Annotated in this window: 101 protein-coding genes and 2 pseudogenes; 67 read left to right on the top strand and 36 right to left on the bottom strand. The window is 55.2% G+C overall.

Features of this window, described 5'->3' with window-relative positions; all coding sequences use genetic code 11:
• The first annotated feature begins 392 nt into the window (after positions 1–392).
• From ACR0NN_RS21475 to ACR0NN_RS21535, 13 genes are all read left to right on the top strand, one after another.
• Entirely contained in the window at positions 393–1,319 is a 927-nt protein-coding gene (locus ACR0NN_RS21475) for a hypothetical protein (RefSeq protein WP_170726783.1), read from the top strand.
• Between the two features lie 84 nt (positions 1,320–1,403).
• The gene (locus ACR0NN_RS21480) at positions 1,404–2,360 is read left to right on the top strand and encodes an AAA family ATPase (protein WP_170726781.1); all 957 of its coding nucleotides are present in this window, start codon (positions 1,404–1,406) and stop codon (positions 2,358–2,360) included.
• On the top strand, positions 2,357–3,262 hold the full coding sequence (locus tag ACR0NN_RS21485; protein ID WP_480685524.1) for a DUF58 domain-containing protein: 906 nt from the start codon (positions 2,357–2,359) through the stop codon (positions 3,260–3,262). The genes ACR0NN_RS21480 and ACR0NN_RS21485 overlap by 4 nt, the downstream gene beginning before the upstream one ends.
• Entirely contained in the window at positions 3,259–3,630 is a 372-nt protein-coding gene (locus ACR0NN_RS21490; RefSeq protein WP_170726778.1) for a hypothetical protein, read from the top strand. Before ACR0NN_RS21485 ends, ACR0NN_RS21490 begins: the two co-directional genes overlap by 4 nt.
• On the top strand, positions 3,608–4,585 hold the full coding sequence (locus tag ACR0NN_RS21495) for a VWA domain-containing protein (protein ID WP_480685526.1): 978 nt from the start codon (positions 3,608–3,610) through the stop codon (positions 4,583–4,585). Before ACR0NN_RS21490 ends, ACR0NN_RS21495 begins: the two co-directional genes overlap by 23 nt.
• Positions 4,582–5,481, top strand: coding sequence for a vWA domain-containing protein (locus ACR0NN_RS21500; protein WP_170726771.1), 900 nt, complete (start codon positions 4,582–4,584; stop codon positions 5,479–5,481). The genes ACR0NN_RS21495 and ACR0NN_RS21500 overlap by 4 nt, the downstream gene beginning before the upstream one ends.
• Entirely contained in the window at positions 5,478–6,152 is a 675-nt protein-coding gene (locus tag ACR0NN_RS21505) for a tetratricopeptide repeat protein (protein WP_170726768.1), read from the top strand. The genes ACR0NN_RS21500 and ACR0NN_RS21505 overlap by 4 nt, the downstream gene beginning before the upstream one ends.
• Entirely contained in the window at positions 6,149–7,330 is a 1,182-nt protein-coding gene (locus ACR0NN_RS21510; RefSeq protein ID WP_170726765.1) for a BatD family protein, read from the top strand. The genes ACR0NN_RS21505 and ACR0NN_RS21510 overlap by 4 nt, the downstream gene beginning before the upstream one ends.
• A gap of 110 nt (positions 7,331–7,440) precedes the next feature.
• Complete coding sequence (locus tag ACR0NN_RS21515) at positions 7,441–8,160, top strand: response regulator transcription factor (RefSeq protein WP_170726762.1); 720 nt, start codon at positions 7,441–7,443, stop codon at positions 8,158–8,160.
• Between the two features lie 9 nt (positions 8,161–8,169).
• A complete protein-coding gene (locus ACR0NN_RS21520) occupies positions 8,170–9,327 on the top strand; it encodes an FIST N-terminal domain-containing protein (protein ID WP_170726759.1) in 1,158 nt (385 codons plus the stop codon).
• 2 nt (positions 9,328–9,329) lie between these two features.
• Positions 9,330–11,585: a hybrid sensor histidine kinase/response regulator gene (locus ACR0NN_RS21525; protein ID WP_170726755.1), complete on the top strand. Its 2,256-nt coding sequence runs from the start codon at positions 9,330–9,332 to the stop codon at positions 11,583–11,585.
• Between the two features lie 45 nt (positions 11,586–11,630).
• Positions 11,631–12,305: a hypothetical protein gene (locus ACR0NN_RS21530; protein WP_170726745.1), complete on the top strand. Its 675-nt coding sequence runs from the start codon at positions 11,631–11,633 to the stop codon at positions 12,303–12,305.
• Positions 12,306–12,352: 47 nt separating this feature from the next.
• On the top strand, positions 12,353–12,691 hold the full coding sequence (locus ACR0NN_RS21535; protein ID WP_170726806.1) for a hypothetical protein: 339 nt from the start codon (positions 12,353–12,355) through the stop codon (positions 12,689–12,691).
• A gap of 18 nt (positions 12,692–12,709) precedes the next feature.
• Here the strand turns inward: ACR0NN_RS21535 and ACR0NN_RS21540 are convergent, their stop codons facing one another.
• A complete protein-coding gene (locus ACR0NN_RS21540) occupies positions 12,710–13,522 on the bottom strand; it encodes a quinoprotein dehydrogenase-associated SoxYZ-like carrier (RefSeq protein WP_170726742.1) in 813 nt (270 codons plus the stop codon).
• A gap of 122 nt (positions 13,523–13,644) precedes the next feature.
• Between ACR0NN_RS21540 and ACR0NN_RS21545 the strand changes: the two genes are divergently transcribed.
• The gene (locus ACR0NN_RS21545; RefSeq protein ID WP_170726740.1) at positions 13,645–14,676 is read left to right on the top strand and encodes a quinoprotein relay system zinc metallohydrolase 2; all 1,032 of its coding nucleotides are present in this window, start codon (positions 13,645–13,647) and stop codon (positions 14,674–14,676) included.
• A gap of 5 nt (positions 14,677–14,681) precedes the next feature.
• Here the strand turns inward: ACR0NN_RS21545 and ACR0NN_RS21550 are convergent, their stop codons facing one another.
• Positions 14,682–15,461, bottom strand: coding sequence for a pentapeptide repeat-containing protein (locus ACR0NN_RS21550; protein ID WP_170726736.1), 780 nt, complete (start codon positions 15,459–15,461; stop codon positions 14,682–14,684).
• Positions 15,462–15,491: 30 nt separating this feature from the next.
• Positions 15,492–16,106 carry a hypothetical protein gene (locus tag ACR0NN_RS21555; RefSeq protein WP_170726732.1) on the bottom strand — a complete coding sequence of 205 codons (615 nt, stop codon included), beginning with the start codon at positions 16,104–16,106 and terminating at the stop codon, positions 15,492–15,494.
• A 164-nt stretch (positions 16,107–16,270) separates the two neighbouring features.
• Here ACR0NN_RS21555 and ACR0NN_RS21560 point away from each other — a divergent pair, with 164 nt between their 5' ends.
• From ACR0NN_RS21560 to ACR0NN_RS21590, 7 genes are all read left to right on the top strand, one after another.
• Positions 16,271–17,383 (top strand): S-(hydroxymethyl)glutathione dehydrogenase/class III alcohol dehydrogenase, encoded by a 1,113-nt coding sequence (locus ACR0NN_RS21560; protein WP_170726730.1) that lies wholly within the window; start codon positions 16,271–16,273, stop codon positions 17,381–17,383.
• A gap of 1 nt (position 17,384) precedes the next feature.
• On the top strand, positions 17,385–18,218 hold the full coding sequence (fghA, locus tag ACR0NN_RS21565) for an S-formylglutathione hydrolase (RefSeq protein ID WP_480685531.1): 834 nt from the start codon (positions 17,385–17,387) through the stop codon (positions 18,216–18,218).
• Positions 18,219–18,273: 55 nt separating this feature from the next.
• Positions 18,274–18,630: a c-type cytochrome gene (locus tag ACR0NN_RS21570; protein WP_480685533.1), complete on the top strand. Its 357-nt coding sequence runs from the start codon at positions 18,274–18,276 to the stop codon at positions 18,628–18,630.
• A 132-nt stretch (positions 18,631–18,762) separates the two neighbouring features.
• Positions 18,763–20,565 (top strand): lanthanide-dependent methanol dehydrogenase XoxF5, encoded by a 1,803-nt coding sequence (xoxF5, locus tag ACR0NN_RS21575; protein WP_170726724.1) that lies wholly within the window; start codon positions 18,763–18,765, stop codon positions 20,563–20,565.
• Positions 20,566–20,635: 70 nt separating this feature from the next.
• Positions 20,636–21,139 carry a c-type cytochrome, methanol metabolism-related gene (locus tag ACR0NN_RS21580; protein WP_170726719.1) on the top strand — a complete coding sequence of 168 codons (504 nt, stop codon included), beginning with the start codon at positions 20,636–20,638 and terminating at the stop codon, positions 21,137–21,139.
• The gene (locus ACR0NN_RS21585) at positions 21,123–21,965 is read left to right on the top strand and encodes a substrate-binding domain-containing protein (RefSeq protein WP_170726704.1); all 843 of its coding nucleotides are present in this window, start codon (positions 21,123–21,125) and stop codon (positions 21,963–21,965) included. Before ACR0NN_RS21580 ends, ACR0NN_RS21585 begins: the two co-directional genes overlap by 17 nt.
• Positions 21,962–22,516 carry a PQQ-dependent catabolism-associated CXXCW motif protein gene (locus ACR0NN_RS21590; protein ID WP_170726700.1) on the top strand — a complete coding sequence of 185 codons (555 nt, stop codon included), beginning with the start codon at positions 21,962–21,964 and terminating at the stop codon, positions 22,514–22,516. Before ACR0NN_RS21585 ends, ACR0NN_RS21590 begins: the two co-directional genes overlap by 4 nt.
• Before the next feature lies 1 nt (position 22,517).
• On the opposite strand, the gene ACR0NN_RS21595 is transcribed toward ACR0NN_RS21590, so the two are convergent.
• Genes ACR0NN_RS21595 through ACR0NN_RS21605 form a run of 3 tightly spaced genes read right to left on the bottom strand, consistent with a single transcriptional unit; the run spans position 22,518 to position 24,803 of the window.
• Positions 22,518–23,336 (bottom strand): quinoprotein dehydrogenase-associated SoxYZ-like carrier, encoded by an 819-nt coding sequence (locus tag ACR0NN_RS21595; RefSeq protein ID WP_170726698.1) that lies wholly within the window; start codon positions 23,334–23,336, stop codon positions 22,518–22,520.
• Positions 23,333–24,244 carry an outer membrane protein assembly factor BamB family protein gene (locus ACR0NN_RS21600; RefSeq protein ID WP_480685536.1) on the bottom strand — a complete coding sequence of 304 codons (912 nt, stop codon included), beginning with the start codon at positions 24,242–24,244 and terminating at the stop codon, positions 23,333–23,335. Before ACR0NN_RS21600 ends, ACR0NN_RS21595 begins: the two co-directional genes overlap by 4 nt.
• Before the next feature lie 19 nt (positions 24,245–24,263).
• A complete protein-coding gene (locus tag ACR0NN_RS21605; RefSeq protein ID WP_170726683.1) occupies positions 24,264–24,803 on the bottom strand; it encodes an SRPBCC family protein in 540 nt (179 codons plus the stop codon).
• A 312-nt stretch (positions 24,804–25,115) separates the two neighbouring features.
• Here ACR0NN_RS21605 and ACR0NN_RS21610 point away from each other — a divergent pair, with 312 nt between their 5' ends.
• From ACR0NN_RS21610 to ACR0NN_RS21640, 7 genes are read left to right on the top strand one after another with little or no spacing between them, the layout of a single operon-like run.
• Positions 25,116–26,303, top strand: a complete 1,188-nt coding sequence (locus tag ACR0NN_RS21610) for an ABC transporter substrate-binding protein (protein WP_480685538.1) — start codon at positions 25,116–25,118, stop codon at positions 26,301–26,303.
• A 12-nt stretch (positions 26,304–26,315) separates the two neighbouring features.
• Positions 26,316–27,287, top strand: a complete 972-nt coding sequence (locus ACR0NN_RS21615; RefSeq protein ID WP_170726681.1) for a YVTN family beta-propeller repeat protein — start codon at positions 26,316–26,318, stop codon at positions 27,285–27,287.
• 19 nt (positions 27,288–27,306) lie between these two features.
• A complete protein-coding gene (locus ACR0NN_RS21620; protein WP_170726673.1) occupies positions 27,307–27,744 on the top strand; it encodes a cupredoxin domain-containing protein in 438 nt (145 codons plus the stop codon).
• Between the two features lie 15 nt (positions 27,745–27,759).
• Positions 27,760–28,008, top strand: a complete 249-nt coding sequence (locus tag ACR0NN_RS21625; RefSeq protein WP_170726670.1) for a PepSY domain-containing protein — start codon at positions 27,760–27,762, stop codon at positions 28,006–28,008.
• A gap of 20 nt (positions 28,009–28,028) precedes the next feature.
• A complete protein-coding gene (locus tag ACR0NN_RS21630) occupies positions 28,029–28,994 on the top strand; it encodes an ABC transporter substrate-binding protein (RefSeq protein WP_170726661.1) in 966 nt (321 codons plus the stop codon).
• Between the two features lie 6 nt (positions 28,995–29,000).
• Positions 29,001–29,750 carry an ABC transporter permease gene (locus ACR0NN_RS21635; protein WP_170726651.1) on the top strand — a complete coding sequence of 250 codons (750 nt, stop codon included), beginning with the start codon at positions 29,001–29,003 and terminating at the stop codon, positions 29,748–29,750.
• On the top strand, positions 29,747–30,388 hold the full coding sequence (locus ACR0NN_RS21640) for an ATP-binding cassette domain-containing protein (RefSeq protein ID WP_170726643.1): 642 nt from the start codon (positions 29,747–29,749) through the stop codon (positions 30,386–30,388). The genes ACR0NN_RS21635 and ACR0NN_RS21640 overlap by 4 nt, the downstream gene beginning before the upstream one ends.
• Here the strand turns inward: ACR0NN_RS21640 and pqqE are convergent.
• From pqqE to ACR0NN_RS21685, 9 genes are all read right to left on the bottom strand, one after another.
• Positions 30,346–31,458 carry a pyrroloquinoline quinone biosynthesis protein PqqE gene (gene pqqE / locus ACR0NN_RS21645; protein ID WP_170726639.1) on the bottom strand — a complete coding sequence of 371 codons (1,113 nt, stop codon included), beginning with the start codon at positions 31,456–31,458 and terminating at the stop codon, positions 30,346–30,348. The two genes, ACR0NN_RS21640 and pqqE, sit on opposite strands and share 43 nt — an antisense overlap.
• On the bottom strand, positions 31,458–31,730 hold the full coding sequence (gene pqqD / locus ACR0NN_RS21650) for a pyrroloquinoline quinone biosynthesis peptide chaperone PqqD (protein WP_480685569.1): 273 nt from the start codon (positions 31,728–31,730) through the stop codon (positions 31,458–31,460). Before pqqD ends, pqqE begins: the two co-directional genes overlap by 1 nt.
• Positions 31,730–32,479, bottom strand: coding sequence for a pyrroloquinoline-quinone synthase PqqC (pqqC, locus tag ACR0NN_RS21655; protein WP_170726627.1), 750 nt, complete (start codon positions 32,477–32,479; stop codon positions 31,730–31,732). The genes pqqD and pqqC overlap by 1 nt, the downstream gene beginning before the upstream one ends.
• On the bottom strand, positions 32,476–33,372 hold the full coding sequence (gene pqqB / locus ACR0NN_RS21660; protein ID WP_170726623.1) for a pyrroloquinoline quinone biosynthesis protein PqqB: 897 nt from the start codon (positions 33,370–33,372) through the stop codon (positions 32,476–32,478). The genes pqqC and pqqB overlap by 4 nt, the downstream gene beginning before the upstream one ends.
• Positions 33,373–33,395: 23 nt before the next feature.
• A complete protein-coding gene (gene pqqA / locus ACR0NN_RS21665) occupies positions 33,396–33,497 on the bottom strand; it encodes a pyrroloquinoline quinone precursor peptide PqqA (protein WP_120634970.1) in 102 nt (33 codons plus the stop codon).
• Positions 33,498–33,599: 102 nt separating this feature from the next.
• A complete protein-coding gene (locus ACR0NN_RS21670) occupies positions 33,600–34,283 on the bottom strand; it encodes a response regulator transcription factor (protein WP_170726621.1) in 684 nt (227 codons plus the stop codon).
• Positions 34,284–34,292: 9 nt separating this feature from the next.
• On the bottom strand, positions 34,293–35,894 hold the full coding sequence (locus ACR0NN_RS21675; RefSeq protein ID WP_170726619.1) for a sensor histidine kinase: 1,602 nt from the start codon (positions 35,892–35,894) through the stop codon (positions 34,293–34,295).
• On the bottom strand, positions 35,891–36,682 hold the full coding sequence (locus tag ACR0NN_RS21680) for an ABC transporter permease (protein WP_170726616.1): 792 nt from the start codon (positions 36,680–36,682) through the stop codon (positions 35,891–35,893). Before ACR0NN_RS21680 ends, ACR0NN_RS21675 begins: the two co-directional genes overlap by 4 nt.
• Positions 36,679–37,425 (bottom strand): ABC transporter ATP-binding protein, encoded by a 747-nt coding sequence (locus tag ACR0NN_RS21685; RefSeq protein ID WP_170726614.1) that lies wholly within the window; start codon positions 37,423–37,425, stop codon positions 36,679–36,681. The genes ACR0NN_RS21680 and ACR0NN_RS21685 overlap by 4 nt, the downstream gene beginning before the upstream one ends.
• Positions 37,426–37,605: 180 nt before the next feature.
• Here ACR0NN_RS21685 and ACR0NN_RS21690 point away from each other — a divergent pair, with 180 nt between their 5' ends.
• From ACR0NN_RS21690 to ACR0NN_RS21760, 15 genes and pseudogenes are all read left to right on the top strand, one after another.
• Complete coding sequence (locus ACR0NN_RS21690; RefSeq protein ID WP_170726602.1) at positions 37,606–38,043, top strand: thiosulfate oxidation carrier protein SoxY; 438 nt, start codon at positions 37,606–37,608, stop codon at positions 38,041–38,043.
• A gap of 15 nt (positions 38,044–38,058) precedes the next feature.
• A complete protein-coding gene (soxZ, locus tag ACR0NN_RS21695; protein WP_170726599.1) occupies positions 38,059–38,388 on the top strand; it encodes a thiosulfate oxidation carrier complex protein SoxZ in 330 nt (109 codons plus the stop codon).
• Positions 38,389–38,504: 116 nt separating this feature from the next.
• The gene (locus ACR0NN_RS21700) at positions 38,505–38,777 is read left to right on the top strand and encodes a c-type cytochrome (protein ID WP_480685541.1); all 273 of its coding nucleotides are present in this window, start codon (positions 38,505–38,507) and stop codon (positions 38,775–38,777) included.
• A 23-nt stretch (positions 38,778–38,800) separates the two neighbouring features.
• Positions 38,801–40,060 (top strand): NAD(P)/FAD-dependent oxidoreductase, encoded by a 1,260-nt coding sequence (locus tag ACR0NN_RS21705; protein ID WP_170726590.1) that lies wholly within the window; start codon positions 38,801–38,803, stop codon positions 40,058–40,060.
• Positions 40,061–40,309: 249 nt separating this feature from the next.
• Positions 40,310–40,959 (top strand): annotated as a pseudogene (locus ACR0NN_RS21710) (IS6 family transposase).
• A gap of 252 nt (positions 40,960–41,211) precedes the next feature.
• Positions 41,212–42,495, top strand: a complete 1,284-nt coding sequence (locus tag ACR0NN_RS21715; protein WP_170726588.1) for an amidohydrolase family protein — start codon at positions 41,212–41,214, stop codon at positions 42,493–42,495.
• Positions 42,496–42,529: 34 nt separating this feature from the next.
• Positions 42,530–43,660, top strand: a complete 1,131-nt coding sequence (locus tag ACR0NN_RS21720; RefSeq protein WP_170726585.1) for a substrate-binding domain-containing protein — start codon at positions 42,530–42,532, stop codon at positions 43,658–43,660.
• A 56-nt stretch (positions 43,661–43,716) separates the two neighbouring features.
• Positions 43,717–45,234 carry a sugar ABC transporter ATP-binding protein gene (locus tag ACR0NN_RS21725; protein ID WP_170726582.1) on the top strand — a complete coding sequence of 506 codons (1,518 nt, stop codon included), beginning with the start codon at positions 43,717–43,719 and terminating at the stop codon, positions 45,232–45,234.
• Entirely contained in the window at positions 45,231–46,175 is a 945-nt protein-coding gene (locus ACR0NN_RS21730; RefSeq protein ID WP_170726579.1) for an ABC transporter permease, read from the top strand. Before ACR0NN_RS21725 ends, ACR0NN_RS21730 begins: the two co-directional genes overlap by 4 nt.
• A complete protein-coding gene (locus tag ACR0NN_RS21735; RefSeq protein WP_170726578.1) occupies positions 46,172–47,143 on the top strand; it encodes an ABC transporter permease in 972 nt (323 codons plus the stop codon). Before ACR0NN_RS21730 ends, ACR0NN_RS21735 begins: the two co-directional genes overlap by 4 nt.
• A 14-nt stretch (positions 47,144–47,157) precedes the next feature.
• Complete coding sequence (locus tag ACR0NN_RS21740; RefSeq protein WP_170726575.1) at positions 47,158–48,507, top strand: substrate-binding domain-containing protein; 1,350 nt, start codon at positions 47,158–47,160, stop codon at positions 48,505–48,507.
• The gene (locus tag ACR0NN_RS21745) at positions 48,504–49,136 is read left to right on the top strand and encodes a helix-turn-helix domain-containing protein (protein WP_170726573.1); all 633 of its coding nucleotides are present in this window, start codon (positions 48,504–48,506) and stop codon (positions 49,134–49,136) included. The genes ACR0NN_RS21740 and ACR0NN_RS21745 overlap by 4 nt, the downstream gene beginning before the upstream one ends.
• Entirely contained in the window at positions 49,133–49,918 is a 786-nt protein-coding gene (locus tag ACR0NN_RS21750; RefSeq protein WP_480685543.1) for an alpha/beta hydrolase, read from the top strand. Before ACR0NN_RS21745 ends, ACR0NN_RS21750 begins: the two co-directional genes overlap by 4 nt.
• A complete protein-coding gene (locus tag ACR0NN_RS21755) occupies positions 49,915–51,063 on the top strand; it encodes a fumarylacetoacetate hydrolase family protein (RefSeq protein WP_170726567.1) in 1,149 nt (382 codons plus the stop codon). The genes ACR0NN_RS21750 and ACR0NN_RS21755 overlap by 4 nt, the downstream gene beginning before the upstream one ends.
• A 10-nt stretch (positions 51,064–51,073) precedes the next feature.
• Positions 51,074–52,570 (top strand): aldehyde dehydrogenase (NADP(+)), encoded by a 1,497-nt coding sequence (locus tag ACR0NN_RS21760; protein WP_170726561.1) that lies wholly within the window; start codon positions 51,074–51,076, stop codon positions 52,568–52,570.
• An 889-nt stretch (positions 52,571–53,459) separates the two neighbouring features.
• On the opposite strand, the gene ACR0NN_RS21765 is transcribed toward ACR0NN_RS21760, so the two are convergent.
• Entirely contained in the window at positions 53,460–53,843 is a 384-nt protein-coding gene (locus ACR0NN_RS21765) for an SUMF1/EgtB/PvdO family nonheme iron enzyme (RefSeq protein WP_170726556.1), read from the bottom strand.
• A 404-nt stretch (positions 53,844–54,247) separates the two neighbouring features.
• Positions 54,248–54,694, bottom strand: a complete 447-nt coding sequence (locus ACR0NN_RS21770; RefSeq protein WP_170683586.1) for an Lrp/AsnC family transcriptional regulator — start codon at positions 54,692–54,694, stop codon at positions 54,248–54,250.
• Between the two features lie 516 nt (positions 54,695–55,210).
• Between ACR0NN_RS21770 and ACR0NN_RS21775 the strand changes: the two genes are divergently transcribed.
• From ACR0NN_RS21775 to ACR0NN_RS21795, 5 genes are all read left to right on the top strand, one after another.
• Entirely contained in the window at positions 55,211–56,302 is a 1,092-nt protein-coding gene (locus tag ACR0NN_RS21775; protein ID WP_170726543.1) for an aromatic ring-hydroxylating oxygenase subunit alpha, read from the top strand.
• Between the two features lie 19 nt (positions 56,303–56,321).
• On the top strand, positions 56,322–56,756 hold the full coding sequence (gene gloA, locus ACR0NN_RS21780; RefSeq protein WP_170683584.1) for a lactoylglutathione lyase: 435 nt from the start codon (positions 56,322–56,324) through the stop codon (positions 56,754–56,756).
• Positions 56,757–56,760: 4 nt separating this feature from the next.
• Positions 56,761–57,159: a cupin domain-containing protein gene (locus ACR0NN_RS21785; protein WP_170726541.1), complete on the top strand. Its 399-nt coding sequence runs from the start codon at positions 56,761–56,763 to the stop codon at positions 57,157–57,159.
• 102 nt (positions 57,160–57,261) lie between these two features.
• On the top strand, positions 57,262–58,701 hold the full coding sequence (locus ACR0NN_RS21790) for a glutamine synthetase family protein (RefSeq protein ID WP_480685547.1): 1,440 nt from the start codon (positions 57,262–57,264) through the stop codon (positions 58,699–58,701).
• Positions 58,702–58,717: 16 nt separating this feature from the next.
• Positions 58,718–59,734: an alpha/beta fold hydrolase gene (locus ACR0NN_RS21795; protein ID WP_480685549.1), complete on the top strand. Its 1,017-nt coding sequence runs from the start codon at positions 58,718–58,720 to the stop codon at positions 59,732–59,734.
• 346 nt (positions 59,735–60,080) lie between these two features.
• Here the strand turns inward: ACR0NN_RS21795 and ACR0NN_RS21800 are convergent, their stop codons facing one another.
• The 4 genes from ACR0NN_RS21800 to ACR0NN_RS21815 form a co-directional block, all read right to left on the bottom strand.
• Positions 60,081–61,088, bottom strand: coding sequence for a DUF2955 domain-containing protein (locus ACR0NN_RS21800; RefSeq protein ID WP_170726528.1), 1,008 nt, complete (start codon positions 61,086–61,088; stop codon positions 60,081–60,083).
• Complete coding sequence (locus ACR0NN_RS21805; protein WP_170726526.1) at positions 61,078–62,142, bottom strand: HlyD family secretion protein; 1,065 nt, start codon at positions 62,140–62,142, stop codon at positions 61,078–61,080. Before ACR0NN_RS21805 ends, ACR0NN_RS21800 begins: the two co-directional genes overlap by 11 nt.
• Entirely contained in the window at positions 62,139–63,218 is a 1,080-nt protein-coding gene (locus tag ACR0NN_RS21810) for an AI-2E family transporter (protein ID WP_170726521.1), read from the bottom strand. The genes ACR0NN_RS21805 and ACR0NN_RS21810 overlap by 4 nt, the downstream gene beginning before the upstream one ends.
• Before the next feature lie 180 nt (positions 63,219–63,398).
• A complete protein-coding gene (locus ACR0NN_RS21815) occupies positions 63,399–63,668 on the bottom strand; it encodes a potassium channel family protein (RefSeq protein WP_480685552.1) in 270 nt (89 codons plus the stop codon).
• Positions 63,669–63,842: 174 nt separating this feature from the next.
• On the opposite strand from ACR0NN_RS21815, the gene ACR0NN_RS21820 reads away from it, so the two are divergent.
• Positions 63,843–64,391 carry an efflux RND transporter permease subunit gene (locus tag ACR0NN_RS21820; protein WP_170726515.1) on the top strand — a complete coding sequence of 183 codons (549 nt, stop codon included), beginning with the start codon at positions 63,843–63,845 and terminating at the stop codon, positions 64,389–64,391.
• A 65-nt stretch (positions 64,392–64,456) separates the two neighbouring features.
• Entirely contained in the window at positions 64,457–64,633 is a 177-nt protein-coding gene (locus ACR0NN_RS21825; protein WP_170726512.1) for a hypothetical protein, read from the top strand.
• A gap of 502 nt (positions 64,634–65,135) precedes the next feature.
• Here ACR0NN_RS21825 and ACR0NN_RS21830 read toward each other — a convergent pair.
• The 3 genes from ACR0NN_RS21830 to ACR0NN_RS21840 form a co-directional block, all read right to left on the bottom strand.
• Entirely contained in the window at positions 65,136–66,692 is a 1,557-nt protein-coding gene (locus ACR0NN_RS21830) for an NAD(P)/FAD-dependent oxidoreductase (protein WP_170726507.1), read from the bottom strand.
• Between the two features lie 358 nt (positions 66,693–67,050).
• Complete coding sequence (locus ACR0NN_RS21835) at positions 67,051–69,024, bottom strand: heparinase II/III domain-containing protein (protein WP_170726490.1); 1,974 nt, start codon at positions 69,022–69,024, stop codon at positions 67,051–67,053.
• Positions 69,025–69,214: 190 nt separating this feature from the next.
• On the bottom strand, positions 69,215–70,315 hold the full coding sequence (locus tag ACR0NN_RS21840) for a class I SAM-dependent methyltransferase (RefSeq protein WP_480685555.1): 1,101 nt from the start codon (positions 70,313–70,315) through the stop codon (positions 69,215–69,217).
• Positions 70,316–70,758: 443 nt separating this feature from the next.
• On the opposite strand from ACR0NN_RS21840, the gene ACR0NN_RS21845 reads away from it, so the two are divergent.
• Entirely contained in the window at positions 70,759–71,004 is a 246-nt protein-coding gene (locus tag ACR0NN_RS21845) for an ankyrin repeat domain-containing protein (RefSeq protein WP_170726478.1), read from the top strand.
• A gap of 422 nt (positions 71,005–71,426) precedes the next feature.
• Here the strand turns inward: ACR0NN_RS21845 and ACR0NN_RS21850 are convergent, their stop codons facing one another.
• A complete protein-coding gene (locus ACR0NN_RS21850) occupies positions 71,427–72,269 on the bottom strand; it encodes a tetratricopeptide repeat protein (protein WP_170726475.1) in 843 nt (280 codons plus the stop codon).
• A 591-nt stretch (positions 72,270–72,860) separates the two neighbouring features.
• On the opposite strand from ACR0NN_RS21850, the gene ACR0NN_RS21855 reads away from it, so the two are divergent.
• The 4 genes from ACR0NN_RS21855 to ACR0NN_RS21870 all read left to right on the top strand — a co-directional run bounded on the left by ACR0NN_RS21855 (position 72,861) and on the right by ACR0NN_RS21870 (position 76,525).
• Positions 72,861–73,094 carry a hypothetical protein gene (locus tag ACR0NN_RS21855; protein WP_170417155.1) on the top strand — a complete coding sequence of 78 codons (234 nt, stop codon included), beginning with the start codon at positions 72,861–72,863 and terminating at the stop codon, positions 73,092–73,094.
• Between the two features lie 10 nt (positions 73,095–73,104).
• Positions 73,105–74,577, top strand: a complete 1,473-nt coding sequence (gntH, locus tag ACR0NN_RS21860; protein ID WP_170417157.1) for a guanitoxin biosynthesis MBL fold metallo-hydrolase GntH — start codon at positions 73,105–73,107, stop codon at positions 74,575–74,577.
• Positions 74,578–74,581: 4 nt separating this feature from the next.
• Positions 74,582–75,562 (top strand): CobW family GTP-binding protein, encoded by a 981-nt coding sequence (locus ACR0NN_RS21865; RefSeq protein ID WP_170417158.1) that lies wholly within the window; start codon positions 74,582–74,584, stop codon positions 75,560–75,562.
• A 165-nt stretch (positions 75,563–75,727) separates the two neighbouring features.
• On the top strand, positions 75,728–76,525 hold the full coding sequence (locus ACR0NN_RS21870) for a transporter family protein (protein ID WP_170726472.1): 798 nt from the start codon (positions 75,728–75,730) through the stop codon (positions 76,523–76,525).
• 443 nt (positions 76,526–76,968) lie between these two features.
• On the opposite strand, the gene fsa is transcribed toward ACR0NN_RS21870, so the two are convergent.
• From fsa to ACR0NN_RS21895, 5 genes are all read right to left on the bottom strand, one after another.
• A complete protein-coding gene (fsa, locus tag ACR0NN_RS21875; RefSeq protein ID WP_170726470.1) occupies positions 76,969–77,622 on the bottom strand; it encodes a fructose-6-phosphate aldolase in 654 nt (217 codons plus the stop codon).
• Between the two features lie 93 nt (positions 77,623–77,715).
• Entirely contained in the window at positions 77,716–78,387 is a 672-nt protein-coding gene (locus tag ACR0NN_RS21880) for a nucleoside/nucleotide kinase family protein (protein ID WP_480685558.1), read from the bottom strand.
• A complete protein-coding gene (locus ACR0NN_RS21885; protein WP_170726467.1) occupies positions 78,384–79,166 on the bottom strand; it encodes an ATP-binding cassette domain-containing protein in 783 nt (260 codons plus the stop codon). The genes ACR0NN_RS21880 and ACR0NN_RS21885 overlap by 4 nt, the downstream gene beginning before the upstream one ends.
• On the bottom strand, positions 79,166–80,236 hold the full coding sequence (locus tag ACR0NN_RS21890) for an ABC transporter permease (RefSeq protein WP_170726464.1): 1,071 nt from the start codon (positions 80,234–80,236) through the stop codon (positions 79,166–79,168). The genes ACR0NN_RS21885 and ACR0NN_RS21890 overlap by 1 nt, the downstream gene beginning before the upstream one ends.
• A 118-nt stretch (positions 80,237–80,354) precedes the next feature.
• A complete protein-coding gene (locus ACR0NN_RS21895; protein WP_170710128.1) occupies positions 80,355–81,374 on the bottom strand; it encodes a sugar ABC transporter substrate-binding protein in 1,020 nt (339 codons plus the stop codon).
• Between the two features lie 186 nt (positions 81,375–81,560).
• On the opposite strand from ACR0NN_RS21895, the gene ACR0NN_RS21900 reads away from it, so the two are divergent.
• A complete protein-coding gene (locus ACR0NN_RS21900) occupies positions 81,561–82,760 on the top strand; it encodes an ROK family transcriptional regulator (RefSeq protein ID WP_480685562.1) in 1,200 nt (399 codons plus the stop codon).
• A gap of 273 nt (positions 82,761–83,033) precedes the next feature.
• Here ACR0NN_RS21900 and ACR0NN_RS21905 read toward each other — a convergent pair whose 3' ends face one another.
• Positions 83,034–83,480: a DUF302 domain-containing protein gene (locus tag ACR0NN_RS21905; protein ID WP_170726460.1), complete on the bottom strand. Its 447-nt coding sequence runs from the start codon at positions 83,478–83,480 to the stop codon at positions 83,034–83,036.
• Positions 83,481–83,564: 84 nt separating this feature from the next.
• On the opposite strand from ACR0NN_RS21905, the gene ACR0NN_RS21910 reads away from it, so the two are divergent.
• The gene (locus ACR0NN_RS21910) at positions 83,565–85,082 is read left to right on the top strand and encodes a winged helix-turn-helix domain-containing protein (protein ID WP_170726457.1); all 1,518 of its coding nucleotides are present in this window, start codon (positions 83,565–83,567) and stop codon (positions 85,080–85,082) included.
• A gap of 183 nt (positions 85,083–85,265) precedes the next feature.
• On the opposite strand, the gene ACR0NN_RS21915 is transcribed toward ACR0NN_RS21910, so the two are convergent.
• The gene (locus ACR0NN_RS21915) at positions 85,266–86,156 is read right to left on the bottom strand and encodes a LysR family transcriptional regulator (RefSeq protein WP_170726449.1); all 891 of its coding nucleotides are present in this window, start codon (positions 86,154–86,156) and stop codon (positions 85,266–85,268) included.
• A gap of 80 nt (positions 86,157–86,236) precedes the next feature.
• Here ACR0NN_RS21915 and ACR0NN_RS21920 point away from each other — a divergent pair, with 80 nt between their 5' ends.
• The 5 genes from ACR0NN_RS21920 to ACR0NN_RS21940 all read left to right on the top strand — a co-directional run bounded on the left by ACR0NN_RS21920 (position 86,237) and on the right by ACR0NN_RS21940 (position 90,654).
• Positions 86,237–86,992 carry a TSUP family transporter gene (locus ACR0NN_RS21920; RefSeq protein WP_170726444.1) on the top strand — a complete coding sequence of 252 codons (756 nt, stop codon included), beginning with the start codon at positions 86,237–86,239 and terminating at the stop codon, positions 86,990–86,992.
• A 6-nt stretch (positions 86,993–86,998) separates the two neighbouring features.
• Positions 86,999–88,021 carry a D-cysteine desulfhydrase family protein gene (locus ACR0NN_RS21925; protein ID WP_480685564.1) on the top strand — a complete coding sequence of 341 codons (1,023 nt, stop codon included), beginning with the start codon at positions 86,999–87,001 and terminating at the stop codon, positions 88,019–88,021.
• A gap of 67 nt (positions 88,022–88,088) precedes the next feature.
• The gene (locus ACR0NN_RS21930; RefSeq protein ID WP_170726433.1) at positions 88,089–89,051 is read left to right on the top strand and encodes a TAXI family TRAP transporter solute-binding subunit; all 963 of its coding nucleotides are present in this window, start codon (positions 88,089–88,091) and stop codon (positions 89,049–89,051) included.
• A gap of 165 nt (positions 89,052–89,216) precedes the next feature.
• Positions 89,217–89,543 carry a hypothetical protein gene (locus ACR0NN_RS21935; protein WP_170726430.1) on the top strand — a complete coding sequence of 109 codons (327 nt, stop codon included), beginning with the start codon at positions 89,217–89,219 and terminating at the stop codon, positions 89,541–89,543.
• A gap of 244 nt (positions 89,544–89,787) precedes the next feature.
• Positions 89,788–90,654 (top strand): alpha/beta fold hydrolase, encoded by an 867-nt coding sequence (locus ACR0NN_RS21940; RefSeq protein WP_170726428.1) that lies wholly within the window; start codon positions 89,788–89,790, stop codon positions 90,652–90,654.
• Between the two features lie 163 nt (positions 90,655–90,817).
• On the opposite strand, the pseudogene ACR0NN_RS21945 reads toward ACR0NN_RS21940, so the two are convergent.
• A pseudogene (locus ACR0NN_RS21945) lies at positions 90,818–91,084 on the bottom strand (tyrosine-type recombinase/integrase); the annotation flags it as partial.
• Positions 91,085–91,262: 178 nt separating this feature from the next.
• On the bottom strand, positions 91,263–91,904 hold the full coding sequence (locus ACR0NN_RS21950; protein ID WP_480685566.1) for a TetR/AcrR family transcriptional regulator: 642 nt from the start codon (positions 91,902–91,904) through the stop codon (positions 91,263–91,265).
• A 171-nt stretch (positions 91,905–92,075) separates the two neighbouring features.
• Between ACR0NN_RS21950 and ACR0NN_RS21955 the strand changes: the two genes are divergently transcribed.
• Positions 92,076–93,152, top strand: a complete 1,077-nt coding sequence (locus ACR0NN_RS21955; RefSeq protein ID WP_170726423.1) for an efflux RND transporter periplasmic adaptor subunit — start codon at positions 92,076–92,078, stop codon at positions 93,150–93,152.
• A gap of 12 nt (positions 93,153–93,164) precedes the next feature.
• Positions 93,165–96,308 carry an efflux RND transporter permease subunit gene (locus ACR0NN_RS21960; protein ID WP_170726421.1) on the top strand — a complete coding sequence of 1,048 codons (3,144 nt, stop codon included), beginning with the start codon at positions 93,165–93,167 and terminating at the stop codon, positions 96,306–96,308.
• A gap of 263 nt (positions 96,309–96,571) precedes the next feature.
• On the opposite strand, the gene ACR0NN_RS21965 is transcribed toward ACR0NN_RS21960, so the two are convergent.
• Positions 96,572–97,753, bottom strand: coding sequence for an adenylate/guanylate cyclase domain-containing protein (locus tag ACR0NN_RS21965; protein ID WP_170726414.1), 1,182 nt, complete (start codon positions 97,751–97,753; stop codon positions 96,572–96,574).
• A gap of 194 nt (positions 97,754–97,947) precedes the next feature.
• Here ACR0NN_RS21965 and ACR0NN_RS21970 point away from each other — a divergent pair, with 194 nt between their 5' ends.
• On the top strand, positions 97,948–99,480 hold the full coding sequence (locus ACR0NN_RS21970) for a phospholipase D family protein (RefSeq protein WP_170726410.1): 1,533 nt from the start codon (positions 97,948–97,950) through the stop codon (positions 99,478–99,480).
• 422 nt (positions 99,481–99,902) lie between these two features.
• Here ACR0NN_RS21970 and ACR0NN_RS21975 read toward each other — a convergent pair whose 3' ends face one another.
• Entirely contained in the window at positions 99,903–101,396 is a 1,494-nt protein-coding gene (locus ACR0NN_RS21975) for a multicopper oxidase domain-containing protein (RefSeq protein WP_170726409.1), read from the bottom strand.
• Between the two features lie 327 nt (positions 101,397–101,723).
• On the opposite strand from ACR0NN_RS21975, the gene ACR0NN_RS21980 reads away from it, so the two are divergent.
• Together ACR0NN_RS21980 and ACR0NN_RS21985 are read left to right on the top strand one after the other, a co-directional pair.
• Entirely contained in the window at positions 101,724–102,143 is a 420-nt protein-coding gene (locus tag ACR0NN_RS21980) for a LuxR C-terminal-related transcriptional regulator (RefSeq protein ID WP_170726397.1), read from the top strand.
• 418 nt (positions 102,144–102,561) lie between these two features.
• On the top strand, positions 102,562–102,760 hold a 199-nt coding region (locus ACR0NN_RS21985; protein WP_480685571.1), incomplete at its 3' end, for a hypothetical protein.

The following is a 102,760-nucleotide window of genomic DNA, read 5'->3' on the forward strand; positions in this document are numbered from 1 at the left end:
TCTGTCCGTTTCGGCAATTTGCAGAGCTGGCCGCTTAGCCCGCCGGTAAAATGCTATCGCTGTCGCCAGAAAAATCTTCGCAACAGATCCCTCACAACCACCGATATAACGCGCAAAAAATGGTGATATTGGTCATAATCATATGCAAACATATGATTTTTAATGACATATACTTCAAACTACAATTATGCACTACGGCTGCAGATTTTGCAGTTAAGTTCGGGCGGCGCAAAGGGATCACTTTCGCTCATCAATCCGTGTGGCAGATTTACGCGCGCGCGCTTGTCCTCGCGCGAGGTGACCGGAGTGCTTGGGTTGGATTGGACAATGCCGATACTCTTGGACCGTGCGCGTATTCCAGATACGATGTGCCTCACCTTACGAGGAGTTGCATGCGTTATCTATTCTTACAGATAGCAGCGATAATTGTGTTTGCAGGCGCGCTTCATGCGGAAAAGCGCGACTATATTGAACTTGCCCGGCAAGGGTGGGGGTACGAGTTGCGCTCGACCATGCTGGGGCGCGACATGGCAATCCCCGTTCACATTAACGGGCGTGATCTGGTGGGGGCAGCCCTGTGCCTAGTCGGTGAAAGGCCACATCCGCAGACTTTGGTGGTTTTGAATGCCTTCAGAGATTTGTTGAAACACAGCTTTGGGCACTCGACACCCATGCGCTATGCTGGTCCTTCTGCGCAGAACTGCGGAACCGGGCGGACTGTGGTTTTGCGGTTGTATTCCGGGTACCCGCCCAACCAGGACTTGTCCGCGGATATCGACTGGCTTAGCGATTTGCATCAGCTCGGGTTGCCTGCGGGACGTACCTATATGGTGACGTCTCCGGCAATGGCGCAGACCTTCTTTGGCCACCGGGGGCAGGGAACTCATATCGTGGTCAAGCAGCCGGCCCATGACCGGCCGGGCAAGCTTGAGATAGACTTTCACAAATCGATCCTGCTGGAAGAGCTGTTTCAATCCTTCACATTCGGCATGGATATCCTGCTGTATGACAAGTCAGCAGGGTTCTTGTCCAAACTGCAGGAGACGCCGGTGAATTTACAGCGCCTGCCCTGGAGTTCCCACGACTTCATGCGCGCGCTGTTGAGTTCGAACCCTAGCGGTCTGTGTGCGTTTGACATCTTCATGATGCATGCGGTTGCACAATCCCCGGTTGATCAGACCATTGACCCCGGCTTTATCGACTACATTGACAGCCAATATGATCGCCTCTGGGCGCAGACGGATAAAACGCTGGCTGATCCGCAGTTTGCAGCCCTGTTTGACGAAGGCTGCACTACATCGGTCCGTGTGTCCAGGTAATACCATCTGGTGTGTTTTGCTGAAGGGGTGAATCCGGTTAGCCTGCATGCAGGTATTGCGCCCTCGGGGTCGATGGGAGGACATATGGACACAAGGCCTGAAAACCCGTCGCGCCCGATTGCGGGATTATCCGGGTACTTGTCGCAGGGGCTTGTCGGCCACGCGCATTTGGTGGAATCCCTTCTGATCGCTTTGCTGGAAGGTGGCCATCTTCTTGTTGAAGGACCGCCGGGGCTGGCCAAGACACGGGCGGTCAAGTGGTTATCGAATGCGGTCGAGGGCAGTTTTGCCCGTATCCAGTGTACCCCGGACCTGATGCCGTCTGACGTGACCGGAACGCCTGTGTACCAGCCTCAAGAAGGCCGCTTCGAGTTTGTTTCGGGGCCTGTGTTTCACACTCTTGTTCTGGTTGATGAGATCAATCGCGCGCCACCCAAGGTGCAGTCTGCTCTGTTGGAATCCATGGCAGAGCATCAGGTTACGGTTGGCAATGAAACGCACGCTCTGCCAGATCCCTTTCTGGTCATCGCGACCCAGAATCCGATTGAGCATGATGGAACCTTTCCCTTGCCTGAGGCGCAGCTGGACAGGTTCTTATTGCATGTTGTGCTGACTCTGCCGGACCTGGAAACCGAGCGTCAGATACTTGATCTGGTCATCGCCGAAACGCAGGACGGCCCGCCGGAAGTGCAGCAGATGACACTAGACGAGTTGAAGGTGGCCCGCACCGAGGCTCAGGCTGTTCATGTGGCCCCAGAGTTGCGGGATTACATTGTGCGGCTTGTGACCGCGACGCGCGAAGGCCCGTTTGCTGAACATGTGGAACATGCCGTCTCACCCCGTGGGTCATTGGCGCTGGCCTCGGCCTCGCGCGCGCGTGCCTATCTGCGTGGTCGCGATTTTGCCTTGCCCGAGGACGTGGCCGCTGTTGCTCCGGATGCGCTGGCCCACCGCATGGTGCTGACCTGGAGAGCCGTTGCGGATGGGAAAAAGCCGCGCGAACTGGTGGCCGATATTCTAGATGCGGTCGAGCCGCTGTGACCGATGCACTGGGACATGCAGGCGTAAGCCTGACAACAGATGCCCTGATCGCTTTGCGGCACATTGCATTAGCGGATCACGACAATCCATCAATGGCGGCCTTGCCCGGAGGCTTTCTGACACGAAAGCGTGGACAGGGGGTCGAGGTTGCAGATGTGCGTGAATATGTGGCGGGCGATGACATTCGTCAATTGGATCGCGGAACCACCGCCCGCACCGGGCGCCTGCATGTCCGTCAGTTTCAGGAGGAACGGGATCGGGTCGCCCTGCTGGTGGCTGATTTCCGGGCGCCGATGTTCTGGGGCCTGAAGCGGGCGTTTCTCTCGGTTGCTGCAGCCGAGGCTTTGGCTTTGATCGGGTGGCACATGGTTGAGAGCGGCGGGCGCGTGGGTCTGCTGGCGATTACGACTGAAACCTCCGTCATTGTTCCTCCGCGCGGCAAAACACGCGGGATGCTGGATGTGATTGGCGGTCTGGTTCAGGCCCATGCCCGCAGTCTGACCGCCTTGCAGAACGGCGAGGATGAGGGCTGGACGTTGCAACAGGCACTTGCCGGAGTGGAACGGCTAACCCCCATCGGATCCGAGGTCATCATCGCGTCGGGTTTTGATCAGCGGGGAGACGGATTTTCAGACCTGCTGGACCGGCTTGATCATCGCCGAAATCCGCGACTTGTTCTTGTGACCGAAAGCAAGACGCATGAAATGCCAAGAGGCTGGTATCCGATCCGACTGTCGGATGGGCAACAGAGGCGCGTTTATCTGGCCGAGGCACAGCCTTTGAATGAGCTAACTTATCAGAAGATCGCAACGCACCCCGCACTTGTCGTGAATGCCAGCGATCCGGTGGAAAACACATCTCGCCGCATCTCGTCGGCCTTCGCGGTCGGATACGTGGCATGACTGAAAAAGCCCTCTCTGAGGCCGCAATGCTGGCCAGTCTACGGGACATCCATTTACCCGCCGAGGCAGTAGGTGGGGTGCTTGCCGAATATGCAGTTGTTTTTGGTATCGCGGCGCTGGCCTCTGTTGGCAGCGTCGCCGTCTTACGATTTCTGAGCGTGAAGAGCGCCGCCAACTTCCCCGCGACAGCATCGGATCAATCGACTGAACGACCAGAATGGTCTGCGGACCGGCGCAGAGTGGCCTTGCTGCACAGATTGCGGGATCAGAATCCGGCGCGGTATGCGGAATTGCGCAGTGATCTCTATCAACCCGGCGGCGGTCCCGATCTGGAGACCCTGCAGAATGAGGTCGCGGGCCGTGTTTGAGCTTGCTGATCCCTGGGTGTTGCTGCTGTTGCCACTGCCCCTGGTGGTTGTGTTCCTGCTGAGACCGAGGCCCGTGTTTGAACGCGGCTTTCCGGTTCCGGATCGCATCGGCGTGATGCTTCTGGCAGCCAGCCCGCAAAGAGGCACCGCAAACCGGCGTCTGACTGATCGGTTCGTCTTATGGATCATCTGGGCGCTTATTGTTTTTGCCTTGTCTGGCCCGCGTGAGCTGCAGCCGGTCAGCGCATTGAAAGTTTCTGGGCGAGACCTGGCGATTGCTCTGGATCTTTCGGGATCAATGGTGCGGGATGATTTTCACCTCGATGGGCGCCAGATCACCCGTTTGGAGGCAGTGAAAAGCGTTGGGGCCGAATTTGCCCGACGCCGTGCTGGCGATCGGGTCGCGTTGATCGTTTTCGGGTCCGAGGCTTATTTCGCCACACCTTTTACATTCGATACCGAGGCTGTCGCGCAACGGATCCAAGAGGCCACGATCGGTATCTCCGGCCGCGCGACCAACATCTCTGACGGTTTGGGCATTGCTCTGAAACGTCTGGCGGACAGTCAGGCAGCGTCACGGGTTGTCATCCTGTTGTCGGACGGGGTGAACAATGCCGGTGCCACGAACCCCCGTGGTGTGGCGGATTTGGCGGCTGAGATGGGGGTGCGGGTCCATACGATTGCGCTTGGCCCCAAGGACCTGCAAAGCGCCGAGGTCGGTGAACGAGGAGTAGTCGATGCAGCCACCTTGCGCGCGATTGCTGAGGTCTCGGGTGGTGAGGCTTTTCGCGTCAAAACCACCGATGATCTTATTGAGGTTACACAGGCGCTGGATCGATTGGAGGCGACGGACAGCGCGGGCCTGACGGCGGAAATTTATAGGGCGTATTGGACGTGGCCCGCAGCGCTGGCTGCCGCACTCGCCTTCTTGGCGGCGTGGAGGCAAGCACAGTGAGCGCGCTGGATGTTACTCTGCTCCGGCCGTTTTGGGGGCTCGCCTTGCTCGCAATCTGCGGACTTGGCGGGTGGATTCTGTCTCGCTCCGGGGGGTTCGGAGCCTGGGATAAGGTCACCGATCCGCAGCTTATGAAAGCAATGGCGGCGATTGGCCGGATCGAAGGTGGCTCGTTCCCGCTGACACCGGTTGCCTTACTGTTGACCACGGGGATCATCGCGATTGCTCTGACTGGCCCGGCCATAGAACGGCGTGATGCGCAAACCTATCGCAATCTGGATGGCGTGTTATTCCTTGTTGATGCGTCAGAAAGCGTGGCAGAGCACAACCGCTGGCCACAAATGCTGAGCATGGGGCGCTTTGGTGTCAGCGCGCTTGGTTCCCGTCCCGGTGGGATAATCGTGTTCGCGGGCGATGCCTATGTCGCAACAGATATGACAACCGATCACCGGCAACTGGGGCAAACCTTCTCGCTGATCGACGGAGAAACCGTTCCCGACAAAGGGTCGCGACCCGAACGCGCATTGGCCCTGGCACTTCAGCGGATAGAAGAGGCGGGCATTTTGGCCGGGGATGTGGTGGTATTCACCGACGGCGAAGGATTAGGATCAACCTCACTGCAACAGGCCGCCGCGCTTGCCGCGCGCGGCGCGCGTGTGTCCTTGGTGTCGTTGCAATCTCCGACAGCGCAGATGCAGACCCATGCGAGTGTTGGCGGGGGTGCCGTCTTCACCTTGGATCAGACAGATGACCTGGCGCTGTGGTTGGCAGATGATGCCGCAACCCGGCTGGAACGGGCAGAGTATCCGGTGCTGTTCTGGCAAGATCTGGGGCGGTATCTGCTGTTTCTTGGACTGTTCCCCGTGCTGTTATTGTTCTGGAGGGAACGGGCATGAGATGGCTTGCGATAGCAGGTGCTGCGTGCATCACCCTTGCCCTTGCGTTGGGTGGGGCCGCCTCATTTGGGCGTGTTGCTCTGGCAGTTGGTTTGTTTCCACTAGCTGCAAAACTTTTTTCCGACCCAGACTGGCAAGGTGTTGCTTTCTATCGAGCCGGGGAATTCGACAAAGCTGCAAAAGCGTTCGAAGGCGCCGGGGACCATTACAATCTCGGCAATGCCGAGGTACAGAATGGTCGACTGGCTGCCGCGCTAGAGGCCTATGATCAAGCCATTGGGCAAGGGAACCCGGACGCTCAGGCGAATTTTGACGTGCTGGCGGCTTATTATGCAGGGCAACAGATTGACCCTGAGGCTTTGGGCCTGTTCCCCGAACGCAAGTCGGGACCAAAGGCCGACAGTTTTGTGGCGCGCGGCAATGCGCGCGCGGCCGGAACCGGAAGTGAGGTCACGAACTCGAACACGATGCTGGGGCTGGCTGAACTGGACAGCCGCGGGCGATTGGGTGTGCGGCGCATCTTTGACGATCAGTTCATGGTGGCCGACCAACGCTGGCTCAATCAGCTGTCGGATGTTCCGGGTGAGTTCATGGCGGCTCGGATTGCGCAGGAACATAAGCGCAGGGTGAAGCTTGGAATTTCGCCTCCGGCATCGGAGAGCCCGGAATGAGGTGGCTGGTATTCCTTCTCATTGCTTTCCCGCTTCAGGTTCTGGCGCAGTCAAAGACAGTGCTGCCATCCGAAGTGTCGATAGAAGTAAGCGTTGAATACACCGCCGATGTGCCCTTCACCCGTGAGATGGTGCTTTTGACGATTCGGGGTGTTTACCGTCGGCACATCACGCGGGAAGAGTTGATCCAACCTGATTTCGAAGGCTTTAGCTGGACGCAGCTGGGGCCGGATAGTTGGTCGGAGGAACGGATCAATGGCCGGAAGTACAAAGTGTTTACCCGTCGCATGGCAATCTATCCTGTCGACGCGGGCGAGCTTGAAATTGGTCCGTTCATTCACCGGCTGACCCTGACCGACGAAAATGACGACTGGTTCGAGCACGAGATTCAATCGGAGCCGTTGACCATTAAAGTAACCGAAGCCCCGGCCACCAAGGATTGGTGGTTTCCGGTGCGTAAATTGCAGATATCGGACCAGTGGTCGAACGCCCCGGATCAACTTGCACCTGGCGAGGGTGTCTTGCGCGTTATCCGGTTAGAGGCTTTGGGTGCAACGCCCGATATGATCCCGCCGATGCCTGAATTGAAGTCGCCCTCGGCCCTGATCTTTGCCCATCCTGAGAAACGCCTGGTCGAACTGACACCGGAGGGGCCCGTAACCTATGCGTTCTGGCGGTGGACCATTCGCCCTTCCAACGAAACATCGGGTATCGTCGAGCCCTTGCAGTTCAGCTATTTTGACACCGTGGCGCGGGAAACTCACGAGGTCACCATCTCGCCTCAGCGCATAGCTTACGGCACGGTTACCGGAGAAGTGCCTGTTAGTAGAACGGACGCACAGGCGCCGTCTGTAACACTGTTGGGCTGGCCTGCATTCGCGTTGGCCAGCGTCGTTTTTCTGGCTGGTTTGACGCTGGGCATGTCCGGTCACAAAGTGGCCGCGTCAAAGGCGCTGCAGCGTTTTGGCATTTTTGATCCACTGGTTCGTGATTTGCGGCGTAGTGCCAAAACCGGTGGCGTCGGCGGGCTGCGGGAAGCTGCCGTCGCGATTCTGCACCGCGACGGGCCATCTTCCGGGCGTGTCGAACAAATACGAGAATTAGATCGGCGGATTTTCGACCCTAAAGCGTCCGCACCTGATCTGACGGATTTTGCTGCGAGATTCCTTCGAAACTAGAAGATCAGAGTTATCAAGCTTTTGTTATTTATAGTATCTTTCGCCTGCGCGAAAACGAAAGTGTTGAACTGATCAGGAAATGCTGTACCTTTCTCATCGGAGGAGACGAAATGCATACCGTGGGATGCACTAAACCTGTGGATCAAGTGTCCAGCGTGCTTATCGTGGATGATCATCCGCTGTTCAGCGATGCATTGGCTGCAGCTTTGAAACTGAGTTTCGAGAACTGCCGGATTGAAAAAGCCAATACGCTTAAGCAGACCTTCGCGATACTTGGCGGAGGCTTCAAACCTGATCTGATCATGTTCGACCTCAAATTGCCCGACGTTACAGGTATCTCGGGTTTTCAACAGCTGCGACAGCGCTGTCCCAAGGTGCCGGTTCTGGTGATATCCTCGCTGGCATCTGGTGAGCTTGTGCGATCTCTGCTGGATCACGGTGCGATGGGGTTTCTACCCAAAGACACTCCGGCGCAGACGCTCAAGCTCGCGATTCAAGAGATTGCGTCTGGTCGCAAATATGTGCCGACCGAATACAGCCGCGTTGAAGAGACGAAGCCTCCGGAAAGCGCAGTTTACCAATCCAGTCCCGAGCTTTCCTCTCTGACCCCTCAACAGGTCAAAATTCTCAAGCTGATTTGTGTGGGCCAGTCCAACAAACAGATCGCATATGAGCTGTCGCTGGCTGAGGCAACGGTCAAGGCGCATATCACCGCTTTGCTGCGCCGTCTTGGGGTACGCAACCGGACCCAGGCCGCCGTTCTGGTAGACTCGGTTGTCGCCCGTCAGTCGCGACATGAGCCGGAGGTTAAGTCCTTTCTTCAACACTAGGGGGCACACATGCGGGATCTTGAGCACGGACCGAATTTTATTGCCATAGGCCGTTCTGTTGCCTTGGACTCGGCGACTGCTGTTGAAGAAGCCTGCGCAGAAATCGATTGCCATTTGTCGTGCTTTGTCCTGGCCTTCATTCCCAGCAATCTTGACCCGGCAGAAGTGTCGCGCTGTTTGAATCGGAAACTGGCGGGCGTACCTGTTTTCGGCTGCACCACTGCAGGGCAAATTACGCAATCAGGGTACGAGTCAAACGCTCTTCTTCTGCTGGCATTCCCAAAGTCCAACTTTCGATGCTCTTCCATTTTGTACGAAGTACTCAGGCCGCTGGACTCAACAGAGATCGCCGTCACCGCGCAGAGGCAGGCTGAGAGGTTCCGTCATACGGCAGGGTGGAACAGGCTTGCGCTGGTGTTTACGGACGGCTTGTCCAAGCAGGAAGATTTGCTGGTCTCAACGCTGGAGACCGTTCTGGACGGGTTGCCGATATTTGGCGGCTCTGCCGGAGATGGCCTGCAATTTGAAGAAACGTTTGTCTTTCATGGTGGCAAGGCCTACAGCAATGCCGCTGTCCTGCTGTTGATCGAAACCAACCTTGGTTTTCAGGGCATCGGATTCGACCATTTCTTGCCGATCGGGACCGAGATCATCATTACCGATGCCGATCCGGAAGAACGTGTGGTATATGAGATTAATGGCGCCCCGGCAGCACAGGAATATGCGCGTCTTGTTGGCTGCGCGGCCGAAGATCTTTCGCCGTTGGTGTTTGCTGAAAACCCTCTGCTTTTAAGGCAAAATCTGAACTACTACGTGCGCGCCATTCGCGAACCGATGGAGGGGGACTCTCTGTCTTTTCTCGCGGCGATTGATGACGGCCTTATAATGACACTTGGACGCGGAAAAGAAATCATCGAAACGCTCAAAGCCGGTCTGGACGTGCGGGACAATGCCGGGACAGCGCCGGATTTCATCCTTGGGTTCGACTGCATTCTACGTAAATTGGAGGTCGAACAGAAACAACTGAGCAATCAGGTCTCGGATGTTTTGCAGTCTCACCGGGTGGTTGGTTTCAATACTTACGGAGAGCAGCAATCCGGCGTACATATGAACCAGACCTTTGTTGGTGTTGCCTTCTTTGAGCCAGAGAAGCGGGATCTGAGCTAACCATGCTTAATCCAGAGGATCCGCTAGAGCTTCAGGTCTCTAAACAAGCCAAAATCATTGACGCATTGATGCGGCGCGCAAACCGCCAGAAAGATGTGGGCCCGTCTGCGTTCTTGGCCTTTCAGTCGGCGATCGAACTGCAGCAGCGGGTAATGGAGCAGAGCCGTGATCTGGAACGCGCTACAACCGAACTGGAAAGCGCCAGATACGAACGCGAGCAAACCCGCAAGAGCCTCGTCAAAGCGCTGTCTTCCATGGAAGAAGGGTTCGCGCTGTTCACCGATGGTGAATTGAACCTGTGTAACGAGCTGTTTCAGGCGATTTTCCCCGACATGTCCGACGTTGTCCGGCCTGGTCTCAGCCTGGGGCGGTTCTTCCTGCTGGTGCAGAACAGCCCTGAATTCGTGTCGTCCGACAATGGCATATCGAATATGCTGGATACGCTGGAACGCAACTGTCACACGGGCATGGTGTCTAGTGACGTGATCGAATTGCGCAGCGACCGTTGGTATCAATTCAGCGCGCAACACACATCTCCTCAGAACGTGGTCATTCTGCTTACGGATATCACGTCAGTTGTCCGGCGGAATCGCGACGAAAAAGAAACTCTGATCGACCGGCAAGAAGATTACCTTCAGGCGGTTTTTCAAAACATGAGTTCGGGCGTTTGTACCTTTTCTTTTGATGCCCAGATTATGATGCACAATGCGCGGTTCCGGGAAATTCTGAACCTGCCGCTATCCGTGCTGCAGGGAAATACATCTGTGCAGACGCTTCTGGATTTGATGCGCGCGCGCGGGCTGATCAAAGCAGATGATGAGCTCAAGATCGGTGAGTGGCAAAACGAGCTTAAAAGTCGTGGCTGGCTGCGCAAACGCGTGCGCGATGGCTCAGACCGTGTGCTGGATATACAGGTCAACCAGTTGCCGGACGGTGGCTTTCTCGTCGAGCTAAAAGACGTAACGCTTGAAGCGCGCGCGACCGAGACGTTGGAAAACCGGGTTATGGAACGTACGGCAGAGCTGACCCATGCTAACGGCAAACTTGTGCAGGAATACGAAGAAAAGGCGCGGGTAGAGGAAGCGCTGCGGATTGCAAAGGAACGTGCCGAAGCTGCGGTTTCTTCCAAGACACGGTTTCTTGCGGCGGCCAGTCACGACCTGCTGCAGCCGATCAATGCGGCAAAACTGATGATCTCGACCCTGTTGGAGATTACGCGCGAAACCGAGTTCCACGAGATGATGGAGCGGCTGGATGGCGCATTCGGATCTGCCGAACAGTTGTTGCACTCATTGCTGGATATCTCGCGGTTGGATACGGCCGATCCGGATACGGTGTCTCCGACGGATGTTAGCCTTGCTTCGATGATCGCCGGGATACAAGGGGATCAGACGCTGGTTGCCGAGAACAAGAATGTCCAGCTTGACGTGGTTTTGAGTTCGGAAATCGTGAACTCCGACCCGGTTTACCTTTTACGGTCCATACAGAATCTGGTGGTGAATGCCATCCAGTATACCGAGCCCGGAGGCCGGGTTCTGGTGGGGTGCCGCAAGCGTGGCGACAAGGTTGTTTTGCAAGTCTGGGATACAGGCATCGGTATTGCACGCAAGGATCAAGAGCGTGTGTTCGAAGAATTCACACGGGCCGAAAACGTCCCATTTGGTTCCGGTATGGGACTGGGATTGTCAGTGGTGGACCGCGCCTGCCGGCTTTTGGGTCACAAGCTGTCGCTTCGGTCCAAACCCGGTATCGGATCGGTGTTCAGCATCGAAATGGACAGGGTCGAAGCGGCGCAAAGCGCCGTTGAACCGTTGGACCTTTTGGCGAATTCGGGCGATGTGCCTTTGGATTTCATCGTATTGGTCATAGAAAACGACCGCGATGTTCTGTTTGGAACAACCCAGTGGCTGGAACAGAATGGGGCAAGTGTTCTGCCAGCCAAGTCGCCGCAGGAAGCAATGCAATTTGTCGAAGATATAGGGATGGCCCCGGATATCATTCTGGCCGATTATCAACTGGATGACGGAGAAACCGGTGTAAAGGCCATTCGCCAGATCCGAGAGATGACGCAGGCTCAGGTACCTGCAATTCTGATTACGGCGGATCGCAGCGAAGCTTTGCGTCAAGACGGATTGCGGCATGAGATTTCAGTTATGACGAAACCGGTGAAGCTGCAACGGCTTCGGTCCATGATAATCTGGAAGATTCAGCGCGCGCTGGCCACTCAAGCACCAAACACCGACAAAAGTCGGCGGTGACATGGGGCGAGTAGCCCATACTCTCATCCAAGGGAGGACCAAATCATGAGAATGTTTCTTTGTGGGCTGGCAATTTCGATTTTGAGTTTGAATCCGGCATCCGCTGCGTCGCTTGATGCCGAGCAGGCCTATGATTTGCTTTTCCAGAATGGTGTTCTGGACACCATCGCCCGCGACCAGGAACTGGTTTATCAGCGCACGGTCACAAACCAGCTTAGGCCCGATACGGCAGAACGGGATACCGGCGACATAGCGCTCAGTTTTAAGGACGATGGGACCGAAATGGCGCATCTGGAGTTTCGCCAGGAAAACAAACACCGCGCGATGGGTGTTTTCCCGGCCAGCGTCGGCAATCCGATGATCATGGTATTCTACGAAAGTGCCATCCGGGATATGGCCGAGTCTGCCGGTGGAAGTCCGTTTTACATCCGAAACCGAGTCAAGGATGCTCTGGTTCAACCCGCCGAGGTGGTTGAGGGCGAGGCCGTGTTCGACGGTAAAACCATTCCCGTGCAGACCATCCTGATGCGTCCTTTTGCCGAGGATCCAAATCGGGACCGTATGCAAGGGTTCGGAGATCTCGTCCTAAGCGTCACTGTATCAGAAAAGATTCCGGGATGGTATCTGAGCCTTGTGGCGGAAGCTGTGCCCGAGGGCCGGGATACGGCTATTTACCGATCAGAAATGCAGTTTGAAGGATTGCAGGAGGATCGTGAATGACAGCCCCTGGCCAAATATGGGAACGGGGCCGCGCAACCGTTGCAGCCATGGTTGTTGTGGCCTGTCTGACAGTACCAACCATTGCGGCCGCCCAGAGCATTGCAGACAGGCTGAACGACTATCCGACAGCAGCGCGCGCGGATTATGTGTTCGCCTGTATGGTCACCAACGGCCAAACGCGCGAGATGCTGGATCGGTGCTCGTGTTCGATTGATCTGATCGCCTCGATCCTGCCTTATGAGCAATACGTACAGGCGGAAACCGTTCTGTCGATGCGCCGGGTCGGGGGCGAGCGCATGGCGTTTTTCAAAAGCGCGGTGCTTGCCGAAAACATGGTGGCCGACCTGCGCCGGGCGCAGGCCGAAGCCGAAGTTGTCTGTTTCTGAATTAAACGCTGGTGCTGATTAGCTGGCCGCGGCTTTGGGAAGGTCTTTCTCGAAGATGTTGCCTTCGGTATCCTTCGCCTTGACCGTCAACATGGTCGAGCCATTGTCGTTATAGGCAAACCGGAAAGCGGGATTTTCCGAGATCGAAATACCACCGTCCATGGTGAACAACAGTTCTTCCCCCTGCCAGACCTCAATATGGTCAATGAAATGCGCAGGAATGAACAGTTGCGTGACCTGATCGCGTTGCAGGCCGGAATAGTTCGGGTGGCGGATCATGATCTGCGCTTCGCGGCGCGGTGTCGAAATCTGCGCCTCTTGCCCAAAGCTTCGCAGCTTCATTTTGCCCATAGATGCTAGGGCGATCTCGGGGTCTTTGCTGGCCGGGGCCGAGCAGCCGCCTGAGGCTTTGACAAAACGGCCCGTCATGTGAAGCCCGTCTGGTGTCTCTGCGATCACACGAATATTCGAGTATTGGTTCACACGAACCCGCATCTCGAAATCCAACTCACCCATGGCTGGGGAAAAGGTGAAAACGCCTGCAATCGGGGCTGGGTTTTCGTCGATCACCACCGTTGCCGCAGAAATCTGAGCATCGGGATCAAGCTGTTTCAGAACGATGGGCACCGTCGCAGCATCGTGTGCGCGATAGGGCGCATCCAGCGCAAGCAGCAGGTCAGCGCTTCCGATCTGGGCGTCGCCCACCACATCATATTGCAGATCCTGCCAGGTTTCGCTGTCAACGAGCGGATTCTTTACCGGCTGTTCCGCCCATGCGGGCAGGGAAAGCGCAAGTGAAAGGATCGCTGCGGGTGCTATTGCTCTGGCCATGCTATCTCCTCCGGCAACCGGTGCCACAGAATATGCCACAAAACGCCAATAAAATACATGCCGACGAAAGGCGGTGTGGTTCTGGCACAAATCTGTGCCAGTCTTCGAGGCGGAGGATTCCCATGTTCGAAGCCGTAATTTTGCTATGCGCCCAGGTTGCGACCGAGCCCTGCAGAGAGCAGCTTTTGCCGGGTTACGAAGCTGTGTCTCAGGCCGGATGCGAGCAGAGATTGCAGATGATGCCTCCACAGCTTTCCGACGGGCGCAGCAGTGATCCCATTTGCCAACCCATTGGTCAGACACTGGAATTCGAAGAAGCAGCACCCGGTCTTTTCGTGCACCGCGGCCGGATAGAAGAACCCAATGCGGACAATCTGGGGGATGTGTCGAATATCGGCTTTGTCATCGGCCAAGATAGTGTTGCCGTAATCGATACGGGAACGGCCCCCTGGATAGGAGAGGCCATCTGGCGCGCCATCCGGTCAAGGACGGACAAACCCGTCAGTCACGTTATTTTGACCCATATGCACCCCGATCATACGCTTGGGGCGGGGCCTTTGACCCTTGCGGGAGCAGAGGTTGTTGGCCATGCGGGGCTGGAGAGGGCGCTTTTGGACCGGCTGGGCTATTACGTCGAAAGCCTGAGCGCTGTGATCGGGCCCAGCGCCTATGTGGGTGTTGGACCGATCAAGGTCGACCTTGCAGTTGAGACCGAAGAAGAGATTGATTTGGGTGAACGCAAACTGATCCTGCGGGCCTGGCCCAGAGCGCATACTGGCAATGACCTGACGGTGATAGATGTGAACTCTGGCGTCATGTTCACGGGCGATCTTGTATTTCACCGACATACCCCTGCTCTGGATGGCCAGTTGATCGGGTGGCAGCGCGTTCTGAAAAGGATGACCGGGCTGGATGTGACCCAAATCGTACCCGGCCATGGTGGGCCGATCCTGGCCTGGCCCGACGGCGCTGAAGACATGGTGCGCTATCTGGATGTGCTTGAAACCGATACTCGTGCGGCAATCGGCAGCGGCGAGCGTATGGGCGATGCGGTCGAGACAATCGCGCAAGGGGAAGCCGGACAATGGGAGTTGTTCGAGGCTTACAATCCACGCAATGCAACAGTTGCGTTTACCGAACTGGAATGGGAATAGCTGCGTCAGCGAATGGCACGGTTCAGGTTCTTCGCGGCGTCCAGATTGGCCTGATCTGCGCCCTGAACATTCGTTAACCGCGTCGCGGTTAGATCGGCGTCTGTGAAATCTGCGCCAGACAAGATGGCCCCTGTCAGGTCTGCCCCGCCTAGCGTGGCCATCGACATATCGGCACCGGTGAAATTCGCGTTTGGCAGTTTGGCAAATTCCAGATCGGCGCGGGACATTTGCGCGTTGGTGAAATCGACGTCTGTGCCTTGCGCTGAGGTCAGGACACCGCGCATAAGCCCCATGGATTGATTGCGCATATCAGCCGAGAAATCTGCCCCTTTGAATATTGCGCGGGTCAGGTTTGCCTTGGTGAAATCCGCGGCGGTTCTGGCATTTGTGAAGTCAGTGTCGCTTAGGTCGGCTTTGCCCAGCTGGGTCTGGAACAACTCCGCCCCGACAAGTGAAGCGCCGGAAAGATTTGCACCTATCATCCAGGATTGGCTCAGAATCGCGCCATCCAGAGTTGAGCCGGACAAATCTGCGCCGTTCAATGAAGTCGCCCGTAGGATTGCATTGCTGAAATCCAGCTCGGACAGGTCCAGCTTGTTCAACCAGACCCTGGTGAAATCGGCAGGGGCGTCGGTTGTGGCCGCGTCGAGCCGGGCAACAACCTCTGCGCGGGTCATCTGCGCTTCGGTCATCTTGGGCAGCGTCATATCAACCCCGCTCAGCGGGGATTGGCCATGGGCTGATAGCGGCGCGAGAGCCAGTAAGATGATCAGTAAGGGTTTCATATATCCCTCCTGTGCGTCTGGGCCGGTGCTTTATCCCTGGTCTGACGTCAACTGCTGAAGCATTTGCGAGATTGCAAACAGGCGACGCTCGAGGATTTGCGGCGTTTCGCAGAGATAAGTGATCGAGCGTTGGCGGTCCGTATAGATCAACTGATCCCAATCCAGCTGTTCCTCAAGCGCGTCAACGCGGTCGTAATCCGGCGGGTCGGCGGATAAGGCCTGCTCCATTTCAACACGGGCCAGATCGATCTTTTCGGCCAGATCGATCTGGTTCAGCGAAAACTCTCCGATCCCGGCGATGATGCGCTTGCGACGTTTCGAAAGTGTTTCAAAAACACGCTGGAACACCCGTCCCATAATATCCGGATCGCCATTATAGCGAGCGGCAAACTCAGCGACCTGGGGTTGCAGGTCCTCCAGTTCGATCCGCCTGAGAGCCAGCAGCCCGGCGATTTCGTCAATGTCGGCGCTGTGCTCAGTGGTTTCATTCTCGGCGATCTGGTGTGGCCACATAAGGCCCAGCGACAGATCCTCGACCTTGCGCTGAATACACGGCCAGGTTGGGTCGGAAAAATCCGCAGCAAGGCCTGGGCCAGCCGTGCCGAGCCAGGCCAAAGCCATGACAATTAGCTTGCCGTTCGACATCGCAGCTCTCCTCCACGCGGATATTATGCATGAAATCTGCGCCCTAAGTCCATTCAACCCAATACACACCATTGTCTTAATTGTTTGACCGCGGGGCTGGCCCTCATACTCGACCCAAGCAGCCGGTCTGGGAATGATTCCGGCGCAAGGGAGGACAGACAGAAATGAGAACACGCGCGGCGGTTGCTGTGGCGGCAGGACAACCTCTGGAAATCATCGAGGTTGAACTGGATGGTCCGAAAGCAGGAGAAGTCCTGATTGAGGTTAAGGCGACCGGTTTATGTCATACGGATGAGTTCACCCGTTCGGGCGATGATCCCGAAGGGATTTTTCCGGCAATTTTGGGCCATGAAGGCGCTGGCGTTGTTCTGGAGCTTGGGGAAAGCGTTACCAGCCTTGAAGTTGGGGACCATGTGATCCCGCTTTACACCCCCGAATGCCGCGAGTGTGAGTACTGTCTGAACCCGAAAACAAACCTGTGTCAGAAAGTGCGCGCCACGCAGGGGGCGGGTCTGTTGCCGGATGGCACGACCCGGTTCAGCATGCTGGATGGCACGCCAATTCATCACTACATGGGCTGCTCGACATTCGCCAATCATACCGTGGTGCCCGAGATCGCGCTAGCCAAGGTGCGCAAGGACGCGCCGTTCGACAAGATTTGTTATATCGGCTGCGGTGTCACAACCGGCATCGGTGCCGTGATCAACACTGCCAAGGTTGAGATTGGGTCGCGTTGCGTAGTCTTTGGTCTGGGCGGAATTGGTCTGAACGTCATTCAGGGCTGCCGGATGGCTGGCTGTGACCAAATCGTTGGCGTCGATCTGAATGACGGCAAGGCCGAAATGGCGACACATTTCGGGATGACCGATTTTGTGAATCCCTCGAAAGTCAGCGGCGATATCGTGGCGCATCTGGTCGAGCTGACCGGTGGTGGCGCAGACTATACCTTCGACGCCACAGGCAATGTGGGCGTGATGCGCACCGCGTTGGAATGCGCGCATAAAGGCTGGGGTGAAAGCATCATCATCGGCGTGGCCCCTGCCGGGGCCGAGATATCGACCCGACCCTTCCAGCTGGTCACTGGCCGGTCCTGGCGCGGCACCGCGTTTGGCGGGGCCAAAGGGCGGACAGATGTCCCGAAAATCGTTGACTGGTACATGGACGGCAAGATCGAGATCGACCCCATGATCACGCACAAGCTGTCCCTTGATGAGATCAACCACGGCTTTGACCTGATGCACGAAGGCAAATCGATTCGTGCGGTGGTGGAGTACTGACATGGATCTGAAGGTCATCTCGCAAAACCGCAGTTTCGGAGGGGAGCAGACCGTCTATTCCCACCCGTCCGAGACATGTGATTGCGAGATGACCTTTGCAATCTATCTGCCGCCTCAGGCAAAGACCGGGCCGGTACCAGTCCTGTGGTACTTGTCAGGTTTGACCTGCACCCACGAGAACGCGATGACCAAAGGTGGGTTCCAAGAAGCCGCGGCCGACCACGGTGTAGCGGTTGTGTTTCCTGATACCTCGCCGCGCGGCGACAACGTTGCCGATGACGATGCCTATGATCTGGGGCAGGGGGCCGGGTTCTACGTGAATGCCACCCGAGATCCCTGGCGATCACATTTCAGGATGTACGACTACATCGTTGACGAGCTGCGGGACATTGTTCTGAAGAACTTCCCGGTGCAGGATCGTCACGGGATCACAGGTCATTCAATGGGGGGCCACGGCGCGATTACGATCGCGATACGAAACGCCGACAAATTCGGATCTCTTTCGGCATTTGCGCCGATTGCGCATCCGACACGCTCAGATTGGGGACGAAAACAGCTCAGTAGCTATCTGGGTGACGACGAAAACACCTGGGTCCAGCATGATGCGACATTGCTTCTTGAGGAGCACGGCTGGAAAGGTGACCTGCTTATCGACCAGGGAGCGGATGACCAGTTTCTCGATCTGCTCAAACCCGAAGCTTTGGCCAACATGATGGCCAAGCGCCGCCAGCCCGGACAGATCAGAATTCAGGAAGGGTATGACCATTCCTATTTTTTCGTGAACAGCTTTGCGCGTGACCATGTCGAATGGCACGCCGAACGTCTCAGCCAATGAAAACAGTAAGGAAAGAATGATAGTGTTCAGAACGGTATTCGCAGCAACCTGCCTCATGCTTGCACCCGCTTTCGCAAGTGCCGAAGGCGATCCCGAAGCGGGCGCGAAAATCTTCCGCAAGTGCAAGGCCTGCCACGCCGTTGGAGAGGGGGCTGAAAACAAAGTGGGCCCCGCATTGAACGGTATTGTTGGCCGTCAGGCGGCATCCGTCGAAGGGTTTGGCTATTCCCCAGTGCTGATTTCACTATCCGAAGAAGGGCTGGTCTGGACACCCGAAGAACTGGACGCGTTTCTGACAAAACCACGCGACTACGCAAAGGGGATCAAGATGAGCTTTGCAGGTCTACGTAAGGAGGACGATCGCACCAACATCATCGCATATCTTGCGACCTTTGAGGACGACGGGTCGTAAGAGATCGCATTGTTCGCCCACGGATGTGACCGGAAAAGGGCCGGTCTGGGCGAGCGTTAACAGACACCGCAATCCAATCTGGGTGAGGTGTTGCAATGTAGCGAGATCGCTGCACAAAAGGGAGGAGATTGAATGAAAAATCTATCGCTTTGGACCTCCGGGATTGCCATTGCGCTGGCCACTGCGGCCTATGCCAATGACGACCTGATTGCCCAGATGGAGAACTCGAAACAATGGGCGATCCAGACGGGTGACTACAAAAATCAGCGCTATTCCGAACTGGATCAGATCAACGCGGACAATGTTGGTGATCTGCAGGTGGCGTGGACCTTCTCGACCGGCGTTCTGCGCGGGCATGAGGGTTCTCCGCTGGTGATCGGCGACATGATGTATGTCCATACGCCGTTCCCGAATATCGTTTACGCCCTGGATCTGGCCAATGACGGCAAGATCGTCTGGAAGTACGAGCCCAAGCAGGATCCGGACGTGATTCCGGTGATGTGCTGTGACACCGTGAACCGCGGTGTGGCCTATGCGGACGGCAAGATCTTCCTGCATCAGGCGGACACCAAGGTCGTCGCTCTGGACGCTAAATCCGGTGACGTTGTCTGGGAAGTCCAGAATGGCGACCCGGCGATTGGTGAAACCAACACGGCCACGGTGCTGCCCGTAAAGGACAAGGTAATTGTCGGCATTTCGGGTGGTGAGTTCGGCGTGCGCGGGTCGGTCACTGCCTACGACATGAACTCGGGCGAGCAAGTCTGGCGCGCCTATTCCATGGGTCCGGATTCGGACATCCTGGCTGATCCGGAAAACACCACTCATCTAGGTAAACCGGTTGGCGCGGACTCGGGCACAAATACCTGGGAAGGCGATCAGTGGAAGATCGGTGGCGGCACCACATGGGGCTGGTACTCGGTCGATCTGGACGAGAACCTGATGTACTATGGCACGGGCAACCCGTCGACATGGAACCCGGCACAGCGCCCGGGCGACAACCGCTGGTCAATGACCATCATGGCGCGTGATATCGACACCGGTATGGCACGCTGGTTCTACCAGATGACCCCGCATGACGAATGGGACTATGACGGCATCAATGAAATGATCCTGACGGAGCAGGAAATTGATGGCGAGATGCGCAAGCTGCTGACCCATTTCGACCGCAACGGTCTGGGATACACGATGGACCGTGTGACGGGTGAACTGCTGGTCGCCGAAAAGTTCGACCCAGTTGTGAACTGGACAACAGGCGTCGACATGGATCCCAACAGCGAGACCTATGGTCGTCCGGCCGTAGTCGCCCAGTATTCGACGGAACAGAACGGCGAGGATGTAAACTCGACCGGTATCTGCCCGGCGGCTCTGGGAACCAAGGACCAGCAACCTGCGGCCTATTCGCCGAAGACCCAGCTGATGTATGTGCCGACCAACCACGTCTGCATGGACTATGAGCCGTTCCGCGTATCTTACACCGCGGGTCAGCCCTATGTGGGCGCGACGCTGGCGATGTATCCGGCACCCGACAGCCACGGTGGCATGGGGAACTTCATCGCCTGGGACAACACCGACGGAACCATCAAGTGGTCTCTGCCCGAGCAGTTCTCGGTCTGGTCAGGTGCTTTGGCAACTGCGGGTGACGTGGTCTTCTACGGCACGCTCGAAGGCTATCTGAAGGCTGTTCATGCCGAAACCGGTGAGGAACTGTACAAGTTCAAAACACCGTCGGGCATTATCGGCAACGTGATGACCTATGAGCAAGGTGGCAAGCAGTATATCGGCATCCTGTCGGGTGTTGGTGGCTGGGCCGGCATCGGTCTGGCAGCTGGTCTGACCAACCCGAATGACGGTCTTGGCGCCGTGGGTGGCTATGCTGCTCTTAGCGACTATACTGCGCTGGGTGGTCAGTTGACCGTGTTCGCGCTGCCGAACTAAGCCAAAGACATGACCGGCGCGGCTCAGACGGACCGCGCCGGTTTTCACCTGTAACGAAAACGAGCTTTCCATGAACCACTCTGTACGTCTTCTGGCATCTGTTCTTGTGTCTTGCCTTCCCGTTGCTGCGGTTGCTGACAATCTAGCAGTCTCGTATTCCGAAGATGGGCGGTACTATACCGAAGAGGATATCCCGACTTTCAACGTGGCCGAGGATGGAACCGTGGACTGGATGACATTTTCAGGCTTCCGGCGCTATCACGCGGAATGCCATGTTTGTCATGGTCCGGATGGCGAAGGCTCGACCTATGCGCCTGCTCTGAAAGAGTCAGCGCTGGATATGGATTATTACGACTTCGTCGATGTCGTCACAAATGGCCGCCAGGTTGTGAATGCCGCCGAAAACTCGGTGATGCCGGGATTTGGCGACAACCCGAATGTGATGTGCTTTCTGGATGACATCTATGTATATTTGAAGGCCCATGGATCGGGCGCGATCCCGCGTGGCCGCCCGCCCAAGAAAGAGGCAAAATCCGACGTGATCCGCGAGGATGAAGATGCGTGTATGGGCTAAGGCTTGCCTTGTTCTGACAGGGCTTTGCGTCTGGCTGGGTCAGGCGCCGCCCGCACAGGCGCAAACATCGGATTTGGTTTCCAAAACGGCCTTGCGCGTTTGCGCGGATCCGGCCAACTATCCGATGTCATCCGACGATGGTTCGGGGTATGAAAACCAGCTGGCCGAACTGATTGCCGCAAAACTGGACCTGCCCGTGCAATATGTCTGGTTTCCGCAAGCGACGGGATTTATTCGAAACACCCTGGCTGCCAAACGCTGCGATGTTGTGATCGGCTATGCGCAAGGGCACGAGCTGGTACAGAACACCAACCACTACTACACCTCGGCCTATGCATTGATCGTGCCGGTGGACAGCGATCTGGCTCAGGTCGACACGCTGAACGATCCGGCGCTCAAGGGGCGAAAGATCGGGATTGTGGCGGGTACACCCCCGGCGGCGCATATGGCGCGGAACGGGCTGATCGGGCAGGCCAAGCCCTACAATCTGTTCGTCGACCGCCGCGTGGAAAGCCCCGCCACAGACATGCTGAATGACCTGCAATCGGGCGAGATTGATGCCGCCATCTTGTGGGGTCCGCTGGGTGGGCCATTGGTCAAGACAGACTATCCGGATTTCAAGGTGATCCCGCTGGTCAACGAAGAGCTGCCGCCACGTCTGTTCTATCGCATCACCATGGGCGTGCGGCAGGGTGAGAAGGTCTGGCAGCGGCAACTGAATTCTCAGATCCGTCGTAACCAGGATGAGATCAACGCCGTATTGGCCGAAGCCGGCGTGCCGCTTGTGAATGATCTGGGAACCGAGGTGCTGGATCTGTCGCAATGATGCGCGCCGTGGTGGTCTTTGTGCTGATGTCGACCCCGGCGATGGCGCAGACAGTCCCCGAGCCAAGCGACTACCGCATGGATCACTATCGCGCACCGGTGCCGGATCAGATCACCGGCGGCACAACCATCGGCCCGGAAGAGGCACACATCCTCTGGCAAGATCAGAATGCGGCGTTTATCGATGTTCTGCCCCAGCCGCCCAAACCGGCAAACCTGCCGAAAGGCACGATCTGGCGGGACAAGCCGCGCAACAGTATTCCCGGAACGCTCTGGTTGCCCAATGTTGGCTATGGCGCAATTGCCGATGTCACGGCTGACTATTTTCGATCCGGACTGGAGGCCAGCACTAAGGGCGACATCGATCATGGCCTTGTGTTCTTTTGCCTGGAGGATTGCTGGATGAGCTGGAATGCCGCGCGGCGCGCAATCGAATGGGGATATTCCAACGTCTACTGGTTCCCCGAAGGCACCGATGGCTGGGCCTTGTGGGGCTATCCGCTGGAACAGGTCAAACCCGCCCCGGGCCAACCCGTTACCGGAGGTGGTTGAGTTAGAAGCCTGCGAGTTTCTTATGCAGGTGACTGACTGTGCCATCCGTGTCGGTCATGGTCACATCCACCGCTTGCGCCCGGCTTGGAACGGATATTCCGACCCGAGGGTTTTCGGACAGTGAAATTGATCCGGTCATCTGAACATATCCCGCGCCATCAAGATCGATATCCACGGTCTCCACATATCGCATCGGGATGAACAGCAGGGAAATCTGATCCATCTGCATTCCGGAATGCGATGGATGGTCGATGTTCAAATCCATCTTGCTCGCGCGATCCGCGCCCAGATTGGACAGGCGCGTCAGCGTATCCAACGCAGGCACGCGACCGACGAGCTCGGCCTCCATCGTGCCCAGATTTTCCAGCGCAAGTTCCGGATCAGTGCCGGGAGGTGCGGCGCAAGCGCCAAGACCGGAGGTTTTGACGAAGGTTTCCGACACCCAAAGGCGGCCATCCGTGGTCTCGGCGATGACATGCATCGGGGTCGGGCCATTCACGCGCATTGTCACGTCGAAATAGAAACTGGGCAACGGTTCTTCCAGTTCGAACACCGCAGAAACCGGCATCGGATTTTCATCCAGCACTAAAGTCACCTTCGCGACATTTGTCCCCCGAGGGGCCACAACCTGAGCCGCCAGTTCGGCCCGCGCATCATCCGGTGTACGATAGGGTGCATCAATTGCGATCAATGCATCCCCGTTTTGCATGGGCCGGTCGCCATAAAGCAGTTCCCGGACATTGTCCCATGCCTCATTCGATGCCCAGGCCGGAGCGGCCAGCATACAGAACAGGGCTGCAATCAGGTGAGAAGCCTTCATTGTCTTCCTCCTTGCAGAAATCTGCCAAAGGCACGCGGCCCGTCGCAGGTTACTATCGTTTCTACCACGGACAGCGCATTCGGGTCCACGATGCTGACGGTGTTGTCGAACCAATTTGCGATGACCAACAGATTCTCGCGGGCCGTTGCATCGATGCCTTCCGGGTATTCTCCAACTTCGATCAGTGCCTCGTGCTCCAGTGTCTCAAGCGAGATGACGCTGAGCGTGTTGGCGTATTGGTTCGTGACAAATGCGCGACCTTGGGCAAAGGCAATGCCATAGGGTCGTTCGCCAACCGCTATCGTCGCGTTAACCATGCCAGTTTCGACATCAACCACGCTGACATCATTGCTGCCGACATTGCCGACGAACAGTCGACCCTCCGATGCAAAGCGCAAGCCAAAGGGACGAGTGCCAACGGGTATGCTGTGCAGCGGCAAAAGGGTTTCGGCATCAAAAACCGAAACCTGATCCGCCTCTTTGTCAGCCGATGCGAGATATCGCCCATCTGGTGAAATCGCGAGACCGGCGGGGGCGGCACCGGTCGTCAGCTTGGACAGAACGTCAAGGGTTTCGCTGTTCAGCACCCAAAGGCGGGCGTTGTACCAGTCCGAGACAAAAAGCCGCCCGCGCGGATGATCCAGTGCGATGCCGATTGGTCCGCCATCCAAAGTTACCCGCGCCAGCGTCTTGCCTGTCTGAGCAGACAAACGCTGCACCGTTTTGTTATCTGGTGACACGGTGAACAGCGTTCCGTCCTGCCCAACGGCCACGCCCGCAGGCTTGCCGGGCAGAGGCCAGCGAGCCGTTTCCAGCATTTCGACCAGATCAATCCGGCTGAGTTCTTCACCATTTTGGCAAGTGATAAATGCCGTCTCTGCCAGCGCCGGGCTGGCAGAGAACGCCATAACTAAAGTCAATGAGCGGCTAGCTTGCCGCACCAAAACGCTCGACCAAGGCATCGAGTCCGGCCTGATAGACACCGGTTACGGCGGCGACGGCGGCTTCGTCATTCAATTCGGCTGGTGGATCGTTGTTGGGGTAGCCGCGATAAAACGCGCCGCGCCATTCGATGATCGACCCGCCCCCGTCACGTGGCTTGACGGTCAGATGCGATGAGTAGTTGGTGACCGGCAGCACCTCAACCGCGACTTCGGTGATCCGGTAGGAGTAGCTCATTTTTTCATCGCTAAACTTATAGAGAATTTCGTCGATCGTTGGTCCGCCAGCCTGGCCAAGCGTCAGCAGGCGGGTCGCGTCTATCGCATTGCCGCCCTTGCCTTCGGTGGCAAACACGGCCGGGTGCCATGACATGTCATCGAAGTTGCCGACAACGGCCCAGACCTCCTCGGGCGAGGCGGCGACCTCGGCGGTCAAAGTGACTTTCTGCCGGGTCGGTCCATGGGCCAGAGCCATGGCCGGGACCAGCAGCGCGGCGCTTGCCGCAAGAAGAGCGCGTCGATTCATTCTAGGTCCTCCCTGAATACGCTGGGCGTTTGATTGGCCGGGCTTCTGTATGGCGTGTCACGCATCAAAACTGACATCCGAACACACCAAAGCGGCCATCCGTGGCCACTTCTGCAAAACTGCAGAGAGCCGCGGGAAACCATAGCAAGATCAACCGCATACGCGCATTCTTATAAAATAAGAATCGAGCTTAATGATGAAGCTGATAGGCTTTTCTTTACAACACGGCCAAAAGTATCGGTTCCGTTTTCCGGGCGTTTCGCCCTTGATGAATCCGCCTGATCCCAGACGTTCAGGCAACGGGAGGACATCTTGAGTATTCGCGTGCTGTCGCTGCTTGCGGCGCTTCTTTGGTGTGTGTCTGCGGTGACCGCGGCGGCAATTGACGTGAAAGCTGCGGTGCTGCGGATTGATTACTCGTCACTTCTGCCGATTTCGCGATATGATCTGAAACCCGATGATCTGGGCTTTGCCGGTGCCGCGCTTGGCGATGAGGATAACGGCACCACAGGCGGATTTCTGGGGCATACCTATGAGACCGCTACTGTCGCCGTTCCGCCGGAAGAGGCTGACGCCGCGATGGATCAAATCCTAGCCGACGGGGTGCGCCTGATCGTTCTTTTGGCGCATGCGCCTGATATTCTGCGGCTGACGGACAAGGCGGCAGAGGCGGGGGCGCTGGTCTTCAATGCCTCAGCTCCTGATATCGAGTTGCGAGATGCAAATTGCCGGGGCAACCTGCTCCATATCGCGCCGTCGCGCGCCATGACGGCTGATGCTGTTGCGCAGTTTGCGGTCTGGAAAAAATGGGGCGATTGGTTCCTGTTGGCCGGATCCAACCCCGAAGATGTGAAGCTCGCCGAAGCCTATCGCCGCGCGGCGACCAAGTTTGGGGCAAAGATCACCGAAGATCGAACCTTTGCGGATACCGGAGGCTCTCGGCGGACAGATTCCGGCCATGTCCTGGTTCAACGCCAATTGCCGCTGGATACTCAGGATGCGCGGGATCATGACGTGGTGATTGCTGCAGACGAAACGGATTATTTTGGACGTTACCTGTCTTACCACCTTTGGACTCCGCGTCCGGTGATGGGGTCAGGCGGCCTGCGCCCGACAACGTTCCACGGGGCACACGAAGCCTGGGGAGCCACCCAATTCCAGACCCGTTTCGAAGAGCTGACGGGCCGCTACGCTCGCCCCGAGGACTACAATACCTGGCTGGCCCTGCGTGTGGTTGGCGAGACCGTGACCCGCGCCAGCACCGCGGAACCGGATGGTGTGCGGGACTATGCCCTGTCGGATGAATTCGAACTTGCCGCTTTCAAAGGGCAGAAAGTGACGTTCCGCGACTGGAACGGGCAACTGCGCCAGCCGATCCTGCTGTACGATGGCTCGATCACCGTCAGCGTCAGCCCGCAGGAAGGGTTTCTGCATCAGGTCTCTCCGCTTGATACGTTGGGTCTGGATCGGGCGGAATCCAGCTGCCAGGCTTTTGAGTAACCGGAGGTATTGATGAAACGACTATTGCTGACCGTTGCCTTTGCTGCGCTTGCATCGGGCCCTGCGCTGGCTGGAAAAGCCTTTGTCTCGAACGAACGGGGTAACACCATCACGGTGGTTGATACGGACACTTGGGAAGTGATCACCGAGTTTCCCGGTGGTAACCGCCCGCGTGGCATCACCGTCAGCCCGGATGGCAGCAAACTGTATGTGTGTGCATCCGATGACAATATCATCCGGGTGTTCGATACCTCGACCTATGAGGAACTGCCCAGCCTGCCCTCGGGCCCGGACCCGGAGCTTTTCATCCTCGAACCCTCGGGTAAACGGCTCTATATCGCCAATGAGGACGACAATCTGGTGACGGTCACGGATACGGAAACCCGCACCATTCTGGCCGAAGTGCCGGTTGGGGTTGAACCCGAAGGCATGGGGATGAGCCCGGACGCGAAATTTGTGGTCAACACCTCCGAGACGACCAATATGGCGCATTTTATCTCGACCGAGGACTACACAATCAAGCACAACATTCTGGTCGACCAGCGCCCGCGCTATGCCCAATACACGGCGGACGGGAAGCGCCTGTTTGTCACCTCGGAAATTGGCGGCACAGTCTCGGTTATGGACATCGCTGAGGATGGCGCGCCCACGGTTGTTGGCAAGATCAGCTTTGAAGTGCCCGGCGTCCAGCCTGAATGGCTACAGCCTGTGGGTGCCAAGGTGACCTCGGATGGCAAACGTCTGTTTGTCGCCTTGGGGCCCGCAAACCGGGTTGCCGTTGTCGACGCGCAAAGTCTTGAAGTTCTGGACTATATCCTTGTGGGGCAGCGGGTCTGGCAGCTCGAATTCACGCCGGATGAAAAATACCTGCTGACCACAAATGGCAATTCAAACGACATCACTATCATCGATGTCGCCTCTGAGAAGGCGATCAAATCGGTGCAGGTCGGTCAACAGCCCTGGGGCGTGGTGACCATTGACTGAAGTTCTGGGAGGGACGGGAATGAAGAGACTTTTGACTGCAGCCTTCGTCGCAATGATAGGCGGGCCCATATCAGCGGCCCCCCTCTGTGATGATCTGGGGTTTGCCGGGCTTCTGGCGAAATGCAACCGGGGGGAAACCATCAAGCTGACGCTCGCCTCGGGGCAACCACTGGGTGAAGACGTGGCCCTGCAATCCGGCGCGTATTACAAGCTTGAGATCACCGCTGACGGCTCGGCAGAGCTGGCCATCGAGGGGCCATCATTCTTCCGCGCGATCTGGATGAACGAGATCGTCATCAACAAAATCGAAATCCGCCCGATGGCAGTGGACAGCATCGAGTTTGACAAAGCCGGTGTGGCTGAACTTTCGTTTATCGCCATCAAACCTGGCAGCCATGAAATCCGCATTCCCGGATCCACAGGTGAAACGCAGCGGATCACCGTCAGCATTCAGTAGAGAAAGGATAGCATGATGAAAAAGCTTGGAGTTTTGATGATCGCCGGAATTATGGCAGTACCAGCACTAGCCGCCGAAATTGATGCGGAAACGGTCGGCAAGATCGAAGCCTATCTTGCCTCCATCGAATGCCAGATGGACCCGGATGATATTGAGGTCGAAGACGACGGTTATGATCTGGATGACGTGATCTGCAAGGGTGGCAATCAGTTCGATATCAAGCTGGACAAGAACCTGAACGAAGTCAGCCGCAAGGCGGAATAGCGGATGAACGGGATCGAGCAATGATCAGACTATTTTCCGCCTGCCTTGCTCTTGCACTCTCAACCGGCGCCTTGGCGGCAGAGACATTGCCGACCATTCGCGCTGCGGTGCTCAAGATCGGAACGGTGAACTGGGAGCTGGAGACCATTCGTCAGAATGGTCTGGATGAAAAACACGGCTTCATCCTTGATGTTAAACCCTTTGCGGACAATGGCGCAACGCGTATCGCGGTCGAAGGTGATGAGGCTGATCTGGCCGTGGCCGACTGGATTTGGGTCGCACGCCAAAGGGCCGCCGGGAAAGACTATGTCTTCATCCCCTATTCCAAGGCTGTGGGAGGGGTGGTCGTGCCCGCCGACAGCCCTGCAACCAGTTTGAAGGATTTGGCAGGCGGCAAGATCGGCATTGCCGGTGGCCCGCTGGATAAATCCTGGCTGATCCTGCGCGCCTATGCAGCGCAGGAATATGGGATGGATTTGAAAGCAGAGACCGAGCAGGTCTTTGGCGCGCCACCCCTGATCTTCAAATCTGCGCTCGGCGGCGATTACGCGGGCGCAATCAACTTCTGGCACTTTCTGGCCAAGATGAAAGCGTCCGGCATGAAAGAACTGATCTCGGTGGAAGAGGCCGGGCAAGCCCTGGGCCTCGACACAAATACGCCACTGTTGGGCTATTACCTGAAAGAGAGCTTTCTGAACGAAAATCCGGACCTTGCGCAAAGCCTGTTCTCTGCCAGCCGTGAGGCTAAGGACCTTTTGGCCAACTCACCCGAGGCGTGGAAGGCGATCAGGCCCCGTATGAGTGCGAGATCTGATGCGCAGTTCGAACGGCTCAAGACTGATTGGATCGCTGGTATTCCGGCTCGCAGCCCGGTGGATGCAGTCGCCGCAAACAAGATGCTGGCACTCATGGCCGAATTGGGTGGCGCAGAGCTTGTGGGTGAAGCGGAAAAAGTGCCTCAAGGTCTGTTTGCTGACGTGGAATAGGGTTTCATGCAAGATTCGCGCCTCATCCCGCTTATGTCCATCGCGGGCCTCGTGGCGCTTTGGATTGTTGCCGCATCGCTGACCGGAGATTCCCAGATTTTGCCGCAGCCATGGGACCTGATCCCCCGGTTCCAGCAGGAGCTTGCTTCCGGAGAATTGCTGCGAAGCCTTGGCGCAACCCTGTTGCGGGTGATCTGGGCGTTTGCGCTGGCGATGACCTTGGGCACGATCATTGGCCTGTCTATGGGGCGGTCAGATGCGTTGAATCGCTGGCTCGACCCCTGGTTGGTGATCTTCCTGAACCTGCCCGCATTGGTTCTGATCGTGCTCTGCTATCTCTGGATCGGGCTGACCGAGGCCGCAGCGATCACGGCGGTGACGCTGAACAAAATCCCCAATGTCGCTACGATCCTCCGCGAAGGGGGCAGGTCCCTAAGCCCCGACCTGGATGCGATGGCGCAGGTCTATCGGATGCCGTGGCAAACGCAACTGCGCCACGTGATCCTGCCACAACTTGCCCCTTTTATCGCGGCGGCTGCGCGTTCGGGTCTCTCGCTGATTTGGAAGATCGTTTTGGTGGTCGAATTTCTGGGCCGTTCATCCGGCGTTGGTTTTCAAATCCATCTGTATTTTCAGCTGTTTGATGTGGCGATGGTGCTGGTCTATGCATTCTCATTCATCGCGGTAATGCTGGTTGTTGAATGGTTAGTTTTGCAGCCATGGGAGCGTAACGCACGACGTTGGAGAGCCGCATGATCCAGATCGACATCCGGCAAAAACGCTTTGGAGATGACGCGGTCCTGGGGCCGATCTCTTTTGACATCGCTGCCGGGGAAACGGTTGCGCTGAGCGGGCCATCGGGCATCGGAAAGACAACGCTGCTGCGAGTGGTGGCGGGGATTGATCCCGACTTTGACGGCCAGATCATGCGCCCAGATCGGCTGGCAATCGTGTTTCAGGAACCCAATTTGCTGCCCTGGCGCTCGGCGTTGGACAATCTGATCCTGATCCATCGTGACCTGTCGCCTGCCGATGCAGAAGCCGCCCTGTCTGACGTTGGGTTGGAGGGAAAAGGAGGGCTGTTTCCCGGCCAATTGTCACTGGGTCAGCAGCGCAGGCTGTCGCTGGCGCGCGCCTTTGCCGGGCAGCCGGAGTTTCTGATTATGGACGAGCCCTTTGTTTCGCTGGACGCGGAAACGGCTGAGACGATGTTGACCCTGACCGAGGCTCTAATCGCGCAGCATCGCCCGGCAACCCTGTTTGTGACCCATTCCAAACCCGAGGCGCAGCGGCTTTCTGACCGGACACTCAGCTTGATTTCTGGTCCGGATGGAGCTGTCTTGGGGGAAGATTACTCTGCAGGTTCAGTCGCCACCCCGGGTGCAACACGGTAGACAAAAGGTGCATCCGCCTTGGCGGCATGTTCGTTTGCCTGATCTTGCAAAGCCTGATGATGGGGGGATTTGATGCAAACCGGATCGGTTGCACTTGCATCCCCGATAACGGCCATAGCCTGACAGCGGCAGCCGCCGAAATCTATGGTTTTACGTTCGCAGCTTTTGCACGGGTCCGACATCCAGTCCGTTCCGCGATAGGCATTGAACGCGCTGCCGTGATACCAGATATCGGAAAGCGACTTGTCCTGGACCTGGTCGAAGGTCAGATGCGGTATCGATTGCGCGGCGTGGCACGGAAGAACCTGACCATCGGGTGCGATGTTCAAGCCAGTGGTGCCCCAGCCGCCCATGCACCGCTTGGGGTAGTCGTCGTGATAATCCGCTGGAACGTAGTCGATGACCAGCTGTCCTTTAAGGTCTTTCCGGGCTTCGGTCACAAGTTTGGTAACCTGCTGCGCCTGCTCTCGCGTGGGCATCAAGGCGTCCCGGTTCTTCAAGGCCCAGCCGTGGAACTGAACTGTCGCAACCTCAATCCGCCGCGCGCCCATCTCTTGCGCCAGTTCCAGCGCGCGCGGCAATTGATGCGCGTTGTGACGGTGTAGGACAAAGTTCAGGGTCAGCGGAAACCCGATCTGTTTGATCCATTCAACCGTTTTCATCTTGCGATCAAATCCACCCCGGTAACCACCTACCTTATCCGCCATCACCGCGTCGGTGCCCTGCAAAGACAGCTGGATATGATCCAACCCGGCCTCATCCAGCGCGTGCAGCCGCCGTTCAGACAAGCCGATCGCCGAGGTGATCAGGTTGGTATAGAGCCCGGCCTCACGCGCGGCTTTGACCAATTCGACAAGATCCCGGCGCGAGGCTGGTTCACCACCCGACAGATGCAGTTGCAAGACGCCAAGCGCGGCCGCTTCTCTGAAAACGCGCGCCCATGTCTTGGTATCCAACTCTCCGTCGATCTTCGCCATTTCGACCGGGTTGGAACAATAGGGGCAGGATAGCGGGCACCGGTGCGTCAGCTCGGCCAGCATGGCAATGGGGGGTGGGGCTTTTGCCTGCATCACATCACATCCAGGAAGCGCCGCGCGCGAAGGGCATCCAGAAAACCCGAACTGTCTTCGACAATCTGCTCTTCCGAGGCGTTGTACTTCTCCGACAAAATCGCCGTGATCTGACCAAAGCTGCGCTGGCCGTCGACCTCATTCAAAATCGCATGCCCAATCTGATCCAAAGTCACAGCCCGTTCAGGGGCCAGCAGAACCCATTTCTCGCGCACGGAATCGTATTGGACGCGAACGCCCCGTGGGAGTGAGGGGACCTCCTGCGCCAGCATCATGACGCCCGCCGCATCAAAAGGCCGATATCTGGCTTCCAAGCGCCGGGAGGGATTCTGGCAGGTTCGACATAGGCCCCCCACAAAGCATCCAGCTGCGACCAGAGGACATCTGTCTTGAATATCAGCGCTTTGGTCGCCGCGTCCTGCTTTTCTGCAGTATCGGCGTGATCCAACACCCACGCCAGACCAAAGGCCACGTCCTTGGGGGCTTCTTTCAGGCGGTTGCGGAAGTAAGACAGGGAACTGTCGTCCGCAAATTCGTAATGCTGAAGCAGGCCTTCGATCCTGTTGGCGTGAATCTTGGGCGCAAAAAGTTCGGTGAGTGAGGCGGCGACCGCCTCCAGCAACGTCTTCTCGCGGACATATCGCACATAAGCATCCACTGCGAATTTGGTGGCAGGCAATACACCCTCGCACGAGGCAACATAGTCAGGGTCTAGCCCGACCGCTTCGGCCAGTCGCAGCCAGCGTCGGATGCCACCTTCGTTGTCGTCTGTGCCGTCGTGGTCCTCGATCCGCGACCGCCAGGCTCGGCGTAGCGCTGGATCCTCGACGCGGGACATGAAAGCCGCATCTTTCATCGGGATGGAGTGCTGATAATAATAGCGGTTGATCACCCAGGCGCGCACCTCATCCGGTGTGCATTGACCGCCATGCAGACGATAATGGAACGGATGCAGGTCATGATATCGCTCAGCTCCGATCTGGCGCAGCCGGGCTTCGAATTCTTCGCGGCTTTGGGTCATAGCGTGATCTCCATTCCATCCTGGCCTATCGTCCAGCCTTTGGCCTGCGCAATTGCGTTCTCGTTGCTATCGGGGCGCAGAACCGGATTGGTGTTGTTCATATGGACGAAGACTTTCCGTCCGATCTGCATATCCGCGAAACTGGCGATCGAGCCATCGGGGCCGTCCATCGACATATGCCCCATGCGCTTGCCCGTTTTCTGGCCCAGCCCGGCACGTACCATCTCATCATCCTGCCAGAGCGTGCCGTCGAAAAACAGAAGGTCGGCCCCGTCAAGCCGCGTGCGCAACTCGGGCGTCAAAGCTGCGCAGCCCGGGATATAATAGGCCGTCTTGCCTTGTGCGCTCAGCGCCACCCCAACGGTTTGTTCGCCCACCAGATCGGTCTGAACATGTTCGCCTTCCAAATAAAGCGGCACTTTTCCGGGGACAGGGAACAACGTGGCCTCCAGACCCGAGACCAGCTCAAAAGGCTCATTCAAAGAGATCGGTGCACGTTTCACGACCGAAGCGTTCAGGGCATCGAAAATCGGGTTATCCGCAACAACCCCGTGAATGCTAGGGGTCGCGAACAGCGTAAAAGGCTGCATCTCGCGCAATGTGAGCAGACCCGCTACATGGTCGATATCGCCATTTGTTACCAGAACCGATTGAATTGGTATCTCTCGCAACCCTGTCGGAAACAGGTGAGGCGTATTGCCCAGCTGCATTCGAATATCCGGTGAGGCGTTCAGAATGGCCCAATTCCGGCCATCGGGCGACACGGCAAGCGACGATTGCGTTTGCGCGGGGATCACTCCATTTCGTGCCAGATTACAGTTTTCACATCCGCAGTTCCATTGCGGAAGGCCGCCGCCAGCAGCGGCCCCAAGTATTATTGCGCGCAACGTCATCTAGTGTTGGCGCTTGCGGCTGATCAGATCAGGCCGCCACCGCGCTCGTCATCATGATCGGGGCCGTACATGTTGATTTCCATGCCGCACTCGATTTCGCGGATAACAGGTTTGTTCCAAGCCATATCGGGGTCCTCCTCCTAAGATTTGCTTGCAATCAATGTGGCAGGTCTCATGCGCCTGTGCGACTCTTAATTCATAAGAAAGATTTAGACTTTGGTCGGTACTCAGGCTTCATCCGATAGCGGCGCGACTCCTTGAAGGCAAAAGCCCTGATTGCGTATGGTTTTGATTTCAAATCCAAAATCATCGGAACCAAGCTTCTTCCTCAGATACCCGATATAGACATCGACCACATTTTCGTTACTGGACCCTTCCTGTGACCACAGCGTGTCAAACAGCTCGCCGCGCGAGATGGGCGAGCCTGCTTTGCTGTTCAGCAGCATGAGCAGATCGAACTCGCGCTCGGTCAGGGCAACGCTGGTTTCCCAGTTGGCAACGGTTCTGTCCTGTGCCGATATCCGCGCGGGATTGGGGCGTTGCGACAGGACACGTTGTTCCTGCACCTGCAACCGGGCGACCAGTTCGTCAAAGCTGAAAGGCTTCACCACGTAATCATCGGCCCCGGCTTCAAGCCCCGCGGTGCGATGATCGACGTCGGACAGGGCTGACAGCATCAGTATCGGTATCGCCACCCCGGCCAGACGCGCGGCCCGGACCAGTTCAACACCGCTGTCCGCCCCCAGCATGACATCCACAATCGCGCCCGAAAATGCGCCGCTTTTCAGCCGCTCTAACCCCTGATCGGCGCGATTTTCCGCTTCGGCAGAATAACCATGCAGTGACAGGCCCCGGACAAGGGCCGAGGTGATTTTGGGATCGTCGTCTATGATCAGCAATCTGGGGGCCATGAGGATACTCTAAGCCTCTGCCAGCGGTAATCGAATGCAGACATTTGTACCGGCATTGGCACCCAACGCTGTGTGACGCGGGACCGGGCTGATAGTTGAGATAGTGCCGCCATGGGCTTCGACCACCCACCGGGCCAGCGCCAGCCCCACACCAAACCCCTGACTGTTTGTCGCCCCGCCCTGAACAAACCGTTCAAAGATCTGGCTCTGATCGTTCTTAGAAATGCCCGGGCCATTATCCGTCAGCTCTATCTGAACGACCTCTTCCATGACATGGCTCGAAATGGACAACGCCTTACCGTCGCGCGCATGTCGGATCGCGTTGCGCAACAGGCTAAGCAGGACCTGACGAATCCAGTTCGGATCGCACTGCACCGCACAATCCGGAAACTCGTCTGTTTCGAGCTGCATATTGGCGTTGTCGGCCTCAGGCCGGATGTCATTCACAACTGTCTGCATCAGGTCTTGCAGCGCAATGCTGGCCGGTTCCAGCGCAAGCTCCCCGGTTTCAGATCGCGCGACACGCAGCAAATCGTCAATCCGCTGGTTCAGTTTTGCGGCGCTGTTTTCAATCGAGGCCAACGCCTCGGGCGCGGTCTGACTGTCCCTCTGACCAATCTGGGATTCCATCATGATGACCGTTAAAGGCGTGCGCAGTTCGTGGCTGATATCCGCGAAGAAACGACGCCGGTTATCATCAATCTTGGACAGAGTTTCATTTGCCGCACTCAGCTCCCGCGTTCGCTGGGCGATGGTCTCGTTCAACCGGGCCCATTCTGCCTCAACCTCATCCTGACGGTGTTTCAGCGCCGCCGCCATACGGTTGGTTTCACCATATAGCTGGCCGATTTCATCATTGCGGGTTGCTGGCAGAGAAATGGCAAACTCGGATTTGCCAACCTGAACCGCTGCTTTGCGCAACCGATCCAGCCGCGAAAACTGCGGTCGTACCAGACCGAAGTAGAACCAGGCCGTGCTGAGCAAGGCAAACAGGGCAAGCGCAAGTGCAACCCAAGTCAAAGTGAGACGGGTCTTTTCGATCCCGGCCAAAATGGCATTGCGAAACAGAACCTCAGTGTTCACGGCCTGGCTGAGCAAGGGATCAAAGGCGGTGGCAAACGAGTCGATATGGGCGCGCAACCGCGCCTGATCGGCGTCGGCATCTGCAAGCCCGTCCAGCGTGTTGGCCAGCAGTGCCTCCATCCTGGCCAGACCCAGGGATTGCGTGCCGTATCGGGATTGCTCATCCAACCCAAGGGATTGAACGGCGGCAACGGCCTCCTCTACATCAGACCGAAGTTGTAGAAACGTGGTCCCGATTTGGTCCCGGATCGGAGACAGGCGATCAATTCGGATTTCGACGGATTGGCTGGTCTGAACCGATTCGGTTGCGATGACAAGAAAGGTAGCGGCTTGGGTCGAGAGGGCGGCATAGCGCGCCATGCGAGTCTCGGAAGCCAGCGCCGTTTCCAAGCGGCTGGCGACCGTTTGCATCCCGAAATACAGGATAGCTGCTGTCAAAAGGGTGCCTGATCCAAGCACAACCGCACCAAGGCCCAGACGGGTTTTCAGCAGCAGGCTGCGCCTTGTTGGTTGTGACTCGGCCGTCATGATTTCCGCTTCATTAGGCCACGGGCCGGGTCATATCCCCAAACGGCGATTGTGCACAGAACCGCAGTCGACGCCAGAACCCACAGCAAGGCCCCCCAGTTGATCTGCAGGTAAAGCAGAAACCGGATCAGTTCGACCACATGCGTGAATGGGTTGAGCGCGCAGATATCGCGCAGCAAGGGGGAGCTTTCGGCCATTTTCCACAGCGGATAGAGCGCGGAGGACAAAAAGAACATTGGGAAGATGACAAAGTTCATCACACCGGCAAAGTTCTCTAGCTGTTTGATGAAACTGGACAACACCAGCCCCAGCGCGCCCAGCATCAGACCGCCCAGAATCAGCCCCGGTAGAACCGCAACATAACCGGGCAGGGGCAGGACAATCCCGAACAGCGCTGCCAGTGCCAGAAACGTATAGACCTGCAGGATTGAGATCGCCGTTGAACCCAACAGGCGGCAGAACAACAGCCACCAACGCGGAAAAGAACTGGTCAGCAGCAAGCGCATCGAGCCCATTTCGCGGTCATAGACAAGACTGAGAGAGCTTTGCATCCCGTTGAACAGCAGAACCATCGCGCAAAGACCCGGAACGATATAGGTCTCGTACGTGATGTAGGTCTGATAGGGCGGGATGATCGACAGGCCGAGAGCGGCGCGGAAGCCTGCCGCAAAGATCAAAAGCCACACCATCGGACGAACCAAGGCAGCGAGAAAGCGTTCGCGCTGATGGATGAAACGCAGAAACTCGCGCCCGATGATGGCGCGTGCGACGCCCCAGAAACCGCTCATGCCGGGACCTCGGTCCGGGACAGAAACCAATCGGACAGGGTTTGATCCCCGCGCAGGTTACCGGTTTGTCCGCTGGCAAGGATCTGACCGCGATGCAGCACCAGCAATTGATCATCGTCGCGCACTTCATCGGTCAGGTGCGTGGCCCACAAGACGCAAAGACCTTGCGCCGCAAGATCATGAACATGGTCGGTGATCGAGTGCCGTGCTGCCGCATCGAGCCCGACGGTCGGTTCATCCAGTAGCAACACCGAAGGGTCATGCAGCAACGCGCGGGCCAGTTCCATGCGGCGGCGATGTCCGCCGTTCAGATCGCGCACGCGTTCACCTGCGCGCTCTCGCATGTTCAGCCGGTCCAGCGCTGCGTCGATACGGGCGGAAACTTCTGATCTGGGTAGCCCATGCAACGCGGCGAAATAGGTCATGTTCTGGCGCACTGTCAGGCCCAGGTCCAGGGTTGGTTGCTGAAAGACCACGCCCAGTTTTGCCAGTGCATTGCGTGGAGCCTGACGCAGGTTATAGCCCGCAACGCTGATTTCACCGTCGGGTGCCACGAGCAATCGGGTCAGCAGAGACACCAGCGTCGATTTCCCGGCCCCGTTTGGCCCAAGAAGGGCACAGAACGTGCCCGTCGCCACGTCGAATGAGACAGCCTCTAACGCCGTCTTAGCACCATAGTGAAAGCTCAGCTCGCGGACAGCGAGACCGGGGCTGGCTCTCGCCGAGGGCAGCGTGTCTGACATTCTTCCTCCGTCCGCAGATGCGGGTCTCGACGGCAGCTTGCAACGTCGGGTTGCGTTTCTCAACCTTGCAGTTTGAGGCGCGACCGCGACTTAAGTATGCGCAGGCTCACGGATTTGTTATGTATCCGAACGGCAATGGCACAGGTAACATCGGTGCCAGTCCAATGAGAAAGGGCCGCAATGTCCTTAAAACGGCGCGATGCACTGCAGGTGAGCCTTGGGGCCTTGATGTGCCTTGCCTTGCCGGTGCGCGCCCAGGATTTGGTGGCTTTGCCAAACGTAACCACGCTTGAGGAACTGATTGCCGGTTTTGCCGGTGAGGCCCCGATAGACAACGGTGATGTCTCCATAGATATGGAACCCATTGCCGAGGACGGCTATCGCGTGCCGGTGACCATCAACGCGCCTGACACGGAAGAGGTCATGCTGATAGCACCCGGCAACCCGGTTTTGCCGGTTCTCAGGGCGCGGTTTGGGCCTTTGGCTGCGGCGCAATCCATTTCGACACGTATGCGTCTGGGGCAATCGCAAGAGGTTCTGGCCTTGGCGCGTTTGCCAGGTGGCGGCGTGCGCCGGGGCGCGCGGACTGTCTCGGTGGTTGTCGGCGGGTGTGCGTGATGGGGGAGTTTTGAGATGGCCACAGGAGTCAAAACCCGCGTCAAGCTGCCAAAAGAGGCCCGCGCAGGAGATGTGATAACGATCAAGACCCTGATTACCCACCGCATGGAATCCGGCCAGCGCCTTGATCTCGATGGTCAACCCATCTCCCGGTCGATCATTCACCGCTTTCTGTGTGAATTCGAAGGCGAGCTGGTCATTGATCTCGAACTCGGACCCGGTATTTCAACAAACCCGTTTTTCGAGTTTCAGGCGATTGTCCCGGGCCCGGGTGTATTTACCTTCAGTTGGTTTGATGATGACGGCGCAATCTATACCGACAGCCGCGCGATCTCGGTCATATGAAGATGCCGACGAAAGTTGCGGTTCTGATTGCGCACAGAATTTGCAAGCGTGGGATGCTTAACAGCCGTGCAACTAAGTTGAGGAAGGCTGCTTTGACTGCTTGCGCCTGTTTCGGCGTGTCGCCGGGTACCGCGCTTCAGGCAGGCACTGAAGAGGGAGATGTCGAGCTGGGTGAGTATCTGTCTGCGGAGTGCGTGACCTGCCATCAGTCGAATGCCGACACCAAAGGTATTCCGCAGATCGTCGGGCTTGATACGGAAGCCTTTGTTGATGCCATGCTGGCCTATAAGACCAAACAGCGTGAGCATCCAATCATGCAGATGATGGCCGGGCGTCTGAACGACGAGGAAATAGCAGCATTAGCGGCGTATTTTTACTCGCTTAAGTGATATCGCTACGGGGAGGGACGCAGATGACATGGAATAGACGCAAGTTTCTGGGTGCCGCGACAGGTGTTCTGTCAGCGCCGACAGTGTTGGCGCAAGGCACTGGGAAACCTCGTGTTGTCGTGATCGGCGGCGGGGCAGGCGGAGCCACGGCTGCCCGGTATATCGCGAAGGACAGCGAGGGGGCGATTGATGTCTCTCTGGTCGAACCATCTCAGGTTTATTTCAGCTGCTTCTTTTCGAACCTTTATATCGGTGGCCTGAAATCGATCGAGGAAATTGGGCACACCTATGGGGCGCTTGCCGCAAAATACGGCATCAACGTTATCCATGACTGGGCCATTTCGGTTGATCGGGCAGATAACACCGTGACTCTGGCCGGAGGCGAAGTTCTGCCTTATGACAAACTGATCCTGGCCCCGGGCATTGATTTTGTCGAAGGGTCCGTTCCCGGCTGGACCCTGTCAGCGCAGAACAAAATGCCCCACGCCTATGAGGCCGGATCTCAGTCCCAGCTTTTGCGTGCGCAGATCGAAAACATGCCCGAAGGTGGGGTATATGCGATGGTAGCGCCGCCAAATCCCTATCGCTGCCCACCGGGGCCTTATGAACGCATTTCCATGGTGGCGCATGTTCTGAAGACCACCAACCCGACCGCCAAAATTGTCATCGCTGACCCAAAACCGAAATTCTCAAAAATGGCGCTGTTTGAAGAAGGCTGGGCTACGCATTATCCGGGTATGATCGACTGGATCGGCGAAGATTTTGGCGGCGGAGAGGTCTCGGTTAACCCGGATCAAATGACGCTGACGATTGATGGTGAGGAAATGGTTGTAGATGTCTGCAACGTCATTCCTGCAATGAAAGCCGGACGGATCGCCGAGCTTGCAGGTGTAACAGATGGCCGTTGGGCACCGGTGAACTCTGCTGACATGTCCTCAAAAACCGACCCGGATGTCTATGTATTGGGCGATGCCAGCCAGCAGGGTGACATGCCAAAATCCGGTTTTTCCGCCAATTCGCAGGCCAAGGTCTGCGCCAACGCTGTGCGCGGTGCGTTAACCGGATCACGTATATTCCCCCCGAGATATGCAAATACCTGCTGGTCTTTGATCGCTGTGAACGATGGCGTGAAAGTTGGGGCAACGTATGAAGCAACAGAAGAAAAAATCGCTCGCGTTGATGGCTTTATCAGTCAGGTCGGCGAAAACACTGCGCTGCGCAAGACAACATATGAAGAATCTGAGAATTGGTACTCTGCGATTTCTGCCGATATGTTTCAGTAGGGACCGGTTGTGAGCTTACGCAACAAAGTCGGAAACACACTCGCGTAAATCCAAGTTCAAAGTTTACAGTTTAGCCAGAAAAGCAGACAGCAGACATATACATTGACAACCACGTGGGCGTCGGAACACAGAAAAGGTGGATCACCTTTCTGAGAAAGCCGAAGGGTTCTGTTGCAAAGTTTTGACCATTGACGGTCATAGATGTAGCGAGCGAATAATTCGCTCTAATTTATGGTCGAAAGCTAGTTCATGATCTCTTTCAAAGGCGCACAATATCCAAAGGACGTCATCCTGTTTGCGGTCTTCTTCTATCTTCGGTATGGCGTTTCATATCGTGATCTGGAAGAATTTATGCATGAGCGAGGCGTCGCGGTGGACCACACTACGCTGAACCGCTGGGTGTCACGGTATGCAGGCGCAATCGCTGAAGCAGCGCGTCACCGTAAGGGTCCGAGCGACCGCTCTTGGAGAATGAATGAAACGTACATCAAAGTGAAAGGCACGTGAGTCTATCTCTATCGCGCTGTCGATAAACACGGCAAAACAAGCCAGCCGCCACAAAGTTCTTTGCCCGGATGCTTGAGGTCAGCGGCTTACCGCGAAAGATGGTTATCGACAGAAGCGGGGTGAACACTGCTGGCATCAAGGCGATCAACAAAATGCTCAGAGGCTTTGGTTGCCCCATCCTGATAGAGATGGTCAGGCAGAAATATCTGAACAACATCGTAGAACAAGACCATCGTTTCATCAAAAGGCGAACACGCCCGATGCTCGGCTTCAAGTCCTTTGCATCTGCATCCGCAACTCTTGCAGGAATCGAAGTGTCGCACATGATCCGTAAAGGTCAGTTCACGCCTGGAATCTGTCCGTTCCGTCAATTTTCGGAATTGGCTGCTTAACCCGCAGGGGCAGCGCGGTACCTGCACTCAGCAAGAAACTTTGCAACAGAACCCGCGACCTGTCCGATTAGCACTAGTGGAACTACCCAAACAGTTCATTGTTCAATTAAATACTTAGAATTAGATAAACCTATATATTGGCATAGTCCAAGATACGGGATTCATTCCGTGAATCGCGCGATAATTTGATGTGAATCTAATGCATCTTCTCCAGCATCACCGCGACGAATGTATGTGCTCTGGGAGGAGAGAATGTCACAAATCACCATTACAGGTGCAAAGATCTGGGACGGCGTATCGGATGAAAGCTTTCCGGGTGCTGTCACAATATCCGGCAACAAGATTACATCCGTCACAAAAGGAGAGAGCAATCCTTCTGAGGTAACGGGCGAAGTGATTGACGGCACCGGCCATACTTTGATGCCAGGTATGGTTGAGGGCCACTGCCATCCCAGCTTCACCGGTGTCGGTGAGCCGTTCGAGCTTGGCCAGCTGTGTCCCGAGCAGCACATGTTGTTGACCGCACAGAACCTGCGACTGCTGCTGAGCCACGGCTTTACCTCAATCTTCGAAGCGGCATCCGCCAAGCCGATGCTGGGTGTGACCGCGCGCGATGCCATCAACGAAGGTATGTTGGATGGGCCGCGGATGCGGGCCTCAAGCCCGGAAATCACGACCACCGCTGGCTTGGGTGATGAGCGTAAGCGGCATATTTATCAAGAAAGCTTTGGTCTGGTTGCCGATGGTCCGATCGAGATGCGGCGCGTGGCGCGAGAATGTGTACGCGACAATGTCGACAACATGAAGATCAACATTTCGGGTGATGAGTTTGTTTCGTTTGCCCGCGCTGAAATCACGCCGCTTGAAGACGATGAGCTGGCGGCCTTCATGGCCGTTGCCAGGAAGTACGGTAAAACCGTTGCCGCCCATGCCCGGTCATCGGAATCCGTGAAAATGGCGGTGCGCCACGGTGTCGATTGCATCTACCACTGCGATTTCGCTGATGAAGAAGCGCTGGATATGCTGGAAGAGGCCAAAGACCGTGTGATCCTAGGGCCAGCCTTCGGACTGGTCCACAACGCCACCCGTGAAGGGGAAGTGGTCGGGATCACCCCAGAAGTCGCGGAGGAGCTGAACCTCTTTCGAAAATTCGATGCCACCTGCGCGACATATCATGAAATCCGCAAACGCGGGCTGCGTGTTGCCGTGGGCGGTGACTATGGGTTTGCGGTGACACCGATGGGTCAGAACGCCCGCGATCTCGAACATTTTGTGCGTTACTTTGGCTATTCACCTGTCGAAGCTCTGCGATGTGCCACAACAGTTGGTGCGCAGCTGATGCAGATGGAAGACGAGATCGGCCAGGTCAAAGAAGGCTTTTTGGCTGATCTGTTGCTGGTCAAGGGCGATGTCACGCAGGACGTCAGCCTGGTTCAGCATCAGGACAATCTTTCGATGATCATGAAGGACGGGGTGATGTTCAAGGATCCCCGCACCGGGATCAACGCAGGCGGGCTGATCCGCGCTGCCGAGTAATCAAAAACAATCCAATACGCCAGGGAGGAAACTTATGCGTATGATTAAAACCGCGGCGGCTGCCGTGACTCTGGGGCTGTTTGCCGGTTCGGCAATGGCCGACGGATATCAGGGCGTGCCACGAACCTTTCTGTGGAACCCGGGTGCCACTGAAATTCATGATGCATCTGAACATAAGAAAGAAGGGCCATACACAATCGGCTTTTCGAACGCTTCGATCTCGAACCCGTGGCGTGTGGCAATGCTGCATGGCATCGAGGCAGCAGCAGAGCGCAATGCCGACAAGCTGAGCCGGTTCATCATCACAGATGCAAATGACGACCCCAGCAAACAGGCTGCGGACGTGCAGGACCTGATTGCGCAGGGTGTCGACATCCTGCTGATCTCACCTGCAACGGCCGAGGCCATGGATCCGGTTATTCGCCGCGCTAAGCGGCAGGGTATTCCGGTGGTTCTGGTCGACCGCTCGGTTCCATCCAAGGAAAATTTCATCAGCTTTGTAACAGCGTCGGACCAGGCGTTGGGCCGTATCTCGGCCCAATGGCTGGCGGAAAAGCTGGGCGGCAAAGGTAAGGTTGTGATGCTTGGCGGTCTCGCCGGTGCGTCACCCGCCGAAGCGCGCATCGAAGCCGCAATGGAAGTGTTCAACCAATTCCCGGAACTGGAAGTGCTGGAAACGCAATACACCAGCTGGTCGCCTGCGAACGGCAAAACGATCATGTCTGCGCTGATCCAGAAATACGGTGATGACATTTCGGGTGTATGGGCGGATTCCGGTCTGCAGGGTTCAGGCTCAATCGAAGCTTTCCTTGCGGCGGGATACGAAGCCGGAACAATCCCGCCTCATACCGGCGGCGACTTCAACGCAATGTATCAACTGTCGGTCAACAATGACGTGCCGATGATCGGGATCGATTACCCGCCTGCAATGGGCGCACGCGCCTTCGAAGTTCTGTTCGACGTGCTTGATGGCAAAGGCATTCCGAAGCGGATCGAAGTGAACCAGCAGGTTGTTGTCTCGGAGGGGCATGAGACACCTTCGGTTCAGGCCGACGTCTATGTTGCGGATTATGCGCTGATGGACAAGCCCGGTTCGGTCATCATGTCTTCGGGCGTGGGTGCCGACTATGACCCGGCGACGTTCTCGGCAGTTTATCCGAAATAACAACTGGTTGAGGCGGCTATTACTGGCCGCCTCGCTACTCCGGGGGAGGAGACACAATGGCACAGCCATATCTGGCCGCGCGTGGCCTCAGCAAATCTTTTGGGCCGAATGAAGTGCTCAAAGGGATCGAATTCGAAGTCCATGGCCATCATGCCGTTGCGCTGTGTGGCGAGAACGGTGCCGGAAAGTCGACCCTGATCAAATTGTTGACCGGCCTCTACACACCGACCGGAGGATATGTGGAATTCGAAGGGCAAGAAGCTGGATGGTCAGACCCACGCCAGAGCCTTGCCGCCGGGATCGCAGTTGTTCACCAGGAGTTTTCGGTGTTAGGAGCCCTGTCGATTGCGGAAAACATCTTTCTCGGGGCAGAACCTCGCACACGGTTTGGCCTGATCGACCGTAAAGCACTGAAGCAAAACGCACAGGCTTTGTTGGACGATCTTGGCATCTCGCTTAACCCCGACGATTTGGTTGAGACCTTGTCTGTGGCAGACAAGCAGATGGTTGAAATTGCCAAGGCATTGCGGGTCGAAGCCAAAGTTCTCATCCTGGATGAACCCACCGCTGTTCTGAGCCAGAATGAGACCAGGCACCTGTTTCGGATCATTGAAGGACTGCGCGAGCGCGGTATGGGGCTTGTTTACGTATCTCATCGGCTGGATGAGATATTCGAGATTTGCACAGACATCACTGTGATCAAGGATGGTGTCGTAACCTCAAAAGGGCCGACCAATGATTACACCCATGACAGCGTCATTGCCGCGATGGTCGGTCGTGAACTGGGTGATCTGTTCCCCCCGAAAGCGGACGATCCGCTTGCGGGTGAAAAGGTGCTGGAGGTCGAAAACCTCCAAGTCGCCCCTGACCTTCCGCCAATCAATCTGAACGTTCACGCTGGTGAGATTGTGGGATTGGCGGGTTTGGTCGGATCGGGCCGGACTGAACTGGCGCTGGCGCTTTACGGCGCTGCACCATCGACAGGGGATGTTAAGCTGATGGGCGAGCTGATGCCTCACCGGGACCCTGCCGGTTGCATCGAGGCTGGGATTCTCATGCTGACGGAGTCCCGAAAGGACGATGGTCTGTTCCTCAATTCTTCGGTTGCGCGGAATTTTTCCGCCACTACCCCGGGCTTTGGTGTGCATCACAACGCGATCCCGCCGGGCCACGAGGAACAGCGCGCTGCGGTGCTCAAAGAGCGTCGAGGCGTGGTTGTTGATCACGTGGGGCTGCCGATTTCGGCCTTGTCAGGTGGCAACCAGCAGAAGGTCTTGATTGCACGCCTTCTGGAGAACCGGCCCAAGCTGCTGATCCTAGATGAGCCGACGCGCGGTGTCGATGTTGGTGCAAAATCAGAGATTTACAAGACGCTGCGCGAACTAGCGGATGAAGGAATGGCTCTGCTTATGATCTCGTCCGAATTGATTGAGATCGTTGGCCTGTGCGACCGCGTCTTTGTGATGCGCGACGGAGAATTGGCCAAGGAACTGACAGGCAACGAGATCACCGAGGAAGCGATCATCACGGTTGCTGCTGCTGAAACGTCTACCCATCACGGAGTCGCCGCATGAGCACGATTGCCCGCGCCACACGCGCCCAGCCCGTTCATCTGGTCGTTGTCGCTCTGATCGCGATCGTCTTTGTGATCGGCATCTCGACCTCGGACCGGTTTGCCAGCCTGCTCAACATGGCCAACGTACAAGACCAAATGGTTGCTCTGGCCATTGTTGCACTGGCGCAGACCATAGTGATCCTGTCCGGGGGTATTGACCTTAGCTATGCAGGCGCGCTGAGTTTTCTATGCGTGGTCTTCGCAGCTCTTGCCGGGGATTCAACTGGATCGCTTTTGCTTGCGATGGCCGCAGTTGTCGCGCTTGGCATCTTCATTGGGATGATCAACGGGGCGGTGACGGCCTATGTCGGCGTGCACCCGCTGATTACGACGCTTGGGACCTCGACAATCCTTGCCGGGGCCGCCTTGCTGATCACACGGCAGCCGTCCGGGTCAGTGCCGTTGTTCTTCGAGGATTTTACCTATGGTCGTCTGGGCGTGATGCCCTACGGCATGATGTTCGTGGTCGTCCTGTATCTATTGATCGGATTCATGCTGTGGCGCACAACTTTCGGCACCCGTATCTATGCCATCGGCGATAATGAGACCGCCTCGGCTGTGTCCGGTTTGCCGGTGAAACAGACCAAAGTTGCGATCTATGCACTTTCGGGCCTGCTATGTGCCGTTGCTGCGATGTACATGACCGGACGTTTTGGCGTGGGTGACCCGCGCGCAGGTGTCGGGTTCGACCTGCGGTCGATCACTCCGGTGATCGTTGGCGGCACATTGCTTGCCGGTGGAAAAGGTGGGGTGCTGGGGACAGCTCTTGCCGTGATCCTGCTGGCGCTTTTGGCGAATGTTCTGAACTTTATGAACATCTCAAGCTATTACCAATGGATCGCCGAAGGGCTGATCATCATTGCTGCCGTTTCAGTCTTTGCAGGGAAGGGCAAGTCATGACCGCGACCACCACAAACCCCGCGCAAGTCAAACCCAACCGCGCAACCGTACGCGCCGCGCAACGGCGAGAGCTTTTGATCCTGCTGGGTTTCCTGGCGGTGATCTGGGCTGTAACAACGGCGCTTTCGCCGCGTTTTCTGACGCCTGCGAACCTTAAGGATATCCTGATCCAGGCGGCACCGCTTGGGTTCGTCGTGATTGGTCAGATGATCGTTATCATCGTTCGGGGGCTTGATCTGTCCGTCGCATCGATCATGGCGACGGTTGCTGTCCTATCCACCTCACTTATCGACTCGACGCCAATAATATTCATTGTTGGCTTGCTGCTGGGTGCGTTTATTGGGGCCATCAACGGATATCTGGTCGCCTATCGAAAGGTGACGCCATTTCTGGCAACGCTTGCGACAATGATCGTGCTGCAGGGCGTTCGGTTTGCCTATACAAAAGGTGCACCAGGGGGCACTTTGCCGGAAACATTCCGCTGGCTGGCCACGGGTGATATCCTTGGGATACCCGTAGCCGTAATCGCGCTGATTATTGTCGGCATCGGCATGCATTGGCTGTTGGAGCGGACTGTATTCGGGCGTCGGCTGAAGCTTTACGGCGACAGCCCCGAGGCCGCCTATATGACCGGAGCACCGACGAAATTTCTGGTTGTCATGGCCTTTGTGATTTCGGGCGTACTGGCCGCAATCGCGGGGTTGTTCCTAGTGGGTTACGTCGGGATCGTCGATAACTGGACCGGGCGCGGCTATGAACTGGATAGCATCGCCGCCGCAGTGATTGGCGGCGCGGCATTGTCAGGCGGCAAAGGATCTGTGCCTGGCGTTTTGCTGGCCGCGCTGATCCTGGTATCGCTGTTCAACATCGTAGTTATTCTGGGCCTCTCGATCGAGTTGCAATTGGTGATCAAGGGAACGCTTATTATCCTTGCTGCTGCCGTTTACATGAAGCGGTCGCAGAACTGATCAGAAAGACACCGATGTCTAAGGATGACAAATCAAACATGCAGCGCATCGTGGCGATCCTGAAAGGGTTCGATGCTAAAAACACGCCACGTTCCACACATGACATCCTGACAGACTTGGGCGCGTCCCGTTCTACCGGATTCGGTTTGTTACGGGCGATGGTCGCGGCGGGTTGGTTAGAACGCTATGATCATGGCTTCCTGCGCCTTGGACCTAAGGCGCGGGGCATGTTGTTCGCCCCACTCGATGCGGCAGAACCTACCGCAGGCAAAAAGCTCGCCGCGCGCCCTGTGCACGTTGCTTCGGAAACTCTGGACCCATCCCCGAACCTGGAATGGGATCCCGCGCTTGTGCGCACCGTCGCAACCGAACGTTTTCAGGCGCAGGCACCTTTCCGGATCGGGTTTTCCAATGCATCCAGCAGCAATGCCTGGCGGCGGGCCATGTTGCAAAGCATGTCCTATGCCGAACGCATTGCCCAAGCCAGTATCGCTGAATTTACCGTGTTGGATGCGCAAGACGATCCGGAAGTCCAACTCCGGCATATCGATGAGTTGGTTGAAACCGGCATCGACCTTTTGCTGATTTCGATCACTTCGGTAAACGACACCGCCCTGAGCAACCGGCTGGGAGAGTTGGCGGCAGATGGGCTGCCAATCGTTGCGGTTGATCGGCGGCCTAATGATCGGTCTTCGCTGGTTTCGTTTGTGACGGCCTCTGACCACCGCATTGGACGCCTGAGCGCGCTGTGGCTGGCCGAGCATTTGTCGGGCCAGGGCCGCATCTGGATGCTAAGCGGCCTTGACGGGGCCAGCCCGGCGCTGCGCCGGCAACAGGCCGCCCTTTCAGTATTTTCAGAGTTCCCGGGGATCCGCGTCGAAAACGTAAGCTACACAGATTGGACCGAAGCGGGCGGATACCAGGCCATTGATCAGGTTCTGGCCGAGGCTGGCCGGCCCCCGGATGGTGTCTGGTGCGATAGCGGCTTGCAGGGAGTCGGATCGGTTCGTCGTTTTTTGGATGGCGGGCAGCAGATGCCGGCCCATACTGGTGGCGATCTCAATGAGATGTACAAGCTTTGTCTGCACCACAAGGTGCCAATGGCGGCGCTTGACTACCCGGCAAGCATGGGCGCGCGCGCGCTCGGCCTGTCGCTGGATGTTCTGAATGGAAATGCGGTGCCTAAAAGGGTGGAAGAACCTGTCAGGATCGTTCTGCCGCGCGGGCTGGAGACCGCTTCGGTCAAGGCCGATACCTGGGCTGAATTGCATGTGGCCTGGGATCTGTCCGACGACGCGATCCTATCCCAAGGCCCGGCACTGCGCAGCAGCAAAGCGCCCAAAAAAGCGAGGATAACGGGATGACGCAATCAGCGCATGAGCGCGCGGTCGAGGTATTCGAGGCGCTCGTCTCAGCCCCGGTGCACGAGGCTTACGCGACCCCCGCAGGTTTGATCCGCGCAGCCGGTCTGCCAGTAAGCAGCGGCTATCGCCATACGGCAACGCTTGAGGCAGATGGCTTTCTGCGTCGCGACAGTCTTGGTACCTATCTCTCTGGTCCGTCGGCAGTGCGCGTGGGGTTGCAAGGATTTGGGCTGGGACTGCTGGCGCCGCTTGTGCAACCCATCCTGCTACAGCTCAGTCAGAGCACGCAGTTGACGTCATTTTTGGCGATTTCGCAGGATATGGATCTGTTCATGGGTCCGCACTCGATCGGTCGTGAGACACGAAATGCCGAACTTCAACGTTCCTATAGTTTTGAAACCGTTCCAGATCTGAGCATCGGCTCAGTCAGCGAAGTGGGCTTGCGCTGGTTTGAAGACAGGCTTGCACGACGCAGCAATGTGCTTTTGGTATCGGTTGCAAGCACAGCCGAAAGCACTGCTTTGGTGGGCCTGATGATGAATTCGGTCCGCGCCGCCACCGAGGGACAAATTCGCGCGCTGAATCAAGCCTACGATCAGATCGCCAACTCGAAGCTGGAAAATCAATGACACAAGTATTCTGGGACAAACAGTTCAAATTCTCGGAAATCATACCTGACTTTGCCCTGGCTGTGCAGAACATGGCAAAGGACAGTGATGACGTCACCGGCAGCTATCAATTCTCGCGCGCGGTTTACGGGGATCACCCACGCCAATGGGTGGAATGGATCGATGGCGCCGGAAGTGCTGACCTGTTGCCGATTATCCTGCACGGTGGATACTGGCGTGCGCTCGAGGCAGAGACGCATCGTTTCATGATGCCTGCATTTCGCTCGGCAGGGGCCCATGTTGCAAATATCGAATACCGGCTGATGCCCGAAGTGAGCCTGGGCGATGTTGTCAGCGATGCCAAAGCTGCGCTGCACAGACTGTCGAACCAGTTTCCCAACAGCAGATTGGTGTTAATCGGCCATTCGGCGGGCGCGCACCTGGCACTGTCTGCGATGGCGGACACGGCGCTGGCCAAGCGCACGGCAGGGATCATCTCGCTTAGCGGAGTGTTTGATCTGGCCCCGGTGCGTCTGTCGTTCTTGCAGCCAGAGCTTAACCTGACGCCCGAAGATGTCACCGCGTTTTCACTTCACCCGCATCAGGAACGTCCACCTGTTCTGTACGTAAATGGGGGCAAGGAAACCTATGAATATTTGCGTGGCGGGGCCTTGATGGCTCAGCCAGAGAACGCCGCTTGGCACGTCATAGACGACGCGGACCACATGTCTCTGACCTGGGTCGCGTGCGAACAGGCGGATACGCTTTTGTCCAAACTCTTATCATTGGGAAACACCGAATGACACTGAACCTACCAGATGCCGGAACATTCGTTGGGCGGGTCTGGCTGCCCGAAGCGGAAGGCCCCGCATTGGTCGCACGGCAAGGCGATCGGCTGATCGACATCACCTCGTCCAAGCTGCCGACAATGCAGGCGCTGCTGGAGTGTGAAGACCCTGCTGCTGTGGTGCGCGATGCCTCGGGCACCGACATTGGCGATCTGTCAGAAATCGCGGCGAACTCGACTGAAACCCCTGATCCGTCTCGGCCTTATTTCCTCGCACCATCCGATCTGCAGCCGATCAAGGCATGTGGCGTCACATTTGTTTCGTCCATGCTAGAGCGTGTGATCGAAGAAAAGGCCAAGGGTGATCCGGCAACGGCTGACAAAATCCGTCAGAGGTGCACAGAAATCCTTGGCGATAGCCTGCGCGCGGTTGTTCCCGGTTCGGACAAGGCGATGACGCTCAAAGAGGCATTGATCGCAGAAGATGTCTGGTCGCAATATCTTGAGGTCGGCATCGGACCCGACGCCGAGGTCTTTACCAAGTCTCAGGCCATGTCCGCTGTTGGCTTCGGGGCCAGTATCGGACTGCATCCGATATCAACCTGGAACAATCCGGAGCCCGAGGTTGTTCTTGCCGTGGATAGCCAGGGCACAATCAAAGGTGCAACGCTGGGCAACGACGTGAATCTGCGAGATGTCGAAGGACGGTCAGCTTTGCTGCTAGGGAAGGCGAAGGATAACAACGCTTCATGTGCGATTGGGCCCATGCTGCGCTTGTTCGACGGCAGTTATAATCTTGACGATGTTCGTAGCGCCGAATTGACATTGCGGGTAAGCGGACCGGATGGGTTTGTCCTGAACGGGACAAGCTCGATGAAAGAAATCAGTCGCGACCCTGAAAATCTCGTGGGCCAGGCTCGTGGTGCGCATCACCAATACCCGGATGGGTTTTTCCTGATGCTGGGCACGCTTTTTGCACCCACTCAGGATCGCGATGCGCCGGGCGGTGGTTTTACACACAAGCTGGGTGACATCGTGGAAATCTCAAATCCTGATCTCGGTACGCTTTCCAATACCGTCAGGCTATCAACCGAATGCCCGCCCTGGGTATTTGGTACAAGTGCTCTCATGAAAAATCTCGCGTCGCGCGACCTAATCTAAGGATACTGAAATGGACGGAAGAAACCTGATTGCAGGAGAATGGATGCTGGGTGAAGGCTGTTTGCAATCTGCCCCAGCCAGCGGTGCACCACAGACATATTCGGCGGGCACCCCAGAACTTGTTGCCAAAGCCTGTGCCGCGGCAGAGGAAGCATTCTGGTCGTTTGGGTACTCGAAACGCGAGGAGCGCGCGGACTTTCTTGATCGGATCGCTGATGAAATCGAAAGCCGGGGGGCTGCGATTACCGAGATTGGCAGTGCGGAAACCGGTCTTCCTGAGGCGCGGCTTGAGGGCGAGCGCGGTCGAACGACCGGGCAACTCCGCCTGTTTGCCGAGCATATCCGCAAGGGTGACTATCTGGATGTTCGCCACGATGCTGCTCTGCCGGATCGCCAACCTTTACCGCGCCCCGATTTGAAGATGGTGCAACGCCCCATCGGTCCGGTCGCGGTTTTCGGTGCCTCGAACTTCCCGCTGGCATTCTCGACAGCCGGAGGCGATACAGCTGCCGCTCTGGCAGCAGGGTGCCCAGTTGTTGTAAAAGGGCATCCAGCACATCCTGGCACCGGTGAAATCATTGCCGAAGCAATTGACGCGGCGCGCGCCGCACTTGACTTGCACCCCGGTGTCTTCAGTTTTGTCCATGATGGTGGCGTTGCCGTTGGCGGTGCCATGGTTCAGAACCCGTTCATCAAGGCCGTAGGCTTCACCGGATCGCTGCGCGGCGGGCGCGCCTTGTTCGATCTGTGTGCGGCACGGGAAGAACCCATCCCTTTCTTTGGCGAGCTTGGATCGGTCAACCCCATGTTTGTGTTGCCCGCAGCGCTGGACGCGCGGGGGCAAGAGATTGCACGTGGCTGGGCCAGTTCCCTGACGATGGGCGTCGGACAGTTCTGTACCAATCCAGGGCTGGTTTTCTTGCCCAAAGGGGATGCTGCGGATGTGTTTGTCTCAGAGGCTGCAAAGGCACTTGCGGACGCGACGGCGCAAACGATGCTGACAGACAGCATAGCGCAATCCTTCCGCAACGGGCGCGATCAGATTGCCGGTGCCGACGGTGTAGAAACGGTATACGCGGGGTCGGCGGAGGACCGAACAGCAAGCGCGTTCCTGTATCGAGTTTCGTCCGATACCTTCGCGGCCAACCCCGCGCTGGCGCATGAAGTGTTCGGCCCGCTGGGCATGGCTGTGATCACGAACTCAACAGATGATTTCGCGGCACTGGCTCGCGGAATGGACGGGCAACTTACTGCGACGATTCACACGGATGCGGGCGACGGCGGTATTGCGGCAGAGTTGCTACCGGTACTTGAGCGAAAGGCCGGGCGTGTGCTCTTCAATGGTTTCCCAACTGGTGTCGAGGTAGCGGACAGCATGGTCCACGGCGGGCCTTATCCAGCCTCAACGAACTTTGGAGCGACCAGTGTTGGAACGTTGTCGATCCGGCGGTTCTTAAGACCGGTTTGCTATCAAAACTTGCCAGAGGCGATCACCATTGATGTCTGATGCCACTGGTATCGAAGGTTGATAGTCTATTGGCCTGGTGTTTAACACATTGTCCTCGTGGGAGTATTCGACCTCATGGAAGAGATCTGTCGCAAGCATTTGGCCATTGAATCTCGCCTCGTCAAAGGTAAGAAGGCTTTCGGAGGCTTTTTCGCAAAGTTTGATGGCACAGTTAACATATGCGTTATACTCGTCGAGCGAAGAGTGGTTTTGGTTTAACAGTGAGCCTTAAAGGCTCTTTTCATGACAGCTAAATCCAAACTCTTTTCGAAACCATTTCGAAAGGCACGTGGCATTTTGAAATCCAGTTGCGCGGGAAATTTCATCCACGGCTATACTAGAGAACAAGAAAAGCTCATACGCTCTATTGAATCGGATCTTTCGATAATGTGCAAATGGAGAGACTCAAACCCACCTGTTGAGATTGGTGTGGTCCACCTGCACGCCGCGTTCGGCCATGATCTCTTCCAAGTCACGATACGACACTGCGTACCGCAAATAGGCCCAACCGCCCCTATGCTGCATATTTGGGCGCTATTGAGAATATGACATGAGCTCGCCACACTGGTCTGTAACTTTAGAGTCCATCCGACCGAAAAAGTGTCACATATGGAGCAGCGCAGCCTATATGTGACGCTGCAATCTGTCGCATTCGATTGTCCCCTGTGGGTCTACTCTCTTGTGACACGCCAGCGACAGCAACAATTCATACGGATGGCGGTGAATTCTAACTGCGAGCTCAGTCTAACCAATGCTGCGACACGCATGAACGGCTGCTTCTGGTATTATGTGCTGGCAAAGTCGTTCGTGAAGATAAATCGAATCTCTCATTTGGAGCCTAAGCTCAACAGCGCGCCCGTTATGGCAAAAAGTGCTCCAACGACCGGGGCTAGCCGTTAGGCTCGAACGACGAAGCAGGCGCAGTTGCTGCGTAGCCATCCAACTCAATGTTCTGATGCGAGAAAGTGCCTTGCCAGATGTTGCAGGGAAAGAAATCATGATCGTTCGGGTTTTCTTCGCCCCAAGGATATCTCACATCCCCCAGCCCGCCGCTCGCCGCATGTTCCCACTTAGCCTCGGTCGGCAATCGGCCACCTGCCCAAGCTGCGTAAGCCCGCGCATCGTTCCAAGAGAATTGTACGACAGGATGATCATGAAACCAGGCAGTCTCAAGCGTGCCGGTACCGTTTACTTCAAGCCAGTTGGCGCCTTCAACGCTACGCCACCATTCCGTACCTGCGACGCCGAGAGGGTTAGGTGTATCATCTGGCACATCGAGCCAAAAAACGAAGGACCATCCAATTCTTTGGGCATCTCATAAGAGGGCGTGCATTCAAACGATGAGGACGGCCCATTGCTGCCGTTGGCCGATGCCTAGCAATACTGCAGCGCGACCCGTTGAACCTGCCATTCGCTGCATGAGCAAAATCTGAACTTCGGCGAACCCACATTCTGCGGACAAACTCGCCGTCTTTTAGTCTTGGCACAATTACCGCTGGTCACCCAAAGCGGTAACTCACTGCAGGAGCCAACATTCAGAGAAAATAGTCAGACAATGCCGGTTTGCTCAGAAGAGTGCGTGATGTCGGCGCGGTGTTGAGATCGTTGTAACGATTTCCCCAGTAATCCCCATTAAAATCCGTTCGCCCAAAATTTCAGCGATCGAGTTTTTCCCGGTCACCCGTTTACACCCTGCTTTAGCAGAAACTGGTTCTTAAAATTCTTCAGCCCCGGCATAACGTCAGCGTTGGCGATATCTTCGCTTGCGTGGATTTCTTGTTCAAGAAATTCTTGTAATGCATCGCTATCGTCGCTGACGAGTTCAATGATTAAATCGTAGCGCCCTGCGACCCATAGAATGAAGACCACTCGAGGGTGCTTTTCAAGACGCTCGGCAACCTGGCGCGGGGTCACACCGGTGGCCACATTCAACCCAATCATCGCGTCGGTGGTGTATTCCGTGGCTACGGGATCAGACATCGCAACGATCCGCAACATGTTGTTGTCCCGCAACCCGCTTACCCTGTTGCGAATGGTTCCTTCAGATACATCCAACTGCTGCGCAATTTCAGAGAAGGCCATTCGACCGTCTTGCTGTAAAAGCCGGATGATTTGTTGGTTCAAGTCATCTCTTGGGGATCGAATGTTCTGGGTGATGCGCATATTGGATTTCTTCCTGACTGACATATGCTTTAGGCTCGGTTGCTGTATTCGCAGCTCAGATTAGGTTAGGGTGTCGAATTCCGCAATTGTTACCTGGCAATCTCTGGGCGGAAGTGCGAAAAACGACATCTTTTGACCTTTGACCTGCAGTTTTCAAGTACGATACTGCGTGACTACTAATGATTTTTTAGCATTATTCTGGCGAGTTGGTGAACCACGCTACGAATTCGAGTGAATTATTCGAAATTCGTATCTATATGCCGTTTTTTGACCAGAACACTTCTGATTCTTGCTGAAATATCTACATAGTCAGCGGATATCGAAATCCGGGAGGGCTGGCATACGATATTCGCAATGAACATCAAACCAGCGCGGAGGGACAAGTCTGCGAGCAGACTATCCGCGAGAAACGGTACAAAAACCTTGCGCTAAGCTCTCCACCGGTGGGCGCAAGTGGCAGCGTCGAAGGGAGGAGCAATGACAATTGCCGAGAAAAGCGCACAGGCAGTTGCCGGGCCTCAGCATGGGCTGATCGCTGAGGCGTATCGCAGCCAAGAATTCTGGCAGCGGGAGTGCCAGACCGTCCTGGCCAAGAATTGGGTATTCATCGGGTTTGTCCATCAGATAGCTGATCCCGGCGACGCACATCCTGTTACCTGCGCCGACTTGCCGTTGTTGGCGGTGCGCAACCGTGATGGTGCAATACAAGTATTTCATAATGTTTGCCTGCACCGCTGCATGACACTGGTCGACAAGCCCAAGAATGTCGGCAAGCTGATCCGCTGCCCCTATCACGCCTGGGCCTATGATCTGGATGGCCGCCTGAGGGCTGCACCGCATTTTGCAGGAACCGGAAAGCAGGAGTTCGACGGGTTCGACATCAAAAACCATCGACTGAAACCGGTCCGCACCCATGTCTGGCACGACTGGATCTTCGTCAATCTGGATGGAAATGCACCAGATTTCGAAGATTATGCAGCACCCTTGATCAGCAGGCTCGAAGGGATGGACTTTGATAGGTTGGAACCAATTGGATTGCTCGATTTTGGTGAGATCGACACCAACTGGAAGCTGATTATGGAGAATTTTATCGAGCCCTACCACGTCCAGTTCGTACATGCTTCGACCACCGATCAGCCCTTGGAAAACCACTATACCATCATCGATGGCACCTGTATTGGCAGCGCGGTGGACCTGAATGAAGAGCTGGGCACATCCGGCAGTTTGGGTGTCAGCTCTCGTTATCTGACACTGTATCCGAATTTCATTCTGGGTCGTTACTTCCCGGATCAGCTGGGCGTTTATTTAAACGTTCCCATTGGCCCTGGAAAAATGCGCCAATACCGAGCGCTTTATACCACCGAGGGCCAGAAACTGAGCGTCGAAGAAGTACAAGCTCTCAGGAACCTATGGTGGGATGTCCATAAAGAAGACCACGAGATGGTCGAGCGCATGTTTGAAGGCCGCAAATCCCCGGTCGCCGAGGATGGCGGGCTTTTGTCGCCCGCCTGGGAGGATAGCGTGCGCGCCTTTCAAGATTTGATCGAGCGTGACGTGGCCGGCGAATAAGCAAGAAGGAACAAAGACAATGAGCAACTCCATATCCAAAGGGTTTCGTCTGGCCCATACGATGATGCGGGTCACAAACATGGAGAAGTCGCTGGACTTCTATTGCGGAATTCTTGGTATGGAGGTGCTGCGGCGCACGGATTATCCCGAAGGAAAATTCACCAACACGTTTATCGGTTATGGGCCCGAGGCCGAGTTTCCCACACTGGAGCTGACCGCCAATTGGGATCAGGACACGCCTTATGACAAGGGAAACGGCTGGGGACACATCTGTATCGAAACACCGGATGTCTTTGCCGCATGCGAACAGCTGGCTGCGGCCGGAGTAAACATCACCCGCCCGCCGGGACCGATGAAAAACGGCACAAGGGTCATCGCCTTTTGCGAGGACCCTGATGGTTACAAAGTCGAATTAAACGAATCCATACTGAAACATCTGTCGCAGGAAGGCTGATCACATGGGTGAAACACCTCAACTTTTCAAATTCGATCTGGTTCAAAACCGTTACGACTCGATGGGCGACAGCGATACCTACATCAAACCGATGGTGACTAGCGAATTCAGCAAGTCGATGTGCGGCGGTATCAATGTACTGAATAACATCAAGGTGCCTTGGGATCTGACCTGTGACGAGATCATTTATTGTCTTGAGGGTACCTTCCGGCTGGTCTGCGACGGCAAAAGCTATGTCTGCAACCGTGGTGACGTGCTGTTTGTTCCCAAGGACAACCACATTTCCTACGAGGCGGACGGCAAGTGCGTGATCTTCTATGCCGCCTACCCTCACAACTGGAAACAGCTTGCCGGGATCACTCAGGTTCCGGGCATTGACCCTGAAGATTTTGTACCCGGCTGAGCACCTATTCGCTGAGCGACAAGACGACAGAAACCAGTACAAACGCCGGGGCGTCGCCCTTGGCGGACCAAATCTAATAGCCATTCGATGGGAGGATGCCGAATGCCCAAGGATAATGCCAACGCCCGCATCTATTTTGAGACATTCCACGACGCTGTAGAGCGGAACCGCCCGCGTATCCCAGAAGTTCAACAACGTTTGGAAGAGACAGGTGTCAAGTATGTTATGGCCGCGTGGATCGACCTACATGGCATTCCAAAAACCAAACCCGTCCCGATAAGCGATTTTGAACAGCTCTGCCTTGGGAAAGGCCCGCAATTTGCGGTGCATTCGATTTCGTACGTGCCCGAACTCAGCCCCGCCGACAGCGATCAAGTGGTAGTGCCGGATCTTGACGCCGTCTATGTCTGTCCATGGGACACATCAATGGCGATCATATTCTCGGACCTGTATTGGGAAGATGCGCCTTATAACGTTTGCCCACGTCAGGCCCTGAAACGCGCAATGCACGAAGCTGCGCTGGAAGGGTACACCGGTTATGCCGGGGTAGAGCCCGAGTTCATCGTAATGAAATACGACGACGCCGGTCAGCCGGTGAAGGCTTTTGACGACGACCCTTTTATCGGCGTCCGACCACGCCGTCAGGCTTTTGGCTATGACGTTGAATACTCGATCGACTCGATGGCATTTTTGAAAGACATGATCGACATCATCGAAGGTCTGGGTTGGAACCTGCATGACGTAGTAGCCGAGGGTGCGTATTCACAGTTCGAACTTGATTTCCACTATACCAACATGCTGGAGATGTCCGACCGTCTGGCGTTTCTGCGGATCACTTTGAAAGAGGTGGCAAAAAAGCACGGGATGTTCGTGACCTTTATGCCGAAACCGACAGTGGGCGACTGGCGATCGGGTGCGCATATCAACATGTCGATGCAGCATGAAAGCCGTCCGGGTGAGAACATTTTCGAAACGCCCGATGGCGACTGGAGCGACGAAAGCCGATGGGCCGTCGGCGGATTGATGCCGCACGCTGAAGCGATCACCGCGATTACCTGTCCGACGGTGAACTCCTACAACGGCCTCGTGCCTCGTGTCGGTGGATTTGAGGGTGGCACAGTCACCTGGGCACCAACCAATATCACATACGGTTTCAATAACCGCTCGGCCCAGTTCCGCCTGCCGCAGAGCCGCCATTGCATCGAAAACCGCGCCTGCGACATGACCATGAATGTCTATCTCGCGATGGCGATGCATCTGAGTTGCGGAGTTATGGGCATCAAAAACAAGATTTACCCGGGTAAGCCGACAGATTTCGACCTGTATTCCAAAACCGAAACCGAGCTTGCTGAGCTGGGGATCCGGCGTTTGCCGCGCACTTTGTTCAATGCGATCGAAGCCTTGCGCAGTGACGAAATGGCGGAACATGTGATGGGGCCAGTGATGCGTAAATCATACCTCGATTACAAGAACGACGAGTGGGAGCGCTATCATCAATCAGTCACGGATTGGGAAGTTAAGGAATATCTGCGGCTTTACTGAGCCCAGGACGGACCAGATGATGGCGGAATTTCAGATATACGAGCTGGGTGACCTGCCGCTCCTGTCGGGCGACACGTTGAAGGACGCCAAACTTGCCTATCAGACTTATGGCACGTTGTCGGCGACAGGTGACAATGTCATCGTCCTGCCGACCTTTTACACAGGTACAAATTCTCGCAACGAAGGGTTTTTTGGCCCAGGTCGAGCGATTGATCCGGCACGACATTTCATTGTCAGCCCAAACCTGTTTGGCAATGGTCGTTCGTCGTCGCCATCGAATACGCCTGCGCCGCAGGACGGCCCTCGCTTTCCGCTGATACAGATGTGGGACAACGTCGCCGCGCAGCATCGGTTGATCCACGATCACCTTGGCATCAAAGAAATCGCTCTAGTCGCTGGCTGGTCCATGGCGGGCTGTCAATCCTACCAATGGGCGGCGCAATACCCAGACATGGTCCGGGCGATCTTGCCCTTTTGCGCGTCGGCCCGAACTTCACCGCATAATTTCGTCTTCCTCGAAGGGGTCAAGGCTGCCCTCTGCGCAGATCAGAATTGGAAAGATGGCAACTATGTTAAACCGCCCGAGGTAGGTCTCAAGGCATTTGGCCGCGTGTACGCGGGTTGGGCCTTCTCTCAGACCTTTTACCGCGACGGGCTTTATCGCCAACTCGGGTTTCAAACCATCGAAGAGCTGATGCAGGATTGGGAGCGCGATCACGTGCTGGGCTGGGATGCCAACGACCTGCTGGCCAAGCTTGCAACCTGGCAAGCTGGCGATATCTCTACCGGGCCGCTTTACAATGGGGATTACAAACAAGCACTAGGTGCAATCGAAGCTCGTGCCATCCTGATGCCGTGTACGCAGGATCTATATTTCCCACCCGAAGATAATGAAATCGAAGCCCAGCACATGCCTAACGCCATCTTCCGCCCTTACGACTCGCCTTGGGGTCATTGCGCCGCAAACCCGGGCAATGACACAGGATTTACGGCACAGTTGGATCTCAATATCCAAGAGCTTCTGCAAGATTAAAGCTTAGCAAAGAATGTGAAATTGTACTCGGCCCTTTGTGACCGGCACTTTCTTCAAGTGAAGAGCGGCAAGTCGGAAACTGAACTGCAAATATAACGACTTAAGTAACTTTACCCTTTGGACAATTTGTTCCATTTTGCCATGTCCGCTTTTCTGCGTTTTGCCGACAGTGACACCAGTTGCAGCATTTGACACAGTGGGCTCGAAGCAGCCATTCGCTGCGCAGTGCATCAATGACCGAGTTGCGGACTAAGCTGACTTCTTTCGGACCGGATAAATCAAATAATAGTTGTCACACCGGAAACTCTACTTGTTTAAGAACCACGCCACATCGCAACTAACTTCATTAAGTCGCCTGGCGCTCTTTTTCCGGCCAGAATTCATCCACCACGACATATGCGATGATTACAAAAAAAGCGGCGCTGGCAACTTGCAATACGCGAGTGATGCTCTTGACGTCAGCCTCGTCTGAAAACGGTGCAACCGAACCGCCATATACAATCAGAGCTGTTGTAATAGCGGAACCGGCGGCGGAGGCGAGCGGTACTTTTGATTTTCCAAGTGCTCCGAGTGTTAGGCAAAAGAAAAAACACAGTAGAATGGGGGTTAGAATGACCGGAGCTATTACGTTTATTTCATAGCATATGATGGATACTGCCGCCCCAAGTAGATTTGCCGTCAGCATAGCTTTTGCAACTGTTTTGCCTGCAGCAGGCATTGCCGCAAGTTGCTGGCTCAGCAAGGCGACAAAAAACAGAACCAACAAAGCAGAAGCGCCGGAAATAAAGAACGCCATAGCAAAGGGCACTGTGACCAGAGACATCCTGACTATGCGGCGGTGTGGGTCGAAGTCTGGCGGCGTTGCAGCTTTTTTCTGAGCGGTCGTCGGAGGTTCAGCGGGTATCAGCACGAACATCAGCGTGGATACAAAGCCTGCGAACAGCAGGTTCAGCGGTATCCAATACACGAGCACCAAGGCCAGATCCTGTGATTGCAAAACCAAGTTCGGGATCATCAACGCCCCCATGAGGGCGATGACACCGGGCAATACTCCGGCACCGGAAACGGACCACATGAAAGACAGGATTATTCCAATCGCAACAAAGATGAGGAACACAACAGGATATGGTGAGAAGATCGAGGAAAGCAGGAACGAAATGAACATCAATCCAATTGAGAAGACAAACAGCTTACCAAATGCTGCCAAAGGTAGTGCCGCAGGTGCTTGAAGGAAAAGGGCAGTGAACACCGCCCCAACAACGGCAAGGGGCCACCCAAGAAATAGGCCCAATGCAAAGACACCGGTTACCCCCAGCGCAAGCCGGGTGACAGAGCTTTGATCCTCAGTACGCATAGGAGAAGATTGAAACCACGCGGATGTAGGCGCGGCCTACGAGGTTCAGCAACGAGTTGTCGCTTAGATACATGATCACATCGGCCTGCCCGTTCAGTTGAAAGCGAAGATCGTCTTCGGCACTTCCAGCTTCATAGCCGGGTAAAACAATCCTGACCGGAAACCTTTCGGGCTCCCGCAAAAATCCCTTGGTGCTTGGCGGGCTCGCCAATTGCCCCGGCTCATCACTGCCACTCAAAGAAACAGCAGCACTAAAGCTCTCAATGACGCCCGGAACAATCTTACCTGGATGCATATCCAACACCACATCAACCGGAGACCCTATTGAAGCTCTTCCCATATTGTTCTCGGTAAAATAGGCTTCGATCCAGACGTCGGTTGCATCTAGAAACGTCAACAAGTCCTGACCGGAGCGGGCATAGGTGCCGGGGGCTATCAGCAAGTTTGAGATGACACCCGTCGCCGGGGCACGCAGTTCAGTCCATTCAAGGTTCAGTTCCGCATCGGCCAAAGCCGCCAACGCGCGCTGGATTTTCGGGTTTTCAATCCCATCGTCACCAAGCCTTTGCTTTGCTTTTTCCAGATCCGCTTTTGCGTTCTCAAAGTTTGCCTCAGACTCTGCCAGTTGTCCTCGTGCATCATCGGCCTTTGAGACGGCAATCAACCCTTTCTTTTCGAGCGCAAACACACGTTCCGTCTGAATACGCATCGTATCCAGATCGCTCTGCGCCCTTGCGAGTTTGGCTTGTGCCGCACTTACCTCTGCCGAAGACGCACCCACCTCTTGGGTCGCCGCTTCAAGATCAGCTTCCGCCTTTGAACGCTCGATTTCGTAGGGCCTGGAATCTATCCGAACCAGAACATCACCTGCCGAAACGACTTGGCCGTTTTCTACCAAAACTTCCGTTACCGTTCCGGTCACCTGAGGCACGATTTGGGTGGCCACAGCTTTTACTCTGGCGTTTCCGGTAAATGGTGTTTTTCGATCAGCGACCAGATACCAGACAAGAAAAATCAGAATGACAGCCAGGGTTGTCCATATCGTTTTCCTCATTTCGCCGCACCTTCAGCAGTGCCCTCGGCTTCGGGCGAGCTATCAATCCAAACCTTGAACAGCTCATAGAAGACCGCGAAGAGAACCGGCCCCATAAAAACGCCGATTAAACCGTATGCCATCATACCTCCGAGAACGCCGATGAGGATGACCAACATGGGAGTTTCAAGGCCTTTTGAGATGAACACAGGTCTTAGGAAACTGTCCATTATCATGACAGGAACGGCCAATATGGTGAAGATCAAAGCAGTTCCGCCGGACATGGAACTCCATGCGTAGATAATTACCGGTATTAGAACCAATCCAGGCCCGATTTGGATAATCGAGAGTATGAGGCAGACAAATGCCAGCGTGGCAGCCGAAGAAATACCAAACAATGCCAATAGTATCCAAACGAAGACCGCCTGAATGGCTGCTACGCCGATCACGCCTTTTGTCACGTTCCGGATCGTTGCGCCTGCCAGTGTTACGAATTCACCGCCGCGTGGTGCGAAGACACGGTTGGCAAAGCGCTGAAGACCCTGGACCAAACTTGGCCCGGGGCTAAACAATGCCCCCATAATCAACACGGACAGAGCTAAGCCAAGCAGCCCTATTCCGATGCCCAGCACCTTTCCGAAAAGCGATTTGGTGATTTCAAGGATTTGCGTGCCATATTTTGCAAGCGCGCCGTCGAGATTGCGCTCGAACATTCCCCAGACTTCGGCAATTTTGTCTCCTACTAAGGGCAATTCCTTTAGGCCCTCAGGCGCAGGTGGGACTTTCAACTCACCCTTGTCTGCTTGTTCGGCGAATTCAGACCCAAGTTCTGCGGCTCCAGATACCGCAGTTGCGATTGGCCCGAGGGTCAGAACAAGGCCCAACAAAACCAAGATCGTTGTGGCAAGCTTTTTCCGTCCTCCTAGCTTGGATTGTAGCCAATCAAATGCCGGGTAAAGCGCAACGCAGAGGATCGTCGCCCAGATGACTATGCTTGCAAGCGGAGCCACCATTACCAAGGCGCTGTAAAGGAACAATCCGAGGAAGAGCAATCGTATCGCGAGATCGACAATCTTCGCGTCCTGGGTCTTTTCCATTCCATCCCTCCATCATCTGTTTTCCAGACAATACACTCAAAAAACGTAATATGTATATTTTTTGAGTTTTTGGTGATCATCTATCAGCTTGAAGGTACGAGTGAATCCGAGACACGGCTTCCGATGCCCAGTCAAACTGATACCTGCGCATGAACTCAAATTGCCTTAATTGGGGATAATCTAATTGTCCGTTTTTTCGTCGTCTTGGGACAAGATTGTATCTGCCACTGTGGTCGCCGCAGTCACGAAAACACCCAAGCCTACAATGATATATACCATTGTGAAGATTTTCCCCGCCGCGGTTTCAGGTGAGAAGTCACCAAACCCCACGGTCGAAATTGTCACTACGGAAAAGTAGATCGAGTCGAGCCAACTCCAACCTTCGACAAAGTGATAAAAGACCGAGGCCCATAAAATCATTCCGACTGTGAAGGCAAGAATGCCTTTCACTCTACCGTCCTTGAAAGCGACGCCTATCCCACGTAATATTCTGGTTAGTGAATTCATCATGCCCTCATCGTTTGATGCATTCACACATAGCAGTAATTAAATTAATTTGGAAAATCGGAGGAACCTGGCTGCCTGACGGTTGAAGCTTACGTTGTGCCACCATGTTCAAAGCTCATGCAGCGCATGGGTTTTTTTCACGTCAACGCTACAGACCTTGAGGCCGCAGAGTTGATGGTGTCGCGAGCCCGCAGCGCATTTCTCGCTCAATTTCCCGAAGCGCGGTTTCGCGCGACACGACTGCCGCAGGGCGGATCGGAATCCGGAATTGTATATGTCGAAATCTTCGGACCCGACGCCGAGGTTTTAATGACCGCTGCCGAAAAGGTCTCTGCCAGCTTCGCGGGCATGCCAAGCGTTGTTAAGAACGAGACAGACTGGGGTCACAAGATCATCAAGATCGTCATCAACATCGCACAGGACAAAGCCCGCGAGTTTGGCGTCACATCAGAAGACATTTCAGGCGTGATGGCAGCCTATTTTTCGGGCACTGAATACTCGACTTTTCGCGAAGGTGATAGGCCGATTGATCTATGTGGAAGCGGGGCAGAGGCTTATGCTGCGTCTGTATCGAGGTCGGCGGTGAGCCTAAAGCTGCCAACACTGCGCTTTGAACGAACCGATGCGCTCCGCTACAAGCAACCGCTATCTAACGTACGAAATTAACTGGTGGGTTGACAGTTGAACAGTTACCGTACGCTGGATAAATCTATTGGAATAAGACAAATTTTATGGTCCAAACGGTTCAACCAAAGCAAACTGCTGATGCCGCGCTGAAGGCGACGCCGGATATCCTGCGTGTGGTCTCGGAATCTCGCGATGACGCCCAACCGGTCTTTGACGCCATCCTGAAGAACGCCTGCGACCTCTGCAAAGCGGACATTAAGCTTGATTCCTGCAAAGTTTGACAAACAGCGACAAAAAGCTTCTTGGGCGCAACTGTGGCACATGCCAGTATTGGACCTTTCTAGCTTTCCTGAAACTGGATCGAGCATGCGCATGCATTGGACACCGCGACAGATGTCCGAGGAAATAGTTCAGAATTTGCGGCAGGTTGATGTGCTTTTCAGCCAAGAATACAGCGACCATCTAGTTCGCTGATCAATCCACTTCAACAGAGCCGCTAACTCGTACCCTTCATAAGTTTGTCTGCATACTGATCCAATGTCAGAGTTCCGCCCTCTTTATCGGCTCTGCCCTGATCGTCGGAATCGCCCAATATGCCAAGATAGCAACCTTTGTATTTGGTTCGATGTATCTGCAAACTGTGAAGGTCTGGCTGCCTTTGTGTCTGTGGTGGTTCTCATTTACTCCTACTTGGCGATTGAAGCGCAGGAGCCAGGGAAATAGGATGCTCACGCTGAGTTGTAAACGAGCAGGTCCTTGACCTTAAAAATCGAGTAATTTGCCCTATACAAAGGGGTCCATTTTAAATTTTGTAACAAGCAAGCTATCGGCCGACTGCATCGCCCCGTTTGTCCAACCCTGGGATACCGACCATGCTTCATTGCAAATGTGAATGCCCGGAACCGGCTCTTGCATGTAGTCAATGATGTCTTTCGGATTAGCCCCAATTCCCCACAGATGATAGGCGGCGCCCCAAGGTTCGCGCCCCCAATTCTGGTAGGTGGCCGCAACAGGTTCGGGCAAATCATCCCTCAGGTCATGGGATTTTCGAACCTGACTCCAGACCTCTTTCACTAGTCGGCCTGAGGCTGGTAGTAGTTTGCGCATTGACGGAGCGATAGGGTCTCTATTGGGTCCGGTTGCCTGATCAATCCAGTCAGGCACACCAAAGGTCGGCCCTTCGGAGAGAGCCTCCCAATACTCGATCATCTCGCCATCGTGGTAACTCGCCATCAACAACGCATGGCCGGACGCGTCATCTACACCCCAGCGATAAATCTGGCGCGCCGGTAGATCTGTTATGACCCGACCAACAGACAGGTTACGGGGCGTCCACCAATCCTGCTCAAATGCAAGATGTACTTTGGCCAATGGAACCTTGTGAACACTCTCCACCGCGCGTGCAAAACGGCCATTGCCTGAAAACACTTGGGCGTTGACCAGTGTGGGAAAAGCATTCGGAGGAATGGCCAGGATCACACGCGCAGCCGATACTTTTGTCCGCCCGGCTTCCGTCTGAAAGGTCAGATCAAAGCCCGCATCAGGCCGCCGCATGAGGTCGACCAGTTCGTGTTCTAGATGAAGCTTCCCACCGTTCGACAGGTAGGTTTTGGCGATAGCTTTGGGGATTTGTTCAAGACCACCATTCAGTTTCAAGTATTTGGTTTTGTAAGCGAAGTCGCGTTCGAACCAACGGATCGCTGTTTTGCTGTCCCAATTAGAAAGAGGCGAGTTGTAACCTAGAACATCGCGCATGAAATTGTACGACTCACGACTGCGCTCTTGAAGCAGGAGTTCCCATAGTCCCGTACCATCCAGAGACAGAGCGCCGTCGGCAACCATCTTGTTCAGATCATTAATCGTTTGAGTTAGAAGGTCTTTGCCGCCAGCGATGACTGCTCTTTCTCGTTCATTCAGCCCGTAAGGAAGGATCTTCCCTTCAGAAAGCTCTGAGAAATGCTGACCACGAAGGTAATAGCCCGTGATCGGGTACGCAAAATCCTGCAATTTCTCGCGCCCAACCATTTCATTGACGACTTTGATCGCGTGCTTGTCGGTGTGGCGCAACCGCATTCCGCCGATTTCGGCAGTCTGGGTTTCTAGGTTCGGGAAATGTAGAGAAAGAAGGCGCCCTCCGACCCTGTCCGTCGCTTCAAAAACACCCACGCGTGATCCGTGCGTCTCGCTTAACCGCATCGAACAAAACAATCCGGCCACGCCTCCGCCCACGATTGCGACGTCCAGATCGGTTGTTCCCGTCTGCGCACGAAGTGCAGGAGACGCCAGCGTAAACGCTCCGGCAGCTCCAACTTGGCTTAGAAAAGTTCGACGTGTCGGCATTGCGTCTTCTCACGTTGATACAAGGTATAGAACTGTAAGTGCGGGGATCGGAAACGGGCGGTTAGATCGTTTCATAGTGGCCACTTTGCCAACTTTGGCAACTAGCTTGTCATCCGGCCAAGCATTCATTGATCGTCCACATAGAGGTGCCGGGGTTATCATCACAGATCTGAATCGGCTCTCAACAGAGGCGTGGTTTACGTCTGCTTTCGCGATGCCGCGCTGCCACAAAAAGTGCCGATCCAGTTAGTGCTAGGCCTCTTTGTTTAACGGTTATCACCGGTTCAAGTACGCCAATTAAAAGTAGCCTGTCACTTTGCGGCCAAGAGGCCGCATGCCACCGCCTGATCTGCTACCGTCACTTCTTGCTCCTGAGGCTGGCTCCCAAACTCCATTGGCTTAAAGGGACAGCTGATGTGTAGGTCGATTTGCTTTCATTTTCAAAAGCAATTGCAATGGTCTGTGGCGAAGCCGAGGCATCAAGGTTCAAATCAACCATCAGTCTCTTTATACCCGAATTTGAGTTTTGTAATCGGCATTCGGAATTGTAGAGCGTTTCACATGGGTTGGCTGAACGTAGTACAAACTCCGCTTCTGGAGGAGATAGTATTCGTGCGTGTAGTACTTGGCCTTCTTGGGTCAGGGTCGCACTCGATCCATCAATCGAGACCTGCGCTTCGGTGTGCATGGTCCAAGCCACCGGGCCCTTTAATTGGCCGACTAACTCATCCTGAACCAGTACGGTCGTATCATCGATCAACGCAATCCCACGCAGCACTGTGCCTTTGGATTTTCCATAAGCGCCAGAAAGATCAGCGATCGTAAAGCTGAAGCCGGGAAACTGACCAAACTCTTCAACTTGCGCCCGACCCGTTGCAATTTGATTGCCTGTGTCGAAGGTCAAAGTGTTTTGCCCGATTGTTGCAGTGCGGTAATAATCAAAGCGTTTGTCGGTAAAATATCCTGGCAGCTGATAGTTTCCGATGCCCAGATCCACTGCCCACCGCACACCGTTTGCGTCCAGAATAAAGGTTCCAGCGTCCAGATTGTTGTGATGGCTGCGAAGTGGCCCAGCTTTGAACCCTATAAATGTAGCGTCAGGATCGTTCCAAGCGGACCTCATAGTCACCAATCCAAGCCCACCTGACCAATAAGCGGTTTGACGTGCCGGTACCGACTCCCATTCGGGGCCCTGCTGCCAAATCATTTCGAAGGCCAGATGGGACGACGGGGAAGTTTTGAATAGAGATGGGTCATAGCTAGGCCGATCAAAGTGTGACGCCAGCCACGTGAGCGCGACAGGATCGGTAACTGCATCACTATCACCATAGTTGAAGAGAGTCCCTGTAGGCCCTGTCGCATGTATCAGGAATTCGCCAAAGCGCTCCAGCCCAACTGATTTGGACAGACCGAAGTCATGGCCAAGCACTGAATTCAACGAGTCAATTGATATTGCGGCATCCCTAGCCGACAAAGCGCCATACATTGGTCCCTCGGACCAAGCTCCATCCGGAGCAAACATTGCAAACCCATTGCGAATGGACACCTGAGCCCGTTCAATAATTCGATTGGCCAACTCTGGCTCGGCTTCTGAAGTGACCAGTGCCGCGACGATCATTCCGGTATTGCACACTACGTTCCAGTTGAATGAAGAAACCGGCCAAGTGATGTCCGCTGTTGCCGTTCCATCGGGCAGAGTTTTCGGAACTGGTTCCGGATAGATCCATCGCTGCGGTGCGACCCAGCCGTTTTCGAAATACAGCGTGTCCAGATCATAGATTTTGTCTGCTTCTTTCAAACCGTTTTCGATCAGTGCAGTCGTAATGGTTTGGTGATCTTTTGGGGTTAGAGTTTCGCTGATCCAGCTGTATCCAAGTGAAACTGCCAAGGCGACACGGCTGAGTCCAAGAAAGTTCTCAGGATGCCAGGTCTTTAGATCCGAGAGTTGGAGAAGTTCTGTCCTAGTACGCTCGGCGTAGCGGTTGTCACCTGTCAAACGCCAGGCCAAAGCCAAAGTCGTTAGGCGTTCTACAGGCCTTTCGCCAAAACCTCGGAAAGCCTGATGTATTTCTCCATCTTCTTTTTGAAGAAGCTCGACAATCGTCGGTGATTGCAAATGAGCATTCGCACGTGCAATCAAATCGTCAAATTTCGACGCAAACGCTGGATCAGTGGTTCGCTGAGCTTTAATTCTCTGAACCACATCTTGTGTAAGGACAACATTAGGTACCAAACTCTGAGCTACGGCGCTTGCCGTGCTAAAACAAACAAAAAGTGTTGCATAAACAAAACCGGCGCGACGTAAGCCAGCGTTTAGTATGGCTGCGATCATTGAAATCATCCGCCAAGAAGCCCCTGCAAGAAAACACTGCAACGCCTATAGCTTACTGTCAAAGATAACTAATATAGAACGCAAATATTGGTTCCGAAAAATCGTCGTTGCAGTGCAACTTGACAGCAATTTGCTGCATCGGCAGGCCTAAGAATCCACTGATGCTTGTCGAGCGAATGCCAGCCTCGCTTTAGTTTCTACGGAGAACAACAATGAGGTGCCAGACTTCGCATGCGTACTTGCTCGTTTTAGCCTCATAGAGTCGCGCGAGACGGCTGTAAAACTCGGCCATAAGCTGGTCGAGCATTTCAGTGCTGTCGCAGTTGGGACCGAACAGTTGCGTTCTCAAAGTGGTATCGGCAAAGGCCCGGGTGTATCCAACGTATTTCTCGGCATAGGTGCCAGGATCATCGATATACTCCTTGAAGATGTCGTCAGCTTTGATCGGGGCAGGTTCCACACTGATCTTGCATATTTCGAACGCATCCCTCACGTCGGCGTCGTGCTCAAGAGCATTGCGTGCCTCTGCCTCTGTCATGAACCAAAGCGAGAACAAAAATGAATCGAGGCTGTCGGGGCTAATGAGGCCGTCATCAGCCATTGTCTTGGCCACAACCTGAATCGCGCGATAGATACCGCGTCCTGATGCAGCAATGCTGTTTTTCTCGGATGGATCGGGAACAGAGCCAAGTGTTCCGACGACAAGATACCCTCCTGAATGCAATTCTTGAGACCTCTGGACTAGAAAGTGTGTCCAGTCGTTCTGCGCAATCCGTTCGACAGTCCGCCTGGCTTCATCTTCCAGGTCAGCGAACCAGACGGTCCCGGGCGAGTTCAGGTGAATGCCCTGGCTCAGCCAATGACTTGCAAAAATACATGTTCCGATCGACACAGAAGCAGGGGGTGCTACCCGATTATAAAATGACCCAATTGTTGCTTCGGTGCGGATGTTCTTGGAGATATGTGAATAGCCGGCTGGGCATTCGACCAATTCAAACAAAGTGTTCCAATCATTACCAACCTGATCGGAATGGCAAACGACGATTGGTGAGTTGCCGAATGTATTCAAACACGCATTTATTGCCGGTTTGACCATCTCAATGGAGTTGACACCTGGTCCGCAGCCATATTCCACGATCTTGAACTCGGCCTCGGGCTCGTCCATCGAGGAAACCAAATTACGAACAAGCGGTCTCAACTGTTGAACCAGTTGCAACTGTGCAGAAGAGTTTTCGTTGTAATCGACCATGCCCTCGGTCGCTTTTTCGGAACAAGCGTGTTGATCCGTCATTTGCTGGCCCCAATTCGATATCGGCTATCAACTGAAGAAACATTACGGGCCCGCAAGCGTCCTGTCAGGTCAATACACCACTGAGGTGCCCAAGCACGTCGAATTCGCGACTTGCAACGTTCGTTGGCTACGTCATTGACACTGTGTGATAGGGTCGAAGGAAAGGATGCTGTGCGTTGGTACCAATCTTCCGGAAAGGTACGGCGGGGCTTCTGCGGCACCCGTGGATCGACACTATTCTGGGATCCGATCCGCCGTGACTGGACCGCTGTCGCAATGGGGGTATTCGGTGGGCCAACGAATACGTCTCTCGTGACTCATATCTTTGTGTCTGAGAATGGGGACTAGCACGAGATCGCGGATGGACCGCCTCAGAACGAAAGGTAGTTTCACTGGCATTGGCTTTGCTGGACACAGGTCGCGTTGCTCAGTAGGACCATGTAATGCTGCGGCGAAACAATACCTATGCCGTGCTGCAATTCATCGAAGCTGGAGCGGATGTGAATGCGGTAGGCGATATGTCTAAAACGCCACTTCACATTGCCCTGAAACAACGGAACTTAACTGCTACTGAAGCGTTGCTAAAAGCAGGCGCGGATTCTTCTCATGTTTCTCAGTTTGGACAATCGCCGCTTGACCTAGCGCGAGAGTTGGGCGGTGATGCTCATCGGTTACTCCACAACGAATAGAACCAAGGTAGGGTGCTTTGCCAATGGCAGCTTTGTCGGAGCAAACGGCGAGTTCAATCTACTATAGTTTTCGCGGTCGCGGCGAATGTCCGCTAAGCGGGCTGTGATCGCAGCATCGCGACCACGTGTACAAGGTCGGCTAGGGGCCGCGAGCTGGCACTGCTTAGAGTTGTGGGGAACGTCGGCAGTGAGCCCACGTTGATCGATGCGGCTCGGTGCCTCAATGACCGTAATGCGCAGAAAGCCGACTTTGCAAAGTCGGTTGTATCCTCCACTTCTCGCATTCTGCGATGGCTTCCAATGCTGGAAAGCGTAGCGACCAAAACCAGTCATTCGAGTTCAACGATGCATTGTCATTCTAAATATGACATTAAAGAGAAGAACTAGAAAATTTTGCATCGGCAGTTTTGCGATGCGTTTCATCAGTGACCATTCAGCGTATCCAGTATCGCTTGCCGCGTTGCGTCATCATTTCGGAAAATCCTGCCGGCGAGAAACTCGGACGGAAACTCAGGCCACGTCCTGCGCATTTCGGCAACGAGTCGTCGTGCTTCTTCTGAATTTCCCAACTGATCGTGCGCAACCGCTTGGAATAAGAGCGAAGGTGCACTGACTGGCGCTCCGGCAGCTGGCGCTCCCTGAAAGGCTTCGACAACATTTTCGTAGTGCCCGAGCATAAGTTGCGACACGCCCCAGATGTTTCTTGCTCCAAACCTACCAGTTCCTGATCTGGACCTCTCCGGATCGCTAACCTCGGCTGCAAGTTCCGGGGCGTTAGCCAAGATCGCAGTGATACCTGCAAGGTCGAGAATATGGCCATCCTTCGGCGCCAGATCGACGGCCATTCTTGCATATTTCAATGCTTCGTCTGGCTGGTTTTTGGCAGCCAGCACCCAACCATTTGCGCCGTTTGCCCACGCATCAGCGGGGGACAATTCAAGCGCTTTTACCGACATTTTCGAGGCTTGATCGAAGAGATCATCCCTATTTGCTGCATCTAGTGACAACACCGCCAGGATCGCCAATACCTGCGCTGATCCGGCATAGCCGTCAGACAGAGCCGGGTCGAGTTCCACAGCGTGCTGGAACATTCCCAGTGCTATTTGCTGACGTTTGACATCAAAAACGGGAAAAAACATGCCGCGGGCTTGATCCGCAAGATTGGCCGCCTGAAGTCTTGTCAGCGATTGCTCTCCAAGCGCTACACGTTCCGCCTGTTCGATGGATCGAGTTGTTGGCACAACCTCCAAATTATCCTGGCTCATCCAGGTGCCAAGCACAGCGGCTAATGCAAGAACGCCCAGCCCAGCTGGCAACAGTTTCAGCGAATGTCGACGCCTACCAGGCTCATCGCTGATCCACGCACTTGAAGTGCGGTCTTCAATTGGTGGAACGTATGAAAACCGCGGTTTGTATCCGCCGGGGTCAACAAAAATGCGAACTCCCTTGCCGTCCCAGTGATCTTCGTAGAACTGATGCAAAAGACGCCGCAGTCGCCTAGCCTCAACGCGAACCAGGTTTTGACCACCAGTACCATCTATGCGCCGCCCATAGACCTCAACAGCGATAGCTTTGCCTCGAATCTGAGTGCTTCGACCCGATAGGGATTCCTCGACTATGTAGGTAAGAAATTGCGTGAGTCGGGGTGAAGCTTGAAACCCGTCGCTTGATACAATTCGACTCAGAGCTTCTCGGACGAGCTTCGGAGAAGGCTGCTCAACATGTTGATTTATTGTCAAATCGTTGGATTTGTTCAATGTCAACTCACCCCCAACTCACGGTGACTCACTTGGCCTGTGCGGTCAACCGCACTCATCTTGATTTGAGAATAGGTAGTGGGCGTCGGATTTTTTCCAATGACGGTAGACCTGATTGAAGAAATTCCAGAACTTTCCGATGTGCTGTCGAGGTGCATCGAATCGGACGCGCTACTCGGCGAGATCATCGAAGATCTGAAGAAAGCATCTGCGTTTTCGAAAGACGCATCGATCACGGCCTCAGAGCGCGCCGAATGGGCCCACATCAAATCTGAACTCATCAACGAGCTCCGCCAGATGGTGGAGCGCAATCCGCGCAGCAATTCCAATTGAGGGCATAGCTATGACAAAAGAAGACAACGGCAAAGATCTTAAGAACGAGCCGAACCAGCAATCCGACGACATAGAAAACCCTTCCCGGCGGCACGTTATGCAGGGACTGGCAGCAGGTGCGGTCGCAACAGGTGCCGTTAGCTACGGTTCAGGAGCTGCTCAGGCGCACCCTTCCGATGGACCACCAGGCGAAAGCCTGAAGAACCCGTACGGGGGCAGACCTGCCGGAGGCATCACTTTACCGGAGTACTTCCGTCCTACGAAATACATGACAGGCTCGAACGCGAACTATTTCCCACTTTCCGAGGACCTTGGGCCTGACGAGATGCGGATTTCATTCTGTGGCTCAACGCCATTTCCACCCCGTGAAGATCAGGCGGGGACCTGTATCATGGTTGAATTGGGTAATGGAAAACGGTTCTTTTTCGATTTCGGATCGGGCTGCGTTCGAAACATCATCGGGATGCAGGTTCCGGGTCAGTTGATCAATGACATTTTCATCACGCACCTGCACGTCGATCACTACGCCGATATTCCTTACATCTACCCGTTCCGTGCGTGGTCCGGAGGGTACACACCACTGCGCATACACGGCCCCTCTGGTCGGACGCCCGAGCTTGGCACAGCCGGAATGGTCAAAGGCATGCAGCAGATGCTTAAGTGGCATTTGGAGGCTTTCGACGTCTTCCCAATCGGGGACGGTTACGAGATCGAAGTCAATGAATTCGATTTCCGTCAGGAAGGCGGCATTGTCTATGACGAAGACGGTGTCACGGTTCGGTCCTGGCCACGCAGCCATGCCAAGGACGGTGCGGTCGGCTATCGTCTGGATTGGAACGGCCTAAGCTTTGTTTGGACTGGCGATGGCCGCCCCGATGAACTGAGCCTTGAGTATGGCAAAGGCGTAGACGTGTTTGTCACCGAAATGTCTGGTCAGGATATCGGTCAGTTGATGACCTACAAATATGGTCTGCCACAAGAGCTGTTCAACTATACAATCGATACGCACCATACTTCGCACTATGCGGTTGGTAAGATGATGGCTGAGGCGCGCCCCCGGATTGCAATGGTGACTCACTATACGCAAGACGAGGATATCGATGCCGAGATGCTGGCGGGAATCCGAGCCCATTATGACGGGCTGTTTGCCTGGGGTTTGGATGTTGCAGTAGTCAACGTTACCAAGGATGCAATCTGGTATCGGAAGGCGACACTTCCAGGCAAATCCGGCTCGGTCGCACCGTTCCGCGAATTGGGCAAGATGGAAGCAGAAGGCAGGATCACGTTGCCTGATGAAATCAAGCCGCCAGCACCGCGATCATCACGTGCTGAACAGCAGGACCAGAAATACCGCGATATGGAGATCGATCCTAAAGAATACTATCCAGCTGACGTATTCCGAGCCCCCGATCCTGAGTGGCCCAGCGACTTCGTCATCAAGGTTGATGACGTCATCCCGAACCGCAAGAAAAAAGCGGAGTAACGGCATGATCGAATTCGGTTCGACATCCGCAATCCCTGTTACAATCCTTACCGGCTTTCTTGGGGCCGGTAAGACAACCCTTTTGAACCGTATCCTGACAGGCAATCACGGGCTGCGGGTTGCGGTTCTGGTGAACGACTTTGGATCCATCAACGTCGACGCTGATCTCGTTGTTGGCCTTGAAGATGATGTGATGAGTTTAGCGAATGGTTGCGTTTGCTGCTCAATACGAGATGACCTGATCGAAACAGTGGAAGCCGTTCTCGCCCGGCCTGAGAAACCGGAATACATCGTCCTTGAAGCAAGCGGCGTGTCGGACCCATCGTCAATCGCGATGACGTTTACGGATCAACGGTTCCGGGACATGATCCGCTTAGACAGCCTCATGTGTCTTGTCGATGCGGAACAGTTATTTGCCGCGCCGGAACAAATGGAACTGAAGCTCCGTCAAATTGCATTTTCGGACATGGTAATTCTGAACAAGGTTGATCTTGTCGACAGGGCCACAGTTCAGAAGGTGCATGATTGGCTCGGGTCTCGCTTCCGTCGGTATCGTCTGGTCGAAGCTGTCAACGCGGATGTCCCGCTGGATATACTTCTTTCAGTTGGTCGCTTTGCCGCCGAACAACTCGAAACCGAAATACCTGATCACCATGAACATGGACCAGATTGTGGTTGTCATCACTCTGATCACTCGGACAGCTTCTCAACAACTATGATGAAAGCTGAACGCCCCATAAACTTATCTTCTCTCCGGAACGCAATTCGGAAGCTTCCGGGCGACGTTTATCGTCTCAAGGGTTTTGTTTTTAGTGAGGAGGATCCAGATCATCGCATTCTTGTTCAGGTGGTTGGAAAACGTATGGACATCGCACGGGATGGTGCTTGGGGTGACCGCAAACCCGAAACAAGGCTTGTCGCTATAGGCGCACCGGGGGCGCTCTCCGAGGATGTGCTTTCGGACACGCTTACGGGGACAGTCTGAAAGCCAATTTCGACCAAGTATTTTGGCTATAAGTCAACCGTGCTGGGCAATTTCATACGGTTCGGCGGCGGCGGACTGTGAGTGGGCCATTGACGTCATTGCCAATCTGGCGATCTCAAGTGCAAGCCACCCATGAGAGAACGGCCAGCTGAAAGGAGACCGCCTATGAAACTATGGTTGCTACGCTGCTCCATACTTGCCGGGGTTGGTGCCCTTTTTGGTACTGCGTGGGCAGAGTCCCAGGAAGAAGAACTGGCAAAGCAACTTGCTAACCCCGTGGCCGCTCTCATTAGCGTGCCATTCCAGCTGAACTATGATCAGAATTTAGGTGCCGACAGAAATGGTTCGCGCTGGATATTGAACGTACAACCGGTTGTTCCCTTTGATCTCACGGACGATTGGAACCTCATATCGCGAACAATTCTTCCCATTGCATCCATAGACGGTGGCCTACCGGGTTCTGGATCCGAGACTGGGCTAGGAGATACTGTTCAAAGTTTTTTTCTTTCGCCCAAAATGCCGAGCGCTGGCGGTTGGATCTGGGGGGCTGGGCCCGTTTTTCTGCTGCCAACGTCGACAGACAACAGCTTAGGTCTCGGAGAGTGGGGTGCTGGAGTTACCGGTGTGGCACTCAAACAACAGGGTCCCTGGACATATGGTGGCCTGACAAATCACATCTGGGACATCGATGGTGATACCGACATCAACCAAACGTTCTTACAGCCATTTATTTCCTACACAAATTCGAACGCGTGGACGTTCACTTTAAACACTGAGTCCACCTACGACTGGGAAAACGATCAATGGTCTGTGCCGATCAACGGTGTTGTCACCAAAGTTGCCCAACTCGGGGATCAACTTATCAGCGTAGGCGGAGGAGTACGCTACTGGGCCGGCGGACCAGATAGTGAACCTGACGGTTGGGGCGTAAGACTTGTAGCTACCTTGCTATTTCCCAAATAGTTGAGCCTTTCCTCAGAGAATATCGCTACCGGATGCAGGCATTGCGCGGACGAAAGCGAATAACGGTTTGGTCCGCATCTCGGAAGTCATCATGCTTGGATTGGAAGGTCCGCTTTGAGCTGACTGCTGTCCTCCGGACCAAAAACGCGGATGGCCGCAAAGTCCGCAATCCGCGATTTCGTTCAGCGGCTGATTTTGCCCGCGCAGCGAACGTCCGGATTAGCGGGCCGCACGGCGGCATGGAGTTCATGTGGTGAAGGTCCGGATTGGGCCGGGTTCATGCCACCACTAAGAGGAGTTCCGACAATTTCCCAAAAAGTTCGACTTGCTATACAAAACAGAAAAATTCTACTCGAGTTCTTAACTCCTCGAAATGCAGCCTTGCCTCGCAGCCGTAAAATATTTGGTGCAGGTCGTCCCCTCCCAGTCAAGTTGGCAATCCATCAAAGGATCGATTGCCCAGTTGAGTTCCAATCATTGAGAAACTTCTCGATGCCGATATCGGTCAATGGATGCATGACCAATTTCCGTACAACGGATGGGGGGATTGTGGCTATATCTGATCCAGCCAATGCCACCTTTGTAATATGATTGGGGCTTCTAACGGATGCCGCAATGATTTCAGTTTCAATACTATAGTTGTCGTAAATGCTACGGATATCACGGATCAAATTGACCCCGTCCAGATTGATGTCATCCAATCTGCCAATGAACGGAGATACATAGGTAGCGCCAGCCTTTGCCGCCAAGAGAGCTTGATTGGGTGAAAAGCACAGTGTGACGTTTGTTCTGATACCTTCACTTTTGAAATGAGCACAGGCCCTGAGGCCATCCAAAGTAAGCGGCAGTTTGACAACGACGTTGTCTGCGATCGCCGCGAGGTGCTCTCCCTCTGCGATCATTCCCGCGGTATCCAAAGCTGCAACCTCTGCCGATACCGGCGTATCCGTCAGAGTGCAAATTTCTGCAATGACCTCTTTGAAATCGCGACCAGACTTGGCGATCAAGCTTGGATTGGTGGTCACGCCATCCAATAATCCGAAGCCCATCAAGTCTTTGATGTCGTTTACTTCTGCGGTGTCCACGAAGAATTTCATGAGGTTTCCTCATTGCGTAAGGGGTGACTTGGGTTGCGCCTGAAGCTGTCGAGAGGCGCTGTATCAAGAGCTAGCTGAATCCAATGCGCAGATTCAGAATGCGTAGCGCATCCCGAATTCGGTGTAGTTCTGGCTAAGTGTAAGATCGGCTTTCCGGCTCTCACGGATGACACGTTCAGCGTTGGGCAGATCGTTCATTTTTGCGCGTAGCAACGCGGTTTGCGGGTCAAACCCATGCTTGATCCAGCGGCGCTGCAACCTGCTTTCGAGTTCTTCCAATGTGGGGCTGACGAAGACCGTTGCAGCGTAAATATCCTCCAAAGTCCTCCACGGGTCGCTTTTCATCAAAAGATAGTTACCTTCTACAACCACAGTCGGAGTTTCAGGGTGAACCGCAATCGCATTAGCGATGGCCAAGTCCATTTGGCGGTCGAACTGGGGATGAAAGGATTCATATCGCGCTGATTGCAGCGCCCCAATCGCCTTACAAAACCCAACTGCATCGAAGGTTTCCGGTGCGCCTTTTTTTGCCCGCAAGCCTCGCGTTTCCAGCACGCGATTATCCAAATGGTAACCATCCATAGGCACAAGCGTAGCTGAAGGAACCGCCGAACTCTGTTGCGCGTTCAGCGATTGAACAACGGCTTCCGCTAAGGTCGACTTTCCGGATGCAGGGGGGCCGGCGATTGCGACAATCGCCCGAACCCCAACCTGCCTCCGAGAAAAGATCAGCTCGCAAACCCGCTCTGCATCCTGTTTGATCACGCTGCGTCCTCTTTTGGGGGTTCTTTGGCTCCGGTCATGAAGGCCACCGCGTCGGACATCGTATAGTCCTTAGGATCAATCGTACAAAGACGCTTGCCCAGCCGATGCACATGGATGCGATCAGCGACTTCGAAGACATGCGGCATGTTGTGGCTGATCAAAATGATCGGAATGCCACGCGCCCGCACGTCCTGGATCAGCTCAAGTACCTTGCGGCTTTCCTTTACGCCTAAAGCAGCCGTCGGTTCGTCCATGATGATAAACTTGGTTGCAAAGGCAGCGGCACGGGCGACGGCAACACCTTGGCGTTGGCCACCAGAGAGAGTTTCAACCGCCTGATTGATCGACTGCACAGTCATCAGCCCAAGCTCGGTCAGTTTTTCACGGGCGAACTTCTCCATCGCTGGACGATCAAGTTTACGCATGTATTTGCCCATGAAACCCTGTTTGCGGATCTCGCGCCCCATGAACATGTTGTCTGCAATCGATAAGGCAGGAGACATGGCGAGCTGCTGATAGACGATCTCGATACCCATGTTCCGGGCGTCGATTGGAGAGGTGAAATTGACCTTTTTTCCTTCGATCAGGATCTCGCCCTCATCCGGGATTGTTGCCCCGCAGATCGCCTTGACGATGGACGATTTGCCTGCGCCGTTGTCTCCGATCACCGCCAGGATTTCCCCCTGGCGCAGTTCAAAGTCGGAATGGTCGATGGCGGTAACGTGGCCATAGCGCTTTACGATCCCGCGACCCTGGACGACTGGAGTTGTGTCTGTCATTAGCCCGATACCTTTCTGATCCACTGGTCGACTGCGACCGCTGCGATGATGAGAAGCCCGATAAGCAGGAAGGTCCACTGTGCGTCCGCTCCCAGAAGCCTGAGCCCCAGAGTAAAGACGCCGACGATCAGTGCCCCAAATAGGGACCCCAGAATGGAGCCACGCCCACCGAACAGTGAGATACCGCCAATCACGACCGCAGTGATGCTTTCGATATTGGCCAATTGACCGGATGTAGGTGAAACTGACCCGATGCGCCCGATCAGGGCCCAGCCTGCAAAGGCACAGATCAGTCCAGACAACATGTAAACCGACATCAGCGTTCTGTGGACGTTCACACCGGATAGTTCGGCGGCCTCGGGGTCATCCCCCACCGCATAGACATGACGGCCCCAGGCCGTGTGTTTGAGCGCGTACGCCAGCACGAAAATCAGAACGAGCATGAATATCACGCCGACCGTAAAGGTCGCGCCACCAACGCTGAATTTCGTGCCAAAGAATTGCAGGAACGGGGCGTTGGCCTCGATATCCTGACTGCGGATTGTTTCGTTGGCGGAATACAGGAAGTTTGTCGCCAGAACGATTTGCCACATGCCGAGCGTTACAATAAAGGGCGGCAGCTTTACTCGACTGACCAGCCAGCCGTTGAGAGCCCCGATCAACGTTCCCATAGCCAGACCGCACATCACCGCAATGGGCACGGGGATGCCGTATCGGAAGGTGAACTGACCCATGATGACGGATGAAAACACCATGATCGCTCCGACGCTCAAGTCGATACCGGCGGTCAGAATGACAAGGCTTTGCGCTGCGGCCACGATGCCCACGATCTGAACCTGCTGCAGGATCAGCGTCATCGCAAAGGGTGAGAAGAATTTGGACCCCAGCAGCAAGCCGAAAATTACGATCGCGCCAACCAGAACGATCAGTGGCACAAAGGATGGATTGACGTGGAGAAGATGCTGCAACTTCCCCAGAACACCACGCCGGTGATCTTCAAACTCCGCAACGGTTTCTGACGCGTTGGCGGCAGCTTCGAATTCCTGGGCGTTTTGGTTTGCTTCAGACATATCTCCCCCTTTTTCGTGGCTGGCATCACGTCCACGAATTTAGTTTACAGGAAGTTTCGGTTTGCTGGTGAAAGGATTGATGAGGCGCTGCGGTGCGCCTCACCTAAATGGGCTGCATTTAGCCCCAGCAGAGATTCAAGCCTTCTGCGACCGAAAGCGATTCAACCCCATCAACCGGTTGGTCGGTGATGAGTGCAACGCCCGTGTCGTAGAAGTCTTTCCCGGGCGTGTTTTCAGGCTTCACGCCCTCTTCGGCCCATTTCTTCACGGCCTCAACTCCAAGCGAGGCCATCAACAGCGGATACTGCTGGCTTGTTGCACCGATCACACCGGCCTCGACGTTTTGGACACCGGGGCACCCGCCGTCGACCGAAACGATTAGTACGTCGTTTTCACGCCCGATGGATTTCAGCGCCTCATAAGCACCCGCAGCGGCCGGTTCATTGATCGTGTGAACAACGTTGATCGATGAATCCTTGGCCAGAAGGTTTTCCATCGCGCGGCGGCCGCCTTCTTCGTTGCCGTCGGTCACGTCACTGCCGACCAGACGCGCATCAGTTTCGTCACCGATGACGTTCGGGTCCGCCAGGTCCACGCCGAACCCGTCGAGGAAACCCTGATTACGCAGGACGTCGACTGTCGGCTGGCTGACGTTCAGATCCAGAGTCGCGATCTTGGCATCGGCTGCGGCGTCGCCCATTTTGGCTTTGGCCCATTGACCGATCAGCAGACCCGCCTTGTAATTGTCTGTCGCGAATGTCGCGTCCGCCGAGTCAATCGGGCTAAGCGGCGTGTCCAGCGCAATGACCAAAAGCCCCGCATCCCGCGCCTGTTTAACCGCAGGAACGATCGAACTGGTATCAGATGCCGTCAGCAGAATGCCTTTTGCGCCATCAAGAATGCAGGTTTCAATGGCCTGGACCTGAGTTTCATGATCTCCATCAACCTTGCCAGCAAACGCCTTGAGCGTCATGCCCAGCTCTTCTGCCTTGGCGGTTGCACCCTCCTTCATCTTGACAAAGAAGGGGTTGGTGTCGGTCTTGGTGATCAGGCAGACGGTTTCACCAGCCGCTTGTGCGGATGCGGCGGCCAAAGTCAGCGCAGTCGCGGATGCGGCGAGCTTGAGTAGATTTCTCATATTGTCCTCCCAGAAAAATGTTGTTGCCCCGCGCGGAATAGCGCCAGGACGCGCCTCCATCCTCCAATGAAGGTCCTATTCAAGAAACCGTGATTCTAGCCTCCATGTCAATAAATAAATAAAGTTTATTTATTAATTTAACCACACATCTTTTCATAACAAAACAAGGTGTTTATGTTTGGTGTCATGGAAAGAGAGGCGTTGAAAATACTAACCGGCGGGGTAAGCCAAAGCGGTGTTCGCGATCACAACGAACGCCTGATTTTGACAGTTTTACAACGGCATGGACCTGCCGCGGGTGCCGAAATTGCACGGCTTACAGGATTGTCTCCGCAGACCGTTTCCATCATTCTGCGCAAGCTTGAAAAAGACGAGATTCTCAAGCGCGGGACCCCACTGCGCGGGAAAGTGGGAAAACCCTCAATCCCGATGGAACTGAATCCGGAAGGTATTTTGTCGGTTGGAATGAAGATCGGGCGGCGCAGTACCGATCTGCTTTTGATCGACTTTAAGGGCAGGCCGCGCCGCCAACTTTCCACGACTTATGACTATCCGCTGCCTGAGGTCATCTTTGGATTTCTGGAGGCGGAACTGGAAACACTGTTGTCCCAGGAGCCTCAGATACTTCGCGACCGCGTTTGCGGGATCGGGATCGGAACACCGTTTGAACTTTGGAAATGGCACGACCTATCCGGGCTTGCGGCTAAAAAATTCAGATCCTGGAGGAACGTGAATTTCTTCTCCGAAGTTGCCAGGTTCAGCGATCTGCCGGTTTTTGTGGTTAACGACGCGACAGCGGCATGCCACGCAGAGCACCTCTATGGTCGTGGTGCCGAGTACCGCGATTATTTCTACTTCTTCGTTGGCTCGATGATCGGCGGCGGAGTTGCGTTGAACGGCACCGTGTTCGAAGGCAATCAGGGCAATGCCGGCGCCTTGGGCGCGATGCGCACAACGGGTCCTTTGGGTGAAAGCCAGCAACTGATCGATACCGCCTCGCTGTTTCTGCTGGAGGACCGATTAATCGAAGCGGGTGTCGATCCGGGGATACTGTGGAAAAAGCCGCAGGATTGGAGCAGCATCTGGCGCCATGTTGAGCCTTGGATCGGCACAACCGCGCAGGAACTGGCCAAGGCTGCGCTGTCTATTTGCGCTGTAATCGACTTTGAGGCGATTTTCATCGATGGAGCCTTCCCGCCGGACGTGCGGGAAGAACTTGTTTCAAGGGTTCGTCGCTACCTGATCAATCAGGACAAGCGGGGATTAATTCCTCCGGTCGTGGAGGCTGCTGCGGTAGGGGGAAACGCCCGCGGCATTGGGGCGGCAAGCAGCCCAATTTTCCGCCAATTCCTATTGAACACCAATGCTGGGCTCTCTGGGATGTAGCCGAAACTTATCGGGCGCAAGTCCTAATCAAGACGGACCCGCTCCTACTCAATGTGGAGGTATTTAAACGGCCACTCTGACGCAGCTGCAGTGCAGCATCCGATTTGGCAGCTGAAGGCCGCTATGGGCCGGGCCTGGAAGTCAGCCCCTGCCTTGGACGTGGCGATGCTGCGCTGCCATCGATGGCTGCTCCGAGCCCAGACTTCCAATTTCTGCGGCGCTCTCGAATGGCCGGAGTGGTGAAGCGCGGAGGCTTCACCGCTTGGTGTGTTGCTATTCTCCAGTTGCAGCAGCCGAGAACTTCTCCAACGCGCCCTTCATTGCCAAAACGGCAGGATGATCTGAGGCAAGACCATGGGACGGTGCGATGGCTGTTGGGTCATCATAGGTCGCCCAAGTTTGACCGTTGGCATCTTCAAAAAACAATATCCGAAGCGGCAGGTTCAGAGCCATAGTTTGGCCTGTTTGCAAAGCGCTAGCCTCGATTTTGGGGCTGCCGAAGATCACGACCGTTGTGGGACGCAGGTCTTTGCCGACCGCCGCGTTGCCAGCAGCAAAGTCGATCGTGTTGAATACCCGCGCGCCTGCGGTTTCAACGGCCTCTGTCAACCGCTCCACCGAAGTTGCAACGTTGGCGTTGCTTGCCACATTGATGCGTTCTGCCATGGCGGTCCCTGCGGATGTCGCTGTGATAAAAGCTAGTGTGATAAGTGTTTTCATGTTTGTCTCCTCAGTGTTCAATGTCCGAAGATGTTTGGACTGGACACTGCGTAAGCTTCATAAACCGCGGTTTCTGGAGGATTTTTGGAGGAATGCATTCTGAACCGACGTGACGCCCAATTTTGGAGTTTTGGTTCATTTGCGCTTGATGAAGCGACCTTTGAGCTCACGCATTCCGAAGTCCCAGTTGCGATTGAGCCGCAAAGCCTGCGCGTTTTGATCTTCCTTATCCGTCACAGAAACCGCGTTGTGTCCAAGGACGATCTGGTTGAAGCGATCTGGCAAGGGCGAGCGATCAGTGACTGGGCGATTTCTGGGGCTATCAAAGCAGTTCGGATTGCGCTTGGCGACACCGACCGCGATGACCGTATCATCAAGACGATCCACGGACGCGGATTTCGCTTTGTCGCGGATGCCGTTTCTAGAAATCCCGAAAACGCATCGGAGCCGCTTCCAACTGTCCTTGTTCGTGCTTTCCGGTCCATCGGACAGCACGTCGCGCTCGATTATCTTGCAGACGGTCTGACAGAAGATCTGATTCACAGCCTGTCGCGACACGATGCGTTGAAAGTGCTGTCTTATAACACGATCCAAGCGTTGGGAGATGCGGTGCCGGCGGACATCTACGGCGTTACGCACATCATTGATGGCAGCATCCGAGAAAGTGGGTCGCGCAACCGTGTGAGCGTAGCCATTTTGAATAGAACTGGTCAGCAGCAAATCTGGGCCGAGCGATTTGATCTGTCTCAGGAAAGCCTTTTAGCGGGTCATGATCTGATCACAGACCGGTTGCTTGCCGTGATTGCTCCTGATCAAACCCGGCCTGCCAGACAGCGGCGCGGCACCCTCAGCTCACAGGCATATGATGCCTATCAAAAAGGTCGTTACGCATATTTTCGCTATGAACCTCAGGCCTTTGTCGAAGCACTTTCGCACTTTGCGAGGGCGACTGAACTGGACCCTGATTTTGCCAACGCCTACGCGCAGCAGGCCTATTGCCGCACGACGCTCTATGTCTTTGGATTGCCCGGCAGTGATAAAACTCTGGATGCAGCAGAGAGTTTTGCGCGCGAAGCCATCAGGCGAGACGATAATGCGGCACTCGGATATGCGCGTCTCGGATGGGTGCTGGGGTATCTTAAGCGACCTGAGGAAACCATCGCTGCCTTCGACGCTGCCATGACGCGCGACCCAGATAACCCCGAGGTCTATCTGGCCTACGGCGAGACTATGAACCGCCTCGCACGTCCGCAAGACGCAGGACCCCTTCTGGAGACTGTATTTTCGAAAGACAGCTTTCTGCCGCCCAGTTGGGAATTCCCACAAGGCCATCGCCACCTTTTGTTGGGGGAGCAGGAGGGCGCCATAGGGCACTTTCAATCTGTGCTGGATCGTGTCCCTCGTTTCGTTCCGGCGCGGGTCCAACTGGTGCGCGGTCTTTGGGAGATCGGTGACACCGAGGGCGCAAAGCACGAGGTCACGAGGATCAAGGAAATTGCACCCAAGTACGGCCTTGCCCACTCAAAGCGCATGTTCCCGTATCCTGTTCAGAAAGAAGTGGATGCGCTGACGGCAGCACTTTCGGGTGCTGGATTGCATTAAGCTTTATGGGCGGAGCGGACTTTCGCTTGTGCTACATCAACGGTCGGTTGGTCCCTGCGATCCTGACCTCGGTGCGGCGGCAGTTTTCGCTCCTGCCGCGAATGTCCGGAAAGCGGGCTCGTATGCAGTATCTTGAAGATCGGTCCAAGGTCCGTATTGGGCCGTATCATACTCGTGAAACAACTAGGACTGACCTTGGTACTCTTCCAGTTCATTCGTAAATCTTTGTAAGCCGGGAATGTCATTTGATGCGGAGAAGGTGATCATTCGGATTGGCCAACTGAGGTTTGATGTCAAAGGCACAGCAGAAACATCATTTGCATTCGAAGTACCTAAAATGTCCTTGTCGACAATTGCACGGCCTGCGCCCTGGGCGACCATGCTTACCAAAGCGGATTGCGTCTGGACTTCGGCTCTGACCTGAAACGAAACCTCACAACTGTCGAACATGATCTCGACTGCACGGCGAAACGGACTATGAGATGTGAGCATGATTTGAGGAGCCTCCGCGAGCTCGGCAGCCGAGACTTTGCGTGCATCGGCCAGCGGATCATCGCGAGGAACAATCACGACAGGTTGCAGGTCGGCCAGACGGGTACAGGCTAGATTTAGGTCGCCGGGGTCAGAGGATACAATTGCGCAATCCACCCGGCCTTCTCGCAACGCAGCCATCCCGGCCCTTTCGTCGAGCACATCGACATCCACCCTTAGGGCGGAGAGTTCGGCCATGAGTTTTCCGGCTGCAACCGCAACGCGGGTATCGGCCACCGCCGGGACCGTTGCCACACGCAAATGTCCTCCTGTGCCAGAGGCGATCTGGATTGCGGCCTCCTGGATACGTTCCAAACCCTGATAGTGTTTTTGAACCGCCTGCTGCAAACTGTGCGCCGCAGAGGTCGGTTCGAACTTGCGTCCTGACCGGTCGAATAGGGGCACACCCATTTCTGCTTCAAGTTCAGCGACGACACGGCTTATCGCGGGCTGAGATATGTGCAGGGCATCTGCCGCCTTTCGTGTGGACCGGTGTCGGTAGGCCACCTGGAAAAGTTCAATCTGTCGGGCAGTAATACGCATATCGTTTGATAACACTGGCGTATCAATAAATACAATAAGATGATTTTTCATAAAGATCGGCGCGCGTTACAGTTCCGTGCATGAACTGCGAAACGATGGATCGAAACGTGCCTGCTGACCTACTGATCTTGCTGCTTGCCATTGTGACAGGCGCTGCGATTCAGGTTGGAGTCGGGATTGGGTTCAGCATCGTCGCAGCGCCTTTGATGATGGTGTTGTTGGGGACGACCTCGGCTGTTCCGGTTTTGCTCATGTTGAACACGCTTGTATCGCTTGTCGCATCAGATAGGCGGGTGTGGTCGAAGAATAGCGAACTGATCCAGAATGCGGTGATTGGCTGCCTCGCGGGCATCGCTCTGGGTCTCTTGATCTACCCCTATCTGTCCGAACGCATGGTGTTGGTTCTGACGGGCGTTCTTTTGCTTGTCGGTATCGCCACCTCGGTGGTGCCGCATGAAAACAGGGTTGGTCCTCGGGGTTTTCAGGCGATGTCGGGCCTGTCCGGCCTTGCCACAGTATGGGCTGCAACCCCAGGTCCTTTGATGATTCTGGGCTTTTTGGCATCGGGCCGGACCGCTCATGAAGCTCGTAAATTGGTACAGCCTGTGGCACTCGTCGCATATGGTTCAGCCTTCGCGTTGCACTGCCTGTCGGACTGGGCGGCCTTTGCCAGCGCTCCATGGCTTTGGCCGTTTGCCGCGGCCACTGTTGCTGGCAGTCTGCTGGGGCATCTGATCGGACCGTTGCTGCCGCAGCAGGCTATTACCCACGCCATTCGGATAATCTCAATCCTCGCATGCGCAGCCCTGTTCCGCCGCGCGTATTTGGTTGGATGACAAGTGATGACTGAACAGATGAATATCGACCTGAAACTGTCCGAGTTTCCTCGCGCGCGTTTGATGACCGAGGTCACACCGGTCGAAAGGCTGGATCGTCTGTCAGACCGCTTGGGTATTGACCTCTGGCTTAAGCGGGACGACCTGACCGGGCTTAGCTTTGGTGGCAACAAGACTCGTCAGTTAGAGTTCTACTTTGGCGAAGCGTTGCAGCAGCGGGCTGATACCGTCCTGATTACTGGAGCGGTACAGTCGAACTTTGTGCGCACAGCCGCCGCTGCCGCGGCCCGTCTGGGGATGAAATCCGTTCTGCAACTTGAAGAGCGGGTGCCGGGCATGGGAGAGCACTATTACCACTCGGGCAATGTTTTGCTGGCCAAAATCCTTGGCGCTGAACACATGTACTTCCCGGTGGGCGAAGATGAAGTCGGCGCGGACAATGCCCTGCATGACAAAGCTGATCAGCTGATTGCCGCCGGCCACAAGCCCTATGTCATCCACCTTGGTATCGAACACCCGCCGTTGGGTGCATTGGGCTATGTGCAGGGTGGCGCCGAGTTGAGCGCGCAAATGAGCGATTTTGATGCCGCAGTCGTGCCTTCGGGCAGCGGCTCAACTCATGGAGGGTTTCTGACAGGGCTGCGGCTGTCGGGATCGCATACACCCGTTTATGGAATCTGTGTGCGTCGCGATCAGGAACAGCAGTACGCACGCATCGAAAAGGTCTTGGGCAAGTTAGCGTCCTTGATGGATTTCGATCCTTCGATCGTCATGAACTGCATCAATGTTTGGGATGGAGCGCTGGCGCCTGGATATGGGCAAGTCGGTGAGGGAACCTGCGATGCCCTGACCCTCATGGCGCGTACCGAAGGCATTTTTTTGGATCCGGTCTACACGGCAAAGACATTTGCCGGGCTTGTGGGACTGCTGGACGAGGGTGTGATCAGCAAGGGCCAAAAGGTCGTCATGCTGCATACCGGAGGGCTTCCAGCCCTGTTTGGATATCAGGATGTGATTGAGTCGATCTGAAACAGCGCGGTGCTCTGACACCGCATTTATCACCAAACGAAATATTAAAAGAGAAAGGGAGTAAACGATGAGAAAGAACCTGATCCTGGCTTCGGCTATAACACTGGCGTTCGGAACTGTGGCGGCGCAGGCAGAAGAGTTTGTCACAATCGGTACTGGTGGTGTGACCGGGGTTTACTATCCCACCGGCGGGTCGATCTGTCGCCTGATGAACAAGAACCGCAAAGAAACCGGCGTGCGTTGCACGGTCGAATCCACCGGTGGTTCGGTTTATAACATCAACACCATCCGCGAAGGTGAGTTGGAATTTGGCGTTGCCCAGTCCGACTGGCAGTTCCACGCGCTTAACGGGACATCCAAATTCGAAGAAGCCGGGCCATTTGAAGACCTGCGCGCCGTGTTTTCCGTCCACGCCGAACCCTTCAACGTGATGGTGCGCGCAGACTCGGGGATCGAGCATTTTGACGATCTTGCGGGCAAGCGGGTCAATATCGGCAATCCCGGTTCTGGCCAGCGTGGCACCATGGAGGTGCTTATGGACGCCAAAGGCTGGACCAAAGACACCTTCGCCCTTGCCGCCGAATTGAAGTCGGCAGAGCAATCCAGTGCCTTGTGCGATAACCAGATCGATGCGTTCATCATCACGGCCGGTCATCCCTCGGGCAATCTGACTGAGGCTGCCACCACATGCGACGCCAAGCTGGTGCCAGTGACCGGCGAGGCGGTAACCGGTTTGATCGACAACAACGCCTATTACCGCTCGGCCACAATACCCGGTGGCATGTATCGCGGCACAGATAGCGATGTCGAAACCTTCGGGGTTGGTGCAACACTCGTCACATCGGCCAACGTATCGGATGAGGCAGTCTATGCATTGGTGTCGTCCATTTTCGAGAACTTTGATGATTTTCGCACCTTCCACCCGGCCTTCGCCAACCTGACCAAAGAGGAGATGGTAACCGCCGGTCTTTCAGCGCCAATCCATCCAGGTGCGCTGAAATACTATCAGGAACAAGGGCTGTTGGAATAGGCGGCAACTATGTTGGCAACTCTGGCCGATCATAGGCCTGAACCTCTGTGACACCAGAGTAGGTGCGGCTGCGATACGTTTGGTGATCGCACCGCACCCAAATCACCACTCACGCCCAAACGTGGCCCACAACCTGTTTATCGAGCAAACACAAGGATCAACATGATGAAATCTCTAATCTCCGCTGCACTGGCCTTGGCGGCATTGGCCGTACACTCGCCGGTCCATGCGGAAAACCTGGAATTCCTGCTGTATAGTGACAGCAGCACCGACCTGATAGAGTTCAACATCTCGCCGGCATCATCTGACAGTTGGGAAGGGAACCTTCTTGAGGGTGGTTACCTCGCCCCTGGATACGAAATTGGCGTGGATATTGCAGACGGGCTGACGACCTGTGTCTATGATATCCGTGGCGTCTTTGACGACGGTTCCGAAGCTGAGGACTATGCACTGAACCTGTGTGATCTCGGTCAGTACACCTTCACCGACTAGGTGTGGATGCAAACATACAGGCGAAAGCTCCGAGCAGTTGGAGCTTTCCATGCGCACTTGATCGGCCTTTCACCGTTCAGGCTACATAGCCCGGCTTGAGCACAAACGATCACCTACTTTTTGCGACGTGAACTAAATCTATGGGGCCCAACATGTAGGAACGGGCTCATGCTTTTGAAGCAAACTTTTTCTCGCAGCCCGCTGAGCTAATGCCACTAATATTAAATGGTTCTAGGAGGATAACTTGACCCAACATATAACTCTGAGAGATGGTAGAACGCTCGCATTCAGCACTTACGGCGACCCGAATGGAACACCTGTGATTTTTAGCCATGGGTTTTCCGACTCTCACGTCATTCGTCAACCCGACGACAATCTCACCGCTTCGCTTGGAGTGCGATGGATTGCAGCAGACCAGCCTGGTGTCGGAGGATCGAGCCCGAAGAAAGATCGAAAAATGGTCGATTGGGGCGCTGATATGGAGGATCTGGCGGACCATCTTGGACTCGATACCTTCAACGTAGCGGGCCATTCCGGCGGCGGCCCCCACGCTTTGGCGGTGGCATTACATATGCCCGAACGGGTGCGCAGGGTTGCGCTCGCTTCTCCTGTGGCGCCATTCGATGAGCCCGGTGTTACTAAAATGCTGGTACTGAAGGACCTGAAGACCATCGCGAAACTGCGCCATCTGACTCTACTGATCCGCTGGGCAGAGCACATGGGCGCAAAAAGTGCTTTGAAAGACATCCCGTCTTATGTGGAGTCTGTCGTTGACCAAATGCCCAACGAGGCCGAAACAATACTCCGCAATCCAGAGCAGCAAGCCTTGTTCGAAGAGAACTTTCGTCTTGGTTACCAACAGTGCGAGGAAGGCGTTTTTGAAATGACGATGGCGCTTTGGGACTGGGGCTTCTTGCCAAAGGAGATCAATCAACCGGTAGAGGTGTTTTTTGGCACTGCCGACGACATTATCTCACCGAAGATGCCACGGCACCTTTGTTCTGAGCTTCCCAACTGTACAGCGCACGAGTGGGCGGGCGCGGGGCATTATGGGTTTGTAGATCGCGAACGGTGGACCGAATTCGTCGGTGCGATTGCTAGTCTGTCTTGACAAGTCAAAGGCGACAATATCTGCAAACCGCTAAGATTGACCAAATCATGCTATCGCACCTGCCGCGAAGCTCCTGAATACGATACGATGTGCAACAGCAGCATGCATGGACCTCAATAATCGTCCGCTTAGGGCCGCCCGTAAGAGCGACCCGTAAGCGTTGTATCTCAATGGCTTCGGCGATGGCCAAGGCATCCTCAAGTTCGACGCCGAGATACCGAACTGTACTATCAATCTTAGTATGGCCAAGAAGAAGCTGAACAGCGCGTAGGTTTCCGGTCTTCTTGTAGATCTGAGTGACCTTGGTTCTTCTCATTGAATGGGTTCCGTAGGCGCTTGCTCCGAGGCCGATCGACGTGACCCAATCCCGGACAATCCGTACATATTGGCGTGTCGAGATGTGCAGGCGTTCATGAAATCGGCCGGGCCAATCCGAAGACGACATTCACGACAAGACCTTGCAATTCTTGATAGCGGACGTTCGCGGCGCTTTCCAATAATGTCTTCTATGTGAAGCAAGGCAATCTTTTAGGCGTAGGCGCGATAGTGGCTTAGATTGCCTACTATCAGCGGTTAGTCGAGTTGGTTTTTTTTTGGCTAGAGAACGCTCAACTCAGCATTCTTTCCGAAACGTCGTCAAGAAGGGTATGAAGATCGAATTCTTCACCTTTCTCCGCAAGCCCTTTGTCATGCAAAATGAAGGACAGCCCGTGCACGAAACTCCACAACAAAAAACCACGGCGGCGAACTTCGTCTGTGATTCCCGGTTCACCGAGACATTTTGCTACTTCAGTCAAAAGAATCCCGAAACTTTGTTGGCCGCCTTCCTCCAGCCGGGGGTCCGCGATGCGGTCCGTGAAGCCGCCAAATTTCAGTCTGAATATCCCGGGCTCATTTAACGCGAAGGCAATATACTCCATCCCTATGGCAGTAATGCGCTCGGGAGATCCTTCAGGAACGCCTTCCAGCGCAGCAAGCATTTTGTCTCGGTGCCGATCCATTCCCTCAAGGACAGTGGCAACCAGCATTTCTGTCTTGTCTTTGAAATGCTTGTAAGGTGCCGCGGTTGATACGCCCGCGCGTCTGCAGGCCTCGGATACGGAGAAACTGTCCGGACCTTTTTCTTCAACTAACTGCCGGGTTGCTTCGATCAATGCAGCGCGGAGATCACCGTGATGATAGGCTTTCTTGCTGACGGAACGGCCAGCCGTTTGTCTGTTTGCCGGATGATTTTTTTCGATGCTGCTCATGATCCAACATGTGCCAGATCACGTATCTCTTGTCAAAGTGAGAACTTCTAACATATGTTAGAGGCACTAACTTGATGAGGTCCCCAAATGCCGAATCCTGCAAATTCATCTACTGAAGCGACCAAACCGAGCCTATTTGCACGTGTGTTACACGGCACTGTGCGCCTGGGAGTGACCGTCAGTTTTATCGCCGTCGCAGCGGCCGCTGTTCACTTTGGCGCATCCGAACTCACGCGTCGAGCGGAGGCGGTGCCCGCACCGGATGCCGCCGCTGTGACCCCGGTATCCGTGACGCCGATCACCTCCGAGAACGCTTACACAGTCGACCGTGTGTTCATCGGGCAGGTCGAACCTCAGCGTTCGGCAGATATCTCTTTCGAACTGAACGGGACGCTGGATCAAATTCTGGTGGATGAGGGTGACGAGGTTGCCAAGGGCCAACTTCTTGCGACACTGGACATCGCACTGCTGGAGGTCGAACGCGACCGCCTTACAGCATCACGTGATGCCATTGCAGCCCAGCTTGCATTTGCAAGAAAAACGGTCGATCGAAACGCAAAACTTATTGAACAAGGCTTTACCAGTCAAGCCCGTTTGGACGAGGCCGTTTCTCAGCAAGATGAATTGTTATCCAGGATTGGCGAGTTGGATGCAGCCTTGCGTGATGTGACCGTTCGGATCGAAAAATCCAGCATCGAGGCCCCATTTGCCGGTCAAATAACAGCGCGACACGTGGACGGTGGAGAAACTCTGCGCTCGGGTGAACTGGTTTTGGGTATGGTCGAGGTCGTGTCGCCGCAGGTTCGTATCGGTATCCCTCTCGATGTTGATCCGGCGCTTCTGACTGATGTTGAGATCGAAATATCAGCTCAAAGCTATCGGGCTGAGCTTGCAACTTTGCGGCCCGATATTGACCCGGTGACCCGAACCCGCACCGCGCTGTTCGATCTAAAGAACGCGCCGGGCATTGCTTTCGGACAAACCGCTCGTGTTCATGTGCTCGATCCTGTCCAAAGTGTGGGAACCTGGGTGCCCACAACATCGCTGAAGGAAGGAACGCGCGGGCAATGGACACTGCTGGTAGCCGACGCGCAAAAGACAGTGCGCCTAGCGACGGTCGAAGTACTGCATGCCGAAAACGACCGCGTCTTTGTGCGTGGCGCGTTTCCGGAAGGCACCGTCCTGATCGATCAGGGGCCGCAGCGGGTCAGCGTTGGTCAGCGCGTCGCCTTCAACACTGGCGAGTAACGGAGCGATCTGATGGAAACCCTTACCTTTCGCCATCCCCGGCTGGTTGCCCTTATCATTTTGGTGCTTGTATCTGCAGGGCTGTCTTCGTTCCTATCGCTGGGGCGACAGGAAGATCCTACTATCACCAACCTCTTCGCAACTGTAACCACGCAGTTTCCTGGCGCAGACCCCGAACGGGTTGAGGCACTGGTTACCGCAGAAATCGAAGAAGAACTGCGAAAGATCGCCGAGGTGGATGAGATCAGTTCTGTCTCCCGCTCGGGCGTGTCGGTCGTTTCTGTTGAATTGCTGGAAACGCTAGACGAAGCCACCATTGAGCAAGTTTGGGCCGAGGCTCGTGACGCCGTGGAAGATGCGCGCCAGAACTTCCCGGCAGGAGTATTGCCACCGGAATTCGATGCCGAGGGTATTTCTGCCTATTCCGCTGTCATTGCGGTTGCGGCCGAGGACCCCGACTTTCCGTTAACTTTGCTGTCTCGTCATGCCGAAGCATTGGGTGACAGATTGCGCGCGATACCTGCGACACGAGCCGTCGACTATTTCGGTCATCCGGAAGAAGAGGTGCTCGTAAGTGTAAATATGGACAAGGCCGCTGCGCTTGGGCTTGGCGCTGCCGAGATTTCCCTGCGGATCGCCGAAGCAGATGGAAAGGTGCAGTCTGGGCGGCTGCAATCCGATGTCGACCTGACCATAGGCGTGAGCGGAGAAATTGACAGTTTGGATCGCATTCGAAGCATCGTCCTGCGTGAAAACGCAGACGGCGCCGTGGTGCAGCTTAGAGATATTGCAAGCGTAGACCGGGGCGCACGCGAACCGCAGTCTTCAATCGCGTTTGCCAACGGAAAGCCCTCCGTTTTGGTCGGGGTTCTTGCGCAGGACGGCGTGCAGATCGACCGCTGGACAGGCTTTCTACGGGATGAGCTTAAGGCCGGCGCAGCAGCGGTACCTTTGGGCATGCAGGAAATACTGCTTTTTGATCAAAGCCAGTACACAACGGATCGTTTGTCAGAGGTTGGGATCAACATGACCATTGGCGTGGCTCTGGTCGTGGCAGTTTTATTTGTCACTTTGGGCGTTCGTGCAGCTGCGATTGTGGCCTTGGTATTGCCGGTTGTGTCATTGGCAACTCTGGCGACGATGAACATGATGGGATTGCCAATTCATCAGATGTCCGTGACAGGCCTGATTGTTGCCCTCGGTCTGCTCGTTGACGCAGCTATCGTGATGACGGATGAAATTCGTCGTCGTCTGCAGGATGGGATGGAGAGACTTTCAGCCGTGCGAGATGCTGTGCGCCGGTTGGCTGCGCCTCTACTGGCGTCGACTGTAACAACAGCGCTCGCCTTCACGCCGATGATCTTGCTGCCGGGACCCGCCGGTGACTTTGTCGGAGCCATCGCTATCGCCGTGGTGCTAATGCTTGTCTGGTCCCTGGTTGTGGCCTTGACGGTGACCCCGGCGATTGCGGGCTGGTTATTGTCCGATCGCCCCGACGCAGGAATGTTGAGCCGCGGTATCAGCATCCCGCCGCTTGCCCGAATGTTCGAGGCCTCAATTCGATTGTCAGTCGCCAATCCGGTGCGATCCATTGCGTTGGCATTGGTCTTGCCCGTGCTCGGCTTTGCGGCCTTTCCAACGCTGACCGCGCAATTCTTCCCCGGAGTCGACCGAAACCAATTCTATATCGAGGTTGACATGCCGGGTGGGACATCAATTGCCACCACCGAAGCAACCGCCCGCCAGATCGATGAAATGCTGCTGGCTGATAACGGTGTCAAAAGTGTCTACTGGACGGTCGGAGAATCCGGCCCGGCATTCTACTACAACATCGTTGGCAACCGTTCACGCGAGCCCGGTTTTGCACAGGCCATGATCACGACCGACACGGCTGACGATGCGGCCCGCCTTGTCGGAGCGTTGCAGAGCCGTCTGGATACCGACTTTCCTGACGCACAGATCATCGTTCGCAGTCTTGTGCAGGGCCCTCCGGTCGCCGCGCCGGTTGAAGTCAAAATTCAAGGGCAGGACATCACGATTTTGCGTAATCTGGGCGACGAGGTCCGTTCAGTTATGGCCAATCTCGATCTGGTGACGCAGGCGCGCGCCAGCGTGAACGGCGGCAACCCCCAAATCCGGTTCGAGATTGATGAGGTCAAAGCCCGTCTGCTGGGGCTGGATGTGGCGGATATAGCGGGTCAGCTGGACGCAGCGCTTGTTGGCATTACCGGTGGATCATTGATCGAAGGGACTGAACAGTTGCCGGTACGAGTTCGTCTAAGTGACGAGGTACGCTCAGATCTAAGCGCCATTGTCAGTATGCCCATCCTGCTGCCCAATGCCGCCGCCATATCCGCCACTAGTGTTTTCCCCGCTGTGCCGTTGTCGGAACTCGCCAGACCGGTGATCGAACCAGCGGAGAGCGTAATAACCAGAACGGATGGCGCGCGCGAAAACACTATTCAAGCGTTTATCGTCCCCGGTGTTTTACCCGAAGAGGCGTTGCAGGACGTACTAGAGGCGCTTGATGCGTCCGGATTTGTGTTGCCGCAAGGCTATTCGATGTCCTTGGGCGGCGACAGTGATGCCCGATCCAACACCGTGGGCAATCTGCTTGCCTCTGTCGGTTTGATTGTCACACTCTCCATCGCGACCATCGTTCTGACCTTTAACTCGTTCCGACTGACGCTCGTGACCTTGGTCGTGTGCGTGTTGTCTGCAGGCCTTTCAATGCTATCGCTGGCAGTTATGCGATTCCCGTTCGGAATAACGGCGATCATCGGAGTTATCGGCTCGATTGGAGTTTCGATCAACGCGGCGATCATAATTCTAACCGGGTTGCAACAAGACGTTGACGCAAGCCAAGGCGACCGAGCGGCCATGGCGCGCGTTGTGACCGGTTCAAGTCGGCACATCATCTCGACCACGATCACAACCTTTGGCGGCTTCCTACCCCTGATCATAGCTGGAGGAGCATTTTGGCCGCCATTCGCCGTGGCCATCGCCGGAGGGGTTCTGTTGTCGACTGTCGTATCCTTTTATTTCACTCCACCCGTGTTCGCGCTGGTGTATCGTGGAAAGTTCGACAAACCGCTTGAGGCAAACAACCAGCATTCCCAGCCTCAAGAAGCTATTGTTGCGCTTGTGGCAGAATGAGGATCAAGACTACTTTTCCTTGCGAGCTGGTATGTTTCAAAGCCGTCGTTGTTCGAAGCAAGGTTCAATTTCTGCTATGGGCCGCACGCTGAACTCTGCAAAGTCTGGTTTCCTGCGCACCGCTGACATTAGTGCGCTGTACGGCATGGGTTGATTTGGGCTCAATATTGCCGTTTTCTGCGGTTTACATGATTGGCGGGTCGCAGCCCAAAAGCAGACCTTCAAAATACGAAGAAAGATTTTACTCCTAACAACAGAGAGAATTACTTTGCCTGATCACAGAGACTGATTACGCGAAAAATCTGCACAGGGTTACCGATGCCTTTGAATTCCCTTTCTCCGAGCTTCTCTGTCTCCACACGCTCTTCGATGTCTAGAAGCGCCCGTTGGTTTAATAGGATCTGTCCGTCGCTGGCAAAATCGCAAAGCCTAGATGCTGTATTAACAGCACCACCGATTGCGGTGTAGTCGGCGCGACCATGAAACCCGATAAGCCCAAGCGTCGCATAACCACTACTGATCCCAATACCCAAACCCATTGCGTGTCCGAGTTTCTGCCAGGGTGCTCGTATTCCTTCGAAAGCTTCGCTTATTGCCTTAGCCAGCCGCACGGCTTGCAAAACGGGCTGATCGCAAGGAACCGGGTCATTGAAGAAGACCATCAATCCATCTCCGGCTCGGTATCCAATTGTCCCCTTGTGTTGGGCAACTAGATGGCCAACCTCATCGTGGAAATGCTGGAGAAGGGTAATGACATCTTCCGGCTCAATCGCCTCGGAAATCGCCGTGAAATTTCGGATGTCGCAGAATAGGCAAGCGATGTATTGACGATGAGTATTAAGAAGCTCGTCAGAGTTTTCCTCGACGACAAGCTCCGCAACCTGAGGAGCGAGGAATTGTTTAAGTCGCCCCAGCCTGTCAATTTCGCCTTCCTGGCGCTTTACTTTCTCGGTCAGTCTTTCGTTCAATGCCTCTATTTCATGTGTCTGGTTGCGAACCGTGTGATTCAAAGCATCGAGTATAAAGTTCTGGTTCAGCAAAGCTGCAATCACCAAAAGCACATAGGCGAGCGCTTCGATGCGTTCATCATAGCCGAAGTACAGTGTGACAATCAGGATGAGGGCAGCAATTCCACCGAGGACGAGTGGAAGCTCCTTGGCATGCCGTTTCCGGTCTCTCCATAAGAAACTAACCGCCAACAATGCAAACACCCACATGAGCACCGCTTGCACATGTGGGTTTAGGGAAAGCGCTTCGTAGCCAACCAAATAGGTCAGCAAAATCCCGGAATAGCACGTGGCCAAAGAAGCCAGAGCAGCCAAGACAGCTCCAATCCCGATTGGCATCGAGATTTTGAACTCCTCTGTTGTCATGCCGATACCATCGGCCAACGCACGCGGCGAAGGACCCTTGATGGAGTTATTTCTGTGTTCGGGATCAGGCATGGTCCGCGTATGCTCTTGGTTTCTGGTAGAGTACGTTTGAATTGAGGTTGCGTCAAAATCACATACCTGCATGGGGCAGTTGAGGGTTTCACCAAATCAACAACGACAAGCGAAACAACCTCATGCTTCACAGAACAAACTTGCAATCACCCGTCTCGGCGTAGTCACCTAGGTTACGGGGATGGAGGAAGCTGATGACGCGATGGAAGTTTGTGGTTTATGTTTTGTGCGCGCTGTCCCTTGTCGCTTGCGCTCCGAAAACTCGCACCTATGAAAAGACTGTATCGGCTTCGTTACCGGCAGACTCGCGCACAACTCTCAGTCGGGTGGCCAACAGGCTTGGCAATCCCAAAGACGGTCGATCAGGCGTCAAGCTGGTAAGTGACGGCGAAGAAGCTCTTGTCTCGCGGTTGTTGCTGGCTGCGGCGGCCGAGAAAACGATAGACGCGCAATACTACCTTCTGCACGACGACCCAACGGGTCACCTATTCGCTGCCAGTCTTTTGCAGGCAGCGGATCGGGGTGTTCGTGTCCGATTGTTGCTGGATGATATGGATACGTCCAGTTATGACGCGATGACGGCCGCGCTGGACGATCACGAAAATATTGAGATCAGATTGTTCAATCCATTTTGGCGAGATCAAAGCCTTCTGATCGCGGGTTTAACAGATTTCAAGCGCATCAATCGCCGAATGCACAACAAATCCATGACTGCCGACAATGTGTTCACGATTGTGGGTGGGAGGAACATCGGCGCCGAGTATTTTCTCGCACGGGAAGAAATGAACTACGCCGATCTGGATGTTCTGGCCGCAGGCCCGGTTGTCCGCGAGGTGTCGCGAAGCTTTGACTCTTACTGGAATAGCGAATTCGCCGTTCCGGCTCGTGTGGTCGTTGGAGAACCTCAGGAATTTGGCGTTGGTGATGCGCGAGTCAGGTTGAACGAACTGGTCGAGGAAGCGAAGCAAACGCAGTATGGCGTGGCTCTCAGAAAGTCAGCACAAGAGAACTTCGCAGACGGAGCCCTGTCACTGGATTGGCTGCCTGCGAAGCTTTATGCTGATCCGCCGTCAAAAGCCGCTGGTCTCGAGAACTCAGGTCCCGTTCTGGCATCTCAATTGCTTCCGTACTTTGAGAATGCCAGCAGTGAGGTGAACATCGTCTCCGCATATTTCGTGCCGCGCAACAAAGGTGTGAAATGGCTGACCGAACTAGAAAGCCGCGGCGTCGACGTAAAGGTTGTGACCAATTCACTTGCGTCTAACGACGTTGCACCCGTCTATGCGCACTACGCCAAGAAACGCCGTGCACTTCTACGCGGTGGAATAGAACTCTATGAACTGCGACCGGACGCCTATCAGGTCCAGCGCCGGGGTATTAACTGGGCTCAGTCTAGATCAGGGCTGCATTCCAAAGCATTTGCAGTTGATGACCGATACTTGTTCGTAGGGTCGTTCAACTGGGATCCCCGATCTGTCAACATCAACACCGAGATGGGAATTCTGATTGACTCGCCAACATTGGCTAAACAGACCATGGGTGCCTTGGACGACGCGCTACCCGCATACACATATAACGTGACACTCGAAAAAGCTGGTCAGCTTAAATGGACGACAAGAGGCGATGATGGCAACGTTATCGCGTATCAATCAGAACCGACAGGATCAACTTGGGATCACATAGTTGCTGGATTTCTAAGTATTTTACCAATTGGTTCGCAGCTATAGGTATTTTGGCAGATGGCTGACGCTAACAGAGAAATCCGGCCTTTTTGCGAAAGCCCTGGGTCGAAAACGCCTGTTGATCGTTTCCAGCCTGTCATTTGGTTTGTCCAATAGCTAGAAATTTGCAAAGTCGGCTTTCTGCACATTGCTGTAATTAGGGCATCGCGCAGCATCGGTCAAAGTGGGCTCATTTCAGACATCGGATGCTGCACAGTATCTGATCCGTGGAAAGTAATCTGCACATTCTAAGCCGGCCGAAAGCTGTCAATTGCCCAAGCTGATGTTCGCTGCAGTTTCCGATCGAACCGGCCATTCGCTGCGCCTGCAAAACCCGAGACTGGGAGATATAGACTCTGAGGGATTTTTCTATTGCTCGGTTCTTGTTGGATCAAAGCCCGCCCCGCCGCATGCAGAGACTAGAATAGCTAAGTGACGGTAAACTGTCCCATCATCCCGCGGTCCTCGTGTTCCAGGATGTGGCAATGATACATGTAGGGAAACAATTCGGATGCTTGGTGGTCAAACTTAACCACTATCTCGGACCAGTCATCTTCGTCCAATACAACCACATCTTTCCAGCCCCGCTGATCCTCAGGAGCAGTTTCCCCCTCCATCTGTTCAACCAAAAACGAACACCCGTGAACGTGAAACGGATGGGCGCCTTGGTCGGAGCGGATGCGCCAACGTTCCCAAACGCCGAGATTTACGCGCTCATTGATGACACTCATGTCCATCGCCGCGCCGTTGATCGCCATATCCATCAGCGCGTGCCCACCATGCGCACCTTGGTCGCCATGGCCGCCAGAATGCTCCATAGTCAGGCTAAAGTCGCGTGTGCGGACAATCTCGTCTTCCCGGGGCCGAGTGATGGCTACCAGCTTCTCGGGAAGCGGTGTATTGTTTGCTGGCAGGCTGGCTTCGACACGCAGGGTTAGGGCGGAAGACAACAACGCGTTCGGCGAAAACAGAGAAAGATCAATCGAATCCTCTCCATCGCCTTCCTCATCAATGAGGTCTTCAAACAACATTAGCATATCGACAGTGTTGCCATCTGACAGATCTACGATGATCTCACAGCGCTCTCCAGGCGACATTTCCATTGAGGTCAGCGGCACCGGAGATGCCAGAAACCCTCCGTCAGAGGCAATCTTGTGAAACGTCCGACCGTCGGCAAAAGTGACCACGAAAAAGCGTGCACTTGCACCATTCAGCAGCCGCAACCGGACCTTGCCTGTTGGAACATTCGCCACCGGCATGATGGCGCCATTTACCACAAGGGTATCCCCATACCAGCCGTCTTCTTCGGCATCCTCCAGCGAATAGACAAGCCTACCCGCTGAATCAAAGGTCCGATCCTGGATGATGACCGGCAGATCGTCGATACCGTACCGGTTGGGCAGGTCCATCGCATCCGCTTCATCATCATCGATAATCATTAGACCTGCGAGCCCATGATAGGTCTGATAGCCCGTCCTGCCATGGGTATGAGAATGGTACCAGCAGGTGGCAGCCGGCTGCACAATTGACAACTTAGGTTGCCAAAGCTCTCCAGGGGCGATCTCCAGCTGTGGCCCGCCATCGACATCTCCGGGGACGTGCAGGCCGTGCCCATGAATGGAAACCCCCTCGCCAAGCGAATTCTGATAGCTGAGATTTAGCTCTGTCCGGCGCCGTGTCCGAATGGTCGGACCAAGATAATCCTGATTGATGCCCAGCGTGGGTGTCCGAATGCCGGGCTTGAAGGACCAGATGCCGCTGCGGATTTGAAGATCGAGTGGCTCTCCATTTGTGCCTTCAAGAAGCGTCGGAATAGGAAGAGGAGGACGCGAGGCGAGCGACCAAGCGCGCCGCGAGGTCAGAGCGGAAAACAAAGCGCAACCGCCTGCAAGAAACTGCCGACGCGAGATAGCAAACGCCATTTCGATCCTCCTGTGTCGTGGGATGCCTTGTGAGCCACAGAGCCGCATCCATCCGGTGTTGGTGACGTTCCAGGAAGATGAGTGCGGGTTATCTGTCAGTCGATTGGGCATATGCCGGATCAGCGGCACAGCGGCTAGGGCAATAGGTCGATTTCGGACATCGGACATTTGCCCTATAACTGAGTTTTCGGAGCAATAAGAAACAATGGCATGACAGGTTCATCAACGCAGTTTCCCTATCAGCGGGCCGTATTCGGCGCATTCGTTCTGTTCGTTTTTTCCGCGAGCGCGATTGAGATCATGATGGAATTTGTCTCAGGCGAGGCAATGGAAGAGATGGCAGACGACCTGGTCCGGTTCGTTTTGAGCGCTTTTGTCCTGGCGATCTTTGTTTTCCAACACTATGCGCAGAGACGGGAACTGGCCGACTTACGCCAAGATTTGAGCAGAGCACGTGGCCAACTTGCAAAGACTGATCCGCAGTCGGCGAAGATTGGAAGCCAGTATCGTCAGGTGATGCAGAAGCAGTTTGACGCTTGGGATCTGTCAGCGAGTGAGCAAGACGTCGTCATCGGGATGTTGAAAGGCCTATCCTTCCGCGAGATCGCGGAGATACGGGGCACGAGGGAAAAGACCGTGCGACAACAAGCTTCAAGCGTCTATCGCAAGGCAGGGGTTGGCAGCAGAAACGAACTCTCCGCGTGGTTTTTCGAAGATATGCTAGAACCGCTGCCGGAAACCGACTAGCGGAGGCTACCGCATGGTGACGTCACCTCAGGTGATATCTATTTGACGCCGAGCTTTGAGCCGTTCAATCTGTGGTCTGGTAGAAGTGGATCCGGCCCCGGAGTTTGTTGCTTTAGTTCGACGCTTGCCAATGCTGCGGTTGAAATCATATAACCGTCGTTTGCTGCGCCCGCGCGAATTGAAGATAGCCCATTTCGGACATTGACCGCCACTCGAAGCACTGCAACGCAGAACTTTCAAAATCATAGTTAATCCCGTTGCATGTTATTTCCGCTCGCAAAGGCACTACCGTCTGTCAATGGATCGCGGACACATGTCTTTTCCGTTGCGCACCCCTAACCAGCGCAGCAAGGCGGTAAAACCCGTGCACCATCTTGGTGTAGGGTGTTAGCAGAATGAATGTCAGAACCTATCCAAGTTGGATGGCAAGCAGCGCCAGCATTGGGACAGTCGCGCCAAACGCATAGATCGCAAGGCCGCTGAAGTCCACAAATCCAAGAAGCAGGATGAAACCGATGTCGCCCCCCAAGCCGAAATGACAGTTCTGGCCATCGTTTCAGGAGCCGACCTGGGCTTTGTCATCACGCACCATCTGACACGGATCGTGTTGGTGATCA

The organism is Ruegeria sp. BA2 (genome assembly GCF_056539605.1).

Excerpts from the sequence above, each read along its gene's own strand:
- ACR0NN_RS21475 (WP_170726783.1), top strand. The coding sequence starts at position 393 with ATGCGTTATCTATTCTTACAGATAGCAGCGATAATTGTGTTTGCAGGC.
- ACR0NN_RS21480 (WP_170726781.1), top strand. The coding sequence starts at position 1,404 with ATGGACACAAGGCCTGAAAACCCGTCGCGCCCGATTGCGGGATTATCC.
- ACR0NN_RS21490 (WP_170726778.1), top strand. The coding sequence starts at position 3,259 with ATGACTGAAAAAGCCCTCTCTGAGGCCGCAATGCTGGCCAGTCTACGG.
- ACR0NN_RS21495 (WP_480685526.1), top strand. The coding sequence starts at position 3,608 with ATGAGGTCGCGGGCCGTGTTTGAGCTTGCTGATCCCTGGGTGTTGCTG.
- ACR0NN_RS21505 (WP_170726768.1), top strand. The coding sequence starts at position 5,478 with ATGAGATGGCTTGCGATAGCAGGTGCTGCGTGCATCACCCTTGCCCTT.
- ACR0NN_RS21510 (WP_170726765.1), top strand. The coding sequence starts at position 6,149 with ATGAGGTGGCTGGTATTCCTTCTCATTGCTTTCCCGCTTCAGGTTCTG.
- ACR0NN_RS21515 (WP_170726762.1), top strand. The coding sequence starts at position 7,441 with ATGCATACCGTGGGATGCACTAAACCTGTGGATCAAGTGTCCAGCGTG.
- ACR0NN_RS21520 (WP_170726759.1), top strand. The coding sequence starts at position 8,170 with ATGCGGGATCTTGAGCACGGACCGAATTTTATTGCCATAGGCCGTTCT.
- ACR0NN_RS21525 (WP_170726755.1), top strand. The coding sequence starts at position 9,330 with ATGCTTAATCCAGAGGATCCGCTAGAGCTTCAGGTCTCTAAACAAGCC.
- ACR0NN_RS21530 (WP_170726745.1), top strand. The coding sequence starts at position 11,631 with ATGAGAATGTTTCTTTGTGGGCTGGCAATTTCGATTTTGAGTTTGAAT.
- ACR0NN_RS21535 (WP_170726806.1), top strand. The coding sequence starts at position 12,353 with ATGGTTGTTGTGGCCTGTCTGACAGTACCAACCATTGCGGCCGCCCAG.
- ACR0NN_RS21540 (WP_170726742.1), bottom strand. The coding sequence starts at position 13,522 with ATGGCCAGAGCAATAGCACCCGCAGCGATCCTTTCACTTGCGCTTTCC.
- ACR0NN_RS21545 (WP_170726740.1), top strand. The coding sequence starts at position 13,645 with ATGTTCGAAGCCGTAATTTTGCTATGCGCCCAGGTTGCGACCGAGCCC.
- ACR0NN_RS21550 (WP_170726736.1), bottom strand. The coding sequence starts at position 15,461 with ATGAAACCCTTACTGATCATCTTACTGGCTCTCGCGCCGCTATCAGCC.
- ACR0NN_RS21555 (WP_170726732.1), bottom strand. The coding sequence starts at position 16,106 with ATGTCGAACGGCAAGCTAATTGTCATGGCTTTGGCCTGGCTCGGCACG.
- ACR0NN_RS21560 (WP_170726730.1), top strand. The coding sequence starts at position 16,271 with ATGAGAACACGCGCGGCGGTTGCTGTGGCGGCAGGACAACCTCTGGAA.
- fghA (WP_480685531.1), top strand. The coding sequence starts at position 17,385 with ATGGATCTGAAGGTCATCTCGCAAAACCGCAGTTTCGGAGGGGAGCAG.
- ACR0NN_RS21570 (WP_480685533.1), top strand. The coding sequence starts at position 18,274 with ATGCTTGCACCCGCTTTCGCAAGTGCCGAAGGCGATCCCGAAGCGGGC.
- xoxF5 (WP_170726724.1), top strand. The coding sequence starts at position 18,763 with ATGAAAAATCTATCGCTTTGGACCTCCGGGATTGCCATTGCGCTGGCC.
- ACR0NN_RS21580 (WP_170726719.1), top strand. The coding sequence starts at position 20,636 with ATGAACCACTCTGTACGTCTTCTGGCATCTGTTCTTGTGTCTTGCCTT.
- ACR0NN_RS21585 (WP_170726704.1), top strand. The coding sequence starts at position 21,123 with ATGCGTGTATGGGCTAAGGCTTGCCTTGTTCTGACAGGGCTTTGCGTC.
- ACR0NN_RS21590 (WP_170726700.1), top strand. The coding sequence starts at position 21,962 with ATGATGCGCGCCGTGGTGGTCTTTGTGCTGATGTCGACCCCGGCGATG.
- ACR0NN_RS21595 (WP_170726698.1), bottom strand. The coding sequence starts at position 23,336 with ATGAAGGCTTCTCACCTGATTGCAGCCCTGTTCTGTATGCTGGCCGCT.
- ACR0NN_RS21600 (WP_480685536.1), bottom strand. The coding sequence starts at position 24,244 with ATGGCGTTCTCTGCCAGCCCGGCGCTGGCAGAGACGGCATTTATCACT.
- ACR0NN_RS21605 (WP_170726683.1), bottom strand. The coding sequence starts at position 24,803 with ATGAATCGACGCGCTCTTCTTGCGGCAAGCGCCGCGCTGCTGGTCCCG.
- ACR0NN_RS21615 (WP_170726681.1), top strand. The coding sequence starts at position 26,316 with ATGAAACGACTATTGCTGACCGTTGCCTTTGCTGCGCTTGCATCGGGC.
- ACR0NN_RS21620 (WP_170726673.1), top strand. The coding sequence starts at position 27,307 with ATGAAGAGACTTTTGACTGCAGCCTTCGTCGCAATGATAGGCGGGCCC.
- ACR0NN_RS21625 (WP_170726670.1), top strand. The coding sequence starts at position 27,760 with ATGAAAAAGCTTGGAGTTTTGATGATCGCCGGAATTATGGCAGTACCA.
- ACR0NN_RS21630 (WP_170726661.1), top strand. The coding sequence starts at position 28,029 with ATGATCAGACTATTTTCCGCCTGCCTTGCTCTTGCACTCTCAACCGGC.
- ACR0NN_RS21635 (WP_170726651.1), top strand. The coding sequence starts at position 29,001 with ATGCAAGATTCGCGCCTCATCCCGCTTATGTCCATCGCGGGCCTCGTG.
- ACR0NN_RS21640 (WP_170726643.1), top strand. The coding sequence starts at position 29,747 with ATGATCCAGATCGACATCCGGCAAAAACGCTTTGGAGATGACGCGGTC.
- pqqE (WP_170726639.1), bottom strand. The coding sequence starts at position 31,458 with ATGCAGGCAAAAGCCCCACCCCCCATTGCCATGCTGGCCGAGCTGACG.
- pqqD (WP_480685569.1), bottom strand. The coding sequence starts at position 31,730 with ATGCTGGCGCAGGAGGTCCCCTCACTCCCACGGGGCGTTCGCGTCCAA.
- pqqC (WP_170726627.1), bottom strand. The coding sequence starts at position 32,479 with ATGACCCAAAGCCGCGAAGAATTCGAAGCCCGGCTGCGCCAGATCGGA.
- pqqB (WP_170726623.1), bottom strand. The coding sequence starts at position 33,372 with ATGACGTTGCGCGCAATAATACTTGGGGCCGCTGCTGGCGGCGGCCTT.
- pqqA (WP_120634970.1), bottom strand. The coding sequence starts at position 33,497 with ATGGCTTGGAACAAACCTGTTATCCGCGAAATCGAGTGCGGCATGGAA.
- ACR0NN_RS21670 (WP_170726621.1), bottom strand. The coding sequence starts at position 34,283 with ATGGCCCCCAGATTGCTGATCATAGACGACGATCCCAAAATCACCTCG.
- ACR0NN_RS21675 (WP_170726619.1), bottom strand. The coding sequence starts at position 35,894 with ATGACGGCCGAGTCACAACCAACAAGGCGCAGCCTGCTGCTGAAAACC.
- ACR0NN_RS21680 (WP_170726616.1), bottom strand. The coding sequence starts at position 36,682 with ATGAGCGGTTTCTGGGGCGTCGCACGCGCCATCATCGGGCGCGAGTTT.
- ACR0NN_RS21685 (WP_170726614.1), bottom strand. The coding sequence starts at position 37,425 with ATGTCAGACACGCTGCCCTCGGCGAGAGCCAGCCCCGGTCTCGCTGTC.
- ACR0NN_RS21690 (WP_170726602.1), top strand. The coding sequence starts at position 37,606 with ATGTCCTTAAAACGGCGCGATGCACTGCAGGTGAGCCTTGGGGCCTTG.
- soxZ (WP_170726599.1), top strand. The coding sequence starts at position 38,059 with ATGGCCACAGGAGTCAAAACCCGCGTCAAGCTGCCAAAAGAGGCCCGC.
- ACR0NN_RS21705 (WP_170726590.1), top strand. The coding sequence starts at position 38,801 with ATGACATGGAATAGACGCAAGTTTCTGGGTGCCGCGACAGGTGTTCTG.
- ACR0NN_RS21715 (WP_170726588.1), top strand. The coding sequence starts at position 41,212 with ATGTCACAAATCACCATTACAGGTGCAAAGATCTGGGACGGCGTATCG.
- ACR0NN_RS21720 (WP_170726585.1), top strand. The coding sequence starts at position 42,530 with ATGCGTATGATTAAAACCGCGGCGGCTGCCGTGACTCTGGGGCTGTTT.
- ACR0NN_RS21725 (WP_170726582.1), top strand. The coding sequence starts at position 43,717 with ATGGCACAGCCATATCTGGCCGCGCGTGGCCTCAGCAAATCTTTTGGG.
- ACR0NN_RS21730 (WP_170726579.1), top strand. The coding sequence starts at position 45,231 with ATGAGCACGATTGCCCGCGCCACACGCGCCCAGCCCGTTCATCTGGTC.
- ACR0NN_RS21735 (WP_170726578.1), top strand. The coding sequence starts at position 46,172 with ATGACCGCGACCACCACAAACCCCGCGCAAGTCAAACCCAACCGCGCA.
- ACR0NN_RS21740 (WP_170726575.1), top strand. The coding sequence starts at position 47,158 with ATGTCTAAGGATGACAAATCAAACATGCAGCGCATCGTGGCGATCCTG.
- ACR0NN_RS21745 (WP_170726573.1), top strand. The coding sequence starts at position 48,504 with ATGACGCAATCAGCGCATGAGCGCGCGGTCGAGGTATTCGAGGCGCTC.
- ACR0NN_RS21750 (WP_480685543.1), top strand. The coding sequence starts at position 49,133 with ATGACACAAGTATTCTGGGACAAACAGTTCAAATTCTCGGAAATCATA.
- ACR0NN_RS21755 (WP_170726567.1), top strand. The coding sequence starts at position 49,915 with ATGACACTGAACCTACCAGATGCCGGAACATTCGTTGGGCGGGTCTGG.
- ACR0NN_RS21760 (WP_170726561.1), top strand. The coding sequence starts at position 51,074 with ATGGACGGAAGAAACCTGATTGCAGGAGAATGGATGCTGGGTGAAGGC.
- ACR0NN_RS21775 (WP_170726543.1), top strand. The coding sequence starts at position 55,211 with ATGACAATTGCCGAGAAAAGCGCACAGGCAGTTGCCGGGCCTCAGCAT.
- gloA (WP_170683584.1), top strand. The coding sequence starts at position 56,322 with ATGAGCAACTCCATATCCAAAGGGTTTCGTCTGGCCCATACGATGATG.
- ACR0NN_RS21785 (WP_170726541.1), top strand. The coding sequence starts at position 56,761 with ATGGGTGAAACACCTCAACTTTTCAAATTCGATCTGGTTCAAAACCGT.
- ACR0NN_RS21790 (WP_480685547.1), top strand. The coding sequence starts at position 57,262 with ATGCCCAAGGATAATGCCAACGCCCGCATCTATTTTGAGACATTCCAC.
- ACR0NN_RS21795 (WP_480685549.1), top strand. The coding sequence starts at position 58,718 with ATGATGGCGGAATTTCAGATATACGAGCTGGGTGACCTGCCGCTCCTG.
- ACR0NN_RS21800 (WP_170726528.1), bottom strand. The coding sequence starts at position 61,088 with ATGCGTACTGAGGATCAAAGCTCTGTCACCCGGCTTGCGCTGGGGGTA.
- ACR0NN_RS21805 (WP_170726526.1), bottom strand. The coding sequence starts at position 62,142 with ATGAGGAAAACGATATGGACAACCCTGGCTGTCATTCTGATTTTTCTT.
- ACR0NN_RS21810 (WP_170726521.1), bottom strand. The coding sequence starts at position 63,218 with ATGGAAAAGACCCAGGACGCGAAGATTGTCGATCTCGCGATACGATTG.
- ACR0NN_RS21820 (WP_170726515.1), top strand. The coding sequence starts at position 63,843 with ATGCAGCGCATGGGTTTTTTTCACGTCAACGCTACAGACCTTGAGGCC.
- ACR0NN_RS21825 (WP_170726512.1), top strand. The coding sequence starts at position 64,457 with ATGGTCCAAACGGTTCAACCAAAGCAAACTGCTGATGCCGCGCTGAAG.
- ACR0NN_RS21830 (WP_170726507.1), bottom strand. The coding sequence starts at position 66,692 with ATGCCGACACGTCGAACTTTTCTAAGCCAAGTTGGAGCTGCCGGAGCG.
- ACR0NN_RS21835 (WP_170726490.1), bottom strand. The coding sequence starts at position 69,024 with ATGATCGCAGCCATACTAAACGCTGGCTTACGTCGCGCCGGTTTTGTT.
- ACR0NN_RS21840 (WP_480685555.1), bottom strand. The coding sequence starts at position 70,315 with ATGACGGATCAACACGCTTGTTCCGAAAAAGCGACCGAGGGCATGGTC.
- ACR0NN_RS21845 (WP_170726478.1), top strand. The coding sequence starts at position 70,759 with ATGCTGCGGCGAAACAATACCTATGCCGTGCTGCAATTCATCGAAGCT.
- ACR0NN_RS21850 (WP_170726475.1), bottom strand. The coding sequence starts at position 72,269 with ATGAGCCAGGATAATTTGGAGGTTGTGCCAACAACTCGATCCATCGAA.
- ACR0NN_RS21855 (WP_170417155.1), top strand. The coding sequence starts at position 72,861 with ATGACGGTAGACCTGATTGAAGAAATTCCAGAACTTTCCGATGTGCTG.
- gntH (WP_170417157.1), top strand. The coding sequence starts at position 73,105 with ATGACAAAAGAAGACAACGGCAAAGATCTTAAGAACGAGCCGAACCAG.
- ACR0NN_RS21865 (WP_170417158.1), top strand. The coding sequence starts at position 74,582 with ATGATCGAATTCGGTTCGACATCCGCAATCCCTGTTACAATCCTTACC.
- ACR0NN_RS21870 (WP_170726472.1), top strand. The coding sequence starts at position 75,728 with ATGAAACTATGGTTGCTACGCTGCTCCATACTTGCCGGGGTTGGTGCC.
- fsa (WP_170726470.1), bottom strand. The coding sequence starts at position 77,622 with ATGAAATTCTTCGTGGACACCGCAGAAGTAAACGACATCAAAGACTTG.
- ACR0NN_RS21885 (WP_170726467.1), bottom strand. The coding sequence starts at position 79,166 with ATGACAGACACAACTCCAGTCGTCCAGGGTCGCGGGATCGTAAAGCGC.
- ACR0NN_RS21890 (WP_170726464.1), bottom strand. The coding sequence starts at position 80,236 with ATGTCTGAAGCAAACCAAAACGCCCAGGAATTCGAAGCTGCCGCCAAC.
- ACR0NN_RS21895 (WP_170710128.1), bottom strand. The coding sequence starts at position 81,374 with ATGAGAAATCTACTCAAGCTCGCCGCATCCGCGACTGCGCTGACTTTG.
- ACR0NN_RS21900 (WP_480685562.1), top strand. The coding sequence starts at position 81,561 with ATGGAAAGAGAGGCGTTGAAAATACTAACCGGCGGGGTAAGCCAAAGC.
- ACR0NN_RS21905 (WP_170726460.1), bottom strand. The coding sequence starts at position 83,480 with ATGAAAACACTTATCACACTAGCTTTTATCACAGCGACATCCGCAGGG.
- ACR0NN_RS21915 (WP_170726449.1), bottom strand. The coding sequence starts at position 86,156 with ATGCGTATTACTGCCCGACAGATTGAACTTTTCCAGGTGGCCTACCGA.
- ACR0NN_RS21920 (WP_170726444.1), top strand. The coding sequence starts at position 86,237 with ATGAACTGCGAAACGATGGATCGAAACGTGCCTGCTGACCTACTGATC.
- ACR0NN_RS21925 (WP_480685564.1), top strand. The coding sequence starts at position 86,999 with ATGACTGAACAGATGAATATCGACCTGAAACTGTCCGAGTTTCCTCGC.
- ACR0NN_RS21930 (WP_170726433.1), top strand. The coding sequence starts at position 88,089 with ATGAGAAAGAACCTGATCCTGGCTTCGGCTATAACACTGGCGTTCGGA.
- ACR0NN_RS21935 (WP_170726430.1), top strand. The coding sequence starts at position 89,217 with ATGAAATCTCTAATCTCCGCTGCACTGGCCTTGGCGGCATTGGCCGTA.
- ACR0NN_RS21950 (WP_480685566.1), bottom strand. The coding sequence starts at position 91,904 with ATGAGCAGCATCGAAAAAAATCATCCGGCAAACAGACAAACGGCTGGC.
- ACR0NN_RS21960 (WP_170726421.1), top strand. The coding sequence starts at position 93,165 with ATGGAAACCCTTACCTTTCGCCATCCCCGGCTGGTTGCCCTTATCATT.
- ACR0NN_RS21965 (WP_170726414.1), bottom strand. The coding sequence starts at position 97,753 with ATGCCTGATCCCGAACACAGAAATAACTCCATCAAGGGTCCTTCGCCG.
- ACR0NN_RS21970 (WP_170726410.1), top strand. The coding sequence starts at position 97,948 with ATGACGCGATGGAAGTTTGTGGTTTATGTTTTGTGCGCGCTGTCCCTT.
- ACR0NN_RS21975 (WP_170726409.1), bottom strand. The coding sequence starts at position 101,396 with ATGGCGTTTGCTATCTCGCGTCGGCAGTTTCTTGCAGGCGGTTGCGCT.
- ACR0NN_RS21980 (WP_170726397.1), top strand. The coding sequence starts at position 101,724 with ATGGAAGAGATGGCAGACGACCTGGTCCGGTTCGTTTTGAGCGCTTTT.